This window comes from Pacificibacter marinus (genome assembly GCF_018860505.1).
GTDB classification, from domain to species: Bacteria; Pseudomonadota; Alphaproteobacteria; order Rhodobacterales; family Rhodobacteraceae; genus Celeribacter; species Celeribacter marinus_B.
The window spans coordinates 229595-344150 of record NZ_JAHKPU010000019.1; the positions used below are offsets into that span (position 1 = coordinate 229595).

The 114556-nt window shown below is 53.6% G+C and carries 116 protein-coding genes, 1 tRNA gene and 1 pseudogene (2 of these 118 cut by a window edge); 46 read left to right on the top strand and 72 right to left on the bottom strand.

What is annotated here, in order from left to right; genetic code table 11:
* Together phnL and phnN are read left to right on the top strand one after the other, a co-directional pair.
* A protein-coding gene (gene phnL, locus KO503_RS06245) for a phosphonate C-P lyase system protein PhnL (protein ID WP_215990692.1) crosses the window boundary here: on the top strand, positions 1-329 show its 3' end. 355 nt of this gene lie to the left of the window's left edge; the window shows 329 of its 684 coding nt (coding positions 356-684); its start codon lies off the left edge, out of view; the stop codon is at positions 327-329.
* Positions 326-865: a phosphonate metabolism protein/1,5-bisphosphokinase (PRPP-forming) PhnN gene (gene phnN / locus KO503_RS06250; protein WP_215990693.1), complete on the top strand. Its 540-nt coding sequence runs from the start codon at positions 326-328 to the stop codon at positions 863-865. The genes phnL and phnN overlap by 4 nt, the downstream gene beginning before the upstream one ends.
* Here phnN and KO503_RS06255 read toward each other — a convergent pair.
* A complete protein-coding gene (locus KO503_RS06255) occupies positions 847-1521 on the bottom strand; it encodes a DUF1045 domain-containing protein (protein ID WP_215990694.1) in 675 nt (224 codons plus the stop codon). The two genes, phnN and KO503_RS06255, sit on opposite strands and share 19 nt — an antisense overlap.
* 50 nt (positions 1522-1571) lie before the next feature.
* Here KO503_RS06255 and KO503_RS06260 point away from each other — a divergent pair, with 50 nt between their 5' ends.
* Complete coding sequence (locus tag KO503_RS06260) at positions 1572-2717, top strand: alpha-D-ribose 1-methylphosphonate 5-triphosphate diphosphatase (RefSeq protein WP_215990695.1); 1146 nt, start codon at positions 1572-1574, stop codon at positions 2715-2717.
* A gap of 143 nt (positions 2718-2860) precedes the next feature.
* On the opposite strand, the gene KO503_RS06265 is transcribed toward KO503_RS06260, so the two are convergent.
* The gene (locus tag KO503_RS06265) at positions 2861-3886 is read right to left on the bottom strand and encodes an AraC family transcriptional regulator (protein WP_215990696.1); all 1026 of its coding nucleotides are present in this window, start codon (positions 3884-3886) and stop codon (positions 2861-2863) included.
* A gap of 717 nt (positions 3887-4603) precedes the next feature.
* Between KO503_RS06265 and KO503_RS06270 the strand changes: the two genes are divergently transcribed.
* Positions 4604-5647, top strand: a complete 1044-nt coding sequence (locus tag KO503_RS06270; protein ID WP_215990697.1) for a helix-turn-helix domain-containing protein — start codon at positions 4604-4606, stop codon at positions 5645-5647.
* Positions 5648-5848: 201 nt separating this feature from the next.
* Here the strand turns inward: KO503_RS06270 and KO503_RS06275 are convergent, their stop codons facing one another.
* Together KO503_RS06275 and KO503_RS17890 are read right to left on the bottom strand one after the other, a co-directional pair.
* Complete coding sequence (locus tag KO503_RS06275; protein ID WP_215990698.1) at positions 5849-6763, bottom strand: hypothetical protein; 915 nt, start codon at positions 6761-6763, stop codon at positions 5849-5851.
* A gap of 160 nt (positions 6764-6923) precedes the next feature.
* A complete protein-coding gene (locus tag KO503_RS17890) occupies positions 6924-9047 on the bottom strand; it encodes a Hint domain-containing protein (protein ID WP_290122916.1) in 2124 nt (707 codons plus the stop codon).
* Positions 9048-9269: 222 nt separating this feature from the next.
* Between KO503_RS17890 and KO503_RS06295 the strand changes: the two genes are divergently transcribed.
* Complete coding sequence (locus tag KO503_RS06295; RefSeq protein WP_215990699.1) at positions 9270-9461, top strand: hypothetical protein; 192 nt, start codon at positions 9270-9272, stop codon at positions 9459-9461.
* A 565-nt stretch (positions 9462-10026) separates the two neighbouring features.
* Positions 10027-10137 (top strand): annotated as a pseudogene (locus KO503_RS18070) (IS3 family transposase); the annotation flags it as partial.
* A gap of 554 nt (positions 10138-10691) precedes the next feature.
* On the opposite strand, the gene KO503_RS06305 reads toward KO503_RS18070, so the two are convergent.
* The 3 genes from KO503_RS06305 to KO503_RS06315 form a co-directional block, all read right to left on the bottom strand.
* A tRNA-Thr gene (locus KO503_RS06305) sits at positions 10692-10767 on the bottom strand.
* 13 nt (positions 10768-10780) lie between these two features.
* Positions 10781-11347: a gluconokinase gene (locus KO503_RS06310; protein ID WP_215990701.1), complete on the bottom strand. Its 567-nt coding sequence runs from the start codon at positions 11345-11347 to the stop codon at positions 10781-10783.
* A 27-nt stretch (positions 11348-11374) separates the two neighbouring features.
* Positions 11375-13078, bottom strand: coding sequence for an ABC transporter permease (locus KO503_RS06315; protein WP_215990702.1), 1704 nt, complete (start codon positions 13076-13078; stop codon positions 11375-11377).
* Between the two features lie 111 nt (positions 13079-13189).
* Here KO503_RS06315 and KO503_RS06320 point away from each other — a divergent pair, with 111 nt between their 5' ends.
* Positions 13190-14059, top strand: a complete 870-nt coding sequence (locus KO503_RS06320; protein WP_215990703.1) for a hypothetical protein — start codon at positions 13190-13192, stop codon at positions 14057-14059.
* Positions 14060-14142: 83 nt separating this feature from the next.
* Here KO503_RS06320 and KO503_RS06325 read toward each other — a convergent pair whose 3' ends face one another.
* A complete protein-coding gene (locus tag KO503_RS06325) occupies positions 14143-14871 on the bottom strand; it encodes a hypothetical protein (RefSeq protein WP_215990704.1) in 729 nt (242 codons plus the stop codon).
* A 76-nt stretch (positions 14872-14947) separates the two neighbouring features.
* Entirely contained in the window at positions 14948-15226 is a 279-nt protein-coding gene (locus tag KO503_RS06330; RefSeq protein ID WP_215945134.1) for a DUF2312 domain-containing protein, read from the bottom strand.
* Positions 15227-15482: 256 nt separating this feature from the next.
* Here KO503_RS06330 and KO503_RS06335 point away from each other — a divergent pair, with 256 nt between their 5' ends.
* Both KO503_RS06335 and KO503_RS06340 read left to right on the top strand, forming a co-directional pair.
* Positions 15483-15698: a hypothetical protein gene (locus KO503_RS06335; protein ID WP_215990705.1), complete on the top strand. Its 216-nt coding sequence runs from the start codon at positions 15483-15485 to the stop codon at positions 15696-15698.
* A 342-nt stretch (positions 15699-16040) separates the two neighbouring features.
* Positions 16041-17036: a phosphoadenosine phosphosulfate reductase gene (locus KO503_RS06340; RefSeq protein WP_215990706.1), complete on the top strand. Its 996-nt coding sequence runs from the start codon at positions 16041-16043 to the stop codon at positions 17034-17036.
* A gap of 12 nt (positions 17037-17048) precedes the next feature.
* Here the strand turns inward: KO503_RS06340 and ureG are convergent, their stop codons facing one another.
* From ureG to KO503_RS06355, 3 genes are read right to left on the bottom strand one after another with little or no spacing between them, the layout of a single operon-like run.
* On the bottom strand, positions 17049-17666 hold the full coding sequence (ureG, locus tag KO503_RS06345; protein ID WP_215990707.1) for an urease accessory protein UreG: 618 nt from the start codon (positions 17664-17666) through the stop codon (positions 17049-17051).
* A gap of 39 nt (positions 17667-17705) precedes the next feature.
* The gene (locus KO503_RS06350) at positions 17706-18377 is read right to left on the bottom strand and encodes an urease accessory protein UreF (protein WP_215990708.1); all 672 of its coding nucleotides are present in this window, start codon (positions 18375-18377) and stop codon (positions 17706-17708) included.
* The gene (locus KO503_RS06355) at positions 18367-18909 is read right to left on the bottom strand and encodes an urease accessory protein UreE (RefSeq protein ID WP_215990709.1); all 543 of its coding nucleotides are present in this window, start codon (positions 18907-18909) and stop codon (positions 18367-18369) included. Before KO503_RS06355 ends, KO503_RS06350 begins: the two co-directional genes overlap by 11 nt.
* 89 nt (positions 18910-18998) lie before the next feature.
* On the opposite strand from KO503_RS06355, the gene KO503_RS06360 reads away from it, so the two are divergent.
* Together KO503_RS06360 and KO503_RS06365 are read left to right on the top strand one after the other, a co-directional pair.
* On the top strand, positions 18999-19703 hold the full coding sequence (locus KO503_RS06360; RefSeq protein ID WP_215990710.1) for a hypothetical protein: 705 nt from the start codon (positions 18999-19001) through the stop codon (positions 19701-19703).
* 69 nt (positions 19704-19772) lie between these two features.
* A complete protein-coding gene (locus KO503_RS06365) occupies positions 19773-20108 on the top strand; it encodes a hypothetical protein (RefSeq protein ID WP_215990711.1) in 336 nt (111 codons plus the stop codon).
* Positions 20109-20161: 53 nt separating this feature from the next.
* On the opposite strand, the gene KO503_RS06370 is transcribed toward KO503_RS06365, so the two are convergent.
* From KO503_RS06370 to KO503_RS06395, 6 genes are read right to left on the bottom strand one after another with little or no spacing between them, the layout of a single operon-like run.
* Positions 20162-20479 carry a hypothetical protein gene (locus tag KO503_RS06370; protein ID WP_215990712.1) on the bottom strand — a complete coding sequence of 106 codons (318 nt, stop codon included), beginning with the start codon at positions 20477-20479 and terminating at the stop codon, positions 20162-20164.
* A complete protein-coding gene (ureC, locus tag KO503_RS06375; protein WP_215990713.1) occupies positions 20479-22191 on the bottom strand; it encodes an urease subunit alpha in 1713 nt (570 codons plus the stop codon). Before ureC ends, KO503_RS06370 begins: the two co-directional genes overlap by 1 nt.
* A 15-nt stretch (positions 22192-22206) precedes the next feature.
* Positions 22207-22536, bottom strand: a complete 330-nt coding sequence (locus tag KO503_RS06380; RefSeq protein ID WP_215990714.1) for a lysozyme inhibitor LprI family protein — start codon at positions 22534-22536, stop codon at positions 22207-22209.
* A 53-nt stretch (positions 22537-22589) separates the two neighbouring features.
* Positions 22590-22895 (bottom strand): urease subunit beta, encoded by a 306-nt coding sequence (locus tag KO503_RS06385; RefSeq protein ID WP_215990715.1) that lies wholly within the window; start codon positions 22893-22895, stop codon positions 22590-22592.
* Between the two features lie 9 nt (positions 22896-22904).
* Complete coding sequence (locus KO503_RS06390) at positions 22905-23207, bottom strand: urease subunit gamma (RefSeq protein WP_215945122.1); 303 nt, start codon at positions 23205-23207, stop codon at positions 22905-22907.
* 9 nt (positions 23208-23216) lie between these two features.
* Positions 23217-24053: an urease accessory protein UreD gene (locus KO503_RS06395; protein ID WP_252730958.1), complete on the bottom strand. Its 837-nt coding sequence runs from the start codon at positions 24051-24053 to the stop codon at positions 23217-23219.
* A 171-nt stretch (positions 24054-24224) separates the two neighbouring features.
* On the opposite strand from KO503_RS06395, the gene pyrC reads away from it, so the two are divergent.
* From pyrC to KO503_RS06460, 13 genes are all read left to right on the top strand, one after another.
* The gene (pyrC, locus tag KO503_RS06400; protein WP_215990716.1) at positions 24225-25265 is read left to right on the top strand and encodes a dihydroorotase; all 1041 of its coding nucleotides are present in this window, start codon (positions 24225-24227) and stop codon (positions 25263-25265) included.
* A gap of 43 nt (positions 25266-25308) precedes the next feature.
* Positions 25309-25989: an orotate phosphoribosyltransferase gene (locus KO503_RS06405; RefSeq protein WP_215990717.1), complete on the top strand. Its 681-nt coding sequence runs from the start codon at positions 25309-25311 to the stop codon at positions 25987-25989.
* 256 nt (positions 25990-26245) lie between these two features.
* The gene (locus KO503_RS06410) at positions 26246-27859 is read left to right on the top strand and encodes a replicative DNA helicase (protein WP_252730959.1); all 1614 of its coding nucleotides are present in this window, start codon (positions 26246-26248) and stop codon (positions 27857-27859) included.
* Between the two features lie 78 nt (positions 27860-27937).
* On the top strand, positions 27938-28978 hold the full coding sequence (alr, locus tag KO503_RS06415; protein ID WP_215990961.1) for an alanine racemase: 1041 nt from the start codon (positions 27938-27940) through the stop codon (positions 28976-28978).
* On the top strand, positions 28975-29766 hold the full coding sequence (locus KO503_RS06420; RefSeq protein WP_215990718.1) for an MlaE family ABC transporter permease: 792 nt from the start codon (positions 28975-28977) through the stop codon (positions 29764-29766). The genes alr and KO503_RS06420 overlap by 4 nt, the downstream gene beginning before the upstream one ends.
* A complete protein-coding gene (locus tag KO503_RS06425; RefSeq protein WP_215990719.1) occupies positions 29763-30512 on the top strand; it encodes an ABC transporter ATP-binding protein in 750 nt (249 codons plus the stop codon). The genes KO503_RS06420 and KO503_RS06425 overlap by 4 nt, the downstream gene beginning before the upstream one ends.
* Positions 30513-30673: 161 nt before the next feature.
* On the top strand, positions 30674-31540 hold the full coding sequence (locus KO503_RS06430) for a DNA repair protein (protein WP_215990720.1): 867 nt from the start codon (positions 30674-30676) through the stop codon (positions 31538-31540).
* Between the two features lie 41 nt (positions 31541-31581).
* The gene (locus tag KO503_RS06435) at positions 31582-32025 is read left to right on the top strand and encodes a paraquat-inducible protein A (RefSeq protein ID WP_215990721.1); all 444 of its coding nucleotides are present in this window, start codon (positions 31582-31584) and stop codon (positions 32023-32025) included.
* 83 nt (positions 32026-32108) lie between these two features.
* Complete coding sequence (gene radA, locus KO503_RS06440; RefSeq protein WP_215990722.1) at positions 32109-33479, top strand: DNA repair protein RadA; 1371 nt, start codon at positions 32109-32111, stop codon at positions 33477-33479.
* A gap of 87 nt (positions 33480-33566) precedes the next feature.
* Positions 33567-34121, top strand: coding sequence for a CvpA family protein (locus tag KO503_RS06445; RefSeq protein WP_215990723.1), 555 nt, complete (start codon positions 33567-33569; stop codon positions 34119-34121).
* Between the two features lie 328 nt (positions 34122-34449).
* On the top strand, positions 34450-35919 hold the full coding sequence (gene purF / locus KO503_RS06450; RefSeq protein ID WP_215990724.1) for an amidophosphoribosyltransferase: 1470 nt from the start codon (positions 34450-34452) through the stop codon (positions 35917-35919).
* 99 nt (positions 35920-36018) lie between these two features.
* Positions 36019-36528 (top strand): DUF2199 domain-containing protein, encoded by a 510-nt coding sequence (locus KO503_RS06455; protein ID WP_215990725.1) that lies wholly within the window; start codon positions 36019-36021, stop codon positions 36526-36528.
* 47 nt (positions 36529-36575) lie between these two features.
* A complete protein-coding gene (locus KO503_RS06460; protein WP_215990726.1) occupies positions 36576-37256 on the top strand; it encodes an SDR family NAD(P)-dependent oxidoreductase in 681 nt (226 codons plus the stop codon).
* A gap of 5 nt (positions 37257-37261) precedes the next feature.
* Here KO503_RS06460 and KO503_RS06465 read toward each other — a convergent pair whose 3' ends face one another.
* Positions 37262-37657 carry a VOC family protein gene (locus tag KO503_RS06465; RefSeq protein WP_252730960.1) on the bottom strand — a complete coding sequence of 132 codons (396 nt, stop codon included), beginning with the start codon at positions 37655-37657 and terminating at the stop codon, positions 37262-37264.
* Positions 37658-37778: 121 nt separating this feature from the next.
* Here KO503_RS06465 and surE point away from each other — a divergent pair, with 121 nt between their 5' ends.
* From surE to KO503_RS06480, 3 genes are all read left to right on the top strand, one after another.
* Complete coding sequence (gene surE, locus KO503_RS06470) at positions 37779-38561, top strand: 5'/3'-nucleotidase SurE (RefSeq protein ID WP_215990728.1); 783 nt, start codon at positions 37779-37781, stop codon at positions 38559-38561.
* Positions 38558-39199 (top strand): protein-L-isoaspartate(D-aspartate) O-methyltransferase, encoded by a 642-nt coding sequence (locus tag KO503_RS06475; RefSeq protein WP_215990729.1) that lies wholly within the window; start codon positions 38558-38560, stop codon positions 39197-39199. Before surE ends, KO503_RS06475 begins: the two co-directional genes overlap by 4 nt.
* A 73-nt stretch (positions 39200-39272) precedes the next feature.
* Positions 39273-40499, top strand: coding sequence for a LysM peptidoglycan-binding domain-containing protein (locus tag KO503_RS06480; protein WP_252730961.1), 1227 nt, complete (start codon positions 39273-39275; stop codon positions 40497-40499).
* Positions 40500-40600: 101 nt separating this feature from the next.
* Here KO503_RS06480 and KO503_RS06485 read toward each other — a convergent pair whose 3' ends face one another.
* From KO503_RS06485 to KO503_RS06500, 4 genes are all read right to left on the bottom strand, one after another.
* Complete coding sequence (locus KO503_RS06485; protein ID WP_215990730.1) at positions 40601-41443, bottom strand: ATP-binding protein; 843 nt, start codon at positions 41441-41443, stop codon at positions 40601-40603.
* A 9-nt stretch (positions 41444-41452) separates the two neighbouring features.
* The gene (gene tatC / locus KO503_RS06490; protein ID WP_215990731.1) at positions 41453-42358 is read right to left on the bottom strand and encodes a twin-arginine translocase subunit TatC; all 906 of its coding nucleotides are present in this window, start codon (positions 42356-42358) and stop codon (positions 41453-41455) included.
* Complete coding sequence (gene tatB / locus KO503_RS06495) at positions 42355-42981, bottom strand: Sec-independent protein translocase protein TatB (RefSeq protein ID WP_215990732.1); 627 nt, start codon at positions 42979-42981, stop codon at positions 42355-42357. Before tatB ends, tatC begins: the two co-directional genes overlap by 4 nt.
* 83 nt (positions 42982-43064) lie before the next feature.
* On the bottom strand, positions 43065-43280 hold the full coding sequence (locus KO503_RS06500; protein ID WP_215945101.1) for a twin-arginine translocase TatA/TatE family subunit: 216 nt from the start codon (positions 43278-43280) through the stop codon (positions 43065-43067).
* Between the two features lie 343 nt (positions 43281-43623).
* Here KO503_RS06500 and KO503_RS06505 point away from each other — a divergent pair, with 343 nt between their 5' ends.
* A complete protein-coding gene (locus tag KO503_RS06505; RefSeq protein WP_252730962.1) occupies positions 43624-44319 on the top strand; it encodes a helix-turn-helix transcriptional regulator in 696 nt (231 codons plus the stop codon).
* Here the strand turns inward: KO503_RS06505 and KO503_RS06510 are convergent.
* Both KO503_RS06510 and KO503_RS06515 read right to left on the bottom strand, forming a co-directional pair.
* Positions 44316-45422, bottom strand: a complete 1107-nt coding sequence (locus tag KO503_RS06510) for an ABC transporter ATP-binding protein (protein WP_215990734.1) — start codon at positions 45420-45422, stop codon at positions 44316-44318. The two genes, KO503_RS06505 and KO503_RS06510, sit on opposite strands and share 4 nt — an antisense overlap.
* Before the next feature lie 168 nt (positions 45423-45590).
* Positions 45591-46370 (bottom strand): SDR family oxidoreductase, encoded by a 780-nt coding sequence (locus KO503_RS06515; RefSeq protein WP_215990735.1) that lies wholly within the window; start codon positions 46368-46370, stop codon positions 45591-45593.
* Positions 46371-46887: 517 nt separating this feature from the next.
* On the opposite strand from KO503_RS06515, the gene KO503_RS06520 reads away from it, so the two are divergent.
* The 4 genes from KO503_RS06520 (at position 46888) to KO503_RS06535 (ending at position 52219) form a co-directional block, all read left to right on the top strand.
* The gene (locus KO503_RS06520; protein WP_252730963.1) at positions 46888-47916 is read left to right on the top strand and encodes a Hint domain-containing protein; all 1029 of its coding nucleotides are present in this window, start codon (positions 46888-46890) and stop codon (positions 47914-47916) included.
* A gap of 150 nt (positions 47917-48066) precedes the next feature.
* Positions 48067-49674, top strand: a complete 1608-nt coding sequence (locus KO503_RS06525) for a peptide chain release factor 3 (RefSeq protein WP_215990737.1) — start codon at positions 48067-48069, stop codon at positions 49672-49674.
* Between the two features lie 143 nt (positions 49675-49817).
* The gene (locus KO503_RS06530; RefSeq protein ID WP_215990738.1) at positions 49818-50264 is read left to right on the top strand and encodes a hypothetical protein; all 447 of its coding nucleotides are present in this window, start codon (positions 49818-49820) and stop codon (positions 50262-50264) included.
* Positions 50265-50557: 293 nt separating this feature from the next.
* Positions 50558-52219: a DEAD/DEAH box helicase gene (locus KO503_RS06535; RefSeq protein WP_215990739.1), complete on the top strand. Its 1662-nt coding sequence runs from the start codon at positions 50558-50560 to the stop codon at positions 52217-52219.
* Between the two features lie 169 nt (positions 52220-52388).
* Here the strand turns inward: KO503_RS06535 and KO503_RS06540 are convergent, their stop codons facing one another.
* The 27 genes from KO503_RS06540 to KO503_RS06670 form a co-directional block, all read right to left on the bottom strand.
* Entirely contained in the window at positions 52389-54056 is a 1668-nt protein-coding gene (locus tag KO503_RS06540) for a ribonuclease J (RefSeq protein WP_215990740.1), read from the bottom strand.
* The gene (locus KO503_RS06545) at positions 54053-54832 is read right to left on the bottom strand and encodes a type III pantothenate kinase (protein WP_215990741.1); all 780 of its coding nucleotides are present in this window, start codon (positions 54830-54832) and stop codon (positions 54053-54055) included. The genes KO503_RS06540 and KO503_RS06545 overlap by 4 nt, the downstream gene beginning before the upstream one ends.
* The gene (locus tag KO503_RS06550; RefSeq protein ID WP_215990963.1) at positions 54832-55566 is read right to left on the bottom strand and encodes a biotin--[acetyl-CoA-carboxylase] ligase; all 735 of its coding nucleotides are present in this window, start codon (positions 55564-55566) and stop codon (positions 54832-54834) included. The genes KO503_RS06545 and KO503_RS06550 overlap by 1 nt, the downstream gene beginning before the upstream one ends.
* Before the next feature lies 1 nt (position 55567).
* Entirely contained in the window at positions 55568-57004 is a 1437-nt protein-coding gene (gene nuoN / locus KO503_RS06555; RefSeq protein WP_215990742.1) for an NADH-quinone oxidoreductase subunit NuoN, read from the bottom strand.
* 15 nt (positions 57005-57019) lie between these two features.
* The gene (locus KO503_RS06560) at positions 57020-58558 is read right to left on the bottom strand and encodes an NADH-quinone oxidoreductase subunit M (RefSeq protein ID WP_215990743.1); all 1539 of its coding nucleotides are present in this window, start codon (positions 58556-58558) and stop codon (positions 57020-57022) included.
* Complete coding sequence (gene nuoL, locus KO503_RS06565) at positions 58558-60705, bottom strand: NADH-quinone oxidoreductase subunit L (protein ID WP_215990744.1); 2148 nt, start codon at positions 60703-60705, stop codon at positions 58558-58560. The genes KO503_RS06560 and nuoL overlap by 1 nt, the downstream gene beginning before the upstream one ends.
* 6 nt (positions 60706-60711) lie before the next feature.
* Positions 60712-61017, bottom strand: coding sequence for an NADH-quinone oxidoreductase subunit NuoK (gene nuoK, locus KO503_RS06570; RefSeq protein ID WP_215945089.1), 306 nt, complete (start codon positions 61015-61017; stop codon positions 60712-60714).
* A gap of 93 nt (positions 61018-61110) precedes the next feature.
* Positions 61111-61725 carry an NADH-quinone oxidoreductase subunit J gene (locus KO503_RS06575; RefSeq protein WP_215990745.1) on the bottom strand — a complete coding sequence of 205 codons (615 nt, stop codon included), beginning with the start codon at positions 61723-61725 and terminating at the stop codon, positions 61111-61113.
* Positions 61726-61736: 11 nt separating this feature from the next.
* Positions 61737-62129: a carboxymuconolactone decarboxylase family protein gene (locus KO503_RS06580; RefSeq protein ID WP_215990746.1), complete on the bottom strand. Its 393-nt coding sequence runs from the start codon at positions 62127-62129 to the stop codon at positions 61737-61739.
* Positions 62126-62524, bottom strand: coding sequence for a carboxymuconolactone decarboxylase family protein (locus KO503_RS06585; RefSeq protein ID WP_215990747.1), 399 nt, complete (start codon positions 62522-62524; stop codon positions 62126-62128). Before KO503_RS06585 ends, KO503_RS06580 begins: the two co-directional genes overlap by 4 nt.
* Positions 62521-63027 (bottom strand): NADH-quinone oxidoreductase subunit NuoI, encoded by a 507-nt coding sequence (gene nuoI, locus KO503_RS06590; protein WP_215945085.1) that lies wholly within the window; start codon positions 63025-63027, stop codon positions 62521-62523. The genes KO503_RS06585 and nuoI overlap by 4 nt, the downstream gene beginning before the upstream one ends.
* Positions 63028-63030: 3 nt before the next feature.
* On the bottom strand, positions 63031-64071 hold the full coding sequence (gene nuoH, locus KO503_RS06595; protein WP_215990748.1) for an NADH-quinone oxidoreductase subunit NuoH: 1041 nt from the start codon (positions 64069-64071) through the stop codon (positions 63031-63033).
* Between the two features lie 11 nt (positions 64072-64082).
* Positions 64083-64517 carry a hypothetical protein gene (locus KO503_RS06600; RefSeq protein WP_436836512.1) on the bottom strand — a complete coding sequence of 145 codons (435 nt, stop codon included), beginning with the start codon at positions 64515-64517 and terminating at the stop codon, positions 64083-64085.
* Between the two features lie 2 nt (positions 64518-64519).
* Positions 64520-66544, bottom strand: a complete 2025-nt coding sequence (nuoG, locus tag KO503_RS06605; protein ID WP_215990749.1) for an NADH-quinone oxidoreductase subunit NuoG — start codon at positions 66542-66544, stop codon at positions 64520-64522.
* A 137-nt stretch (positions 66545-66681) separates the two neighbouring features.
* Complete coding sequence (locus KO503_RS06610) at positions 66682-67095, bottom strand: DUF5333 domain-containing protein (protein WP_215990750.1); 414 nt, start codon at positions 67093-67095, stop codon at positions 66682-66684.
* Complete coding sequence (locus tag KO503_RS06615) at positions 67082-67600, bottom strand: DUF3291 domain-containing protein (RefSeq protein ID WP_215990751.1); 519 nt, start codon at positions 67598-67600, stop codon at positions 67082-67084. Before KO503_RS06615 ends, KO503_RS06610 begins: the two co-directional genes overlap by 14 nt.
* Positions 67601-67609: 9 nt before the next feature.
* Entirely contained in the window at positions 67610-68908 is a 1299-nt protein-coding gene (gene nuoF, locus KO503_RS06620; protein WP_215990752.1) for an NADH-quinone oxidoreductase subunit NuoF, read from the bottom strand.
* A gap of 12 nt (positions 68909-68920) precedes the next feature.
* Complete coding sequence (locus KO503_RS06625) at positions 68921-69139, bottom strand: DUF5337 domain-containing protein (RefSeq protein ID WP_215945079.1); 219 nt, start codon at positions 69137-69139, stop codon at positions 68921-68923.
* 22 nt (positions 69140-69161) lie between these two features.
* Positions 69162-69983 carry an NADH:quinone oxidoreductase gene (locus tag KO503_RS06630; protein ID WP_215990753.1) on the bottom strand — a complete coding sequence of 274 codons (822 nt, stop codon included), beginning with the start codon at positions 69981-69983 and terminating at the stop codon, positions 69162-69164.
* 78 nt (positions 69984-70061) lie between these two features.
* Positions 70062-71210 (bottom strand): NADH-quinone oxidoreductase subunit E, encoded by a 1149-nt coding sequence (locus tag KO503_RS06635; RefSeq protein WP_215990754.1) that lies wholly within the window; start codon positions 71208-71210, stop codon positions 70062-70064.
* Complete coding sequence (locus tag KO503_RS06640; RefSeq protein ID WP_215990755.1) at positions 71210-72424, bottom strand: NADH-quinone oxidoreductase subunit D; 1215 nt, start codon at positions 72422-72424, stop codon at positions 71210-71212. Before KO503_RS06640 ends, KO503_RS06635 begins: the two co-directional genes overlap by 1 nt.
* Complete coding sequence (locus tag KO503_RS06645; protein WP_215990756.1) at positions 72425-73321, bottom strand: sulfotransferase; 897 nt, start codon at positions 73319-73321, stop codon at positions 72425-72427.
* Between the two features lie 3 nt (positions 73322-73324).
* Entirely contained in the window at positions 73325-73927 is a 603-nt protein-coding gene (locus tag KO503_RS06650; RefSeq protein WP_215990757.1) for an NADH-quinone oxidoreductase subunit C, read from the bottom strand.
* Between the two features lie 12 nt (positions 73928-73939).
* Positions 73940-74473: a NuoB/complex I 20 kDa subunit family protein gene (locus KO503_RS06655; protein ID WP_215990758.1), complete on the bottom strand. Its 534-nt coding sequence runs from the start codon at positions 74471-74473 to the stop codon at positions 73940-73942.
* The gene (locus tag KO503_RS06660; protein WP_215990759.1) at positions 74464-74829 is read right to left on the bottom strand and encodes an NADH-quinone oxidoreductase subunit A; all 366 of its coding nucleotides are present in this window, start codon (positions 74827-74829) and stop codon (positions 74464-74466) included. The genes KO503_RS06655 and KO503_RS06660 overlap by 10 nt, the downstream gene beginning before the upstream one ends.
* Positions 74830-75143: 314 nt before the next feature.
* Complete coding sequence (locus KO503_RS06665) at positions 75144-76334, bottom strand: DegT/DnrJ/EryC1/StrS family aminotransferase (protein ID WP_215990760.1); 1191 nt, start codon at positions 76332-76334, stop codon at positions 75144-75146.
* The gene (locus KO503_RS06670) at positions 76331-76996 is read right to left on the bottom strand and encodes an HAD-IA family hydrolase (RefSeq protein WP_215990761.1); all 666 of its coding nucleotides are present in this window, start codon (positions 76994-76996) and stop codon (positions 76331-76333) included. Before KO503_RS06670 ends, KO503_RS06665 begins: the two co-directional genes overlap by 4 nt.
* Positions 76997-77165: 169 nt before the next feature.
* On the opposite strand from KO503_RS06670, the gene glmU reads away from it, so the two are divergent.
* From glmU to KO503_RS06690, 4 genes are read left to right on the top strand one after another with little or no spacing between them, the layout of a single operon-like run.
* Positions 77166-78521: a bifunctional UDP-N-acetylglucosamine diphosphorylase/glucosamine-1-phosphate N-acetyltransferase GlmU gene (gene glmU / locus KO503_RS06675; protein WP_215990762.1), complete on the top strand. Its 1356-nt coding sequence runs from the start codon at positions 77166-77168 to the stop codon at positions 78519-78521.
* Between the two features lies 1 nt (position 78522).
* Positions 78523-80346, top strand: a complete 1824-nt coding sequence (gene glmS, locus KO503_RS06680) for a glutamine--fructose-6-phosphate transaminase (isomerizing) (RefSeq protein ID WP_215990763.1) — start codon at positions 78523-78525, stop codon at positions 80344-80346.
* A 12-nt stretch (positions 80347-80358) separates the two neighbouring features.
* Positions 80359-80937 carry a GNAT family N-acetyltransferase gene (locus KO503_RS06685; protein ID WP_215990764.1) on the top strand — a complete coding sequence of 193 codons (579 nt, stop codon included), beginning with the start codon at positions 80359-80361 and terminating at the stop codon, positions 80935-80937.
* A complete protein-coding gene (locus KO503_RS06690) occupies positions 80934-81617 on the top strand; it encodes a DNA alkylation repair protein (RefSeq protein ID WP_215990765.1) in 684 nt (227 codons plus the stop codon). The genes KO503_RS06685 and KO503_RS06690 overlap by 4 nt, the downstream gene beginning before the upstream one ends.
* A 48-nt stretch (positions 81618-81665) precedes the next feature.
* Here the strand turns inward: KO503_RS06690 and KO503_RS06695 are convergent, their stop codons facing one another.
* Entirely contained in the window at positions 81666-82847 is a 1182-nt protein-coding gene (locus KO503_RS06695) for a benzoate/H(+) symporter BenE family transporter (protein ID WP_215990766.1), read from the bottom strand.
* A 208-nt stretch (positions 82848-83055) separates the two neighbouring features.
* On the opposite strand from KO503_RS06695, the gene moaA reads away from it, so the two are divergent.
* From moaA to KO503_RS06710, 3 genes are all read left to right on the top strand, one after another.
* Positions 83056-84090 carry a GTP 3',8-cyclase MoaA gene (gene moaA, locus KO503_RS06700; protein WP_215990767.1) on the top strand — a complete coding sequence of 345 codons (1035 nt, stop codon included), beginning with the start codon at positions 83056-83058 and terminating at the stop codon, positions 84088-84090.
* Positions 84091-84264: 174 nt separating this feature from the next.
* Positions 84265-84684: a PACE efflux transporter gene (locus tag KO503_RS06705; protein ID WP_215990768.1), complete on the top strand. Its 420-nt coding sequence runs from the start codon at positions 84265-84267 to the stop codon at positions 84682-84684.
* A 131-nt stretch (positions 84685-84815) separates the two neighbouring features.
* Complete coding sequence (locus KO503_RS06710; RefSeq protein WP_215990769.1) at positions 84816-85094, top strand: hypothetical protein; 279 nt, start codon at positions 84816-84818, stop codon at positions 85092-85094.
* Between the two features lie 28 nt (positions 85095-85122).
* Here the strand turns inward: KO503_RS06710 and KO503_RS06715 are convergent, their stop codons facing one another.
* Both KO503_RS06715 and KO503_RS06720 read right to left on the bottom strand, forming a co-directional pair.
* Positions 85123-85476 carry a DUF1304 domain-containing protein gene (locus tag KO503_RS06715; protein ID WP_215990770.1) on the bottom strand — a complete coding sequence of 118 codons (354 nt, stop codon included), beginning with the start codon at positions 85474-85476 and terminating at the stop codon, positions 85123-85125.
* A gap of 41 nt (positions 85477-85517) precedes the next feature.
* Positions 85518-86681 carry a M20 aminoacylase family protein gene (locus KO503_RS06720; protein ID WP_215990771.1) on the bottom strand — a complete coding sequence of 388 codons (1164 nt, stop codon included), beginning with the start codon at positions 86679-86681 and terminating at the stop codon, positions 85518-85520.
* A gap of 350 nt (positions 86682-87031) precedes the next feature.
* Here KO503_RS06720 and KO503_RS06725 point away from each other — a divergent pair, with 350 nt between their 5' ends.
* A complete protein-coding gene (locus KO503_RS06725) occupies positions 87032-88096 on the top strand; it encodes a YeeE/YedE family protein (RefSeq protein WP_215990772.1) in 1065 nt (354 codons plus the stop codon).
* On the opposite strand, the gene KO503_RS06730 is transcribed toward KO503_RS06725, so the two are convergent.
* The 6 genes from KO503_RS06730 to KO503_RS06755 form a co-directional block, all read right to left on the bottom strand.
* The gene (locus KO503_RS06730) at positions 88017-89315 is read right to left on the bottom strand and encodes a DUF3422 family protein (RefSeq protein ID WP_215990773.1); all 1299 of its coding nucleotides are present in this window, start codon (positions 89313-89315) and stop codon (positions 88017-88019) included. The two genes, KO503_RS06725 and KO503_RS06730, sit on opposite strands and share 80 nt — an antisense overlap.
* A gap of 116 nt (positions 89316-89431) precedes the next feature.
* Positions 89432-89848, bottom strand: coding sequence for a thioredoxin family protein (locus tag KO503_RS06735; RefSeq protein WP_215990774.1), 417 nt, complete (start codon positions 89846-89848; stop codon positions 89432-89434).
* 18 nt (positions 89849-89866) lie between these two features.
* Positions 89867-90580, bottom strand: coding sequence for a cytochrome c biogenesis CcdA family protein (locus tag KO503_RS06740; RefSeq protein WP_215990775.1), 714 nt, complete (start codon positions 90578-90580; stop codon positions 89867-89869).
* A gap of 142 nt (positions 90581-90722) precedes the next feature.
* On the bottom strand, positions 90723-91793 hold the full coding sequence (locus tag KO503_RS06745; RefSeq protein ID WP_215990776.1) for a YHYH protein: 1071 nt from the start codon (positions 91791-91793) through the stop codon (positions 90723-90725).
* A gap of 209 nt (positions 91794-92002) precedes the next feature.
* Positions 92003-93436, bottom strand: coding sequence for an NAD(P)(+) transhydrogenase (Re/Si-specific) subunit beta (locus tag KO503_RS06750; protein ID WP_215990777.1), 1434 nt, complete (start codon positions 93434-93436; stop codon positions 92003-92005).
* A 13-nt stretch (positions 93437-93449) separates the two neighbouring features.
* Complete coding sequence (locus tag KO503_RS06755; protein WP_215990964.1) at positions 93450-95021, bottom strand: Re/Si-specific NAD(P)(+) transhydrogenase subunit alpha; 1572 nt, start codon at positions 95019-95021, stop codon at positions 93450-93452.
* Positions 95022-95431: 410 nt separating this feature from the next.
* On the opposite strand from KO503_RS06755, the gene KO503_RS06760 reads away from it, so the two are divergent.
* Complete coding sequence (locus KO503_RS06760; RefSeq protein ID WP_215990778.1) at positions 95432-95896, top strand: GNAT family N-acetyltransferase; 465 nt, start codon at positions 95432-95434, stop codon at positions 95894-95896.
* Here KO503_RS06760 and KO503_RS06765 read toward each other — a convergent pair.
* From KO503_RS06765 to KO503_RS06775, 3 genes are all read right to left on the bottom strand, one after another.
* On the bottom strand, positions 95893-96666 hold the full coding sequence (locus KO503_RS06765) for a gamma-glutamyl-gamma-aminobutyrate hydrolase family protein (RefSeq protein WP_215990779.1): 774 nt from the start codon (positions 96664-96666) through the stop codon (positions 95893-95895). The genes KO503_RS06760 and KO503_RS06765 overlap by 4 nt on opposite strands.
* Before the next feature lie 158 nt (positions 96667-96824).
* A complete protein-coding gene (locus tag KO503_RS06770) occupies positions 96825-97253 on the bottom strand; it encodes a GlcG/HbpS family heme-binding protein (RefSeq protein WP_215990780.1) in 429 nt (142 codons plus the stop codon).
* A gap of 3 nt (positions 97254-97256) precedes the next feature.
* Positions 97257-99401 (bottom strand): malate synthase G, encoded by a 2145-nt coding sequence (locus tag KO503_RS06775; protein ID WP_215990781.1) that lies wholly within the window; start codon positions 99399-99401, stop codon positions 97257-97259.
* Positions 99402-99666: 265 nt separating this feature from the next.
* Between KO503_RS06775 and pepN the strand changes: the two genes are divergently transcribed.
* Positions 99667-102222: an aminopeptidase N gene (gene pepN / locus KO503_RS06780; protein ID WP_215990782.1), complete on the top strand. Its 2556-nt coding sequence runs from the start codon at positions 99667-99669 to the stop codon at positions 102220-102222.
* 70 nt (positions 102223-102292) lie between these two features.
* Here pepN and KO503_RS06785 read toward each other — a convergent pair whose 3' ends face one another.
* Complete coding sequence (locus tag KO503_RS06785; RefSeq protein WP_215990783.1) at positions 102293-102751, bottom strand: Lrp/AsnC family transcriptional regulator; 459 nt, start codon at positions 102749-102751, stop codon at positions 102293-102295.
* A complete protein-coding gene (locus tag KO503_RS06790) occupies positions 102748-103206 on the bottom strand; it encodes an Lrp/AsnC family transcriptional regulator (protein ID WP_215990784.1) in 459 nt (152 codons plus the stop codon). Before KO503_RS06790 ends, KO503_RS06785 begins: the two co-directional genes overlap by 4 nt.
* A gap of 46 nt (positions 103207-103252) precedes the next feature.
* Between KO503_RS06790 and ilvC the strand changes: the two genes are divergently transcribed.
* From ilvC to KO503_RS06810, 4 genes are all read left to right on the top strand, one after another.
* Positions 103253-104377, top strand: a complete 1125-nt coding sequence (gene ilvC / locus KO503_RS06795) for a ketol-acid reductoisomerase (RefSeq protein ID WP_290122917.1) — start codon at positions 103253-103255, stop codon at positions 104375-104377.
* A gap of 164 nt (positions 104378-104541) precedes the next feature.
* Positions 104542-105015: a tRNA (cytidine(34)-2'-O)-methyltransferase gene (locus KO503_RS06800; RefSeq protein WP_215990785.1), complete on the top strand. Its 474-nt coding sequence runs from the start codon at positions 104542-104544 to the stop codon at positions 105013-105015.
* A 134-nt stretch (positions 105016-105149) separates the two neighbouring features.
* Complete coding sequence (locus KO503_RS06805) at positions 105150-105611, top strand: hypothetical protein (RefSeq protein ID WP_215990786.1); 462 nt, start codon at positions 105150-105152, stop codon at positions 105609-105611.
* 116 nt (positions 105612-105727) lie between these two features.
* Positions 105728-106120: a hypothetical protein gene (locus KO503_RS06810; protein ID WP_215990787.1), complete on the top strand. Its 393-nt coding sequence runs from the start codon at positions 105728-105730 to the stop codon at positions 106118-106120.
* A 60-nt stretch (positions 106121-106180) separates the two neighbouring features.
* Here KO503_RS06810 and glmM read toward each other — a convergent pair whose 3' ends face one another.
* The 6 genes from glmM to glyS all read right to left on the bottom strand — a co-directional run.
* Positions 106181-107527, bottom strand: a complete 1347-nt coding sequence (glmM, locus tag KO503_RS06815; RefSeq protein WP_215990788.1) for a phosphoglucosamine mutase — start codon at positions 107525-107527, stop codon at positions 106181-106183.
* Entirely contained in the window at positions 107517-108548 is a 1032-nt protein-coding gene (gene folP / locus KO503_RS06820; RefSeq protein ID WP_215990789.1) for a dihydropteroate synthase, read from the bottom strand. Before folP ends, glmM begins: the two co-directional genes overlap by 11 nt.
* Positions 108549-108590: 42 nt before the next feature.
* Complete coding sequence (locus tag KO503_RS06825) at positions 108591-109514, bottom strand: dihydroneopterin aldolase (protein ID WP_215990790.1); 924 nt, start codon at positions 109512-109514, stop codon at positions 108591-108593.
* A 143-nt stretch (positions 109515-109657) separates the two neighbouring features.
* Positions 109658-110335, bottom strand: coding sequence for a cell wall hydrolase (locus KO503_RS06830; RefSeq protein WP_252730967.1), 678 nt, complete (start codon positions 110333-110335; stop codon positions 109658-109660).
* Between the two features lie 190 nt (positions 110336-110525).
* Positions 110526-113090 carry a putative PEP-binding protein gene (locus KO503_RS06835; RefSeq protein WP_215990792.1) on the bottom strand — a complete coding sequence of 855 codons (2565 nt, stop codon included), beginning with the start codon at positions 113088-113090 and terminating at the stop codon, positions 110526-110528.
* An 87-nt stretch (positions 113091-113177) separates the two neighbouring features.
* A protein-coding gene (glyS, locus tag KO503_RS06840; protein WP_215990793.1) for a glycine--tRNA ligase subunit beta crosses the window boundary here: on the bottom strand, positions 113178-114556 show its 3' portion. It continues 850 nt past the right edge of the window; 1379 of the gene's 2229 nt are visible here — the last part of the coding sequence; its start codon lies beyond the right edge, outside the window — the gene reads right to left on this strand; the stop codon is at positions 113178-113180.

The window sequence follows — 114556 nt, forward strand, 5'->3', positions numbered from 1 at the left end:
ATGTCGCGATCAAACATGCGAAGGGTCTGTTGGAACGCTTGAATATTCCTGAACGCCTTTGGTCCCTTAGCCCCACAACATTTTCAGGCGGCGAACAACAACGCGTCAACATCGCACGCGGTTTTGCCTATCAATACCCTGCCCTGTTGTTGGACGAACCAACCGCTAGCCTTGACCCGACCAACCGCGCAACTGTGCTGGATATGGTGTCTGAGGCCAAAGCGCGTGGCGCTGCGATCATCGGGATTTTTCACGACCATGCTGCACGTGATGCAATATGCGACCGTCAATTGGATGTGACCCAATTCACCCCTGGATTGGCAGCATGAGCGGGCGCCTTATCGCCATCGTCGGGCCGTCAGGCGTTGGCAAAGACAGCGTTATGGCGGCTTTGGTGGCGCATGATCCGCGGTTCAAACTGGCGCGGCGCGTTATCACCCGCCCCAGTGATGCGGGTGGCGAAGACTTTGACGGCGTGAGTGAGGCTGCATTCTTAGCACGCGAGGCCGCAGGTGATTTTGCCCTCAGTTGGCCCGCGCATGGATTGCACTATGCCATTCCCGCAGACGTCGATGCTCTGTTGCAAGATGGATATGATGTACTGGCCAATCTGTCCCGCTCTGTTTTGGCCCAAGCCAACACGCGTTTCGACCGGTTTGACGTGATCAATCTGACAGCCAAACGCGCGGTTTTGGCCAAGCGCTTGGCCGCACGGGGGCGCGAGACGGCAGAACAAATCGCATTGCGTCTTGACCGCGTCGCCACATTGCCCGCTGGCATAGACGCCCATGAGATCGACAACAGCGGCGCACTTTCGGACACTGTGCAGGCCGTGATGGCAAGCCTTTATCCGGTCAAAGCGTAGCGGTGGATTTGATGAAACATACCATCAGCATCCTGCCCCATGACCGTGATCGCATCGATTGTGAACGGATTTGGCACATGCGGCATCACCTGCGGCGCAAGCTTGGTCATAACCGTTGTCGCGACCTCTTTGGGCAGGCTGCCGCTCAAGGTCAGGTGAAAATGGAAGTCCTCAAAGATAAAAGGATACCCCCAGTCCAACATTTGTTGATCTTGGCGTGCATTCAACATCGCCTTGCGGCGGCGTGCGATGTCAGCTTCGGTCAAGGGCGCGCGCAAATGATCAAAATCTTTGACGATCGCGCAGGCAAAATTCTGCAAACGGGCACTGGCAGCTTGGGGGCGCAAGGCAACAAACCCGCGATCATCGCGCAATTCAAGCGCACCGATATCAAAGGCAGCCTGCCCCTTGGCAAAGGCTTCGGCAACGCGGTTCACCTGCTCCAAACTTGCCCCATCCGCCAATCGAAACGGCGCTTTCAGCGTGGCGTGCAGCCCGTATTTACGCGGCGTTGCGGTGATCTTCGCCACATCAACACCAGCGACATCGCAGTGCGACAGCCGACAGCCTTGTGCGCTGTCCCAACCCAACCAAGCCGCGCCAAAAGCGGCCAGATCACCGCTCGGCGTGTAAAAAATTGCATACCGTTCAAACATTTTCTTTCCTCCGCAGAGCCAATCATCTGCCAAAGCCGTGTGACATTGCCATGACAAACCATACCATTTTCGCCAATGCCAACCTTATTTTGAACGATGAAGTCCTGCGAGGCTCCTTGCGGGTCAAAGACGGGATCATCACCGATATCGACACAGGGCCAGCGGTGCCAACTGGTGCGATTGATCTTGAGGGCGATTATCTTGCCCCCGGCATGGTCGAATTGCACACCGACAATCTAGAGCGCCACTTGGCCCCGCGCCCCAAAGTGGACTGGCCGCACCGCGCCGCGATTTTGGCCCATGACCGCGAGCTTGCAAGCACTGGCATCACCACAGTCTTTGATGCGCTGCGTGTGGGATCTATCATTTCAGCCCAGAAAGGCCGATACAGCAAATACGCGCGTTCTATGGCGACCGAAATTTTAGAAATGCGCACGGCGGGAACCCTGCGGATCAGTCACCACATTCACCTGCGCGCTGAGGTGTGTTCGGAAACACTGCAAGAAGAACTGGATGAGTTCACGCCAGAGGATCGCATCGGGTTGGTCTCGATGATGGATCATACGCCAGGCCAACGCCAATTTGTTGATGTGCAGAAATTCAAAGATTACATCTGTGGCAAACAGGGCCTCAATGACGCCGAATTTGACACCTATGCTGCTTTCTTATGTGGCCTACAAGCCAAGCTTGGTCCACAGCATGAACGCGCCACAGCCAACGCAGCGCAACGCCTTGGGGCAACACTTGCAAGCCATGATGATACGACAGCAGCACAGGTGGCACAAAGCCTTTCACACGGTGTTCGGCTGGCCGAATTTCCGACCACATTAGAGGCTGCAAACGCCTGTAGAGACGCAGGGATCGCAACCATCATGGGCGCGCCGAACCTTATTCGCGGAGGATCGCATTCGGGCAATGTTGCGGCCTGTGAACTGGCGCGACTTGACCGATTGGATATCTTGTCGTCTGACTATGTACCTTCTGGGTTGCTCATGGCAGCGGTTCAACTGGGCGACCTTTGGGGGGATTTGGCGCGCGGGATCAGAACCGTGACAGCGCACCCTGCCAAAGCGGTTGGGTTGACAGACCGCGGGTCGCTCAAGATCAATCAACGCGCTGACCTTATTCGGTTTTCGATTATGGATGGCACCCCCGTTTTAAACGAAACATGGAGTGCAGGCCAACGCGTGGCTTAAACGTTATCTGCCAGATTGCGAAACATGTTTAATATCAAAGGGCGTCGTGCCAATTTGGCCATTATGCCCTTTGATATGAATTGACAAAAACGGACTAAGGTCACGCAGGCTGATCAACAGGCAGCACAATAAAGCGACATAGCTCACTTCGACAGCAAGGTATCCGATGGTTTTTCACCAAAACGCAAACGATATGTTTTAGCGAATTCACCCATGTGAATATACCCGAGGCGCGCAGCGATTTCGCTTACTTTTTCTTCCGGGTCTGCGGCAAGCAACTCCTGACGTGCCTTCAATAACCGCTGCTCTCGCAAGAACTGGCCAGGCGTGCAGCCGCGGAATTTCCGAAAGTTCATGTTCAGCGTTCGGACGCTCACGCCTGCTACATTTGCGATCTCTGACAATGTTGGTGCTTCAGCGGCATACTCAACCATATAGCTTTCTGCATTTCTAATGCTGTGTGGCGTGATGCAATGTTGCTTGGCATCAAGGTCCAAACCGCTCCTCACCGCCCAGCTTCTAAGCAAGTTACTCGCAAGCGTTTCCTCAATATGGCGGACATTGCGAGGTGTTAAGGTTCGGTTTTCGTCATTTAAAAGATGAAACGCATAGAGCAAACTTGCATGCCAGCATGTATCGACACCTCCGAATCCGATGCGCGGATTCCATGCCTCGCGGTCTGGAACATTTCCAAACCAACTCAAGCCGATCTCGTCAAGCATCTGGTGAGGAAAGATCAACCCAAGCTGAACATTATCTGCGCTCATGTTCGTTTCGGTCGATATTTTAGACAGATCTACAATGGCACTTTCACCCGCGCCTTCTGCGACATCAGCCCCTCCATTCGCAGAGGTAATAGCATGTCCTTGTAGGTTTGTTGTCACAACGACTGGTGATCCGCTCACCTGTTCGGCGTTGATGCGTATGCCCATGTCGTACCGTGTGCGCGATATTCCGATACGCCCGACCTGCGCGACTTGGATTTTACTTTGTAGTTTTTCAATTTTTCCGCTTGGTGAGAACGTCACAGCGCCAGCACGTTCACTTCCCCATGCCGACAATTCATCCCAATCAGAGGCCGTGAAGGACTGCTCGCCGCAAAGTGGTTTGGCAAAAGTACGCAATGGGGAATTTTGAATCGTTAAGCGCAAATCATTATTCATATTCATAACTACTCTCCTATGCCTAACAGACTGTCTCGATTGTGGATCACGGTAGGAGCTCGTATTTTATGAGCTCGCTATAAAATAATGTTATATGTCAACTCCTTGTCGCCTAGTGGGACAGTGCTCGGCGCATTATTTATGTCATGCCTGACATCACCGAAATGCTCGGTATACGCCGTTACATTTCATCAAAGACCGTGGTGTGATCTGCGTTTTTTTCAAAACTCAGAAAGAACAGTGCTGTCTCTTTAAGAGTAACACATCCCTTAGGTTGTACCTACACCCATCGAGGCTTTCTTAGGGCTGAATGGGGCAAAGTGCGAACAAGATTGCCACTTTCAGATAGGATTGCCATTTTCCGACACTCCAGAAACCCTTCTCTCCCTTCCTACGGCGACACAATCGCACCACACGAAATCGTCCATTGTCATACCGTGAACGCGACACGTGACTATAAGGAATGGCGGCCGAACTGGCACTTCACTTGGTACAGATGCAAAGCGGCCTGCCGCTTTATTTTCTAGCAACTCGGGCGGCCATAAAACAGCATTCAAGGCACATCAATGCACAAAAAACAGGCCGCAGCGACGCGCCGCTACAAATATGCCGCTCAATCAAAAACTGTGCTGGAACCTCAACTATAAGCTGAGTAAAGAAAGCATGTATGATTGTGTTAACTATGAAGTATCGATTTAAATCCTCAATAGCTAGGACACGATTTTGGCCACCTCCAAACATATGAATCCTTCGCATTTATGCACCTTCAAATTAGACAACTGGGATGAGTTGTCTAATTCGGGCGATTGGGATGAGCTATCTGAAAAACTGACCGAGATTTGTTCTCCTGTGAAAATTATACCGCTTGGACAATCTCCGTTGAGCACACTCCATTCGACGCAAATAGGTCGCATCAGGATTTCACAAACCAATTACGGTGCTGCGGTGGTGACTGACGTCGATGAAGTCAAGGGGGCCCCTATTGTCGCTACGACCAACATTCGCGGCAATTCCAACCCAACAACTGAAAATGGAACAACCATAACAAACCCTGCTGGTAAAAGTTTTGTATTCGACATCTCCAAGCGCCCTCATACATCGCAATTGGATAAAGACAACATTCAAGTCCAGTTCGCGTTTCCGCCTAAACTATTGAATGAAATGAGTCTTAGCTGGTTCGGAGAAAGCCTAGATCAGTCCGATTGGCAGATTAAAACCGATTTTGGAGGGTATGGAACAAGTTGGCATGCAGCCATAACCTATGTTACTCAACTTCTCTCAAATCCGATAAATCACATCAACGCGCGTCAAATAAAGCATATAGAAGAAACCATATGCGTGAACCTACTTGAGCACTGGGCAGCACAATCCGGTGTGGATTTAAACACGGGCGGATATAGCATTGTTCCGCAAGTTGTGCGCGTGGCAGAAGAGTACATCGTCGAACACGCCGGCGAGGCGCCGACATTGGCACAAATCGCGCAAGAGGCAAATGTCAGCGTCAGAAGTCTTTCCTTGAATTTCAAAAAATTTCGCGGCTCTACTCCGGGGCAGTTTTTACGAGAGCAACGCCTGCAAACTGCGCGCAAGCTTTTACTTGACGCTGGCCCTGGACAAACGGTCCAACAAATCGCGCATAGGTTGAGTTATTCGCACATGGGCGAGTTCGCGAAAGCCTACCGCGAACGCTTTGGAGAGCTCCCATCAGACACCCTAAAACATACCGCATACCACAAACATATAACGGATCGACGAGAGACAATCTGATCTAAGTGTCTAGCGTGTGACTATGTACACAAAAGCAATGCGAGATGACATATATCGCAAAGACAGGCCAATGTCGGACCGGCGAAAATATATGAAAAGCGCGACACGGCCCTATCAGACTTTAAGCGGCCACAGGTCTGAAAACGGCAAGGCGCCTTAGGCACTCTGGCCGATTTCAGCAAAACATTGGCTTGTGGACGTCTAACCTTTTGAATCAATCCGCAGGCTGGGTGGTAGCATAAGCACGGAAGCCTTGCTCGGGCTTGGCTTTACATCTGAACGCAACAACTCGGCCAAAACAACGTTTTCGTCCTTCGTGTGCTTTTGTATCGCAGAATTTAAGGCGGTATAAATGCTACGCATGTTGCTTTTGCTGCAATCGTAGTGGGCCGAATTTTCGGCTGTGGCATCGCTGCCTGCTGTCGCGACATCGGCCAATTCGTGAAGCAACTCGTTTTCCGCCTCAATTTCCAACGAGGAACTGCCAAGGCCTTCACTCAGCTCACGCACCAATTTAACCTTACTCCTCAACTGAGCAACTGTGTTTGGCTTATCATCGGGTGTTGAGGTCTCAATGAGTTCAACGGGGGTCTCTTTTTTATCGGCAGGATGTCTTAAATGCCGCTTGATGATATCTTCAGACTTATCGCCGTTTTTCTTAGCCTCTTGTTCAGCTTTCAAACGTTTCTGCCGAGCGGCTCTGACCGCTGCCCGTTTTTTTTGTCTGGCACGCGCCCGTGCCTCGGACTGACCATCTTGCTCAGGCTTATTTTTTGCTTTGATAGCCTCTGTAGCGGGGGCTGGCTCTTGCGCCCCTTGGCCGCTTTCAGATTTCGCACTATCGGCAGCTTTGGGTGACTGCGTTTTTGCGACAGGCGCCTGACTGACCGAGCGATATGCTGGGCTTTTAGGCCCTCGCGCGCGATACACGTCCTCCTGTACATCGGCGGAAGGAACCTCTGGGGTCAAAGGGGCTGCACCAAAAGATCTATCATCCGCCACGACGCCCTTAAAATACTCAGCTATCGCGCGCATTGTCGATTGAGGATCATCAAAGCCCTGCAAAGTACAGCTAAACGTCCCATAAGTTACAGTTATCATTTTGCTATTGTTCATCATATCCTGCTCGGCCCAATTTTTGTTTAGGTTATCGCCGATCTCCGTCGACGCTTCGCTTATTCAGGACACAAGTTTTGCTTCGGCTGCGTGTCCGGTGCAGCCTGCCGAGCAAGTGGGGAATTGCTCGGCAGGATTCGATTGTTTTTGAACAGAAGCGTTAAGAGAAAATACGCTTGTCGTTGCGGGCTGAACGCTCTGCCAATTTGCGGGCTTGTCGTCCGGGCACCAAAAGGCGCACGGCGTCTGTGCCAGCATCAGGGTCGGCTTGCAGTCCAGGGAAAATCGCATAAATTTCTTCACGCGCTTTCGGGCTGATCGATTTGAGAGCTTCGGCCCCCGTGTAAAGGCTTTCTGTTCGTGCGCCGTTTGAAAACACGATCTGATGCTCTTCAAACAAGAAGTGCACATAAGTCACTTCGGCCATGTCTTCCGCGACCTCAACACCATCAAGTTCGATCAAATGCTTGGCGCCAACCAAGACTTCATTCACACCGAACATACGCTCTGCGATCTTTGAATTCGCAAGAACGCGGTGTTGTGGGGAAACGGTCAAATCTTGCGTCGGCATGTCATTGCCCAAAGCCCCAGCGCGGATACGGATTGGGCGGAGTTTTGGGTTCTCTGTCAGGTCTTGCGCAGACAATTTGCGCATGCCGATCCAACGGATAGGCTGATACCCATCATCAAGTGTCAGAACCTTATCACCAACTTTGAGGTCCTCGACGGCAATTTCGCCCTCGCATGTCTTGATCAATGTTCCTGAAGCGAAACAAACCACAGCCGTTTGATCTTCGGTTAACCCACCAGTGATCCCTGTCATCGTCAACGTCGGACCAGACATATCGGTGCCGTCAAAGTTGACAACCCCATCAGCCAGATCATGGTTGAGTGCGGTAATCGCATGTGCAAAATCGGTGCCGTTTGCGGCGTTGTAATCTGCTAGGGTGCTGTCGTTAAAAATGGCGCTTAGATCAACAAAATCATTATTTGTTGTGTCATCATCGTCATAAGGGCCACCGCTATCGGTGCCGAAATCGGTGATAATATCATTGCCGCGATCGGTGCCTGACCAAACAAATTCATCGTCACCAGAACCACCTGTCAGCGTATCATCGTCATCACCGCCATCGATTAGATCGTTGCCGCCGCCGCCACTGAGAGTATCGTCTCCACCTAAGCCCCAGAGCTTGTTGTCAACATTATTACCTGTGATGGTATTTTCACCAGAGTTGCCGCGCACGTTTTCAAAGTTGTGCACCTCAGTAATAAAACCAATATTTGTGGCAGCGCCCGTGTCATTCAGGGTAATTCCTACATCATATCCATCGACAACTGCAGCATCAAACGCGACAGTATCTTCGCCGTCGCCGCCATCTAAGACTTCAGTGACTGATGACGATGTGTCGAGGAATCCGACCTCAGCAGTGTCGTCGCCCCCTTCAAGGTAAACCTTGTCATTGCCACTGCTTGTGGTCCCTGCGAGCCAAGTGTCATCACCGTCACCGCCGTAGACAGTATCATCGCCTTCGCCACCTTCGATCGTGTCATTGCCTTCGCCGCCATAGATGGTGTCGGCACCAGCCCCGCCGGAAATGGTGTCGTTCCCCTCATCGCCATGGATCGTATCGTCTCCATCGCCACCATTGAGGATATCGTCCCCAGTACCGCCGTGGATTTCATCATCACCGCTACCAGCATTGATTGTGTCGTTGCCAGAGTAGCCATAGACAACGTCATCGCCAGACTGATAGCCGATCCCTAACCAACCGGGGTCATAGTCGGTAATTTCATCGCCATCGTCATCTTCATACCCGACATTCATAACGTCGTCGCCAGATTTCCCGTCCACAACACCAGGGGTGCTTGGCGCGAGATCAAACGTTTCGGATGCGTCGATATCCAAAGACATGCTAATCGCGGTTAAAGCGGGAAAGCCTTCGGGGGCATACAGATAGATTTGAGTGCCTGTGCCGGTCTCTACTGAGAAAGCCATAATGGGGGTGGTGCCAACAAGAATACCACCGATGACGCCGCCCAGTCCTCCGCCAAGCAATCCAGCAGTTCCTGACCCAAGATATGTCATCGCTTGGTCTGGGTTGCCGTCGATCGCTACAGTGCTGGTGCCGCTGGCATCAAGCGTACCATCATCATCCGTAAAGACACCGGAAACCGGAGTCTCAATAGCAGGCAAAAGAGTCGCGTCCAGCAGACCAGTATAAAGATCAAGGAGTTCGCCATTGTAAGCGTACAGGCTGTCGTTTGCGGTTAGTGTAACACTCATAACTGCGATCCTTTTGTATGGTTGACGGCCGAAGGCAGCCCGCTTTTCAGCACACTGGCATCACGCACAGAGGCACAGCCTGTGGTTGTGGGAAAATTTTGTGGAATATTATGATCTGCCACGTATTTATCCTTTCCAGTGTCAACTCAGTAAAAACACAACCTTCGAAGCGGCCCAGATTTGGGTTTCTAAAGGCAAATTTAATTTTCTATTGAGATAAATTTGACTGAAATGATTCCGTTTGTCGTGCAGAAATCAGCCCTGAAAAGCGCTATCGGGTTGATACTTGCCAATCACAGACAGGCGCTTCCGTTTGCCGATATCTGCAAGTGTTTTTTAGCTAATCCAAAAGTTGAAAATTTATGCATGAATGCGCGCATGGATCTAAAAGCGGAAAGAATCAGACGAAAGTAATTGAAAATAAGCAATTTTATAAATTTTGAGTGGCATCGCTTTCCCTGCACCCTCAATTGTGACTTAGCTTTACACCGCTTGAAACGCGCCTTTGACCCCATCCTCAGGATCAAATCGAACCAAGAACAAATCCGATAGATACGCGTTGAACAGCTCCGATTTTGTGAGATGCCTTATCGTTTTCGGGCTTGAAGATTGGGAACCTGCAGCGGTGAAACCCATCACATTTTTTGCTCGTTCATAGGCAGGCTCATGGACCATCTCAAGACCGTCAACAAGTCGCTTTTCTATGACCCATCGCGCTCCAATTCCCGCTTAAGGAGAATAAGGTATTTTCTGAGGCTACAATTTACACTTTGAAACACGCTCAAAACACGCGATCCTTAACATAAGAACGCTCCGTTCAACGATGAAACCCCAAGTGGAAAATCTTGCAACAGCGTTTGTTCTACACCTGCATAAGATTGGATTGTTGACACATGCCATGACAGCCATATCGCGTGGCCTACCCTGTCAGATAACAGGCGGGGCCGGCAGTAATCGCATGAGGCGAGATCTGGCTATCCGAGCATTGAAGATGGCCATCTTCGAATACATCAATGGCCTCGTAAATCAGCCACGCCGTCACTCAACATTGGGCTCGAAAAGCCCTGTCGCCTTTGAGAGAAGTATGGCTCAAACAAGCACTTGGAGCGGCGCTAGAGCGCGACAGGCCCAACTTGTCTTCGATCTGCTGCTTGCTTACAAACGCCGCGTCGATCTTGGCGAAGGTATTGCCATGCGCTTCGCGCGCAAGAGCTTTTGCTTCTTGTTTGGCTTCACTAGGGGCAATGCCCTCAGCCACTTGGGATCGCACAACCTCTTTGGCCTTGCGCGCCTGTGCAAGCGATACGTCGGGATACTGACCAATCGACAAAAGCCGCTCTTTCCCGTGCATTCTGTATTTGAATTACCAAAGCTTTGAGCCGCTTGGCTTCACCAAGATATACAGGCCTTCAAAATCAGAAACTTTATAGGGTTTATCCTTAGGCTTTAAGAATCGCAGCTGAGAATCGCTTAAAGGCATCTGGGGGTATCCAGTTTTCACACATTTACCGATACCCCCACTAGCACCCCCAATCTGGGGGTATCTGGTCGGACAGCACAAAACGCTATCGGACAAAGGAACATCTCAAAACCCTTATAACAAAGGGCTTATTACATGTCTTTGGATATTTTCGGATGGTGAAATGGTGCCCCCACACGGACTCGAACCGCGGACCTACTGATTACAAATCAGTTGCTCTACCAGCTGAGCTATAGGGGCACTGAGGGATCGTTTAAGGATTTTGCTGGGGGGGTGCAAGAGGGTTTTTGAGAGTTTTTTGCACTAATTCAAAAACTTTTTCAGCCGTACTCTCGGCGAGGACTAGGAACACCTTTTTTTCTTGGATATTTGGCATTTCCAAGGTCGCGAGTTGGCTGTCGAGTAAAGTGGTCGGCATGTAATGATTTTCGCGTGCGGCCATGCGAGTGAGAACCGCATCGCGTGAACCGTGCAGCAAAATGATCCGTGCGCCGCCTGATTCCTTTTGCAACAGGTCACGGTAGCTGCGTTTCAGGGAAGAGCAGCTGACCACAGCACCACCGTGCTTTAGGGCTGCATCCCGTGCGGCACGGGCCAAAGTGGTCAACCAAGGCATGCGCATCTCATCGGTCAAAGGATGTCCTGCAGACATATGAGCGACGTTTTCAGGCGGATGATAGTCATCGCCCTCTAGAAAAGGGTATCCGGCCTCCTTGGCCAGAGCAGAGGCGATGGTGGATTTGCCACAGCCAGAGACGCCGCCGATGATGATAATATCAGAGGCGATAATATCAGGGATGTGGGATAGAGTGTCAGACACGATATGCGCCCTTTATGTAAGATCAATTTATGTAATGTCAGACGCGTTTTCAGAGCGCGCCATAAGCAATACAGCCACAAGCCCCACAGCGATCACCAAAAGCGCCGCAGGAGAGGCTTGTTCTAGCTGTTCCAATGAGGCCTTTTCGTGGACCCGCGTGGCCAAGGTGTTGTAATTGAATGGACGCAGCAGCAGCGTGGCAGGCAGCTCTTTGACGCAATCCACGAAGACGAGCAGCAAAGCGGTGCCAACGGAACCACGGATCAGCGGAATATAGACGCGGCGCAATGTGCCACCCAGAGTTTGCCCCAAAGAGCGCGCGGCCATCGGCAAGGACGGCGCGACACGCCCCATCGCGGCATCTGCCGCCCCCTGCGCGATGGCAAAAAAGCGTACGCAGTAAGCAAAGATGATCGCAAAGGCAGAGCCTGTCAGCAAAAGCCCGATCTCATGTCCTGTGATCTTCACGATCAGATCCGCCAAGGCGTTATCAAAGGCCGCAAGAGGAAACAGAATCCCGATCCCTAAAACAGCACCAGGGGCGGCATATCCGAGCGTGGTGAGGGGCAAGACCATACGCGGCAAAGACCGCCCTGTCAGGCGTACGCCGTAGACCATGAACAAAGCAGCCGTGACGGTAAAGATCGCAGCAAGACCCGCTACAGTGAGGGTGTTTTTGAAAGCAGAGATCAGACCAGGGGCCAACCATTGATCGGGTTCGCCCAGCGCGTGCCCCAAGATCACATAGACAGGCAAAATAAAGCCGACCACAAAAGGCACTGCGCACAGGCCCAGCGCCAACCAAGCGTGCCAGCCGGTGAGGCGGATCGCAGATATGGGTCGCGGATGACGTGCGCCACTGTGATAGCGGGCTTTGCCACGCGAGGATTTCTCGAACGCGAGCATCAACAACACAACAAGCAGCACCACAGAGGCGATTTGCGCCGCCCCGCCTGCGTTGCCTGTCTCTAACCATGTTGAGAAAATGCCTGTGGTCAGGGTTTGCACCGCAAAATAGGACACAGTGCCGTAATCTGACACGGTTTCCATCATCACGATGGCAGTGCCCGCAGCGATGGCTGGGCGCGCCATAGGCAGGCCCACGCGCCAAAAGCGCGCGAAAGGCCCTGCTCCCAAAGCGCGAGACACTTCATAAATCGAACCAGAATGCTCGCGAAAGGCAGAGCGTGCCATCAAAAAGATGTAAGGCGTCAACGCGGCGGCCAAAACGATGATCGCAGAACCGAGAGAGCGGATTTCAGGAAAGGCGTAATCGCGCGAAGAGTGCCACCCGAACATAGATCTAAGTGTCGTTTGCACAGGGCCAGCGTATTCCAAAAAATCGACCAAAGCATAGGCGCCGACATAGGCCGGAATCGCCAGCGGCAGCAACAGCAGCCATTCCAGCGATTTAGACAAAGGGAACCGATACATCGTCACCAGCCAAGCAGCCCCTGTGCCCACACAAGCCGAAAGCAACGCCACGCCAAAGGTCAATAGCGCCGTCGTGATGGCGTAACGCGGCAAGGTGGTGGCCAAAAGATGCGGCCAGATGTTTTCTGTCGGATGAAAGGCGATCCACAGCACGCTGACGATCGGCATCAACACCAAAACGGCAATCACAACAGAGCCGACAGACCAAAGACTGGCGCGTTTGACAGAGCGCAACCCCGCTAAGCTGCGACGTTTATGGACCGGATCGGCCTGCGGTTGAGTGATTTCGTTGGTCATTGTGCAGACCGCATACGCGAAACCGGTTTCGCTGTCCAGAAAAGCGCATATACTATAAACAGCACTGTCCATATTCTCGCTCAAATGCGCAACACGAGGCTCCACCTTTCTATGAACATCTCATTCCATATCGGCGCGCATTGTACTTATGGCTCGAAACTTATGCGTGGGCTGCTGAAAAACAGGCCCATATTGGAACAGCATGGTGTGATCGTGCCGCCCCCTTCGCGCTATCGCGAGGTCTTGCCGCAAGTGATGAAACGGGTCAAGACCAGCCGCGCCACCCCTGAGGCGGAACAGATGGTGCTGGACGAGATCGCCGACACCCAAGACTGCGACCGCATCGTGATGAGCTATGAGGACGTGATCTGCCAACCTCAGGCGATTTTTCACGGGAATCGTCTGTACGGTAAGGCCGAGTTCAAACTGAAATGGCTGCGCAACGTGTTCCCCCATAGCCCGATGGAGTTTCACATCGGTGTGCGCAATCCGGCGACGTTTATTCCCGAAGCCTGCCCCGATCCCAAAAGCTATACGAGTTTTATCGGCCAAACAGATTTGGACGCGATCCGCTGGTCTGATTTCATCAATGCGATCCGCACCGCCTGCCCTGATGTGCCTATCACTGTATTCGCCTATGAAGATACGCCGCTAACTTGGTCACAAATCATGCGAGAAATCGCGGGGCTTGACCCTATGGTGCCCATTGAAGGCGGTTTAGATATCTTGGCGCAAATCATGCAGCGCGAGGGCATGAAACGTCTGCGCACCTATTTGCACACACATAAACCGCAAAACGAAATTCAACGTCGTCGCATTCTGTCTGCCTTTTTGGACAAATATGTGGACGAGGATGCGAATGAGGAAGAAATCGATCTGCCGGGCTGGGATGACGCCTTGGTGGACCGCCTGTCTGAGCTATACGAGGACGATCTCTACGAGATAGATCGCATCCCTGGCGTGTCCTTTATCCAGCCCTAGACTGTATCCAGTCCCCTAGCCTCTCTAGCCCTCTAGCGCGCAAAGTCATCGAAAGCCCCCTTTCGGGCCTATGCGCTGTAAGCTTATTGGGGCTTATGCGCTTTGATCAAACCATCCAAGCCTGACACAGGGTGCGCTTTCAGCCATTTGGCCACTTTGCAGCCCGCAGTTTCGTAATATAGATCGCTGTCTTTTCCAGCCTCGTACCCAGCTGCGCGACGCCAGTCATGGTCTGCGACCGGCAAATCCACTTGCGCGTCATCACATGTCGCAGGATCAAGATCAAAACGCGCATTGCCTGACACATAGGTGGCGATGCCTTCATCCACCCAAGCAGGAAAGCTGTATTGCCCGCGTACTCCAAGCTGCGCGTGTAAGACCACATGGGCCAGTTCATGCGCGATAATCGCAGTGTCGTGACCGTAAGGGCCAAGATAGAACAGCTTATCCCCATAAGTCAGCGCCAAAGGTTGGTGCCCGCCCATGAGGGCATTACAGGTTTGCGTGAAACACACCAGAACACGTGGATGCGCCGCTATCGGGCCAAAGGCGGCCTCGACACGGTCTGTGGCAACCTCATAACGGCGTAAAATGTCGCTACCATCTGCGCCAGCGTTTGGCTCGATGTAAATATGATCCCCGACCTTGGAAAAGCCAAAGCAATTGGGGCAAAGCCCTGCCAAGACCGGTGTCATCCCCAAGACGGCAAGGCCGATACCAAACCCCGTCACCAGTGCCAAAATGGACAACAGGACGCGGCGCCAAATGCGCGCGCGTCCTGTAGCCTGTGTCGTGTTATTTATATGCGGCACAAATATACGCGATACAAATTGTCACCTCGTGCTTCGTGACGCAGTGCCAGATTGGCCCTGAGCCACGACTTTGGGCCTAGCCCATGCCCAGCGCTTCTTTGTACATTTCCAGTACAGCTTCTTCTTCGGCGATCTCATCGGTGGATTTTTTGCGCAGCGCGATCACTTTACGCAGAACCTTGGTATCGTAGCCGCGCCCCTTGGCTTCGGCCATGACTTCTTTTTGCTGATCCGCGATGTCTTTCTTTTCCATCTCGAGGCGCTCAAAACGCTCTACGAATTGGCGCAACTCGTCTGCGGTCACACGGTAGGTTGCATCTGGACCAGAGGGGGTGTTGTCGTCGATATCCATCATGATAAGGCCTTTTGATTGTATGCGTTGGTCGAGATCATCGGACCTCTGTTTGATCTGATCCCTAGCGTCCCTGCCCCCCTATGGCAAGAGAGTGCAGGCGCGCGGGCGTGCGCTTTGGCGGGATGTTGCACCCCTGCTTGTCTCATTCCCCTTATGACAGCGCCCTATAAGCCTTGAGGATAAGCCTTGGGTATAACTTGCGCCCTTTGACCAGACACAGTAAGCGACCCGCAACCTATTTAGAAAAGGACATACCATGGATATGCTCATCTACTTTGGCGTCGCCTTGACGTTGGCTGGCGTTGCTTTGCTGGTGTACTGTATCGTTCAAGCGCTCAAAGCGAAAAAGCTTGGCGGTTCAGACGACGAGGTGCGCGCGCGGTTGCAAAAAGTGGTCACACTAAATTTGGTGGCTTTGATGATTTCGGCCATCGGTTTGGGCGCTGTCACTATCGGTGCCATCCTGTCCTAAAACGGGCAGCTCAGGCGACCTGTATCTCTTTGCGAATCTCACTCTATGCGAATCTATATGTATTCTCAGTGAACAGCTGGAGGATACCCTTCCCAGTTTTGCCCAATTTCTTGTCAATTCGTGCGCAAACCCACCCAATTACACCTACAGTTTCCATGCAAGAAACAGTTAATCAATTGGGCAGGGAAAACCTTTTGATCGTCGCCGAAAGACCCTAATCAATAGGTAAATCGTTAACCAAGTTCGTGGCACTTCGGAGGGAGGGAAAACAATCCCAACGCCCCCTGAACCTGTCACGATCGGCAACGCCGCCCAGATACGCAAAGATTGGACACCACCGCAATGGACCACACGCCTGACACAGATGGACCACGCCTTCCATTCGGCGACATTTCGGATCTGCCCCGCGATGAATGGCTCGAAGCCATCGAAGATATCGGCGAAGAAGCTGGATATTTTGAGCCTTTGGGCAAAGATCATTGCGTGATGTTCTTAGACGACAGCCCGCGTCTGCTGGTGACCTTCGAATCCTATGAAAGCATCACAGAACGCAGCGACGACGGCTTGCCGCTCGGTCTGCACTTTGCGCAAAAAAACGGTTGGTCTCATTTGGCCATTATCGCCCATGGCAGTGACCCAACATCGCATTGGTTCCGCACCCCCAACATCTATGGCTATTTTGACCGTTTGGTGAATGACGGGTTTTTCGAAGATTTCGACCAAGTGGCCTTTTACGGGGCTGGGGCCAGCGGATATGCCGCCTGCGCCTATTCCGTCGCCGCCCCCAGTGCCACAGTGATCGCCATCGCCCCCCAAGCCACATTGGACGCCCGCCTGACCAGTTGGGACACCCGTTTCGGCAACACTCGCCGCATGGATTTCACCACCCGCTATGGATTTGCTCCTGACATGGTCGACGCGGCCGATACGGCTCTTGTGCTTTATGATCCGCAGGTCGCTTTGGATGCCATGCACGCAGCGCTTTTCAATCGCCCGCACACCCGTTTGCGTCCTCTACGCAACTTTGGCGCTGATCCCGAATTCGAGATGCTTGAAATGAACGCGGTTGAGCCGCTCCTTGTGGCTGCGATGGATGGTGATTTGAACACGCGCAACATCACACGCGCCTTACGCAATCGCCACGATCATATGGGGCACCTGCGCCGCCTGTTGAATGAACTCACCGCCAAAGATCGGCCCGTTTTGACCCTGCGTTTGTGTAACCATGTTCTTAAAACCCGCGATGCTTGGCGGTTTAGGAAAGCGCAAAAGGCGGCCAAAGCTGCCATCGCTGACCGTCGTCAAGCCGCCCAAGGCAACGCAAACTCTGAGGACTAATCCTACCGCGCCCTATTCGGTCAAGCCACCGTCGTCTTCGACAAAGGCACAAATCTGGTCCACGCCTTGGCCTGCACGCAACGATGCCATCACAAAGGGCAACGCCTTGCGTGCGGCCTGCGTGTCGTGTTCCAACTGCGCCAGATCGACCCCAACATAGGGGGCCAGATCGACCTTATTGACCACAAGTAAATCAGACCGTGTCAACCCAGGGCCTTTCTTGCGCGGAATGTCTTGTCCTGCGGCCGTGTCGATCACATAGATCGTTAAATCCGCAAGCTCAGGCGAAAAGGTCGCTGCCAAATTGTCGCCACCGCTTTCGATCAAAATCACATCTAAATCGGGAATTTTATCGTTCAAATCGGCTATCGCTGCCAGATTGATCGATGCATCTTCACGGATCGCTGTATGCGGACAGCCGCCTGTTTCCACACCACGGATACGCTCGAGCGGCAAAATTTGCTGCCGCATCAAAGCCTCTGCATCCTCACGCGTGAAAATGTCATTGGTGATCACCGCCACGGAATACCGCTTGGACAGCTCTTTAGCCAAAGCCCCCGTCAGCGTGGTTTTGCCCGCCCCAACCGGCCCGCCGATGCCGACCCGCAAAGGTCCGTTTTTTGACGCCATTTTCTTGTCCTTCAATTCTTTAATTCAGTCCTAAATGCTTTAGCTTTTGAACAGTCGCACATCCATGTCTTCATGCTGTGCAGCGCCTAGATCTGCAGCAAATGCGCTTGATGTCAGCCCTTCCTCAGTTGCGCCCAGCGCCGTACGTGCTTGCGCTGCAATCTGGTCATGCAGCCCCGCCAAAACACTTTGCCCCGCCGCTTGCCCCAAAGGCACAAATCGCACAGCAGCGCTGACAATATTGGCGGTAAAACTATGTAAATACAGCGCAATCACTGTTTCAGCCTCGACGCCCAAAGCTCGCGCGGCCTGCCCTACAGCCACAGGCAAAGCGCAAGGCGTAATGTCAGGCCCACCCATCTGCGCCACGGTGCGCACAAAAGCTGTGCCCTGATCCGAGGTCTCCATCCAACGTTCACGCGTGCCAGCCAAGGCCTCGGCCAAATCCGCCAAGTCCCTTGGATCACCCCCTGCCAAAGTCATCGCCAAAAGCCAAGCATCCACCTTGCCGCCACCATAAGCCAAGGTGTCCGACAGCCAAGCCTTCAAAGTCGCGGCATCATTCACCTTGCCCTCAGTGATCGCCAATTCCAACGCATGGGAATAGGCAAAAGCCCCCAAGGGAAAAGACGGAGACAGCCATTGCGTCAAGCTGAGCAGCCCCAGATTGGCGTCAAGCGTGACAGGCGTTGGGTTTGTCTCACCCCTCATGTGCGTGCCCGTGATGCATGTGATCGGGGTGCGTGTGATCGTGAGAATGGTCATGGCTATGGTCGTGATCGTGACTGTGCCCCTGCGCAGGCCCATGATCATGCCCCATCGTACGCCCATGCCCGTATGCCCCGCCCTCAGGCGTGAACGCCGTGCAGATGTCACGCACCTCTGCGCCCAATTGCAGCACCATCGCCTTGATCACCGGATCGCGCCTGATCACCAGCTGATCTGTCCCCAATGCGCAAGGTGTATGGCGATTGCCGATATGCCACGCATAGCGCAACATATCTGGCCCTGTGATCGATAACAGGTCTTCGTCGGCGGCTTGGATTGTCACAACCCGACCATCCTCAAGCAAAAATCCCTGCCCCGCCATCACCGAAACCGTCTGTGGCAAATCGACGTAGAACGCCTCGCCGCTAAGCATCGTCAATTTCTTACGCCGCAGCAGTCGTTGATCATAGCTCAACGCCACGCTGTCTTCGCTTTGCGCATTTTGCACGACCTCAAATGATTTTTGCAGGCTCATGCCACACTCCTTTGTTGAAAATTGGCCTGTTGAAATTTGGGGTTTCTTAACCGATTCGCCCCCAAAAAGAGCGTAAGGAGATTCTGCTCATGCCCCATACCCTGTTGCCCGCTGTTGACGAATTGGCCGACCTGCGTCGCAACCTTGCCGATTTGCGTCAGCGCGAACTTGAATTGTGTGATGAAATTCGTGCGACCGCGACCGAACTCGGGGCCACGCAGATCGCGGGCGACACGCGTATGGCTATGATTGAAACGCGTAGACCGCGACAATTGGATACCTCCAAACTGCCCAACGAGATTTTGAACAATCCCGATATGTTTAGCGCTGCCCTCCAGACCCATGTGCTGCTTTGGCCAAAGACAAGCACGGCAAAAATGAACGATGCGCAGGGTGTTTGCGAACGTGTCGAGGACAGCAGCTCTCTTGACCCTACCGCCGAGGTTCCGATCTTTGAGACCACGGGGGCGGATGCTCCACTGCCCGCGCGAGATATGCCCACGCTCGACGTCCACGAAATTGCCAAGACCGCCGAAGAAATCGTACCACCTGCCGACCTGCGGGCCACGCAGTTCACGGAATTGCAGCCCATGGGCGATTTGACAGAAGAAGACCTCGATGCTGCGATTTATGCCGCCGACCAAAGCATGCCTGCCGCGACTGATCCCGATGCGGTCCTCAGCGCCGATGTCTTGCAAGCCGACGCCGACACCCGCGTGGAAAATTCGGAAACATTTGAAACCAAAGAGCCTGCGCCTTTCGTGACGCGCCGCATCATCGGAATGACCGCCTAAAAGGGCCGCAATCACAGACCGTCTCGGCACAAAAGTACCGCCAAACGTAGATCCAGAAGGAAACATCGCATGTATCAGCCCAATTGCCCCGTCGACGAACTTGCAAAACTGCGTGCGAAAATCGCTGAACTGCGCGCCCGTGAAACCACGCTTGAGAGACGGTTTATTGAGCTGCGCAATCAAGGCACGTTTACGGGGTTCGCGGGCAATGTTGTGGTGAGCCACTGCGCCCATGACGTCTTTGATATTTCCAAATTGCCCGAGACCATTTTGAACGACCCCGCGTTTTATGCGCGACGCCAAGTCACTTCTGTGCGTATAGAACCGCATGTGGACATCGACGGCCAATCGTGGATCGCGGGCATCAGTCAACCCGCTGCTTCCAATATGATTGAGCATCAATAACGCACGACGACAAACTGCTACATGCCGAGCCGTTGCAACGCTAAGCTGCGGCATCAAAAAACAAGCCGCTTGCGCGGTGCCACTCCACGATACGCCGCGCCCATGTAATCGGCCAGCAAAGCCATATCCATTTGGCTCAACTCCACTTGAGACCAACCGTCGTCTTGCGCTTCAACAACGCCAGAACGACAAAATTCGAACAAAGCCGTATGTTGCGGGGCGCCAAGTTTAAGCAACCCAACGCCCTTGCCGCGTAAGACAGCAAAGGCATTGTCCTCATGCGAAAAGACCTGAGCCCCCTTCACGTTTGATTGCGTGACATCGTTATTGGATACAGCCAAAGCCGTGAAAATTTTGTCAGGAACGCCCATTAAAACATGAAATATCGTTGTGCCATCGGAAGCTCCGAAGCGGGTTCACAGGTCAAAAGCTCGCCATTCGCGTGCACTTCATAGGTTTCGGGATTGACCTCAATATCCGGTTTGGCCGTATTCATAACCATATCCGATTTGCCAATATTACGCGTATTTTTTACCGCTAAGGTCGATTTGGCCAAACCGTATTTTGATGCCACATCCGCGGCATGTGCAGATTCAGACACAAAAATCACAGCAGAGCGTTCCACCGCCCGTCCCATCGCGCCAAACATCTGCCGCGTATAAACCGGTTGCGGCGTCGGAATTGAAGCATTCGGATCGCCCATTTGTGCCACAGCGATGGACCCGCCGAGCAACACCATATCAGGTTTGACGCCAAAGAACGCGGGCGTCCACATCACCAAATCGGCGCGTTTGCCAACGGCGACTGAGCCAATCTCAGCGCTCATACCATGCGCAATAGCCGGATTGATGGTGTATTTCGAAATGTAGCGTTTGACGCGGACGTTGTCATTTTCGCCAGTTTCATCCGACAAGCGCCCACGCTGTTTTTTCATCTTATCAGCGGTTTGCCATGTGCGGATCAACACCTCGCCCACGCGTCCCATCGCCTGAGAGTCGGACGCAATGATCGAAAATGCGCCCATGTCATGCAGGATATCTTCGGCGGCAATGGTTTCTTTGCGGATACGGCTTTCGGCAAAGGCCACGTCTTCGGGGATGGATTTGTCGAGGTGGTGACAAACCATCAACATATCGAGGTGTTCTTCGAGCGTGTTCACCGTATAGGGCCGCGTTGGGTTGGTGGAACTTGGGATCACATGTTCTTCGCCGACAACTTTGATAATGTCTGGCGCGTGTCCGCCACCTGCGCCCTCTGTGTGAAACGCGTGAATGGTGCGGCCTTTCATCGCCGCCACAGTGTTTTCAACGAAACCGGATTCATTCAACGTATCGGTGTGGATCATCACTTGGACATCCATGTCATCGGCCACAGACAAGCAGCAATCAATCGCGGCAGGTGTCGTTCCCCAATCTTCGTGCAGCTTCATAGCACAAGCGCCCGCATCAATCATCTCGACCAAGGCTTGCGGTTGCGAGGCGTTGCCTTTGCCCGCCAAACCGATATTCATCGGCACGCCGTCCAGCGCTTGCATCATCCGCTCGATGTGCCATGGACCCGGCGTACACGTGGTGGCCAAAGTGCCATGCGCCGGACCAGTGCCGCCGCCCAACATGGTGGTCACGCCAGAATGAAGCGCGTCGTCGATCTGTTGCGGACAAATGAAGTGGATGTGACTGTCAAAGCCGCCAGCAGTGATGATACGCCCCTCGCCCGCCAGAATTTCTGTGCCAGGCCCGATGATGATGTCGACACCCGGCTGGGTGTCGGGGTTTCCGGCCTTGCCGATCCCTGCAATGCGCCCGCCTTTGAGGCCGATATCTGCTTTATAGATGCCAGTGGAATCCACAATCAGCGCATTGGTGATCACGGTGTCAACAGCCCCTTGGGCGCGCGACAATTGCGATTGCCCCATGCCATCGCGGATCACTTTGCCACCGCCAAACTTGACCTCTTCGCCGTAAGGCCCTGTGAGGTCGCGTTCGACTTCGATGATCAAATCGGTGTCAGCCAACCGCAGTTTGTCGCCCGTTGTGGGACCAAACATATCAGCGTAGGTGGCGCGAGAAATTTTTGCAGGCATGTGAGAGGTCCCTCTTTAGTATTCTTCATAGGCGAGGCGCATGTCTTGGGTGCGGCACTCGGTGAGCGTGGCCATGCACGCATATTCGATCAGCGGGCGAATTGACCCGCCTTCATAAAGCTGCCCTTCGGCGGTGCAGGCGGCATCACGGTAAGGAATCCACGCGCGCTGAGCATCGCGAAGGGCCAGATCTGCGCCATTTTCATAGGCTTTGGCGCGCGCCATGGCCCAAGCGTAGACTTCGTTCAAAGCCAAATCGGCAGCCTGAAAGTCTTGATAGGCACAGGTGTTCATGTCGCGCTGTGTCATCGCATTGTCGCAATCAAGATCAACGTCTTGTGCCATGCAAGCACCAGCCAACAACAGACCGCCAAGCAACGTTATGACCAAACGCGACTTCAAAGTGCGCCTGAAATTTTGGAATTAAACCCGTAGACTTCGCGTTTGCCACTTAGCGGCACCAAACTCACTTCGCGGGTTTGACCGGGTTCAAATCGAACGGCAGTGCCTGCGGCGATATCCAAACGCTGGCCGCGTGCGGCATCACGATCAAAGGACAAAGCGGCGTTGGTTTCAAAGAAATGGTAATGCGAACCGACCTGCACAGGGCGATCCCCTGTGTTGGACACTTCGAGAGTCGTGACGGGCGCGCCTGCGTTCAGCTCGATCTCGCCATCTGCGATCAAATATTCTCCGGGGATCATAGCGTGCTCCTAACGAATGGGGTGATGAACGGTGACCAATTTGGTGCCGTCTGGGAATGTGGCTTCGACCTGCACGTCGTGGATCATTTCGGAAATGCCCTCCATGCACATGTCTTTAGTGACCACATGGGCTGCGGTTTCCATCAGTTCAGACACCATTTTGCCATCGCGCGCCCCCTCGACCACGAAATCGGTGATCAACGCGATGGCTTCAGGGTGATTGAGTTTCACACCTCGCGCCAGCCGCCCGCGCGCCACCATAGCGGCAACTGAAATCAGCAGTTTGTCTTTTTCCCGAGGCGTCAGATTCATGATCGGTCCTTATACTTGCCAAACCCGTGGCAGCGTTGTGCCACGAATTTTTGTCAAAACTTGCGCCACATAGCGGCGCAGCGGATAGCCGTCTTGGGCCATCGCACGAATGATGAGTTTGCCATTCCAGCCAGAGACACCAGTCTTCACGCCCTGTTGCGACAGTGGCTTGAGCAGATCAGCTAAGGCTTCGGCCCCTTGATCAAACAGCCCGATGGTGGCGAAGGCCCGCATGTCGCCAAGTGTCACAGCACTGTCGCGGCCCGCCAAAACATTGGCATTGATTTCGAAAGGGTCAAGAAATTCAAGGCGCCCTGCACGGGTCACCTTGCGCGTGTCTTTTAGGTGCAAGGTCTGAAGGGTCTCGCCCATCGCGGCACGGCCCAGCACTAAGGATTCCACAAACAAAAGCCGCGCATCAGCAGCAATCGTTGCATGGGTTGTACGCGTTAAATTGGATTTTTCGAACAAAATAGTCTCTTGCGGCAACCATTCCAATGACGCGCCCTGTCCTGCAATCAAATCGACGTTGACCTCGGCAGCCTCAGATGTCGCGGTCGACGCATAGGCACGCTCAGCGGTTTGCGAGGTGCCGATCAAAGTGGTCTGGTCGAGCGCTTCAAGGTGATATTCAAGGCGATCCCCGCCTGTCAGCCCGCCAGAGGTGTTCAAAAACACAACCTCAGGCGTGCCTGTGTGAATCTTCGGCATCATCGCTTTGGCAGAGCCCGATTGATGCAAATCCCGCAAGCCTTGCGGGCCAAAAGTCACACGCCCACGACCACGCACGCGCTGCATGACAGGCGGGGTTTGTGTGGGCATTTGGGGGGCGGGCGCATCAAGCATCAAAGTCTCCGTTCCTTGCGACGGTAACGCTGCGAGGGGGGCTGCTTCAATGCTTGGCATGGCGAAACGGTGATGCAGCGCATCATTTTATGACCATCCGCTCAAAAAATAGGCGACCTATGTGCGCAGCCGCCACTAGCACTTTTGCGGGATAAGCGTTATGCGATTTGCATGACCGATACACTCACACTCCGCCGCCCCGATGATTGGCATTTGCACCTGCGCGATGGCGCAATGATGCAGGCCGTCTTGCCCGAAACCGCACGCCACTTTGCGCGCGCCATCATTATGCCGAACCTTGTGCCCCCAGTGGTGCGCAGTGCAGATGCCGCCGCTTACCGCGATCGTATCTTGGCCGCCTTGCCCGAGGGATCAGATTTCGAGCCACTGATGACGCTCTATCTGACGGAAGATACTGACGCAAATGATGTGGCTGCGGCCCATGCCAGCGGGTTGGTGAAGTCAGTGAAATTATACCCTGCGGGGGCGACGACCAATTCCAATTCTGGCGTGCGCAATTTCGACAATGTGCGCCCTGTGCTTGAAAAGATGGCAGAAATTGGCCTGCCGTTGTGCTTGCACGGCGAAGTGACTTCTGCAGATGTCGATATTTTTGACCGCGAAGCTGTGTTCATCGACACGGTGCTCGACCCCATTCGGCGCAGCACCCCTGGTCTGAAAGTTGTGATGGAACATATCACGACGAAAGACGGTGTGGATTACGCGCGCTCTGCCGACACCGGACTGGCGGCAACCATCACCACGCATCACTTGGTGATCAACCGCAACCACATTTTGGTTGGCGGCATCAAACCACATTACTATTGCCTGCCAGTCGCCAAACGCGAAGAGCATCGCGTTGCGCTGGTCGAAGCTGCGACCTCTGGCGATGCGCGCTTCTTCCTTGGCACTGATTCCGCGCCGCATCTGGATCATCTCAAAGAAAATGCTTGCGGCTGCGCGGGCTGTTTCACCGCCACCAACACACTGTCGATCTTGGCTGAAGTGTTCGAGGCCGAGGGCAAGCTGGACAATCTTGAAGGTTTTACCTCACTCAACGGGCCGCGCCACTACGGTTTGCCGCTGAATGACGGCACAATTACCCTGCGCAAAGGGGCAGCCGTTGCATACCCCAAACACATCGCCACACCCGAAGGCCCCGTCACTGTGTTTGACCCGATGATGCCGCTGCATTGGTCGGTTGAGACTTAACAGTTCAAGACCTATTCGTTTTTAAGATCCAAAGGACACTGCCATGATCCCGTCTTCCTTTCCTGACTCCACAGAAATCGCCCGCCTGACAGCCAGAATGTTGCTTGAAATCAAAGCAGTTGATTTCAACGCGGCGGACCCATTCACATTGGCATCAGGCCTGCCAAGCCCGACCTATGTGGACTGCCGCAAGCTGATTTCCTACCCGCGCATTCGGTCAACCTTGATGGATTTTCTGTCTGTCACCGTGATGCGCGATGCGGGGTTTGAAGCCTTTGACAATATCGCAGGCGGCGAAACTGCGGGTATTCCTTTTGCCGCTATGGTGGCAGAACGCCTTGCTTTGCCAATGACTTATGTGCGCAAAAAGCCAAAAGGCTACGGACGCAATGCGCGTATTGAGGGAACGATGTCCGAAGGTGAACGGGTTTTGCTGGTCGAAGACCTGACCACAGATGGCGGATCAAAACTGTCCTTTGTGGACGCGATCCGCGACACGGGCGCGACCTGCGGACATACGGCGGTGATTTTCTATTACGGTATTTTCCCAGAGACAGAAAAAACCTTGGGCGATCACGGTATCCAACTGCACTCATTGTGCACATGGTGGGATGTCTTGGCCGAAGCAAAATTGCAAAAATCCTTTGATTCCGAGACCTTGGCTGAAGTTGAGAAATTCCTCAATGCGCCACGCGACTGGCAAGAGGCCAACAAAAAGACCTAAGGTCCGCGGTTTTTGCAAGCAGACCCAACTACGATACTATTTAAACGCTGCCTCAAATCGGGGCGGCGTTTATTTTTTTATTGGGCTTGCGATCAAGATATAGCGCTATCATTTCCGCGTCCCCTACATTCTGTGGCGCGCAAAGTTATCCACAAAACATACCGTTTGAACCTCGCCCCCGAGTCTCGTTACAACAGTCGAACCAAGCCCAAACGGGCGGCCCATGACATAGGGCGCATGACAGGAAGACCACCGGATGAACGACGATTTCGCCACACTGAACAACACGCAAGGGTCTGATGATCCAGGCTATACAGATATGCCCGAAACTGTTGATGCTTTGCCGGCAGCACTCGAGACCAGCGCGTCTGAAACAGGCACGGCTGTGGCGGCGCAATCCGGTGCGGTGATCTCTTCTTACGACGACGCACAACCGCATAACACAGAGGCCGAACAGCAATTGCTGGGCGCGCTTTTGACCAACAATGATGTCTATGACAAAATTGCATCCGTCATTCAGCCTGAGCATTTCTACGACCCTGTGCACCGCGATATTTTCGAGAAAGCCGCCGAACGCATCGCGAAAAACATGTTGGCCTCACCTGTGACGCTCAAAGCTTACATGGAAGACCACAAAGGTCTGCAAGAACTCGGTGGGCCAGCCTATCTAGCGCGTTTGGCCGCTTCCGCGATTTCGACTTATGCCGTGCGTGACTATGCGCAATTGATCTATGATCTGTTCATTCGCCGCCAGTTGATCGAACTTGGCAACGAGATCGCAGGCTCTGCGGCCAGCGGGTTGGAAAGCCGCGAACCGACTGAGCAAATCGTCTCAGCCGAACAAAAGCTGTATTCCTTGTCCGAACAGGGCAAAGTGGATTCTGGATTTAAATCCTTCCTATCGGCCGTGACCCAAGCGGTTTTGAACGCCAACGCAGCTTATGAGCGCGGGGGCGGCATGGCGGGGATTTCGTCAGGTCTGGTGGATCTCGATAAAAAGATGGGCGGCTTGCACAAATCCGACCTTATCATTCTGGCGGGGCGTCCTTCGATGGGCAAAACCTCACTGGCAACCAACATCGCGTATAACGTGGCCAAAGCCTATAAAAAGGGCATCATGCCCGATGGCAAAGAGGGCGCGATTGAAGGCGGCGTTGTTGGGTTTTACTCGCTAGAGATGAGCGCGGAACAGTTGGCGGCACGTATTTTGGCCGAAGCCGCCGAGATTTCGTCGCATAAAATTCGCCAAGGGGACATGGAAGAGGACGAGTTTCGCCGCCTGATCGAGGCCGCGAAAACCCTTGAGACCTGTCCCTTGTATATCGATGACACCCCAGCTTTGCCGATTTCGCAATTGGCAGCCCGCGCACGACGTTTGAAACGCACCCATGGTTTGGATGTGTTGATCGTCGACTATTTGCAACTGGTACGCGGCACGCCCAGCACCCAAGGCAACCGCGTACAAGAGATCGGCGAGATTTCGATGGGCCTGAAAGCAATCGCCAAGGAACTTAATATTCCAGTGATTGCGCTGTCTCAGTTGTCGCGGACCGTGGAAAGCCGAGACGACAAACGCCCACAACTGTCGGATTTGCGCGAATCTGGATCGATCGAGCAAGACGCCGACGTGGTGATGTTTGTGTACCGCGGCGAATATTACAAAGAGCGCGAGAAACCGGACGACCACAACCACGAAGCCATCGCAGCATGGCAAGAGGAAATGGAACGCCTGCACGCCAAGGCCGAAGTGATCTTGGGCAAGCAACGTCACGGCCCCATCGGTACGGTGACCCTATCGTTTACCGCCGAATTCACCCGCTTTGGCAATCTGGCCTATGAGCATCATCTGCCTGGCGCAGAAGAGTACTAAGTTAATCTTGTTTAAGGAGCATTGAACAGCGGCGGTTTTGGGCTTGCGCCCCGCGCCCCAGCTGGTCAAAACACGTTTATGGGCACGTCTACATTACATATCGATCTTGGCGCCTTGGCACGCAATTGGCGCGCATTGGACGCAAAATCCGCAAACACCGTTGAAACCGCAGCTGTTGTCAAAGCTGACGGCTATGGCATAGGCGCGGGCAAAGCGGCTCGCGCATTGGCCAAAGCAGGCGCGAAGACGTTTTTTGTCGCCGCCGCCGAAGAGGGCGTGATCCTGCGCGAGGCCTTAGGGCCGAGCCCGCGTATTTGCGTCTTTGGCGGGCATATGTCTGGCGACACAGATATGATTTTGGACATGCAACTGACGCCGATGCTCAATTCTCTGGATCAAATCACCCGCCATTTCGAAGCGCTGCCTGATCACCCCTTTGGCGTGCAGCTGGACACAGGCATGAATCGTTTGGGCCTTGAAGCCAATGAATGGGACGCCGTACGCGATCTGGTAATGACAGCAAAACCGATGTTGATCATGTCGCATCTGGCCTGTGCAGATGAGCCGGATCATCCGATGAACGCGCAGCAATTGGCAGAATTTCACAAGATGACCGATGGCCTGAATGCCCCGCGTGCGCTCTCGGCCACGGGTGGTATTTTGCTTGGACCTGAGTATCATTTCGACCTGACGCGTCCGGGCATTGGCCTTTATGGCGGTTTGCCGTTTGAAGACAGTGAACCTGTGGTACGAGTGGAATGTCCGATCATCCAAATCCGCGATGTGGCCGTTGGCGAAACCGTGGGCTATAGCAATGCATGGACCGCCGACCTGCCATCACGCGTGGCGACAGTATCCGCGGGTTATGCAGACGGGATCACCCGTCATATTTCAGGCAAATCCGTGCTGTTTGATGGCGATACCCCCTGCCCGCTTTTGGGGCGCGTGTCGATGGATTTGATCACGGTCGATGTCACCCATTTGGACCATACACCACGGTCGCTTGATCTATTGTGCGCCCATCAAACGGTAGATGATTTGGCCGACATTGGCGGGACGATTGGCTATGAAGTGCTGACCTCTTTGGGGCGGCGGTATAACAGGCGGTATCGCGGATGAACTTTGGCGTGATCACACGGCCACTAGCTGTCCTTGGGCACGCAAGCCTTGGGGCTTTGGCCGGACTTGGGCGACTGGTGATTTTTGCGCTGGCCACTGTGCGCCATATGCTGACGCCGCCGTTTTATTCACGTGAATTTATATCGGCGCTATTGAACGTCGGTTATTTGTCATTGCCTGTTGTCGGGCTGACGGCGTTTTTCACTGGCGGCGCTTTGGCCTTGCAGATCTATTCTGGCGGAGCGCGTTTTTCAGCCGAAGCCGTGGTGCCGCAGATCGTGGCCATCGGCATGGTGCGCGAACTTGGGCCTGTTTTGGTCGGTTTGATGATCGCGGCACGGGTGACCGCATCGGTGGCGGCAGAAATCGCCACGATGAAAGTGACCGAACAGATCGACGCATTGGTCACGCTGTCGACACATCCGATGAAATATCTCACAGTGCCACGGGTTTTAGCGGGGCTTTTGACGGTGCCCCTTTTGGTTGGCATTGGCGATATAATTGGCATTTACGGTGGCTGGCTGGTCTCGACGCAATCGCTTGGCTTCAATCCAGCAAGCTATATGCAAAACACGGTCAACTTTTTGCAGCCGATTGATGTGCTATCCTCACTGGCCAAAGGGGCTGTCTTTGGCTTTATCGCCACACTCATGGGATGCTATTACGGCATGCAATCAGGGCGCGGCGCCCAAGGGGTTGGCGCTGCGACCAAGTCGTCGGTTGTGGCGGCTGCGATCCTTATTTTAGCGGCAAACTTCCTTCTGACACAGGCGTTTTTCTCGGTATGATAGAGCTTTCAAACGTCCATAAATCCTTTGGATCGAAACAAATTCTGCGCGGCGTTGACCTGAATGTTGCCCGCGGTGAAAGCCTTGTGATCATTGGCGGTTCTGGCACGGGGAAATCTGTGACCCTCAAATGTGTTTTGGGGCTGATTATGCCCGATCAAGGTGTGATCAAGGTCGACGGCGAAGACGTGACGCAAACAGGGGATCGCGACGCCTTTTTGGCCAAATTTGGCATGTTATTCCAAGGCGGCGCGCTGTTTGATTCGATTCCTGTGTGGCAAAATGTGGCTTTTCGGCTGTTGCGCGGTGCGCTCAAACGTCCGCGAGCTGAGGCCCGCGAGATCGCTATTGAAAAGCTGCGCCGCGTGGGACTGTCCCCTGATGTGGCGGATCAACTGCCCGCAGAACTGTCGGGTGGTATGCAAAAACGTGTGGGGCTGGCCCGCGCGATTGCTGCCGACCCCGAGATCATTTTCTTTGATGAGCCGACCACGGGTCTTGATCCGATTATGGCGGGCGTTATCAATGATTTGATCCGCGAAATCGTTGTTGAAATGGGCGCGACAGCCATGACGATCACCCATGACATGACTTCAGTACGAGCCATTTCGGACACTGTGGCGATGCTGCACGGTGGTAAGATTCGCTGGAGCGGCCCCGTGGCCGAGATGGATTCGGGTGAAGACCCCTATTTGCAGCAATTCATCACCGGATCAGCAGATGGCCCAATCGCAACTCTGCGGTAATCTGGCAACGTAACATTCAAGACCGTTTGCAACTTAGGCATTAAGGTTACCAAAGGGTCAACTTTGTTTCCAGTGGGGACACAATCCCCTGATTTCCCCATAAAACATTGATTTTTTATCATTATATTGCTTCATTCGTGGGCAACGAACGTGGGGTAACGATGATGACACAAGACCAATCAGCACCAGCTTGGACAGCTGGGCGCAATTTGCGCAACATTGTCCAGCTTGCAACTCAGGGCCTACTGATCGCCCTTGCTTTGACAGCAGCCATTGCAACTGTTTTGTCAATTCTAGGGGTACTCCCGTGGCTGTCATTGAATCTGATTTCCACATCTGGCGAGAGCCTGCATGTCGGCGTTTGGGTGCAATCTTTGGGCACCGCGTTGTTGATCGGACTTTGCGCTTTTTTACCCGGCGTGCATCACATCCAACGCTTGGAACGGTCGCACCGTGATTTCAAACTATCGATGGATGATGTGGCCAGAGCTTACCAGATTTCGCACACTGAAGATCGCAGTGGCGTGTTTGCGCTTTCCTCTGAATTTGAAGACATGCGCGATCGTTTGGACAGAATGCGCAGGCACCCTGATTTGGGCCATCTGGAGCCTGAAATTTTGGAATTGGCCGCACAGATGTCGCATATGACCCGCGATTTGGCCTTGGTTTATTCAGAACCCAAAGTTGCACGCGCCAAAGAATTCTTGCGCCATCGCCAAGAGGAGCTGGACAGATTCAACGAGAACCTCAGCCTTGCTTTGACTGTAACACAAGACTTGCAGCGCTGGCAAAATGACGTTGAGGCCTCAGAATTGGAAGCCAACCGCCAGATGGATCGGCTTGAGAAAGACCTCAAAGAAATCTTGCCACAGCTTGGCTATGAGATGGACGAAGACCGCCTTGATGACAGCGATCTGGTTGAGGCCAAAGTGGATGATGGCAAAGTCGTGCCTTTGTCATCGGGCAGCGCCGCAAAAACCCTCACTGACGCGGATATACAAGGCAACGGATTTGAGCGACCAAATTAAGCGCGCTTGACAGTTGCACGCGGCATCGCCACCTCTAGACCATGACTGTGCCCCGCATTTTGAACCTCTTACTGTTGATTTTATTCCCCATCGCTTGGGCGGCCCCTTTGCTGCGCGCGGGCCTTTTGCCGATCTTTGGCATGACAGAAATTTCGGTTCTGTCGGGCGTGCAAAGCCTGTGGGACACCGACATCTTTTTGGCCCTCATTGTCGTGGTCTTGGCCCTGATCGCCCCCATCGCCAAGGTGATCGCACTTGAAGGGCTACTCGGTGGCTGGCTGCCCGCCCGCGTGAAGCCCTATCTGTTTCATCTGGCGCGTTTGGCCATGGCAGATGTGTTTCTAATCGCGATCTATATCACCGTCATAAAAGGTCTGGGCATCGGGCGCGTGGATGTCGTCTGGGGATTATATCTGTTCACGGGCTGCGTTTTGGCATCTTTGGGCTTGAGTATTTTTGCCCAAAAACAAAACAAAGCCGCTTGATCGCGGACGCAGATTAACGCTACAACGGACAAAAGAGAACATAGCACGAACATACCGTGCGATTGACCCGAGCGGAGCACCACATGGCCAAAGCCCAAACCAATTTCACCTGTAGTGCCTGTGCGGCTGTGTACACCAAATGGTCGGGACGCTGCGACAGTTGTGGCGATTGGAACACGATTGTCGAAGAAAAGCCCCTGTCCAAATCGGGTCCGTCCAAGAAAACACTCGGCGGCATGCGCGGCAAGACAGTGCCGTTGAGCGATCTGTCCACCAAAGAAGCCCCGCCCCCCCGCACAGAATGCGGTTTGGGCGAATTGGACCGCGTCTTGGGCGGCGGGCTTGTGCCAGCTTCAGCGATTTTGGTGGGCGGTGATCCCGGCATTGGAAAATCCACCTTGATGCTGCAAGCGGCTGCAAAATTCGCACAAGCGGGACTGAAGACGATCTATGTCTCAGGCGAGGAATCTTCGGCCCAAGTGCGGATGCGCGCCCAAAGGCTTGGCCTTGGCGATGCCCCCGTGAAACTGGCCGCTGAAACCAATCTGCGCGATATTTTGACCACATTGGAAACCGAAGAACCCGATCTGGTGGTCATCGATTCCATTCAAACCATGTGGGCGGACAACGTCGAAAGCGCGCCGGGATCTGTCAGCCAAGTGCGCGCGGCGGCGCATGAAATCGTTACTTTCGCGAAATCGCGCAACGTGGCGGTGATCATCGTCGGTCATGTCACCAAAGACGGGCAGCTTGCTGGCCCGCGCGTGGTTGAACATATGGTCGATACGGTGTTGTACTTTGAAGGCGAGCGCGGCCACCATTTTCGCCTGCTGCGCGCTGTAAAAAACCGCTTTGGGCCAGCACAAGAAATCGGCGTGTTTGAAATGACCGGTGACGGCCTGTGCGAAGTGACAAATCCATCAGCGCTGTTTTTATCAGAACGCGATAAACCCACGGCGGGGTCTGTGGTTTTCGCTGGCATCGAAGGCACGCGGCCTGTTTTGGTGGAATTTCAAGCGCTGGTGGCTCCATCGCCAAATGCCCAAGCGCGGCGCACTGTTGTGGGCTGGGACGGTGGGCGGTTGTCGATGATCTTGGCCGTCCTCGAATCACGCTGCGGCATCCCATTTGCGGGGCTTGATGTGTACCTGAATGTCGCGGGCGGCATGAAAGTATCAGAACCTGCCGCAGATTTAGCCGTGGCTGCCGCTTTATTGTCCGCGCGCGAAGATACAGCGATTCCCAAAGACTGTGTGGTTTTCGGGGAACTTTCGCTGTCCGGAGGGCTGCGTCCCGTCAATCAGACAGAAAACAGGTTGAAAGAAGCGCAAAAACTTGGTTTTTCATCTGCAATCGCACCATCCCGTTCGAAAGCAGGGGATGGAACAGGCATGCAGATTCGTTATATGGACGATCTTGTCGGCTTTGTTGGCGACGTTTTTGGTGCGGGCTAATAGCCTGCATTTTGGTGCGCGCTAAATCAGCACGTGAGAGATCAACGGGTGATGTACACACCCGACATATAGAAAGGCAAAGCATCCATGGAAGGCTTTACCATCGTCGACGCAATCGTGGCCCTCGTGATCATTGTATCCGCGCTCTTGGCCTATTCACGCGGTTTTGTCCGTGAAGGCATGGCCATCGCAGGTTGGATCGTCGCCGCAATTTTGGGCTATATCTTTGCCCCACAGGCCATGCCATTGGTCAGAGAAATTCCCGTCTTGGGCGCTTATATCGTCGACAGCTGTGAATTGGGTGTCATCGGCGGTTTTTTTGCCGTCTTCGCACTGGCCTTGATCGTCGTATCCGTATTTACCCCGCTATTGTCCTCAGCCGTGCAGCGCTCGGCACTTGGCGGCATAGATCAGGGGCTGGGATTTTTCTTTGGCGTTATTCGCGGCATTCTTTTGGTGGCCATCGCATTGGTGATCGTGGATCGTGTGTCCACGGGGGATCGCATTGCGGTTTTGGAAGATTCGCGCACTGTTAAAGTGTTTGACCGCTCACAATCCCGCATTGACGAAAGCATCCCCGCGGATGCACCAGGCTGGATCACCCAGCGCTATGAAGGCCTGGTCGGCATCTGCACAGAATAAACTGTGAGGTCGCGATCTGCTGGGGACTGGGATCTGCTGGCAAACCATGGTGACGGCTCTTGTTCGAAAGGGCCGTCCTTCTTCAGTTGAAACGGGCCGATTGAAACTCTGGGCCTGTTTCAAAACCCCTCCATAAGGCCGCCGCTATGTCCCGCAGATGCGGCCCGAAAGAAACCCGTTTTTGTGGCTTTTACTATAAGCACAAAGCCCGCCTAACTATAACCTTGACCAACCGATCAAAATCTTTTTGTGATCCTTTCGTGACATGGCTGTCGTAAGCGACTAAACGAAAGGCGAAATGCAGCCCTTGGATTCGGAGCCTGATGCCATGCGCCAGATGCCCCCTGCTCACCCGTTTGACGACGATAAACTTAAAGAAGAATGCGGCGTCTTTGGCGTTGTTGGCGTTGCAGATGCAGCCAACTTTATCGCACTCGGATTACACGCGCTTCAGCACCGCGGCCAAGAAGCGGGCGGGATCGTCACACACGATGCAGATGCCGGCTTTCAATCGGCACGTCGCTTCGGATACGTCCGCGATACGTTCACCAGCCAGAAAGTTATGGAAACGCTGCCCGGCCCTATCGGGATCGGCCATGTGCGCTATTCCACCGCTGGTTCAAAAGGCTCCACCGCGATCCGCGATGTGCAGCCTTTCTTCGGCGAATTCTCTATGGGCGGCGCTGCGATTGCCCACAACGGCAACATCACCAACGCCGATGCGCTTAAACGCGAATTGATCGACCGTGGGTCTATTTTTCAATCGTCCTCAGATTCAGAATGTATCATTCACTTGATGGCGCGATCTTTGCAGCGCAACATTCCGGAAAGAATGAAAGATGCCCTGCGCCGAGTAGAGGGCGCTTTTTCTGTGGTCGCCATGACCCGCACCAAACTGATCGGTGTGCGTGATCCACGCGGAGTACGTCCGTTGGTTTTGGGCAAACTTGGCGATGGTGGCTATGCCTTGTCGTCTGAAACCTGTGCGCTGGATATCATCGGTGCAGAGTTCGTGCGCGAAATTGAACCCGGCGAAATGGTTGTCATCTCGCAAGGCAAAGTGGAAAGCTTTCACCCGTTCGAACGCACAGACTCGCGCTTTTGCATTTTCGAACACGTTTACTTCTCACGCCCAGACAGTATTTTGGAAGGCCGCTCAGTCTATGAGACGCGCCGCCAAATCGGTGTTGAACTGGCCCGCGAAGCACCCGTTGAAGCCGATCTCGTTTGCCCTGTGCCAGATTCAGGTACGCCGGCGGCGATTGGTTTTGCGCATGAAAGTGGCATTCCCTACGGCATGGGCATCATCCGCAACCAGTATATGGGTCGCACGTTTATCGAGCCCTCAGAGCAGATCCGCAACATGGGTGTGCGCCTGAAACTCAACGTGAACCGCGCGCTGATCAAAGGCAAACGCATCATTTTGGTCGATGATTCCGTTGTACGTGGCACCACATCGCAAAAAATCAAAGACATGTTGCTGGATGCAGGGGCTGCCGAAGTGCATTTCCGCATCGCGTCCCCGCCTACGATGTGGCCCTGTTTCTACGGTGTGGACACACCCGACCGTGATAAACTTTTGGCCGCCAACATGACCGTGGACGAAATGTGTAAGCATTTGGACGTGGACAGCTTGCAATTTATCTCAATCGATGGGCTGTACCGTGCCGCTGGCGTGGCCTCAGGTCGCGACGCCGCCGCACCACGTTACTGTGATGCCTGTTTCACCGGCGACTACCCTGTGAAACCGACAGACATGATTTCCAAAGGTTTCGAGTTGAAAACAGCCGCTGAATGAGCGCTGACAGACAAAACCTATAAAGCCGCCGCGCCATTGATTTGGCGCGGCGGTTTCTTTATGAAACGCATTTATACCCCTATTTTTTAAGGCCTCTTCATGACCTCAATTCTAGACCTCGATCCGCGTTGGCGTGCTTTGCAAGATATGGGCGGGGTTATGGATATCGGCTTTGATCACCCTGCCGCTTGGACCCACGCGCCCCGCAATGAGACGCCATTTGTCAAAGAGGGTGATGATCAATTGGCCTCTGAGTTGTGCCGTTTTGGCGATCAGCGGTTCATTTGTGCCACGCTGAGCCTACCCATCCGTGGTTCAGACGATCATGTGGTGCTGGCGCTTTGGGTTAAAGTTCAAGACGCGAGCTTTTATGCCTACATCGAAACCTTTGACGGCGGGGATTTACCCGCGGCTTGCGATGGACAACTGTCATCAGATTTGGGGCCGTTCGCGGCGTTGGGCTGCTCAGTATCGTTGAGCTTTACAGATGCAGCCGCTCGGCCGACTGCAACGCTTGATAACGGCACAAAAGACATCTCATTTGACCAGCTTCTTGATCTCTATGAGGCCACAGGGACATTAAGCCGCGACGATTTATCGAAGTCCTAAGGCTTTGCCCTCTTGACCATGCGGCCAATTGATCGCACATCTTGCTCATGACAGATCACCCCAAAACCGCACCGAAAATTGCATTGGTCACTGGCGCCTCACGCGGCCTTGGTTTCCATTTGGCCGAAAACTTGGCCCCTGAATATCACGTTGTTGCTGTGGCCAAGACCACTGGCGCGCTTGAAGAGCTTGATGATCGCATCAAAGCCAAAGGGGGCGACGCGACGCTGGCGCCGATGGATATCACCAATCCTGACGCTATGGCGCACCTGTGTCGCGGCATTTATGACCGTTGGGGCTATTTGGATTTTTGGGCTCATACTGCGATTTACGCGCAACTGCTGTCCCCTGCGGATCACTTGGACCCCAAAGATTTGGACCGCACCATCGGCACCAATATCACCGCCACGGGCAAGCTGATCCCTATGATTGGACCTTTGCTCAACATGGGGCCACGACGTTCTGACGTGATGTTCTTTGACGATCCGCACGCGGGCGAAAAATTCTATGGCGGCTACGGCGCGTCAAAAGCCGCGCAAATCGCTATGGCGAAAAGCTGGCAGGCGGAAACGCAGAACTCGGACAAAGCGCCACGCATTCATATCATGCAGCCAAACCCCATGCCCACAGGCACACGGGCGCGGTTCCATCCGGGGGAAGGCAAAGAGGCGCTTGTGCATCCACGGGACGAAGCCCCCCGTTTGCTGGCTCTGGCGGGCTTGCTTTAAGCCACTTAGCCCTCTAGCGGCGCAAATAAATCGATGCGGTAGCCATCCGCATCGGCCACAGTCGCATAGCGCTGCCCCCAAAAGGCATCCCAAGGCGCGGTCAAAACCACAAACCCTGCCGCTTTGATCTGCGCCACGCAGGCATCGACTTCAGCGGGGCTGTCGCAGAGCATGGCGAACACCGAATGGTTCGGCGCACGCGGCGCCTCGCCGTTGAGTTTTTCCATCAAAGCCGCGCTGTCGATCATAAGACGCGGTTCGCCTGCACGGCGGACAGGCTCGATATGGTCATCACTCATAAATCCGCCGTCGAAGTCAAACCCAAGCAAGGCGTAGAATGTTTTGGCGCGCGTCATGTCTGAGGCACTGACCGCAACGGCATCTAAGATCGGTTTTGGCATAAAAAACTCCATTCTTTGCCTAAGAGTGCCCACAAACGCTCAAAGGCTGCAACCCTGCCTTGCCGTGATTCGCGAGCTGCTTTATGGAAGAGGGAACAGACGGGCAAAAGGCAGCGACATTATGCGCATTCTCATCACCAACGACGACGGCATCAACGCACCGGGACTCGTGACTTTGGAAAGCATCGCAGCAGACCTTGCAGGCCCTGACGGCGAAGTTTGGGTCGTGGCGCCAGCGTTCGAGCAATCCGGCGTTGGCCACTGCATTTCCTACGCCCATCCCACAATGATTTCCGAACTTGCACCGCGCCGTTGGGCCGCAGAAGGCTCCCCCGCCGATTGTGTCTTGGCAGCCTTGCACGACGTGATGCCTGAGCGCCCTGACTTGGTGTTGTCGGGCGTCAATCGCGGCAACAACGCGGGCGAAAATGTCATGTATTCCGGCACCATCGGCGGCGCGATGGAAGCGGCATTGCAAGGTGTTAAAGCCATCGCCATGAGCCAGTTTTTTGGCACAGGCAACAACGATTTAGACGATCCGTTTGAAAGTGCGGCCAAACACGGCGCCGCTGTTGTACGCCGCCTTTTGGACAAGGCACCTTGGGATGGGATGGATTACAATCTGTTTTACAACGTCAACTTCCCGCCTGTCTCCGCCGATGAAACGCGCGACATCGCTGTGGCACGTCAAGGGCGCCGTCAAGGATCAGGCTTTGCGGTTGAGGCACAGTTGTCCCCGTCTGGCCGGCGGTTTTTATGGGTCACTGGCTCTGCGCAAAACGTGGAAACGGGTGCGGGAACAGATGTCTCTGCCAATTTGGCGGGAAAGATTTCTGTCACGCCAATGCGTGCCGATTTGACAGCCCATGATGCGCTTTTTGATGTCGAGGCCGCGCTGCAATGACGCCAACTGACGAACGCAAAATGCAATTTCTCTACACGCTGCGCTCAAAAGGCGTCACCGACAGCCGTACTTTATCTGCGATGGAGAAAGTTGATCGTGGTCGTTTCGTCCGCGGGCTGTTTGCTGAACGCGCCTATGAAGACATGCCTTTGCCGATTGCTTGCGGCCAGACGATATCGCAGCCCTCAGTTGTGGGGCTGATGACGCAGGCTTTAAACGTGCAACCGCGTGATAAAGTATTAGAGGTGGGCACTGGGTCAGGCTATCAAGCTGCCGTGCTCAGCCAATTGGCGCGGCGCGTCTATACGGTGGACCGTTTTTCGCGCTTGGTGCGCGAGGCGCAAGAGGTGTTCGACGGGCTTGGCATCGTCAACATCACCGCGTTTTCTGCTGATGGCAGCCATGGTTTGCCCGAACAAGCCCCTTTTGATCGCATTATCGTGACCGCCGCTGCCGAAGACCCGCCAGGGCCCCTCTTGGCTCAGCTGCGTGTTGGCGGTATCATGGTGGTGCCTGTGGGCCAGTCTGATACAGTGCAAAGCCTAATCAAGGTCACACGCCTTGAAAAAGGATTTGATTACGAAGAACTGCGCGCCGTGCGTTTTGTGCCCCTGCTTGAGGGAATAGGTCAAGAGTAACCGCCCTCTGTTGGGCCAATTTTTCGGGGCAACACCCCCGCGGGCAACGACCCGAAGATTTGAGGATCGAGCAATGACATATATCCAGTTGGCACCCGTCCGCCCCCGTAAACCACGCCGTTTGGCCCTGCATCGCTTGGCCCCACGTCGTTTGGCCATGTATGGCTGCGCTGCCTTGGCCTTGAGCGCCTGTGACAAACCGCTAGATTTCGATCTGCGTGGCTTAACGGACGCGTTTTCAACCGCGCCAGCAGCTCTTGAGGCCAATACCGCCGCAAAGCCGAAAGCGGATGAAAATGGCGTCATTTCCTATCCCAATTACCAAGTGGCGGTTGCGCGCAAAGGCGACACCATCGACACGCTCGCCAATCGCATCGGGATGTCCCCTGCCGAACTGGCGCAATACAACGGCATTCCAGACGGTGTAGAGTTGCGCAGCGGCGAAGTGATCGCCTTGCCGCGCCGCATCGGAACATCGACAGCAGTGGCCACGGGCACGATTGCTTCAGGTGAACGCATTGACGTCAGCTCGCTGGCCAATGAGGTTTTGACCGAAACACCTCTGGAAGCCCCAGCGGCGACGACTTCGATGTCTAAACCAAGCACCACAGATATCACGACAGAACCCGTGCGCCACCAAGTACAACGCGGCGAAACAGCCTATTCCATCGCGCGCCAATACGGTGTGTCTGTGCGCGCGCTGTCGGACTGGAACGGCCTTGGATCTGACCTTGCCGTGCAAGAAGGTCGCTATGTTTTAATCCCTGTGAAAACGGCACAAAACACCGCCGCCCCCGTGGCAGACACAGCCACACCAGGCAGCGGCACAGCGACGCCAACACCGACACCTCCTTCGGCCGCAACCCCATTGCCCGATCCTAAAGAGGCGACAGCAGAACCCGTTAAACCAAGCACGCCAGCACCCAATCTCGGCACGACACAGACATCAAGCTCTGAGATGACCAAGCCCGTCACAGGCCCGATCATTCGCGACTATGACAAAGCAAAATCCAAATTCGTGCTGTTCTCAGCCCCTGCAGGCACAACCGTGAAAGCGGCCAAAGCGGGCACTGTGAAACTTGTGTCCACCAATGCGGACGGTGTGCAGATCATGGTGATCGATCACGGCGATGGGTTGCAAACGGCCTATAGCTTTATCAATTCACTATCGGTCAAAAAGGGCGATACGGTGTCGAAAGGCCAAAGCATCGCCAAAGTGACCGCCAATGAATTCAACGCCTTGCAGTTCATGGTGTTCAAAGGCACGCAAACGGTCGATCCATCGCCTTACTTGAACTAAGACGCAGCACAGCCCAACAAAAAGCCGCTCCAGATTGGGGCGGCTTTTTTGATTGTATAGGTGATGTTTAAAAGGCTCGGCTGGAAAGGCTGGACCGGTCCCTACCCCAGCGCCACGCCTTTTCGCCCCGCCAAATCGACAAAAAACTGCCACGCCACACGGCCAGAGCGCGACCCGCGCGTGGCTTGCCATTCAATGGCTTCGGCGCGCAGGGTCTCGTCATCTATCTCGACCCCATAGGTGGTGCAGTAGCCACGGATCATCGCCAAGTAATCATCTTGGCTGCACGGGTGGAATCCAAGCCAAAGACCAAAACGATCTGACAAAGAGACTTTTTCCTCGACGGCTTCTGATGGGTTGATACCGGACGAGCGCTCGTTCTCGATCATATCGCGTGGCATCAGGTGACGGCGGTTGGACGTCGCGTAGAACAACACATTTTCAGGCCGCCCCTCGATCCCGCCATCCAGAACCGCTTTGAGCGATTTGTAATGTTCATCATCATGGCCAAAAGACAGATCATCGCAAAACAGTACAAAACGATGCTTCGATGCCCGTAAGTGATCCAACAAACGCCCCACCGTGGGCAGGTCTTCGCGCTGTAACTCAACCACCTTCAACGCAAATCCTTCAGCACAAACAGCGCCATGAACCGCCTTGACCAGTGATGATTTTCCCATGCCCCGCGCACCCCACAAAAGCGCGTTATTCGCAGGCAGACCACGGGCAAATTGCAGCGTGTTGGCCAGCAAGGTATCGCGCGACCGATTGATGCCGATCAACAGCGACAGATCAACCCGCGACACCTGTGCGACAGGCACCAAACGGTCCGGCCCTGTGTGCCACACAAACGCGTCTGCAGCGTCGAAATCAGGTGCTGCCTCAGGCGCCGGCGCCATGCGGTCCAATGCATTTGCAATGCGTTTCAATGTCTTACTGGCCATGTCCTACCCTTACTTATCGTCGTTATCGAAGTCGCCATACAGCTCTTCGTCTTCGTCCAAAATACCAGCCGCACGCAATTCTGCTGTACGCTTTTTCTCGACTTGTGCCACGAGGAAGATCGAAATTTCGTAGAGGCCATAGACAACAACGAATAAAATCAACTGCGTTGTCACATCAGGCGGCGTCACCAAAGCAGCGACCAATAAAATGCCAACAACAGCGTATTTGCGAGTCGAGCGCAGCCCGTGCGCCGTGGCCAAACCCGCTTTGCCCATCAAGGTCAAGAGCACTGGCAATTGGAAACACAGTCCGAAAGCCACGATCATTTTCAAGGTAATATCAAGCGTCTCATTCACCTTGCCGTTGAACACAATATCGATGCCTGTGCTGGCAGTGACAGCGCTTGCATCCCCACCTGAGGCCACGAGTGCGGCCATGAACGATGGCAAGTCAGCGAAGCCCAAAAAGAACGCCATCGCCAGCGGCACGACGATGTAATGGGCAAAGGCCGCACCCAGTAAAAACAACACAGGCGAGGCAATCAAAAACGGTAAAAACGCATTCTTTTCATTACGGTATAGGCCCGGCGCAATAAAGCGCCACAACTGATGTCCGATCACGGGGAACGACAACATCAGCCCGCCGACCATAGAAATACGGATCAACGTAAAGAAATATTCTTGTGGCGCCGTGTATTGCATGACGGGGTTTGGGTTGCCCAAAGACCGCATGGTTTTCTCAATCGGCATGAGCAAGAAATCCAAAATCATCCCGCCAAAGGAAAAGCAAATCACCATCGCCACGAAAAAGGCCAATACGGCCCGAATAAGCCGCGTGCGCAATTCTGCCAAATGTTCGATCAACGGGGCAGAGCTGTCTTCGACCTCGTCATGGGCTGTGTCTGTTTGGCTCATGCGTCGCCTTCTTTCTTGGTCTTAGGAGCTGCCTTGGCTTTAGGGGCCGCTTTTTTGGCAGCTGCAGGCTTTTTGGCTGCCGTTTTTGTTGTTTTGGTTTTGGCAGCAGGTTGCGTCGCAGTCGTTTTCGCAGCGGTTTTTGGGGCCGCAGCTTTGGCTGTGGCTTTTTTCGCGGGCGTTTTCTTGACTGGCGCTTTCACCACATCAGCAGTTTGTGCATCCGTCGCTTCAACAGCTTTACGCGCTGTGGCAGATGCCGCCGTGGCGTCATTGATTTTCTTGGCCGCAGATGCGCGCTCGTCTGTCATCTCAGGCTTGGGGGGCGCTTTGGCGTCGTCCGATTTCATCGGATCCCAATTTTCAAAATCGCTCGCGGCCTCTTTCAGCTTGTCCAACCCAAATTTCTTGGGGTTGGCTGCCGCGTTCAGGCTGCTTTTGATCTCGTTGACCCCCGCCTCATCGGCGGCATTTTCCATCGCACGCGAAAATTCGCGCCCCATAGCTTTGATCTTGGCGGTGAAGCGACCAAGGGTGCGAAACATCCCCGGCAGATCTTTGGGACCCACCACAATAAGAGCCACGATCCCGATGATCAGGAGTTCGGACATACCGATGTCAAACATGTGGAATCGCCTTTCAATGCGTCACAAAACAGCAGGGGCGATCTGGCAAACCAGTCCCGCCCCGAAATCCAACAGCCAGCAAATTAGACTTTGTCTTTTTCAACTGTCTCAGTGACGTCTTTTGCTGCCTCTGCAGTTTCGTCTTCGATCTCTTTGGTGCCGTCATTGACGCCCTTTTTGAACGCCGTGATGCCTTTGCCCACTTCGCCCATAAGACCCGACACTTTGCCGCGACCGAAAAGAACCAAAACCACGACAGCGATCAGCAGAAGGCCCGGAATACCGATATTGTTAAGCATAGTCTTTCTCCTGTTCGCGGACACCCTGCGTCCGCTTAAAAATTCATCTGATATAGACTTAACGTGGAATTTGCCGAGGAAAAGCACCAAATTTACAAAATTCGATGGATGCACAACATTGGCGCGTTCCATTCATCTAGATTTTCACTACTGACATGTTTATGTCAGTTAAAAAGGTGTAGAGCTGAGGTCTTGCAGTCGAATCGGAGAGCACTATGAAAACATTCAAATTATTGAAACTGTTAGCTTTCGTTTCGCCATCCGCCCTGCTCCCCTTACATGCGCCCAAGCGATATAAACTGTGACAAAGGGCAAGCAATCAGGAACACAACGCAGCGACCGCTTGTTTGAAATCATTCAAATTATGCGCGATGGCGCATTACACACCGCGCGCAATTTGGCCGAACATTTGGACGTGTCTGAGCGCACAATTTGGCGCGATATGGCCACCTTGCGGGCCTCTGGTGTACCTGTAGAGGGCGAACGTGGCGCTGGTTATACAATCACAGCGCCGATCACTTTGCCGCCTATGAACCTGACCATGGGCGAATTGGAAGCGCTGCATTTGGCGGTGGCGATCTTGGGCGAGGCCACCGATCCTGATCTGTCGAAATCGGCGCAAAGTTTAGCGGCCAAAATCGATGCGGTTCTGCCAGAAAACGCCGGCCCACCCAGCACGGGTTGGGGGTTTGCGGTCTACCCTTTTGCGGATGCCGCCGCTGGATTTAAGCATATGCCGCTATTGCGCGACGCCGTGCGCGAGAAAAAACTCATCCGTATGAATTACTTAGATCTGGATGATACGGCTTCAACGCGTCTTATCCGTCCATTACAATTGGAATACTGGGGGCGGGTCTGGACCATGACGGCTTGGTGTGCGTTGCGACGTGATTTTCAGGTGTTTCGGGTGGATCGCATCGAGGCGCTGATCGACACAGGCGCGACATTTACAGATGAAGCGGGGCAAAGCTTGCAAGATTACTTGGCTCAGGTTGATGAAAACAAAGCGAAAAAACGCCCCTGCCCCCCCAGCGCTTAAGTCACGGGGAATACAAAGCACCGCTCGCGGCGCAGCATCAACCACAATGGCGTGCCAACTTTGGGCAAGAACACCGAGGGCACCGTCGCGCGCAAAATGGACCCATCAAAATCCATGCGAAATTCGACCAGACTTTCACGCCCCATAAAACGCGCGCGCTCCACGATGCCACGCGCAGGCGTGCCATCTTGCGGCGTTGGATTTGGGCCGCGCCCTGCCCGATCAAAGTCGATGCGTAAGTGCTGTGGGCGGATAACGATGTCTACAGGCGTGCCATCGGTATGACCAGGGCACAGAAACTCACCAAAAGCGGTGGACACCAACGCGCCCTCAACCTTACCACCTATCACATTGATATCGCTAAAAAATGCTGCGGACTTCTTGTCCTTTGGCGCATTGTAAATATTGTAAGGCGCGCCTTGTTGCACGATTTTTCCGTCCCGCATCAACGCAATCTCATCGGCCATGCGCATGGCCTCGTCAGGTTCATGGGTGACCAAAAGCACTGCAGCGCCTTCGGCCTTCAGCACCTCCAAAGTGCTGTCGCGAATTTCATCTTTCAGACGCTCATCAAGGCCAGAAAACGGCTCATCCATCAACATCACCGAGGGACGCGGCGCAAGAGCGCGCGCCAAAGCCACGCGTTGTTGTTCGCCGCCAGACAGCTCATGCGGGAATTTGTTGAGGGCAGACAACAGCCCAACTTTATTCAATAGCTCTTCAACGCGGGTGCGTTTTTCGTCCTTTGATCCCTTCAGGCCAAACGCGACATTGGCCGCAACTGACAAATGTGGGAAAAGCGCAAAGTCTTGGAACATCAACCCGATAGAGCGTCCTTCGGGCGGCACGCGGTGCAAGGTATCGCAGACCAAATCGCCATCGACGTAAATTTCACCAGAATCTTGCATATCAACGCCTGCAATCATCCGCAGGGTCGTGGATTTGCCGCAACCTGACGGTCCAAGCAGGCAGGTCACCTGTCCCGGCATGACCGTCAGCGACACATCACTCACGACATCTCTGCCTTGAAATGTGCGACGCAAATTGCGGATTTCCAAGCGCGGATGCGCAGGCGTCGTCTGAGCTGGGGTGTGGGCGTTCACAAGATGTATCCGACAAAAACTCTAAGGCCAGTTCGTCCTAACAGCCTAAACCGGCCTTAGCAACTGCTTGGCATTTGACAGCAGGGCAGCTCGTTAAACGTGCAGCAAGCGTCAATTGCCCGTTGCCAAATGATCAAGGCCCAGTGCCCCACTTTTGCCCCAGCCAGATTACATGGTCGAGACTGTAGCGCCACCATCCAACAACACGTTTTGACCAATCATAAAGCCCGCATGTTGAGAACACATGAACGCGCATGTCGCGCCAAATTCGGCTGCAGATCCATAACGTCCCGCCGGAATACCCGCACATTTTTCCGCACGTATCTCGTCAAAGCTTTTGCCCGTTGTTTCAACGGCCATTTTGTCAAGCGACACCATGCGATCCGTATCGTGCAAACCCGGCAAGAGGTTGTTGATGGTCACACCGCTGCCAGCCACCTGACGTGAGGTGCCAGCCACATAACCAGTCAACCCAGTGCGCGCGGCATTGGACAGGCCCAATACAGGAATCGGCGCTTTCACGGAAACGGAGGTGATATTGACCACTCGTCCCCAGCCACGCTCCATCATCGACGGCACTAAGGCTTTGATCAAAGCAATCGGCGTCAGCATATTGGCATCAAGCGCACCGATAAAGTCTTCGCGGTCCCAATCGGTCCACATTCCGGGGGGCGGGCCACCTGCATTGGTCACAAGAATGTCCACTTGGCCCGCGATTTCCAAAACTTCAGCGCGCCCCTCCTCTGACGTGATATCCGCTGCGACTGTTTCGACGTTAATCTTATAAAGCGAGCGAATTTCTGCGGCTGTCGCCTCTAATGCCTCGCTGCCACGGGCATTGAGCACCAAATCCACACCGGCTTCGGCCAAAGCGAATGCGCAGCCCCGCCCCAAGCCTTTGGATGAGGCACATACCAGCGCGCGTTTTCCACTAATTCCAAGGTCCATCACGTATCCTCCTGAAGAATCGATCGTTTTTCTGTTTATAGCTAATTTTAGCTAAGCCTTGCGGCAAGGTGACGCCAATCCCGCCCCCGTGCAAGCCCATCCCGTGTCTGAGGCTCAAGCTATCTAGGTCTTATCGCGCAAGATTCAAACATTACAAAGTCAGGGGCAGATTGACATTTTCCGCCCAGAGGCGACAGATACCGCGCGCAAAAAAAGGCTAAAAACTGTGCCAGTGTGTTAGCAAATGTGGCGAAAATCATGCTTTAAAATCGTATAGCATCACTAATTTTGCCAAATTCCTGCCATTGTTCGTGATTAATCCTAATGGGAACGGTAGCCGGTAAAGGTCTTTCAATGTTTCGTAGCGTAACAGTATACAATCACGCCATTTTCTGGCATAATATAGGTTCTGTGAACTCATATTTTGTGAATAGCTGCGATTCCTTTTGGGAAAAAGACCAACCTATCCGCAAGATCAATGCCAAGACACGGAAACTGCAACCAAATGATTGAATCCATGCACAGCACACCTTCTCAGATCAGCCTCAGCACAGGTGCCATACCGACGCAGGTTCTGCCTGCCTATCGTGCGGAGTCTTTTCGTGTGGTCAATGGGGCCAACTTTGGCGATGCCATTTCCCATGCCGACGAGATCGAGTTGGCCGATATCTATCGGCTTGAAAATGATGCGGCCCGCGTGCATCTGTCTGTTGCTGTGCATGACAATGCGATCACCATCGCCGAAGGGTCTGAAATGGGCACCGAGGGGGCCAATGTTCACCTTGATTGCGTTGTGACCTTGATGGCGCCTGATGGGTCTACGGTTGAGGTTATGATCCTTATCGAGCTGGATGACACCGGCATGATCGAGGATACATATTTACTGCCGCTTGCAGCCTTGTTTGAGAAACAAGACTACGCCGCTATCACGCTGGACCGCGAAAGCCCACGCACGCGCTTGGCTGAAGTGGCCTGTGTATCCTTCACCCGTGGCACATTAATTACGCTGGCAAATGGCATGCAAAAGCCCATTGAGCAGCTCAACATCGGGGACCGTGTGTTGACCAGAGATCACGGCCCACGCGAGATCCGCTGGATTGGTCATCAAACGATGCGCGCCACGGGATCTTTTGCGCCGATCATCATCAAAAAAGGCACACTGAACAACGAAAACGACCTGACTGTCAGCCCCAACCACCGTCTTTTCATCTATCAGCGCAAAGACCGCGTGCGGGCGGGGCGCGCCGAGATTCTGGTCAAGGCGAAACTCTTGGTCAATGGCGTAAATGTTGTGCAATCTGACGGCGGGTTTGTCGAATATTACCAACTTTTGTTCGACAATCATGAGATCATTTATGCAGAAGGCATCGCCGCCGAAAGTATGTTTGTCGACACCCAAATCAAGCCCTACCTACCCGCAGATATCCAAGCGCGCCTGTCAAATCTCACCGAATTTCAACACGTTCCACGGGCCTATGAAATTATTGATGGCGCACTTGCGCCTGAAGATGCAGCACATTTGTTACGGATCGCGCCAGCCAGCTAGCTGGAGTTAGCTCCAATACGTTAGTCCCATCATGGACGACCGCAAAAACGCGCCCGTTATTGGGGGCGTTTTTCTCATTTTTAGCTTCAGATTTGTGCAGTTGCGTCTTGGCAGTTGCTCGCCCCACGCCGCACAGTTATAGACAGCCCCATGTCAAACGCATCACATACCGCCCTTGATCTGCCCGATGAAATCGCACGTCGGCGCACTTTTGCGATCATTTCGCACCCTGACGCTGGGAAAACCACGCTGACAGAGAAATTCCTTCTCTATGGTGGGGCGATTCAGATGGCTGGTCAGGTGCGCGCAAAAGGCGAAGCGCGGCGCACACGATCCGACTTTATGCAGATGGAAAAAGACCGCGGGATTTCCGTGTCAGCTTCAGCCATGTCGTTTGATTTTGGCCATTACCGCTTTAATCTTGTGGACACGCCCGGTCACTCGGATTTCTCGGAAGACACTTACCGCACGCTCACCGCCGTGGACGCGGCAATCATGGTGATCGACGGGGCAAAAGGTGTTGAAAGCCAAACGCAGAAACTGTTCGAAGTCTGTCGAATGCGCGACCTGCCGATTTTGACATTCTGTAACAAAATGGACCGTGAAAGCCGCGATACATTTGAAATTATTGATGAAATTCAAGAAAACTTGGCGATTGATGTGACACCTGCATCATGGCCCATTGGGGTTGGACGCGACTTTGTAGGCTGTTACGATATCTTGAATGACCGCCTAGAATTGATGGACCGCGCAGACCGCAACAAAGTGTCTGAAAGCGTCAAAATCAACGGGCTAGATGATCCTAAACTTGCCGAACATGTGCCTGCTGACTTGCTGGAACAGCTCAAAGAAGAGTTGGAAATGGCGCGCGAACTCTTGCCTGCCTTTGATCGTGAGGCCTTTCTTGAGGGCTCCATGACGCCGATCTGGTTCGGCTCTGCGATCAACTCCTTTGGCGTCAAAGAATTGATGGATGGCATGGGCGATTACGGCCCCCTGCCCCAAGTTCAAACCGCACAGCCCCGCTCCATTGCGCCTGACGAGAAAAAAGTCATGGGCTTTGTATTCAAAGTGCAAGCCAACATGGACCCCAAACACCGTGACCGCGTGGCCTTTGTGCGCTTGGCCTCGGGGCACTTTAAACGTGGCATGAAATTGACCCATGTGCGTTCGAAAAAGCCGATGGCGATCTCGAACCCTGTGCTGTTTTTGGCCTCTGATCGCGAATTGGCAGAAGAGGCTTGGGCGGGCGACATCATCGGTATCCCGAACCACGGCCAATTGCGCATTGGCGACACATTGACCGAGGGCGAAGACATCCGCGTCACCGGCATTCCGTCCTTCGCACCAGAGCTTTTGCAATCCGTGCGCGCAGGCGACCCGATGAAATCCAAACACTTAGAGAAAGCGCTGATGCAATTCGCCGAAGAAGGCGCAGCAAAAGTGTTCAAACCGGCCATTGGATCGGGCTTTATCGTCGGCGTTGTCGGCGCCTTGCAGTTTGAGGTTCTGGCCTCACGCATCGAGCTGGAATACGGATTGCCTGTCAGCTTTAGCCCATCGCAGTTTACCTCTGCGCGCTGGGTCACAGGGCCGAAAGCCAAGGTCGATGCCTTTGTCAGCGTCAACCAACAGCACATCTCGCATGACCACAACGGTGACATCGTTTACATGACGCGTCTGCAGTGGGACATCGACAGGATTGAACGCGACTACCCCGATTTGACCTTGGCCTCGACACGCGAGCTGATGGTTTAACCCTGACAGTCACGCGCCCTCTTTTGCCAAGAGTAGCAAAGACCCGCTCACTTTGACGCGGGTCTTTTTTCTGTCTGGACGCCCACTGAAAATTTCGTCAAATTAGCTGCAAATCATTGAATACAGTCTTGAAAGGCTCCTAAATGCGTACCATCCCTGTTTCGGTTTTCTCTGCTGTTTTTGGTGCGACCACAGTGGCTACACTGCCTGCCTTTGGGCAGACTGATGTTTGGGCATTGCTGGGCGAAGTCAGCATCGACGAGATTGTCACCGACAACAGCTATGAGGTGAAAAAGTCTTTCCCCAAGCAGCTGGAAAACGGGATCGAAGATCTGACAATCACTGGATACGCGATGCCCTTGACACCAGGAAGCTTGATCCACGAATTGATTTTGGTCTCTGACATGGGCACTTGCCCACTTTGCGGCAGCCCTGATCACGGCACATCTTTGCAGGTGACATTGGCCGAACCTCTGGACAATTTTGAAGACGGCGCGCGCATCACTTTGCGCGGAAATTTGTCGGCTGTGACCGACACGACCACATGGCAGAGTGCCGTGCTGGAAAATGCGGTACGCATCGACCTGTAAGCTGTACGAGTGAACGGTGTTGCCGACATCAGCGACACCGTTTTGATGCTTGCACTATTTAAGCGTATTTGGCACCAATAGAACAGTTTCAGTGATATTGGTGCGCAACTCAACACAATTCAGGCATGATTTTGGAATGCTACGGCCCCAAGGTTAGGGTTTGATTGACCTTTACCCCATATCGGAGTAAAGAAGGCGACGATTTAGGGACCTCGATGCGCGAGGTGGCCATCAGGCCGGCAACCCCATTTGACGCCGCGGGCTTTGATATGTCCGTGAGAACACGGATATACATGATAAAATTCACTGATCTAAACCTTGATAAAAAGGTTCTCAAAGCGATTGAAGATGCTGGCTATACTGAGCCAACACCAATTCAAGCAGGAGCGATTCCTCCTGCCCTTGAGGGCAAAGATGTCTTGGGCATTGCGCAAACGGGGACTGGCAAAACTGCGTCTTTCACCTTGCCGATGATCACACGCCTTGCACGCGGACGCGCACGGGCTCGTATGCCCCGTTCGTTGGTGTTGTGCCCGACACGCGAATTGGCCGCGCAAGTTGCTGAAAACTTTGACACTTACACCAAATATCACAAGCTGACCAAAGCCTTATTGATCGGTGGCGTGTCGTTCAAAGAACAAGACCGCCTGATCGACAAAGGCGTCGATGTTTTGATTGCCACACCGGGTCGTCTGCTTGACCATTTTGAACGTGGCAAATTGATTTTGACTGATGTGAAAATTATGGTTGTGGACGAAGCCGACCGCATGCTCGATATGGGGTTCATCCCTGACATTGAACGCATCTTTGGCCTCACACCTTTCACGCGTCAGACGTTGTTTTTCTCTGCCACGATGGCGCCTGAGATTGAGCGAATCACAAACACATTCCTGTCTGCGCCCGCACGTATCGAAATCGCGCGTCAGGCATCTGCATCTGAGAAAATCGAACAGCATGTTGTCATGGTCAAAGGTACACGCCGTGATCGTGCAGCCACCGAAAAGCGTAAGCTTTTGCGGGCTTTGATCGAAAATGAGGGCGAAAGCCTTGATAACGCGATCATCTTTTGCAACCGCAAAACAGATGTGGATATCGTGTCCAAGTCTATGCAGAAATACGGTTTTGACACTGCGCCAATTCACGGCGATTTGGATCAATCCCAGCGCAACACAACGCTTGAGCGGTTCCGCAATGGCGAGATCAAAATTCTTGTGGCCTCTGATGTGGCCGCGCGGGGTCTTGATGTGCCATCCGTGACCCACGTGTTCAACTTTGATGTGCCCGGCCACCCTGAGGACTATGTGCACCGTATCGGTCGCACCGGTCGTGCAGGTCGCGACGGCAAAGCCATTATGCTGTGTGAGCCACGTGACGAGAAAAACTTTGACGCTGTCGAAGCGCTTTTGGGCAACAAAATACCGCTCCTCGACAATCCGTTTGGCAATCCAGTTGATGAATCGTCTGCGCCAGAAAAAACAGATACAGCAAAGGCTGACGCTCCTGCTGCTGAGGCATCTCAGCAAGACGCTGGTGCCGCCACAGGTGATGCACCAGCCGACAAACCAAAGCGCACACGCACACGGTCACGCCGCAAACCTGCTGCCAACAATGCGGCAGATGTCGCAGCCGTTGAAACACCTGTTGCTGTGGAAGCTGCGACTGACGTGCCCCCTGCCCCCGCTAAGGCGGCAGCAGAGCCAGCCGTAGACGCAGAACCTGAGCAAAAATCATCATCACATCGCAGTCGTGGTGGTCGCTCAAATGATCGTAATGCGAATGATCGCGCCTCTAATGATCGCAATAGCGCACAAGAGCGGTCAAACAACGATCACAACAACACTGGCGGACGTGGTCGCGGGCGCTATGGTCGTGAAGAGAAAAATACAATTGTCGGTCTTGGCGATCACATGCCGACATTTATTGCCTTGAGCTTTGAAGATCGCCTCACCAGCTAAGCTGCTGTTAAGAATATAGAACTGAAAAACCTCGCACCTTTATTGGTGCGGGGTTTTCTTTTGGTATATTGGCCAAAAGCACAATCACCGCACGCATCACGGCAAACAAAAGGGCCGACAGATCACTCTGCCAGCCCCTTTAAAACATGCTACGGCGTGCTAAGCGTTATCAGCTTGAAAGACGCGAAATCACCACTTGGACTTCGGGCTTTTTACCGACTTCTTGTTGAGTAGACCGACGAATGATGCGACGCATTTCTTCTTCGAGTTTATCATCATCGCTCAGCGTTTTCTTATTGGCACGCATGAGGAACTGGTTGAGGTCTTCTTCCAACACATCCACAAGTGGCGCTTTGGAGCGACCCGTTTCTGGCAAGCCTTTGACTTCACACCAGCATTCGCCCAAAGGCGCGTCATCTTCGATGATCACTGTCGACACAACCATGCCGTTGAGCGCCATACGAATACGGTCGCGCACAACACCATCCATTGCGCCGATCTGCACGGAGCCGTCCAAATAGGTGCGGCCCGTTTCCACGAATTCAACGACCTTCACCTGACCGCCTGCAAGGTTCACACCGGTGCCATTTGGCGCGATGATTGAACGGTAACCGTTTTCTTCGGCCAATTTCGCATGGGCGCGCAGGTGGCGGTGCTCACCATGCATCGGAATAACCAAATTCGGTTTCACAACCTTATGCACATGGGCAATGTCTGGGCGATTGGCATGACCAGAAACGTGGTAAAGACCATCCGCATCCGTCACCACATCCACACCCATTTCAGAGAATGAGTTCACGATACGGCTGACGGAATTCTCATTGCCCGGAATGGTTTTGGACGAGAAGATGACCGTGTCGCCCTCGTTCAATTTCATCCCAAGGTATTTTCCACGTGACAACTGCGCAGTCGCAGCACGCCGTTCGCCTTGCGATCCTGTGGTCAGCAACAGCAGGTTTTCGCGAGGCACTTCAAAGGCTTTGTCAGGCGACAAGGTTGGTGGGAAATCGGTGATAATGCCTGTCTCGATACCGGCAGTGATCATACGGCGCATCGCGCGGCCCATCAGTACAACTGAACGACCCGCTTTGGTGCCCGCATCCGCCAGTGTTTTCACACGGGCCACGTTTGACGCAAAAGTGGTCGCGGCGACCAGACCCGGCAGGTCTTTCATCAACTGTGTCAGGGGCTCGACAACTTCGGCCTCGGACCGGCCAGCGTTAGGGCTAAACACATTGGTGGAATCACACACAAGTGCGATCACGCCGTCTTTGGACACATCCGCCCATAGGTCGTCGTCAAAGGCTTCGCCCACAAGCGGAGTGCGATCCACTTTGAAATCGCCTGTGTGAACGATACGGCCTTCGGGGGTGTCGATAACCAAAGCAGAGCTTTCAGGGATCGAGTGCGACACAGGCAAGAAACCAACATTGAACGGACCGGTTTGGGTCTGCTCAGGCCATGCGCCAACGGTTTTGATTTGCAGCTCATCGTGACCGTGCTCTTCAAATTTGAGACGCGCCAAATGGGCTGTGAATTTGCGCGCATAAATAGGCGCGCCGAGGCGTGGCCAAAGGTGGCCAACAGCGCCAACATGGTCTTCGTGTGCGTGGGTGATGTAAATGGCATCGATGCGCTCTTTGCGCTCTTCAAGCCAAGCGATATCTGCGAAAATCAGATCGACGCCAGGGGTGCCATCCATATCTGGGAATGTCACGCCAAGATCGACAACGATCAAACGTTCTTTGCCAACAGGGCCGTAACCGTAGACATAACAGTTCATGCCGATTTCGCCAGCGCCGCCGAGCGGCAGGTATAAAAGACGATTGGTGCTCATAATGTGCCTTGGTCCTTGTTATAATTGTAGATGACCACGAGGCCATGAATGGTTAGGAATTCATCGAATTCGTCAAAGAGCTTGTGGCCCTGATTGAAGAGCGGCGCAAGCCCGCCAGTGGCAATCACCCGCATAGGGCGACCATATTCGTCTTTGATGCGACTACAAGTCTCGCGCACAAGTCCCACATAGCCCCAAAAGACACCAGATTGCATACAAGCGACAGTGTTGGTGCCGATCACTTTATCAGGCATGGTCACATCAACATGGGGCAAAGCAGCAGCTTTGAGGTGCAGGCTTTCCAACGAAGTATTAACGCCCGGTGAAATAACCCCACCAACGTAAGCCCCATCATGGGCAACCACATCAAAGGTGGTGGCTGTGCCAAAATCAACCACGATCAGATCCCCACCAAATTTGTCAAAGGCCGCCGCAGAGTTCACCAAGCGGTCCGGGCCAACAGTTGTGCCCGCATCAACACGCGAGGCAATGGGCAAAAGACACTCAGGCTTGCCGACCACCAAAGGCCTGCAATCGAAATAACGATTGGCAAAGACACGCAGGTTGAACATCACACGCGGCACCGTGGACGAAATGATCACCTCGGTGATATTGGCCTCGATCTTTTGGAAATTCATCAAGGTCGACAGCCAAACGTAATACTGGTCAGCCGTGCGTTGGGTTTCAGTCGAGGTGCGCCACGTGGCGATAAACCCAGAACCGTCCCAAATAGAAAACACCGTGTTCGTGTTGCCGGTATCGATACAAAGAAGCATTAGAAAAAAACCTCAGCTGCGGGAATGGACAGCACACCGGATGATTGGCGCAGCACAAGATTGCCCTGCGCATCTACATCTTCAAACGTGCCGTGATGTTCATCAAGGGTTGTGCGCGCACGGATCGGTTGCCCGAGCTTGGCTGCACGTGCCAACCACGCGGTGCGGATCGGCTCAAACCCATAAGTGGTGAACTGGTGTTCCCAGTTGGCATAGGCGGGCGCCAGAATGTCCAAGAAGTCTTCGGGTGTGATAAGCACGCTGGCCTCATGGGCCAAAGACACAGGCGGGAAAGGACTGGGTTCAACATAGGACGCATCAGGCGTGGCAGCCAAATTGGCACCAATGCCGATGGACAGATGATGGGCGCCACGTTCCAAAAGGATGCCTGCGAATTTTCCACCATTGAGCAAGACATCGTTGGGCCATTTGAGCGCTAGCATCTCTGGCCGTCCCGTCGCAGTGGCGACAGCATCATACAACGCCAGTGAGGCCACAAAGGACCGCAAGGCGATCTTGTCGGCAGGCTCGTCAGGGAACATCAAAAGCGTAGCGGCAAAATTGCCAGCGGGCATGGTCCAAGGTCTGCCACGACGACCATGACCCGAAGTTTGATCCAGCGTCAAAATCCATTGCACAAATGATGAGGAGGCCGCAACACGCGCGGCCTCCTTCATAGTGCTGTCCGTTTGCGGCAAGACGATGCGCCCTACCCCAGTCGGCCAAATGTTCAAATTAGCGGACAAGGGCCTCAGCCGCTGTCATTGCCATTGTGTCCACACCGAATAGGTTAACGATACCCACCAACATGACCAACCCGACGACCAAAACAACCACGTTGGCGATGCCACCTTTGGTGTTGTCGAGCGGTTCAACTTCGGAACCGAAGAACATGTAATAGACGACACGCAGATAGTAAAAGGCACCGATGACCGAGGCGATGACGCCCGCCGTGGCCAACCATGTCATGTTGGCTTCGACTGCGGCTTGCAACACGGCCAACTTACCAAAGAAGCCGACCATTGGTGGTACGCCAGCCATCGAGAACATCAAGAACAACACCGCCAAGGCTTTGGTCGGGTTGACCTGCCAGTAACGGTTGAGGGCCTTGATTTCGGTGACCGGTTTGCCATCGCGTTCCATCGTCATGATGAACGCGAATGTGCCGATGTTCATCACAACGTAGATCGCCATGTAGATCAGTGCGGCTTGCACACCGCCAACAGAGCCAGACGCGACGCCGATCAAAGCAAAGCCCATGTGTGAAATAGACGAGTAAGCCATCAAACGTTTGATGTTTGTTTGGCCGATACCCGCAATCGCGCCAAGGAACATAGACGCCACTGCGATCAAAGCAACGATCTGCGACCAATCGCTTGAAATGCCACCGAAAGCGTCATGCAAAACCCGCGCAAACAAAGCCATCGCGGCCAGTTTCGGCGCTGTGGCAAAGAAGGCTGTGACAGGCGTTGGCGCGCCCTCGTAAACGTCTGGCGTCCACATGTGGAACGGCACGGCAGAGACTTTGAACGCCATACCTGTGATCATGAACACAAGACCAAAGAGCACACCCAAAGGCGCGCCGTCATGAACGACGGACAAGATGCCTGCAAAGTTTGTTGTGCCAGCAAAGCCATAGGTCAAAGAGGCACCGTACAAAAGCAAACCTGAAGACAGCGAGCCAAGCACAAAGTATTTCAAGCCAGCTTCAGATGAGCGCACAGAGTCGCGGCGGAACGATGCAATAACGTAAAGCGCCAAGGACATCAATTCCAAGCCCATGTAGAGTGCCATCAAATCACCGGCAGAGACCATCACCATCATACCGATGGTCGAAAGGGAGACGATAATTGGATACTCAAATTTGAGCATGTCGTGTTTTTTCATGTAGTCTTGCGACATCACCAAAACAGCAGCGCCCGCCAGCAAGATACCCACTTTGGCAAAACGCGCAAAGGCGTCGTCAATGAACATACCGTTAAAGGCTGCATGGGCTCCCGCAGACCGTGAGGCTAAGATCACAGCGGCCACAACAAAGGCGCCTGCCGTGGTCCAAGTGATCAGGCCTGCGACCTTATCTTTGCCCGTGTAGACCGCAAACAAAAGTGCTGCGAGGCTATAAACGGCCAGAAGAAACTCTGGAAGGACGATCGAAAAATCGGCAGAGGTCATAATCAGATCCCCTCCTTAGTGGGTTGCTGCAGCGGTGACGACATCCATCGGCACAGCGGCGTTATAGTTGTTAAGAAGCACCTCAACTGAGGGCCCAATGATATCTGTGACCAAAGACGGGTAAACACCCAAGAGCAAGGTCATGGCAACCAGAGGTGCAATGATCCATTTCTCGCGTGGGGTCAGGTCTTTGATCGTCTTAAGGCTTTCTTTGATCAACTCGCCCATGACAACGCGACGATAGAGCCACAAAGCGTAAGCGGCAGACAAGATCACGCCTGTTGTGGCGACCATAGCGACCCAAGTGTTGGCTTGGAACATGCCCATAAGTGTCAAGAATTCGCCAACAAAGCCAGAGGTCCCCGGCAAACCAACGTTGGCCATAGTGAAGAACATGAACACAAGCGCATAGGCTGGCATCCGGTTCACAAGACCACCGTAGGCGTCGATTTCACGCGTGTGCATGCGGTCATAGATCACACCAACACTCAAGAACAGTGCTCCAGCAATGAACCCGTGTGAGATCATTTGGAAGATCGCGCCATCAACACCTTGTTGGTTGAGCGAGAAAATACCAGCGGTCACATAGCCCATATGCGCGACAGATGAATAGGCGATGAGCTTTTTCATATCGCTTTGAACCAAAGCCACCAAGGATGTGTAGACAATCGCAATGGCTGACATCCAAAGAATAATATCGGCCATCATGTGCGAGGCAACAGGGAACATCGGGATCGAGAAACGCAAGAACCCGTAGCCGCCCATTTTCAACAAGATCGAAGCCAGTACGACCGAACCTGCAGTTGGCGCTTGAACGTGTGCGTCTGGCAACCATGTGTGCACAGGCCACATTGGCATTTTCACAGCGAAGGATGCGAAGAAGGCCAAGAACGCCAGCATCTGCATGCCGCCGACGACGTTTACGCCCAAGATGCTGAAGCTCTCGGTTGAAAACTCATGCGCCATCAAAGCGACAATATCTGTTGTGCCTGCGTCCATATACATGGCGATCATCGCGACCAGCATGAGAACAGAACCGATGAAGGTGTAGAGGAAGAACTTGAACGATGCATAGATGCGGTTCGCCCCGCCCCAAATGCCGATGATTAGGAACATCGGGATCAAGCCTGCTTCAAAGAAGACATAGAACAGCATCAGATCAAGCGCACAGAACACGCCGAGCATCAGTGTTTCCAACAGCAAGAATGCGATCATATATTCTTTAACACGCACCTTCATGTCCCATGTCGACCAGATCACCAGTGGCATGAGGAAGGTTGTTAGCATCACAAACAGAACCGAAATCCCGTCAACGCCCATCTTGTATTGCAGGCCCATGATCCATTCGGCCTGTTCGACCATTTGGAACCCTGTATTCGATGGATCAAATTCAGCGATCACAAAGAGCGAGATCAAAAAGGTGATCACCGTCGCGAACAGCGCAAGCCGTTTAGCGTTAAGTTGGGCGATTTCATCGTCCCCGCGCAAAAACAACGCCAGAACCAAAGCCGCAACCGTCGGCAGAAAGATAATAAAGGACAGGACGTAATCCATTAGTGAGCCCCTCCGCCGATCGACATCCAGGTGATCAGAACTACGATCCCCAGAACCATCGCGAACGCATAAGTAAAGATAAAGCCAGACTGCATACGACCCGCAAGCCGTGTGAAGAAGGGCACGATGCCAAGGGCAAGGCCATTGATCGCGCCGTCGATGGTTTTCACATCGCCGCGCTGCCACAAGAAGCGGCCCAAGCCCAAAGCAGGTTTGATAAAGATCGCGTTGTACAGCTCGTCAAAGTACCATTTGTTCAACAAGAACTGATACAAAGGCTGCTGGTCTTCTGACAGACGGCGCGGCAGATCAGGTTTCTTGATGTAGAACACCCAAGCCGTGACAAAGCCGATCAGCATCGCAACAAACGGTGACAATTTCACCCAAGCCGGCACATGGTGTGCATCGTCCAAGATGGTGTTGTCCGCCGCGATAAAGATCGCTCCGACTGGTGCTTCATGCACCATCATATCTGCCCCGTGATCGGCGGCCATGCCGTGATCGTCCGCAGCCATTTCAGTTGCATGCGTATCAGCAGGTGTCGCGTGATCCTCTGCCGCAGCATGATCATCGTCATGTGCTGCCTCAGCGCCGTGATCTCCTTCAGCGGCTGCATGATGCTCAGGAATACCAAAGAACGCGTTGTGCTTATGGTGATCACCAAAGAAAGACCCGTACCAAACCATGCCAGAGAACACAGCTCCAAGTGCCAAGACACCAAGAGGGATCAACATCACCTTCGGGCTTTCATGCGCGTGGTCATGTGTATGCTTGTCGCCGCGCGCCTTGCCATAGAAGGTCAAGAAAATCAAACGCCATGAATAGAAAGACGTGAACAAAGCCGCAATCACCAGCATCCAAAAGGCATAGCCAATACCAGACGCATAGGCACTCTCAATAATAGCGTCTTTCGAGAAGAAGCCAGCAAAGCCAAGGTGCGTGAACGGAATACCCACACCCGTGATTGCCAATGTGCCGATCATCATAGCCCAGTATGTGGCTGGAATTTTTTTGCGCAAACCACCGTAGTTGCGCATGTCTTGCTCATGGTGCATCGCGTGGATCACAGACCCCGCGCCCAAGAACAACATCGCTTTAAAGAACGCGTGTGTCAAAAGGTGGAACATCGCGGGACCGTATGCGCCCACACCCACAGCCACAAACATGTAGCCAAGCTGCGAACAAGTTGAATAGGCGATCACGCGTTTGATGTCAGTTTGCACCAAGCCGACTGTGGCGGCAAAGAACGCTGTCGAAGCGCCGATGTAGACGATGAAGGTTTGGGCTTGAGGTGCGTATTCAAACAACGGCGACATGCGCGACACCAAGAAGACACCCGCAGTCACCATGGTTGCCGCGTGGATCAAGGCAGACACAGGTGTCGGGCCTTCCATCGCGTCGGGCAACCAAGTGTGCAAGAACAATTGCGCTGATTTACCCATCGCACCGACGAACAACAAGAAGGCCAGCAAATTCGCTGCGTTCCAGTCTGTCCATAAGAAGTGCAGCTGCGTGTTCGCCAATTCAGGCGCTTTCGCAAAGACAACATCCAGATCGATTGAGCCGGTCAAATAGAACAGACCAAAGATACCAAGCGCGAAACCAAAGTCGCCAACGCGGTTGACGATAAAGGCTTTCATCGCCGCAGCTCCCGCAGATGGTTTCTTAAAGTAGAAGCCGATCAACAGGTATGAGGCAACGCCCACGCCTTCCCAACCAAAGAACATCTGAACCAAGTTGTCAGAGGTCACCAGCATGAGCATGGAAAACGTAAAGAACGATAGGTAGGCAAAGAAACGTGCACGATATGGTTCCGCGTCCGAGAAGTTCTCGTCATGCGCCATATAGCCGAATGAATACAGATGGACCAAAGCCGATACAGTGTTGATCACGATGAACATAATCGCAGTCAGACGATCAAGGCGGATGCCCCAAGATGTCGACAACTCGCCACTTTCGATCCAACGGAACAGCTCGATATGCTGCACCTGACCGTCAAACGTAAGGAACACAATCCAAGATAAAAAGGCCGCCAACATCAACAGACCTGTCGTCAGGTACTGCGCGTTGCGTTCGCCAATAATGCGCCAGCCGAAACCGGCCAAAAGTGCGCCCAACAAGGGGGCAAAGAGAATAATCTGAGCCATGTGAGCTTACCCTTTCATCACGTTGATGTCTTCAACATCAATCGTGCCACGGTTGCGGAAGAAGCCGACCAAAATAGCCAGACCAATCGCTGCCTCGGCGGCGGCGACTGTGAGAACCAGCATGGTGAAAATCTGTCCCACCAAATCGCCCGCAAAGGACGAAAAGGCCACGAGATTGATGTTGACCGACAACAGGATCAATTCCACCGACATCAAAATGATGATCACGTTCTTCCGGTTCAAAAAGAGACCGAAAATCCCGATGACAAACAGCGCTCCTGCGACTGCTAGGTAATGTTCAAGTCCGACCATGTCGTCCCTCAGTTCTTTGTCTCGCGCCTTTTTGGCGGCTTTTCAGTTCAGGGCAGAAAACTGCCCATTGGTGTTATGCGTTCGGGAAAAGGCTTAAAGCCCCTGCCCTGATTTAACGTCTTTAAGTTCCATTGCTTCCGCTGGATCACGGTGCATCTGGGCGATGACGTTTTGGCGTTTGACGTTAGGGTTGTGACGCAATGTCAAAACAATCGCCCCGATCATGGCCGTCAACAGGATCAAGCCAGCCAGTTGAAACAACATCAAGAAATCATCGTACATCAACATGCCCAAAGCGGCTGTGTTGTGAATTTCGCCTGCATCAGGTGTGACAGCCGCACGTAGCGCTTGTGACCCCTCGGCCACATGCCAATCGCCAAAGGCAAACGCCATTTGCATCAAGACGACGACACCAATCAACAACGCGAAAGGCATGAACTTGGCCATGCCGCCGCGCAGTTCGGCAAAATCGACATCCAACATCATCACCACAAAGAGGAAGAGCACCATCACAGCGCCCACATAGACGATGATCAACAGCATCGCGACGAATTCCGCGCCCAAAAGCACGAACAATCCTGACGCTGAAAGAAAGGTCAAAATGAGCCAGAGCACAGAGTGGACGGGGTTGCGTGCCACCACTGTGAACAGACCCGACGCCACCAATAGAATGGCGAAAAGGTAAAATGCGTAATCCGCGACAGTCATGCACTGTCCTCCTACTGTTCGGCGAAGACTTGAGTTGCCAAGCCAAGCGCCTTTGACATTGCGGGCAAACCGCCCAGCATCGACATTTGATAGATCGTTTGCGCGATCTGCTGTTGTGTGGCCCCAGCGTCAAGCGCGTGGCGGACCGTGACCTTAAAGGGCTCTTCGGCTTGAGCCCCCAAAACTGTTTGACCAGCAAGGATCACCAAAAACCGTGTTTTGGCATCCAAACCATCTTTGTTGAATCCAGTGCCCCAAAAGATTTCCATCTGTTCAGCCGTCATATTCGGCATCAATTTTGAAAAATCAGGCATCTGAAATGTTTCAAGCGCAGGGTTAAGCGACTTGGCCATTTTGGTGCCCTGCTCCATCATCTGCTCAAGGTATTTCGTGAAATCATTCATGATGCTTCCACTTCTGTGTCAAAGACTTCCATCGCGGCGTTCAAGGCGTTGAACATCGCAGGCATGCCTCCGTAGAGTGACATTTGATAGATAGCTTCCGAAATTTCCTGTTGCGTGAGGCCCAGTTTGCGGGCTGCTGCGACGTGGATTTTCAACTGAGGTTTTGTTTGCCCCCCAAGCGCAGTCAGCGCTGATATGGTCAAAAGTTCGCGTGTTTTCTCGTCCAAAACACCTCGTGGATAAATACGGCCATTCAGTTCCACCAAATCACGCGCAAGACCCGGCAAAACCGGGTCATAGCGCTTGGCCAAAGCGTCTTCCATACCGGGGTTTGTGGCCTCGGTGAACGCTTTGCCCTTTGTGTAGGCGTCAGAAACTGGCGACACAGTAGTCATCGGTAAGGGGCATCCAATTCAAGATTGCGAGCGATTTCTGCTTCCCAACGGGCGCCGTTGTCCAAAAGCTTATCCTTATCATAGAACAGCTCTTCACGGGTTTCCGTTGCGAATTCGAAATTAGGGCCTTCGACAATGGCATCCACAGGACATGCTTCTTGGCAGAACCCACAGTAGATGCATTTCGTCATATCAATATCGTAGCGCGTTGTGCGACGTGATCCGTCATCGCGCGGTTCCGCGTCAATTGTGATCGCCTGCGCGGGGCACACAGCCTCACACAATTTACATGCGATGCAACGCTCTTCGCCATTCGGGTAACGGCGCAACGCATGTTCGCCACGGAAACGAGGCGACAAAGGCCCCTTTTCGTGTGGATAATTGATCGTCGCTTTGGGGCTAAAGAAATACCGCAAACCGATTTTGAAACCGGCGATGACATCTGTCATCAAGAAATATTTCACAGCACGGGTGTAGTCGAAGTCTGATTTTGCCTGAGCCATGATTTAGCCTCCAATCGCCCAGCGAGCATAGGCCCCGCCGAAAGCACCGAATTGTGCGAAGAATGCCACCAAAACGACCCAACCGAGTGACAACGGCAAGAAGACTTTCCAACCGATGCGCATCAATTGGTCGTAGCGATAGCGGGGTGTGATCGCTTTGACCATCGAGAAGATAAAGAAGAAGAAACCCATCTTGGCGATCATCCAGAAGATGCCGTCAGGAATACCGGGCACAGGTGACAACCAACCGCCGAAGAACATCAGCGTGAGCAGCGCACACATCAACACGACCGCCATCAATTCGCCCATCATGAACAAAAGGAACGGGGTGGATGAATATTCCACTTGGTAGCCAGCCACCAATTCCGATTCAGCTTCGGGCAAATCGAACGGGGGACGGTTTGTTTCGGCCAAGGCAGAAACAAAGAACAACACCACCATTGGGAAATGCGGGATCCAGTACCATGAGAATAGGCCAAAGCGTCCGTCTTGTGCGGCAACAATATCGCCAAAGTTCATAGACCCAGACGAGATGATCACACCGATGATGATCAACCCGATTGAGACCTCATATGAAATCATCTGCGCCGCAGAGCGAAGTGCCCCAAGGAAAGGGTATTTTGAGTTGGACGCCCAACCACCCATGATCACGCCGTAAACCTCAAGCGATGAAATCGCAAAGATGTACAAGATCGCGACGTTGAGATCAGAGATCACCCAACCGTCATTCCAAGGGATCGCCACCCAAGCGATGGTCGCCATCACAAAGGTAATCATAGGTGCGAGGTAAAAGACAAATTTGTCAGCCCCCGCAGGCACAACCACCTCTTTGACCACATATTTCAACAAGTCTGCAAAAGATTGCAGCAAGCCAAAAACACCAACCACGTTGGGGCCTTTGCGCATCTGGACAGCCGCCCAGATTTTGCGATCGCCATACATTAAGAAGGCAAGAGCAACGAACAAAGGCAAAAGAACCAGCAGACATTGTCCGAGGATCAAGAGCGCAATGCCCAGATTTGTTGTCGTGAAAAATTCGACCATTTCGTAGTCCTTCACACCGTCGGTATTCTAAATTCGCGGCAGTTTGAAACGATGACCTCAGCGTCAATCGTTCGCAATCCATCGGGCAGCGCTGACGAGATGGTGTAAACAGCATCCGCGCGCCAAATTCCAGCCTCTTGTGAGACATTTGTTCGTAAGTGACGCGCAAATCCGAAACCACGGATCAACGCATATTGTGCAGCGGCACATTCAGAATAGGCCGCCACGTCGTTTTCAGTCGCCGCATCTGTCATAGACACGATGAAATTCACCAAATCCCCATCCAAAAGACGGGTTTCAACGCCCAAATAGGTCGGGGCGCTTGCGGCGCGACTGACCTCAGGCGTGGCCTGCACACAGCCCATCACAGTGGCCGACAAAACACACCCTAAGGCGAATTTTGCAGCGATCTGTGACGCGCGTTTGTATGTGTGCAAAGCGCTCATTTTTATTCGGCTGCCAATGCGTCTTGGCTGCGCGCTTTTGCGGCCGCTGAAAGCTCTGCCATCAAAGCCGATGCGCGTGCAATCGGGTTGGTCAGGTAGAAATCTTTCACAGCATAGCGCACAGAGGCCTTGGCAGGTTTGCGCAAAGGCACACGTTTCCATGCGTTTTCGGCCACCACATCCAAATCGGCAAAGTGAGGAGCAATCTCGATCAATTCAGAGCGCAAGCCCGCCAAAGTGGAATAGGCCAATGTGGCATCGAGTTCCGCAGACAAAGCCCGCAAGATCGCCCAGTTTTCTTTCGCATCACCTGGAGGGAAGGATGCACGATTCGCAAGTTGCGGGCGCCCTTCTGTGTTGACGAAGAGACCAGATTCTTCGGTGTAGGCCGCCCCTGGCAAAATCACGTCTGCGCGGTGAGCACCACGATCGCCGTGTGAGCCTTGGTAAACCACGAAAGCATCGCCTGAGATTTCGACTTCGTCAGCGCCCAAGTTATAGATCACTTGTGCGCCATCAAGTGCCGCGTCCAAACCACCTTCAGTCACAGCCCCGATGTCCATTGCTCCAACGCGTGACGCGGCAGTATGCAAGATCATCAATTTGGAGCCCGTGTTTTCAGCCAGTTTCATCGCTTGCGACAGAACAGCTTCGCCATCCGCTTCGATCAATGCACCTTGGCCAACGATCACGAGTGTGTTTTTCTCATCGCGGGTCTCAGCAGAAATCTCTTTGGCAGCCAGTTCAACCAGCGCCGCACGATCAGTCCCGATGTGAGCATAATCATAGGTTAAATCAACGGCTTCGCCGATCAACCCGACGTCTGCACCACGGGCCCATGCCGCGCGAATACGCGCATTAAGCACCGGTGCTTCTTCACGCGGGTTGGTACCAATCAGCTGGATCATATCAGCAGAATCGATGTCTTCGATGGTTGCTGTGCCAACGTAAGCCGAACGATTGCCCATCGGAAGTTTCGCACCATCGACGCGGGCTTCAACATTACCGCCGAGGCTTGTCACCAATTGCTTGAGCGCGAAAGCCGCCTCGACTGAGACAAGATCGCCCACAAGTCCGGCAACTTTCTTGCCTTTCATACCTTTGGCAGCAGCGGCCAAGGCCTCGCCCCAAGTGGCTTTACGCAGTTTGCCGTTTTCACGGATGTAGGGTGTGTCCAAACGCTGGCGACGCAAGCCGTCCCAAACGAAACGGGTTTTATCGGAAATCCACTCTTCGTTCACGCCGTCATGGTTGCGTGGCAAGATGCGCATCACTTCGCGGCCCTTGGTGTCCACGCGGATGTTCGAGCCAAGTGCGTCCATCACGTCGATGGTTTCCGTCTTGGTCAATTCCCATGGGCGGGCTGTAAAGGCGTAGGGTTTAGAGGTCAAAGCGCCAACAGGGCACAGATCGATGATGTTGCCTTGCAGGTTCGACACAAGTGTTTCGTTCAAATAGCTTGTGATTTCGGAATCTTCGCCGCGCCCTGTTTGGCCCATTTGTGTGATGCCCGCGACCTCAGTCGTGAAACGCACACAGCGGGTACAAGAAATACACCGCGTCATGGTTGTCGCCACGAGCGGGCCAAGATCAAGATCTTCGGTCGCGCGTTTTGGTTCGCGGAAACGCGAGAAATCAACGCCGTAGGCCATGGCTTGGTCTTGCAAATCGCATTCGCCGCCTTGGTCACAGATTGGGCAATCCAGCGGGTGGTTGATGAGCAAGAATTCCATCACCCCTTCGCGCGCCTTTTTCACCATAGGTGACGTGGTTTTCACAACGGGTGGTGCGCCCTCTGGACCGGGGCGCAAATCTTTGACCTGCATCGCGCAAGAGGCTGTGGGCTTGGGCGGGCCACCGACGACCTCGACCAAACACATCCGGCAGTTGCCAGCGATTGAAAGACGTTCATGGTAGCAAAAGCGCGGCACTTCGACCCCAGCCACTTCGCAAGCCTGTAGGATCGTCATGGCCGGATCGACCTCGACTTCTTTTCCGTCAATGATAAGTTTGCGCGTATCTGCCATATCACGTCACCTGTGTTTCATGAAGCTGCCGCACGCAACATGCGCCGCACCTTCGGTATTTCAATACGCCTTTGACAGCGCCCATTTGATCTCACCCACGAAAACCGTGGAACCTTAAAAGAGGCCCTAGCCCCTCGTTACCTATTGCGCAACAAAGAACCTGTCAGGCTATTTGCAGCGATTTCTTGTTGACCAAGCCGACATAAATCCGCGGCGCTGGTCGGGTTCAAACCTTTATCGCGCACATAGGCTTCGCCCAAAGCGCGCATGCGTGATTTTTCAGCTTTGCTGTCCACGTAGGCTTTGATTTCATCATCAGAATAGCCGAGCTTTTTGGCAGCGGTTTTAAGCCCCCATAAAAAGTTCAGCCCTTTAAGCTTGCGGGCCTCGATGCTGGAGCATTTGTCAGAAATCTCAATCGCGAGAGCCACTTTCAACATTGGCCCATCGATAGAGGGCTCGTCGCGCAACGCCTTGGCAGACACCGCCCCCACGCCCGCAAAGGGGATCGTCAGCAGCGTCGCAAGGATAACGGTTTTAAACTTGTACATTTTGGGACTCCGTACCAATTGGCGCGCATGATTTCGTGACATGCAATTGCGCCTCTTTCAGATACGACCAGCCAAAGGCATAGTCGCTGTCCCCATGTTTTTCTTTGTAAGCAAGACGTCTCTGCGCCTCGTCTAATGTGGGCCTATGCCCTTGTTCAACGTACCACATTACAAAGTGCTGGCCGTCCAAGATTTGGAACCAGTCTTCGCGGCGGTCGTAGAATTTTTTGTGAACCGTATTGAAAACGAAACGCTCAAGGCTTTGTACGTCTTCCCAAACGGTCATATTGGCGACGAATTGTGGATCATCGCCAATTGAATTTTCGGTATTTCCAGTGCCCGGCTCGCCTGAGCCTTCCATCATCCACACAAAGCCCGGCATGCGTTTGCCAAGCCCGTTCACCATATCCAATGCATCCATGAATTCAGCCACGCGCGGATCATCGGTCGGCGCGATAAGTCGCCCGATGTTCAATTCCGCAATATGTGTGCCTGATGCATGCATTACTATGACTTACTCCGCCGCCATCGCGCCCATACGGCCCGATTGTTGTGCTTTGATACGATCTTCGATTTCTTCGCGGAAGTTGCGAATCAAGCCTTGGATTGGCCAAGCCGCCGCATCGCCGAGCGCACAGATTGTGTGGCCCTCAACCTGTTTGGTCACGTCCCAAAGCATGTCGATTTCTTCCAGCTCTGCTTCGCCTTTGACCAAACGATCCATCACGCGCATCATCCAGCCTGTGCCTTCGCGGCATGGCGTACACTGGCCGCAGGACTCGTGTTTGTAGAACATCGACAGGCGGTGGATGGCTTTGATGATATCCGTGGATTTGTCCATGACAATCACCGCAGCAGTGCCAAGGCCAGAGCCCAATTCACCGCGCAGATAATCAAAGTCCATGATCGCGTCTTTCATGTTCTCACCGCGCACCAAAGGCACGGAAGACCCGCCAGGGATCACAGCTTGCAAGTTGTCCCAACCGCCGCGAATGCCACCACAATGCTTTTCGATCAGCTCTTCAAACGTGATCGACATAGCTTCTTCAACCACGCAAGGGTTATTCACGTGACCAGAGATCGCGAACAATTTTGTGCCTGCGTTATTCGGACGGCCAAAGCCTGCGAACCATTCGGGACCGCGACGCAAAATGGTCGGGGCCACAGCGATAGATTCGACGTTGTTCACAGTGGTCGGGCAACCGTAAAGACCAGCACCCGCTGGAAACGGTGGCTTCATCCGTGGCATGCCTTTTTTGCCTTCAAGCGATTCAAGCAATGCGGTTTCTTCACCACAGATATACGCCCCTGCCCCGTGGTGCAGATAAAGATCAAAGTCCCAGCCAGACTTGGCTGCATTCTTACCCAAAAGCCCCGCGTCATAACATTCGTCGATGGCCATTTGCAGCGCTTCGCGTTCGCGAATGTATTCGCCACGCAGGTAGATGTAACAGGCGTTGGCTTGCATCGCGAAAGACGCGATCAACGCGCCCTCGATCAGCGTATGCGGATCGTGGCGCATGATTTCGCGGTCTTTACAGGTGCCCGGTTCAGATTCATCAGCATTGATGACCAAGTAAGATGGGCGACCATCAGATTCCTTGGGCATAAAAGACCATTTCAAACCTGTCGGGAAGCCCGCACCGCCACGACCACGCAAGCCGGAGGCTTTCATCTGGTCGATGATCCAGTCACGGCCTTTTTTGATGATGCCGGCGGTGCCGTCCCAATGTCCACGCGCCAAAGCGCCTTTGAGGCTGCGATCATGCATCCCGTAGATATTGGTAAAGATCCGATCTTGATCTTTGAGCATAGCTTTATTCCTTCAGCCTTTCTGACGCGCGCGCCAGATCTGATACACCACGATAAGCGCCCACACAAAGGCAGCGAGCGCCAAGAGGTCCAACAACAAAGCGTATCGTGTAGAAATACCCACTTTGCTGCCGATCCATTGAGCCACAATCCAAAGAACCATTGTTCCTGCAATCACCAGCGAGACCATGCGCGCCTTCTTTGCTTGCAATGCGTCCTTGTCAGGAGCCATATTTATATCCCATCATCACGCCTTATTTCTTAGAGCGTTTTGAAAATTCAGTCTCGCCACCTTTGGCAAGAATTTTTGCTTGCGCCACCCAGCCGTCACGTTCGATGCGGCCTTTGAATTTCAGGTTGTTATCAACCCATTCAATTTCTTTTTTGCGCCATCCTGCGACCTGATCAAAATGATAGAACCCCAACGCATTGAGCGTTTCCTCAAGCTTTGGTCCCACGCCTTTAAGCAGTTTCAAATTGTCCGCTCCGCCATCACGCGGCTGTGTCAATACCTGTGGCTTTCCATCGGCTGCCACAGGTGCTTTGGCTGGCGCTTTCGTTTTTGGTGCAGCTTTCGCCTTAGTCGGCGTTGGTTTCGCAGTGGCTTTTTTAGAGACAGGCGTTGCAGCTGGCGCTGTGTCCTCTACATCAGCCGCACCAGATGTTGTCGCGTCTGACGTCATATCAAGTGCCGCACTTGGCGTTTCAGGAGCCGCAGGCTCAACGACGTCAATCGGGGCCTCTACAACCGGAGCCTCTGCGCCATCTAATGCGTCCAATGCGGAACTTTCATCAGCAGCTGTTGCAACGATATCGGCCGCTGTTGCATCAGAGGCGGCAGCAACAGCCGCTTTTTGCTCAGCTTCGCGCTCATTCAGCTGTGTTTGCGCCTCAGGATCTTCATACCAACCGATCCAGAGCAGAATGCCAACCAACAGCGCCACAAGAACGCCAACAATAAGTGAAGCCACAGTCGAATAGCCCGCGACGTAGAGCAAGGCCAAAAACGCAACAATCCCAGCTATAGCCGAGATCAGCCATATCTTTTGGGTCTTCCCCGAAGTTGTCTCACTCATTGCCTTACTCCTTAACTATCCCTGTTGAACTTAGGCACGGATTTTATAGCCTTATGTGCCTTTAGCGGTCATAGAAAGTCAGTATTTCGCGCGTTTCGAGAACTCTGTGGTGCCACCAGCGGCAAGAGTTGTAGCCTGTTCGATCCAGCCGTCGCGTTCGATGCGACCTTTGAATTTCAGATTATCATCAACCCAAGCAATTTCTTCTGGTGTCCATTTGGCCACCTGATCGAAATGCCAGAACCCAAGAGCGTTGAGCGTTTCTTCTAGTTTCGGCCCCACACCTTTGATCATTTTCAGATCGTCAGCACCGGCTTTGCGCGGGGCTTTCATGGTGCGTGGTTTTTTCTGCGCACTTGCTGGGACATCCGCGGCGGTCGCTGTCGCTTTTTCAGCAGCCTTAGGAGCAGTCGCTTTGACCGCGGCTTTTTTCGCAGGCGCTTTTGCTTCAGCCGCTTGTTGCACAGCCGATTTTGCAGGCGCTGCGGGCTTAGGTGGTTTCGCACCTCCGCGCTTACCGCCTTTAAGCCAAGGCGTCAGCAAAGGCACTTCGGTGCCATCAATGCGCTTGAGCGTATCGCCGATGTCAGACGCCAAAGCCACAGAGGCATTATATTGGTTTTGCTCTGTGTCGCCGTCGGCCAAAGATGTCAGGCCAGACAAAGGCTCAGCCGCAAAACGTCCGTTTTGTGGACCTGGCAAAGGCACATTGCCTGCGGCCATATCGTCGATCAATTTGCCAAAGTTTTCAGCAGACAGATCTTCGTAATAGTCTTTGCCGATTTGCGCCATTGGTGCATTGGAACAGGCCCCCAGACATTCGACTTCTTCCCATGAAAACTTGCCGTCCGCAGACACAGTGTGTGGGGTTGGCGAAATTTTTTCGCGTGCCACAGCCATCAGGTCTTCGGCGCCACAAATCATGCAAGACAGTGTGCCACAAATTTGGATATGCGCCACTGTGCCCACAGGCTGAAGCTGGAACATAAAGTAGAATGTCGCCACTTCGAGCACGCGAATATAAGGCATGCCCAGCATGTCGCCGATGTGCTCAATCGCAGGCTTGGTCAGCCAGCTTTCCTGTTCTTGCGCGCGCCACAACAGTGGGATCACTGCAGATTGTTGACGCCCCTCAGGGTATTTGGTGATTTGCGCTTCGGCCCATTCCTGATTGGCTGGGGTGAATGCAAAAGATGCGGGTTGTTCAGCGTGCAGACGGCGTAGCATTAGCGGTCCACCTCCCCAAATACGATATCCATAGTGCCGATGAGCGCCGCAACGTCAGCCAGCTGGTGGCCTTTCGCAACATGGTCCATCGATTGAAGATGCAAGAACCCCGGAGCGCGAAGTTTTGCACGATAAGGTTTGTTGGTCCCGTCAGAGACCATGTAGACGCCGAACTCCCCCTTAGGCGCTTCCACAGCGGCGTAAACTTCGCCTTCCGGCAATTTAAAGCCTTCTGTGTAGAGCTTAAAGTGGTGGATCAGCGCTTCCATCGAGGTTTTCATATCGCCACGTTTTGGCGGTGTGATTTTACCACGGGCGAGAATATCACCTTGGCCCTCAGGGGCACGCAGTTTTTCAATCGCTTGCAGAATGATCTTAGTGGATTCTTCCATTTCCGCCATGCGCACGAGGTAGCGATCATAGCAATCGCCGTTTTTGCCCACCGGAATTTTGAAATCAAATTCGTCGTATAGCTCGTAAGGCTGAGAACGACGCAAATCCCACGCCAAACCAGAGCCGCGCACCATGACGCCAGAATAGCCCCAATCGAGGATCTCTTGTTCGGAAATGATGCCGATGTCCGCGTTACGCTGTTTGAAAATCCGGTTTTCGGTCAAAAGCGTATGAATATCCGCGATCATTTTCGGGAATTCATTGGCCCATGTTTCGATATCGTCAATCAGCTTTGGCGGCAGGTCTTGGTGCACACCACCAGGGCGGAAATAGGCCGCGTGCAAGCGCGCGCCACAAGCCCGCTCGTAAAAGATCATCAGCTTTTCACGCTCTTCAAACCCCCAAAGTGGCGGCGTCAACGCACCCACGTCCATCGCTTGCGTGGTGACGTTCAAGAGGTGGTTCAACACACGGCCAATTTCAGAGAACAGCACGCGGATCAAAGAGGCACGACGTGGCACCTCGACACCGGCAAGACGTTCAATCGCCATACACCATGCGTGTTCTTGGTTCATCGGCGCCACGTAATCGAGGCGATCGAGATACGGCAAGTTTTGCAGATAAGTGCGGCTTTCCATCAGCTTTTCAGTGCCACGATGCAACAGACCGATATGCGGGTCAGCCCGCTCTACGATCTCGCCATCGAGTTCCAACACCATTCGCAAAACGCCGTGCGCCGCAGGGTGTTGAGGCCCAAAGTTGATGTTAAAGTTGCGGATCTTTTGTTCGCCCGTCAGTACGTCGCTCACGTTGCCATCCATCTAGTTGACCCTCGCCATATTGGATTGCCACCGATCAGGCAGCGCACCGAAGGTTTCTTTCACAAAGGCATAGTGCGGCGCGGTAAACTCAGCCGCCCAGCCTCGCATTTCATCGTCCATCTTTAGGCTTTTGCCCTCATGAACTTTCTTATCAGTGTTCGCAGGCACATAAGATATGCCAAGGAAATCACATAGGTCGCGAATGCCGCCCTCAGTCAAAAGGCGTTCGAAAAATTCGAAATGCACTTTGTCTTTGGGCATCGCGTTTTTAAGTTTCGAGACAATTGCAGGATAATCCCCGCGTGTTGCCACATGGTCTTGTCCGCCGTCCTGTGTTACAGATTTGAGCACCGCACGGGATTTGGTCACAAACCCTTCGGGCGTGTCCGTGGTGCGCTTGGCGATCATGCGCACATGAGACCACAACCGATCAATAGGGTCGCGCATCAAGAACACGAATTTCGTCTCCGCAGACAAAGACAGCATTTGTTCCAAACGGTCCTGATCGAGCAGCGCATAAGCAGGCGTGATATCCCCGACCAGCATCGCATCCTCAGACCCTGCATAGATGTATTCCAGATAGGCAGGGATGCCCTCGTCCCGTTTGCGCACAGCTTTGATCAAGGCCGATATATCGTCGATTTGCTTTTGCAAACGCTCAACACGCGCAGCTTCGCCCGCGTTTTTTGCCACGTCACGGCGGTCGCGCAACATGTCGCGTTGTACTTTCCACTGATCGATCTGTGGCTTCATACGTGGCTTTGAAATCGTATCGAAAAAATGGGACTCTTTCACGCTTTGCAACACACAATCATCCCGCCCATGCAAATAGCTGTACAGCCAAGACGTTCCCGCCTTGGTTGCTCCAACACAAAACATGAGGGTCGGCTGAGTCAAACGTTAAGCCTCCTGCTTCTCATCACCAGGAAGGATATACTTAGCCCCTTCCCAAGGAGAGAGATTGTCGAACTGGCGGTATTCTTGCGTCAAGGACACAGGCTCATAGACAACGCGTTTAAGCTCTTCGTCGTAACGCACTTCTGTGTAGCCTGTTGTCGGAAAATCTTTGCGCAGCGGGAAACCACGGAAACCGTAGTCCGTCAGCAAGCGACGCAAATCAGGGTGACCCGAGAAAATGATCCCGAACATGTCAAAGACTTCACGCTCGAACCAATTGGCCGAGGGATGAATATCAACGATTGAGGCAATCATTTCATCTTCGCGCACAGCCGTTTTGATGCGGATGCGGTGATTTTGGTACATCGACAAGAAATGATACACCACGTCAAAGCGCTCAGGACGTGTCGGGTGGTCAATCGCAGTGATGTCCACCAAGCTTGAAAACTTGCAGGTCGCATTGGTTTTCAAAAATTCAACGAAATCCACGATGCCAGCGGAGGTGACAGTGACCGTCAATTCGCCAAAATTGATCTCGCTTGAGATAACATCATCAGGGCGCTTGAGCTCAAGGTGAGCTGCCAGAATTTCAAGAGCTTCGCTCATAGGTCCGTCTCCTTAGCGGGCAATCGTGCCAGTGCGGCGCATTTTGCGTTGCAATTGCATGATGCCGTACAGCAAGGCTTCTGCTGTTGGGGGGCACCCGGGCACATAGATATCGACAGGAACGATCCGGTCACATCCACGCACAACAGAGTAAGAGTAGTGGTAATAGCCACCGCCGTTTGCGCATGATCCCATCGAGATCACATAGCGTGGCTCTGGCATCTGATCATAGACTTTGCGCAAGGCAGGCGCCATTTTGTTGGTCAGCGTGCCCGCAACGATCATCAAGTCAGACTGACGTGGGGAGGCACGCGGCGCGGTGCCGAACCGTTCAAGATCATAGCGCGGCATAGAGGTGTGCATCATTTCAACCGCGCAACAGGCCAGACCAAAGGTCATCCAGTGCAGTGACCCTGTGCGCGCCCAGTTGATGATGTCTTCTGTAGACGTGAGCAAAAAGCCCTTGTCTTGCAGTTCGTTGTTCAACGCCTGTGTGGCGACTTCTTTGTCTGCGCCAGCTGTGTTGACTGAAGTGATCACGCCCATTCCAAGGCTCCTTTTTTCCACTCATAGGCAAAGCCCACGGTGAGTACACCCAAGAACACCATCATCGACCAGAACCCGACGATCCCCACATCCTTGAACGCGACGGCCCAAGGGAAGAGGAAAGCGATTTCCAGATCAAAGATGATAAAGAGGATCGACACCAAGTAGAACCGAACATCGAATTTCATCCGCGCATCGTCAAAGGCATTAAAGCCACATTCATACGCTGATAGTTTTTCAGGGTCTGGGTTGCGGACGGCAACGATCAGTGCTGCGAAGATGAAGACAAGACCAAGCGCGATGGCGAGGCCGAGGAAAATGATGACTGGGAGAAAATCCCGAAGCAGGTCTTCCACGTGCGGCTCCTTGATGATGGGCCCACGGAAAGCGGGCGCGCGTGTGCTAAAGCTACTTGGTGGTTTAGCCCTCTGTGACAGTATGGTCAACAAGCGCAGGCGCTTCAAAAGCCTTTGTTTCAAGGGAAGTACAAAGTTTTTTTCTGCAGGTGCACGCGGATGATTAACCCTTAATCAACAACTCTGATTCGAACTCATTACCTGATCGTTTTAGTCTGATTTAAAGATCCTGGAGCGCCCTGTTACCTGACTTTTTCAGTCTGATTTTGACAATTTCAACCAACTGAGATCGTCAAAAACGCCCTTTCAAACCCTTAGGCGTTTGAACGCACTTCCTCTTTCACAATCCGTGCCAAGAGCGCACAGTCTTCGACCGAGAATGTCAACGGCAAGCGCATGTCAATGATGGCGCTCAGCACGCGATCACTGTCGGGCAAAGGTTGCGCATCTGCATAGCGCCAACTGTCATAGCGCGACGTGAACGCGACAGGCTCAGGCGCGCCGAACCATTTCAACTCGACACCTCGTTTCAAACAGCGCGCAAGAAAGCCCTCGATCGCTGCGTTGTCCCAATCGAGCAGCAAAAACTGAAACGAGGACCCAACAAAGCCTTCTGCCTGCGGGCGGTGGATCACGGTGAGTCCGTCAATATCACGCAAGCCCGCCTCGAACGCCCGATACCGCGCATTCCAATGCTCGACTTGTTCCGGCAAGTGCTTCAACTGCACCCGCAAGATCGCAGCCCGCAAATGGTCCATTCGGCCAGAGACATTGGGGGTGTCATACTTGATGTTTTCGAACATTTCAGCGGGTGGTCCAGCGATATGCTTGCCGTATAACATGTAAGATCCCGACAACATGATCGCTTTTGCGGCAATCTCGGCATCATCTGTCACCAACAAACCGCCCTCACCCGAATTGATGTGCTTATAAGTCTGGGTCGAATAACACCCGACCGCACCATGACGTCCTGACGGCACGCCATCCCATGTCGCGCCCATAGTGTGTGCGCAGTCTTCGATCACGACCACGCCCGCGCCGTTACAAATATACATCAGCGCATCCATATCGACGATATGCCCGCGCATATGCGACAACATCAAAACCTTTGCGCCGCTGGTCGATATCTTCACCTGCAGATCATCAAGATCGATTACCAGCCCGTCGGTAACACCAACAAAAACAGGACGCGCGCCCAGGGCAGCAATCGCGCCAGGCACAGGAGCCAGCGTAAAGGCATTGGTCAAAACCGCATCGCCAGCCACGACCCCGACAGCCCGCAACGCGCAGCCCAAAGCGTAACCGCCCGAAGCCACAGCCAGACAGTATTTTGCCCCTGTGAAAGCGGCGAACTCTTGTTCCAACAGGGCCACTTCGCCCGCTTCATCGGGCAAGGTGTTATATCGATGCAGCCGCCCCGAACGCATCACTGCCACGGCGGCCTCAATGGCCTCTTCAGGGATCGGCTCTTGCTGGGTGAAATTGCCTTTGAAGACGTCAATCATCCGATCAGCTCCTTTGTGACCTGCATCAGGTCAGTGTAAGAATGCAACAAAGCCTCAGGCTTCAGCGCCTTTACCGCCTGCCCATCTGGACCAAACGTCACCAAAGCACAGGGCACATTTGCGGCCTCAGCCGTTTTACGATCCGTAATAGTGTCGCCAACCAGATAGCTCATCTTCACATCTCCGCCCGCCTGTTCAACAGCAGCGACATACGGCGCAGCATCAGGCTTGCGCACAGGCAGCGTGTCAGCCCCAATCATAGACTCAAACAAATCGCGCACGCCGAGCTTTTTCAGCAAGGTTTCGGCCAAGCCAGAAGGTTTGTTGGTGCAAACACCGACCGCATAGCCAGCCGTTTTCAACGCCTCGACCCCCTCAACAGCCCCGTCGTATAGTTTTGTGTGCACATCAATCGCATCGCCGTAGGCTTGCAACAACACGGGATATTGCGCGTCAACATCGGTTTGATCATAGTCTGGCTTGATCCGTGCAAAGCCCAAATTGAGCATCGCCCGCCCCCCCCGAAGCGCCGTGCCCGCATCCGAAACAGGGTCCAAGATATCTCCGTAGCCTAATGAATTAAAACAATAATTAGCAGACGCGATCAGATCGCCTGAGGTGTCTGCCAATGTACCATCCAGATCAAATATAACGCAGCGCATAGCAAATCCTTTGTCCGTATTCATTTGGGTCCAGTCAGCGACAATCGGCGAAGGGATGCCGATACATGTAACCTGTGGTTAAAATATGTGAAGCCCCGCCTCTTGCGGTGCTGTGTGACATGGGTAAAACGGCATGCAGATAAAGAAAAGAGCAGATTGGGACGAACACATGGCCACAGCCCTTATACTTCTTGCCGCAGGGCAAGGGTCTCGGATGAATTCAGAGTTACCGAAGGTGCTGCATCAGATCGGCAATGCGCCTCTATTTGCTCATGCTCTGCACGCAGGCGGTGCACTTGACCCTACACGTACTGTGATTGTTGTCGGTCACGGGGCAGATGCTGTCGCCTCACAAGCGCTCAGCCTCGATGAAGATATTATAATCGCACGTCAAGACGACCAACTTGGCACCGCCCATGCCGTGCTGCAAGCCAAAGAGGCTTTGGCTGATTTCGAAGGCGATGCCTTTGTCCTTTACGGCGACACGCCATTTATTTCAGCCGAGACCTTAGAAAAAATGCAAACGGCACGGACCCAACATGATGTTGTGGTCTTGGGGTTCGAGGCCGCGCACCCTGGACGCTACGGGCGTCTGGTTATGGACGGCGATACATTATTGCATATCGTTGAGTTCAAAGATGCGACCGAGGAAGAGCGCTCCATCACACTGTGTAATTCTGGCGTGCTCTGCGCTGACGCCAAGGTCTTGTTTGACCTGTTATCAGAAGTCGGCAATGACAATGCCGCTGGAGAATATTACCTGCCGGATGTGATTAAAATTGCGCGAAGCAAAGGCCTGAGCGCAACCACGGTGTCATGTAACGAGGCAGAGACCTTAGGCGTCAACACCCGCACAGAATTGGCCTTTGCTGAATCCTTGTTCCAACGCGCCAAGCGCACTGAGATGCTTGAGAACGGCGTCACACTTGTGGCACCTGAAACCGTGTTTTTCTCGCTCGACACATACATAGGCCGTGACGCGGTCATTGATCCGAATGTGGTGTTTGGACCGAATGTGACGATTGAAAGCGGCGCACGGATTAAATCCTTTAGCCATCTTGAGGGCTGTCACGTCTCAACAGGCGCTGATGCCGGCCCCTTCGCGCGTCTGCGCCCCGGCGCAGAGCTTGGCAATGACGCTCATGTCGGCAATTTCGTTGAAATCAAAAATGCGCAGATTGGCGAGGGCACCAAAGTGGGGCACCTCACTTATATTGGCGATGCGGATATCGGCGATGGCGCAAACATCGGCGCAGGCACGATCACCTGTAATTACGACGGCGTGTTTAAACATCGCACCACCGTCGGCCGTGACGCCTTTATCGGATCCAACACTATGCTGGTCGCGCCTGTGACTGTGGGCATCGAGGCCATGACGGGCAGCGGATCTGTGATCACCAAAGATGTGCCCAATGGCGCTTTGGCGATTGCACGCGCCAAGCAAGACAATAAACCGATGTTGGCGGTCAAACTGTTCCAAAGGCTGCGGGCGTTAAAGGCAAAAAAAGCCGAGAAAGGTCAATAACATGTGTGGTATTGTAGGGGTATTGGGCACGCATGAAGTCGCGCCCATTTTGGTTGAAGCACTCAAACGTCTTGAATATCGCGGCTATGACAGCGCAGGGATCGCGACTGTGAACAACGGCGTATTGGATCGCCGCCGCGCGGTCGGAAAACTGGTCAATCTGTCAGATGAACTGGTCCACAATCCGCTGGCTGGAAAATCCGGTATTGGCCACACCCGTTGGGCCACGCACGGTGCGCCCAGCGTCACCAATGCTCATCCTCATAAAGCTGGCCCTGTGGCTGTCGTGCACAATGGCATCGTTGAAAATTTCCGCGAGTTGCGCGAAATGCTAGGCACCCAAGGCTATAGCTTTGTCACAGAGACGGACACGGAAACCGTGGCGCTTTTGGCGCAAAGCTTTGTCGATGCGGGCAAATCGCCGATCGAGGCTGCAAATGCCACGATTGACGCGCTCACCGGAGCCTTTGCTTTGTGTTTCTTGTTTGATGGCGAAGACGATTTGTTGATCGCCGCGCGCAAGGGGTCTCCGCTGGCGATTGGTCACGGGGATGGTGAAATGTTTGTCGGCTCAGACGCCATCGCGCTCGCCCCAATGACCGACCAAGTGACCTATTTGGAAGAAGGCGACCGCGCGATCATCACCCGCAGCAGCCTTGATATTTTCGCCCAAGACGGCAGCCAAGTGCAACGTACCCGCCGCGAGATTAAGATCGACGCGACACGGATCGAAAAAGCTGGGCACAAACACTTCATGTCCAAAGAGATCGCCGAACAACCGACAGTGATTTCCGAGGCGGTGAACTACTACATGTCCGCTGATGGGGCTTCTGTCGTGTTGCCAGAACCGGACATCGATTTCACTCAATTCGACCGGATTGTAATGGTCGCTTGTGGCACGGCGTTTTACGCTTGCTTCACGGCCAAATATTGGTTCGAACAGATCGCGAAAATCCCTGTTGAGGTCGATATCGCATCTGAATTCCGATACCGCGAAGCGCCGATCAGTCCGCGCACTTTGGCGATTTATGTCAGCCAATCGGGCGAAACGGCAGATACTTTGGCCGCTTTGCGCTATACAGCAGGCAAGGCCGCAAGCATCATCACCGTGACAAATTCATCTGAAAGCTCTATGGCGCGCGAAAGCGATATGTCTTTGCCGATTTTGGCGGGCGTCGAAGTGGGCGTGGCCTCGACCAAGGCGTTTTCGTGTCAGTTGACCGTGTTGCACATGCTGGCCCTGAAAGCGGCTCAGGATCGTGGTGTTTTGAACGGCGAAGAGATCACGACACATCTATCTGCATTGCGCAGTCTGCCCGGTCTTTTGAACCTCGCACTGGATCAATCCAATGCGATTGCTGATGTCTCTGCGCTATTGGCCGAGGCCAGCGACGTGTTGTTTTTGGGGCGCGGCGCGATGTATCCTCTGGCCTTAGAAGGCGCTTTGAAACTCAAAGAAATCAGCTATATCCACGCCGAAGGCTATGCCTCAGGCGAATTGAAACACGGACCGATCGCGCTTGTGGATCAACACACGCCGATCATCGTTTTGGCCCCGCGGGACAAATTGTTTGAAAAGACCATATCCAACATGCAAGAGGTCATGGCGCGCGGCGGCAAGGTGCTGTTGATCTCGGACGAACAGGGCCTGCGCGAGGCCGGAGACGGCGTTTGGCAGAGCATTCAAATGCCCACCGTGCCCGATGCTTTGGCCCCGATCCTCTATGCTGTCCCTGCCCAATTGTTGGCCTATCACACGGCTGTTGCCAAAGGCACAGATGTGGATCAGCCGCGCAATTTAGCGAAATCTGTGACTGTTGAATAGGATAACACGCGCATGACTTGGCCTACCCCAGTATCGCTAAAAGGCGCGCATGTTCATTTGGTGCCGCTTGAGGTCATCCATTGCGATGATCTGTCTGGGGCAGTGGGTGATCTGCATCAGCTTTGGTACACAACCGTGCCATCGCCTGAGGGCATGCGTGCAGAAATCGAGCGGCGTTTGTCATTGCAGAGCAACGGCCAAATGACAGCTTTTGCGATTTGCACCCCTGACGGGCGCGCTGTGGGCATGACCACCTATATGAATGTCGACCCGATCAACAAACGCGTTGAAATCGGATCAACTTGGATTTCAAAAGACGTGCAGCGGTCCCATTTGAACACTGAGGCCAAGCTTTTGTTGCTCACACACGCTTTTGAGGTTTTGGACTGCATCGCGGTCGAGTTGCGCACACATCGCCTAAACACGCAAAGCAGACGTGCGATTGAACGCCTTGGCGCGCAACTTGATGGTATATTGCGATCACATATGGTGGTGGCAAATGGTACGATCCGTGATACAGCCGTGTATTCGATCACGGCAGCTGAATGGCCCGCGATCAAAGCGGGACTGTTAGGAAAGATAAGCACATGACCCCTGAAAACGCGCTGACCGCGCTCCACGCCGAGGCTGATGAGGCCCGCGTCACGAAACTCAAAGCTCATTTTGGCGCTTCAGGGGATTACATCGGTATCGCACCTGGTCGTCTTGAAGAGATGGCCCGCGCTTGGCGCAAAGAGGTGGCTTTCCCAGAACGTCTTGAATTGGCTGCAACTTTATGGACATCTGGCATCCATGATGCGCGGCTTATGGCGGCAAAATTGCTGACCCAAGCGCGCATTTCTGACGATCAAGAAGTCTGGGCACATTTGACCGATTGGCTGGCCCAGGCTGGCAATTGGGCCGAAGTCGATGCGCTATGTGCGGCCTGCCAGCGCCGTTTGGCTGCCGATACGTCACGCATGAACAAGGTCTACAAATTGATGCGCCACGAGTCGTCGCTGCAACGGCGTGCGGCCTTGGGAATCACTGAATTCTTAGCCAAATCATCGCATCCGTCCGAACGTGAACAAATCGCGCTGGACCGCATTTGCGACTGGTTGCCCGAAGCCTTGGCCGATGAAAGCAAAGATGTGCACCGCACAGCGCAGTCATGGCTGCGATCCTTGTCCAAACACGACTATAAACGCGCCCGTGCGATCCACCGCGGTGGCAACGCGGCTGAGGACAGCGCAGAAGATGCTGGTGATGACGACGAGACGTTTGAGGGCTAAGTCGTTAGCTTTAGCCTTTCGTCATTCCAAGACCTAAAACATCTATGATCAGGAGCGCCGTTTGAGGGAAATCCCCTTGGCGCTCCAGATCACACCGCCGACAAGCACCCCCCAAAATGCACCGCTGACGCCGAACAGTGCCATGCCACTGGCCGCGATCAAAAAGGTAAGCGCGGGCGCTTCCATTTGGTCCTTGTTGCTAAATGCCCCCGACAGCGACCCAACCAAAGCTGGGATCAGCGCCAAACCTGCCACCCCCGTGATCAGTTCTGCCGGCGCAAGGCTCGCGATTCCCGCAACTGCGGTGGTCGCAAAGGCCAGCACCACATAGACCAGCCCTGAAACAATCGCCGCCCAATAGCGTTTGGCAGGGTCTCGTCCCGCGTCTTCCCCTGCCATCATCGCCGCTGTGATTGCGGACATGTTTACGGGGATCGCCCCAAAGGGCGCGATCAGCAGACTGGCGAAACCCGTGCCACGAATAAGGGCCGCACGGTTCACAGGGTAGTCGTGCAGCTCCATCACCGCGAAGCCCGGAATATTTTGCCCCGCCATAGTCACCAGATACATCGGCAAAGCGACAGAGATCATCGCATGCAAACTAAACACAGGGGTGAGCGCGGTAAATTCTGGCAACAAGGCCGAAGACGCAGGCGCAGCGCCGCCCTGTAGATCGACGCCAAAAACAAGCACCGCAACAAAGGCAATCACCGCAAAAGGCATCGCCGCCAATTTGTTCCACATCACCCCGATCAACCAAGCCGTCAAAACAGGCAACATCATAAGCGGGATCACCCCAAGACCAATCGCGGGGGCAAAGCACAGTTTCAGCAACACGCCTGCAAGCAATGCGTTGGCAATGGGTTTGGGGATCGCGGCCACAGCGCGCGCCAGAGCGGGCAAGACACCCGTGATCAAAATAAGCACAGCACAGATGATCAACGCGCCGGATGCTTCGGCAAAACCACCAGGTAACACAACCGAAGAGGCCAAAAACGCAGCACCGGGCGTGGACCATGCGATGGCCGCAGGGGTGCGGGTCAAAAAGGGAATCACAATGCTACAAATGCCCATGCCAAGCGTGGCAAAAAACAGCCCTGTGGTCGCCTGATCTGGGCTGGCCCCCATCGCGCGCATTCCGGTCAAAACGATTGTAAATGACGCAGCATAGCCCACAAAAGCGGCCAAAAGCCCCATCAATGCAGCCGAAAGGGTGAAATCACGGAACATAATAACTCGCCGAGAATAAATATTTCAACATAAGGCCTATTGTTTGCCCCTGCCCCGCACATGCGTGACGTCTTGCGGATATAAACACCGACACAACATAGGGGCAACCAAAACGCCATTGCAAATACGTTGCCCCGTGCCTGCACAATTGCGTCAACTTTGCAGGTCCCTCTTGGCCTTTGCGAATATCCTGCGTAGGGTCTTTGCCATGAACACACAGCCCTCTTTGACACAGCCCGCCCCACGCTTAATTGACCCTTTCGCACGAGAGATCAATTACTTACGTGTTTCCGTGACTGATCGTTGCGATTTTCGCTGTGTTTATTGCATGTCTGAGAACATGACATTCTTACCGAAAAAAGAACTTTTGACCCTCGAAGAACTGGACCGCATGTGTTCAACATTTATTGGGCTTGGCGTCAATAAATTGCGGATCACGGGCGGTGAGCCGCTGGTGCGTCGTGACATCATGAGCTTTTTCAATGGCATGACACGGCATTTGGACAGCGGTGCGCTGCACGAATTGACGCTCACGACAAACGGGTCGCAATTGGAACGCTTTGCAGATGATTTATTTGCCGCAGGCGTGCGTCGAATCAATGTTTCGCTGGACACATTGGACGCCGATAAATTCGCCCGCGTCACCCGTTGGGGCAAGCTGGACCAAGTGCTGCGCGGCATCGAAGCGGCGCGCAAAGCGGGACTGCGGATCAAGATCAACACCGTGGCGTTAAAAGGCTTCAATGAGGACGAAGTGTTCGACCTCGCCGCATGGTGTGCCCGCGAAGATATGGATCTGACCTTTATCGAAGTTATGCCCATGGGCGATTTAGGCGGTGAAGATCGCGTCGGACAATATTGGTCACTGGAAGAACTGCGCGACCATTTGGCAACGCGGTACACCTTGACCGAATTGACCGAGCGCACGGGCGGCCCTGCCCGCTATGTGCGGCTTGAGGAAACCCAACAAAAGATCGGGTTTATCACGCCGCTTACGCATAATTTTTGCGAAAGCTGCAACCGCGTGCGGATGACATGCACGGGCGAGCTGTACATGTGTCTGGGCCAAGAGGACAACGCATCCTTGCGGGACATCATGCGCAGTACGGTAGATGACAATACGCCACTGATCCGCGCGATTGAAGAGGCCATTTCTCGTAAACCCAAAGGCCATGATTTTGACTATTCACGTCAGCAAGAAGACGGCAAAATGACCCGCCATATGTCGCATACAGGCGGATAACAGACGAGGCGTGAAAGATAGACTTTACCGTCATAGACCCTATAATGCGGTACACGATAATGCAGTACACGATAATGCAGTACACGATAATGCAGTACACGAGGACGACCTCCCCATTTGGGCCCCAATTCGGGTAATTATCTGGGACGACCCAGACATGAAATGAGGGACATCATGCGCAACACTCGTGATCGTATTCGCCACGCACTCAGCTTTGAAATCATTGGCCTGCTTTTGGTGGTGCCGCTGGGGGCCGTCGGGTTTGGAATGCATATGCAAGACATTGGTGTTGTGGCGATTGCTGCCGCCACAATCGCCACGCTTTGGAACTATATTTATAACATTGGGTTTGATCGCGCCTTAAAACGAAAGCGCGGCACGGTGCATAAAACGATGCCCTTGCGCGTGCTACATGCTGTGCTGTTCGAAGCTGGGCTTTTGCTGTTCACTTTGCCTTTGATCGCTTTGTATCTGGGCATAGGGCTATGGCAGGCCTTTGTTATGGATTTGGCCTTTGTTGTGTTTTATCTGATCTATGCCTTCGTGTTTAACTATAGCTATGACAAAATTTTCCCCCTGCCTGACAACGTTTGATTTTGCGCCCCGATGCGGCAACGGCTCCGCCGTATAACGCCAAAAGCAACGATCACAGATTACCATTTAATCCTTGCCAAAGATTAAATATGTTCCTATTTTGTTCTTATGGGTAAAGTAGGAACATAGCCATGGCACGATCAGATGAAACATCGTCAAAAACGCATTACATTTGTCAAACCTATCTCGGCGCAACAGCGGGCAGCACGCAAGGCGGACTGAAAGTCGACAAGCTGATCGAATACTCAACCGCTTCGGCCGCAGAAGAGCGTGCAGAACGCGAATGCAGATTGCAAAATTGCATCGGCGCAGATGCTTATATGCTGATCGAAGACACGGATTCAGGCGAAGTCAGCCTGCCCGTGTTCTTGGCGCGTCACGGCATGGTGCCTGAGGTGGACGCCTTTTAAAGGCGACGCCAGAAATCCAGAGTGATCTTTAGTTTAAGAACACAACAGCAAAAAGCGCCAAGGCCGCAGGCAGGCCTTGCGTAAACAAAATCTTTTTAGACACCGTACGCGCGCCATAAGCGGCGGCTACGCAGATGCAAAGCAAGAAAAACACAAGAACATCGGTCTTGCCCGCAAACACGCCCCAAAACAGTCCTGCGGATAAAAAACCGTTGTACAGTCCTTGATTGGCCGCCAGCGCTTTGGTCGCTTTGGCAAAATCTTCAGTGGTGCCAAAGATTTTACGAGTGCGCTTATCTTCCCATGCGAACATCTCAAGATACAGAATATATGCGTGCAAGAAAGCAACTGCGACGCTCAATAGAATAGCGATAACGGACATGATGCCCCCTTCAAAGTAACGTTAAAGTGCTGCAAGCCGCGCTATGCGACAGGTAAACGGCTTTCAACCATTTCAGCGTACCATGACGCCCCCACGGGCAGGATTTCATCATTGATATTAAATTTAGGGTGATGCACGGGCGCGCTGTCACCATTCCCGACAAGAATATAGGCACCAGGACGCTCCTCAAGCATATAGGCGAAATCTTCACCGCCCATAATCAACGGTGCCACCTCACAGTTGCCAGCCACTTTCGTAGCCGCATCAATAGCAAATTGCGTTTCACGATCGTGATTGACCATCACAGGATAGCCAAGCATGTATTCCACCTCAATGTCAGCGCCAAAGGTCGCTCCGATGCCTTCTGCGATGGCTTTGACGCGGCTCTCGGCCTGCGCACGCACCTCTTTGTCCAGCGTGCGCACAGTGCCACGCAATTCAATCGAGGCTGGCAAAACATTATACGCTTTTGATGAGGTTTCAACCGATGTGACTGAGACCACAACCTGTTCAGTTGGGTCCACATTGCGCGAAGCAATGGTTTGCAAGGCGATCACCAAATGCGAGGCCACAACCGTGCTATCAATCGCCTCATGTGGCTTGGCCGCATGTCCGCCTTTGCCAATAACCGTGATCTTGAATTCATCAGCGGCGGCAAAAAACGGTCCAGGGCGAATGGCGAACTGCCCCAATGGCTGCCCTGGCCAATTGTGCATGCCATAGACTTCGTCAATGTTCCACCGCGCCATCATGCCCTCAGCGCACATCTCGCGACCGCCGCCCCCGCCCTCTTCGGCGGGTTGAAAGATCACCACGCAGGTGCCATCGAAATTGCGGGTCTCACACAAATACTGTGCCGCCCCCAACAACATCGAGGTGTGCCCATCATGCCCGCAGGCATGCATTACACCGGGGGTAGTTGAGGCATACTCCGCACCGGTTTCTTCCAAAATCGGCAAAGCGTCCATATCTGCGCGCAAACCAACGGTACGCCCAGATGCAGACTGCCGTCCTTTGATAATGCCCACGACGCCTGTGCGGCCAATGCCCTCGATCACCTCATCACAGCCAAAGTCGCGCAGTAAATCCGCTACCTTTTTGGCAGTGCGATGAACCTCGAACATCAGTTCAGGATGCGCGTGAATGTCTTGACGCCATTCGGCAATCTGCGGCTGCATATCGGCAAGACGGTTTTTAACAGGCATGAGTGGCTCCAAGCGATGGTGTATATCTAAGGTAAGCAATACGGTTTTGACCTCAAAGCGCAAGAGAGACAGCGCGCGCATTTGATCCCTTGGTCAATATATACGCAGATGTGAATAAAGAACGACACAGCCCGCTGCATCGTTGCAAACCTTTGTGATGTCCCCATCACCGCCAGTTTCACAGAACAAACACGTCAAACAGATACGCAGGCGCAAACAAAGTCCACCCTACCCCATATTCACAAATCTTAATCTATCTGCCAAAGAGGCATAAATCAAAAAAGACCGATTCCCGAACACGCTGCCCCAAAACGCACTACCCCAAAACACTCTGATCAAAGGACGCCCACATGTACGAACAGCTCGGACTAGACGTCGATCCACGCCAAGCGGCTATTATTTTCGGCCTTTTAATAGGCTTTTTGTTTGGTGGCCTTGCCGAAGCGTCGCGTTTTTGTTTTCGCCGCATGGTGGCGGGACCACGTGGCGAGCGGCGCGCAGCCTCTGGCGTTTGGTTTGCGGGTCTTGCTGTCGCAGTGATCGGCACGCAAATCGCCATCGCCCAAGGTCTGATTTCATTTGACGACCACAGGTTCTTTGCCGCTGATCTGCCGTGGTTGGCCATCGTGGTCGGCGGATTGGCCTTTGGCGCAGGGATGGTCTTGACGCGCGGCTGTGTGTCGCGTTTGACGGTTTTGGCCGGCACAGGCAATCTGCGGGCTGTCATTGTGTTGCTCGCCTTTGCCTTTGTTGCTCATGCTACGCTGAAAGGCGTTCTGGCACCTGTGCGCACCACACTTGGTGCTGTGACGTTGCCCTTAGATAACGCAAGCTTGTCCGGTAATCCTATGATCTGGAGCGCGATTATCGTGATCGCAGCTCTAGCAATTGCGCTGCGCTCTGGGGCCCGCAAACGTGACATGGTGCTTGGCGCTTTGATCGGCGCTTTGGTCCCGCTGGCTTGGGTTGGCACCGGATATGTGCTGTTCGATGAATTCGACCCTATCGCGATGGAAAGCCTATCATTCACATCGCCTGCGGCTGAAACCTTGTTCTGGGGCATCGCCTCATCCTCTATTCCTGCTGGCTTTGGCGTTGGACTATTGGGCGGTGTGGTGGCGGGCGCTTTGGTGGTGTCCGTACTCTTTGGTCGGTTCCAATGGCAAAGTTTCGAGACCCCACGCCAAACAGGGCGCTATTTTGCGGGCGCCGCATTGATGGGCGTTGGTGGCGTCTTAGCAGGCGGCTGCACCATGGGCGCGGGCCTGTCGGGCATTCCCACACTGTCTATCGCTGCGATCTTGGCTGTGATCTCGATTGCGATCGGCGGCAAGCTTACGGCGCAGCTTTTGCGTGATGGAGTGCCTTCAAACGGCGCAACCCAAACCACACACAGCCAAGCACCAGCGGCGTAATCCCCGCCAATGCCAGCCCCTTGCTGATGCCGAGGGGCTGCAAAAACGGATAGATCGCATAGCCCACAAGACCCACAGCGTAATAGCTGATCGCGACCACAGACAGGCCTTCGACTGTTTCTTGCAATTGCAATTGCAGATTGGCGCGGCGATCCATCGAGGCCAGCAAAGCCTGATTTTGCATCTGCCGGTCCACATCCACCTTTGTGCGCAACAAATTGGCCGCACGCTCTGCACGGTCCGCCAAGTTTTCCAACTGACGCTTGGCGGCACTGACAGTGCGCATCGCAGGATCAAATCGCCGCATCATAAATTCCGAAAACAACTGCCCGCCGCCAAACCGCTCTTCGCGCAGCACTTCGATACGTTGCTCGACAATGGCGGCATAGGCCCCCGTGGCGCCGATACGAAAATTGGTTTGCGCCACCAGCCGCTCAATCTGTGTCGACAACCGCAAAATATCGCCCAGCATATCATCCGCCGGTCCCGCATCTTTGGCGGTCATTTGATCCATCAGCGCGGCAAGTTCGAATTCAATGTCTGCCGTCTCGCCATTGATCCGGCGCGCTTGGATCAGCCCGAGCATCGACATCGATTTATAGGTCTCGATCTCGCACAGCCGTTGCAAAACCCGACCGATCCGCTGCGTGCCGCATTCTGGGCGGGTGAACATTGCAAAGCGCATATGCCCGTCTGTGTCGATCCGAAAATCGGAAGCCACAGCCATTTCGCCATCCAGCACATAGGCCACAGCAAGGCTTTCAGGTTCCAACCAACTGCGCAAACGCTTGCGCGCCCAGTCTTCGGATTGCAAAGGCTCGATCCGCAAAATCGCAGAGGTCACGCGCTGCCCCGGTGCTGCATCCAGCCAATCTTGTGGAAACAAATCAAACGTACCGTCATCAAACCGTGTGTCAGACACCCCATCGGTGAACAAAGTATAGGTCACGAATTCGGTGTGGCTTTCCCATTTCAGGTGATACTTGCCCAATTCGCCCATGAAATGCGTGGCCTCTGGCGCGGGGTGCGCAGCACCAAAGCGATCCAACAAGGCAATCAGATGCGCACGGTCCAAGGCGCGATCACGCCGTGCGGCATCGCCCGCACTGCGGATGGCCAAATAAGCCGCCCGCGACGGAGCATTCAAACGTGGAAATGGGCGAGCGTGCAGCTCATTCGCCAACTCATAGCGGCGTGGGTGATCTATAATGGGGGCCATTTTGGGTCTCGTGCGTATGGATTTTCGTCACATTAGATCCAAAACGCCCCTCTAGATAGAGATATTTCGTCGCATATCAAAGGCTTATCGGAATACCAACGTATACCGAACCAGACCTAAGCCATCGCGGCGCTGAGTGCTGCATCCATCAAATCCTTGATATCCGCTTCCCGCGTGCCCGCAACAATGCGTCCAAGCTCTGCATCCCCTTTCAGGGCGACCAAAGTAGACCGGCGTGGTACTTTAAGGCGTTTCGTCAAATCAGAGCGGCCATATTCATCCCAATCTACAGCGATAAACGTGATCCATTTTTCATAGTCGGGATTTGCGGCTTTGAGCCTATCCATAACGCGCTCTTGTGCAGCACAGGTTGTGCACCAAGAGGCTTTGAAATCCAGAAACACGGTTTTACCCGCGGCCAGTTCTTGGTCCACAAGACCCGGTGTGTAAGCCGTCGCGGCAAAGGTGGCCCGCCCCAAAGCAGAGGCCACACAGGCAGCAGCGGCGGACACAATAAAATCACGGCGTTTCATAGGTATCTCCTTAAAAGGTTAGAGAGCAACGGAAAGATCAATCAGCCAAGCGGGTAGGTTTTGCACCGCCCAAAATTCAATCATGTGATGGACTTTGAACAGCAATCCCAGCCCGACCAAGACAAAAACAGCCCCCAAAAGCGGACGGGACTTTTCAGCCATCGCCTGCATCAGGCTTTGCCGCCGTACAAACCACGACCGCGCACCGTAGCCCAAAACAAGGATAATCGTAGAGACGCCAAAGGCAAAGAACACCATGATCATCGCCGCGCGCAACAGGTTTTCGCCTTGGCTTGCCAAAGCGATGGCACCGCCCAAAGTTGGTCCGATACAAGGGCTCCACACAGCGCCAAGAAGTGCGCCAGTGCCAAGCTGACCCAATGCGGTTTTACGCTGCATCTTATCAATCCGCGCATCGGCGGAATTGGCAAAACCCGATGTGAGACTGGAAAACTTGGCCGACAATGGCGGCACCAGTAAAATGATGCCAAAGATCACCATCATCCACGCACCAATCTGGCCCAAACGCTGTTCATCCAAGCCGATAGAATAGCCTACAGTGGTGACAAACATGCCAAAACCGACGAAAGACAGGCTCATGCCTGCTGCCATATAAAGAGGGCCACCTTTGCCCGCTTGCAGCGCACTGGCCAGAACAATAGGCAAAATCGGCAAGACACAAGGGTTGATGAGCGTCAAAAGGCCCGCAGCATATGCAAAGATAAATTCCATGCGCAGACAATGCCCTGAATGACACGGACCTGTCAGCCAACAAAGCGCTGACGGGCTGTAACGTCCCTGTCAGGAGCTTGAAACAAAGCATGGCGGCAAGGATCCCCCCTGCCGCCATGCACATTGGAAAAGTTAAATCGCGTTATTCCGCTGGAGGTGCGCCAACGCCGTCTTGTGCTTCGATACCTTCAGGCGGAGGGCCACGTCGTACATCAGACGCATCACAGATAAGCCCGCTGTCCTCAGAGGCGCAGCCCGTTTCGGCCTTAAAGCATCCCACGATGGCGTTGCTCGCAGCTTCGCCCGCATGATAGTGATAAGGCATACCGTCTGCCGCATGACCTCCGCAATTATCAAGCCCAGTGATCACCTCACCGGCCGCGTCAAAACGGCTGTAAATGTCGTGGCCATCCATAGCGATACCAATTTTGACGGCATTTTCGGTGACATCCTCTGCATCATGATCGTGGCTATGTGCAGTCTCGACACCGGGCAAACAATCACGCACCGAATGATAATGATACCCGACATGGGTGTTCACATGCCCTCCGCAGTCATCAAAAGCGGCAATCGTGTGGGCGCTTAGGATGGCCTCGACAGGTGCGGGCCCATCAAGGCGCACACCGTTATAGGCCAAGCCTGATCCAGATTCGCGGGTGTCTTGGTCGCTGGTAGCCAAATGCGGTTCCAGCGGGATCACATACGTCATAGAGGCATCATCGGCCATGTATTCAGGCAGACATTGCACGCAGTGGTTTTGAAACTCTTCGGCCACATCAGGGCGCGCGGCGGCTTCGCAGGCTTCTTTCGTATCAGTTACACGAATTTCGCCGGTTTCAGGGTCATAAAGCTGCCATTCGCCATCATTGTACAACTCATCAAGCGTGGCGATAAAATCGCCGTCAACATCCATCACCTTGCCATCAGCAAACCAAATGCCGCCTTTGCTGGCGTCATCTTCGATATTGGTCGGGCACCATGGACCGGGGGTGTAATCTTGTGGCTCTGGTCTAACTGTGATCGAAAAGCACTTGGTCTGCGTGCCTTGCGACAAGGTGCAATCGACGATCTCGGGACCATTCAAGATCGCGGCTGTTGAAAAGAACGCCTCCAATTCAGCGATACGATCCATTGAAGCGTGGTCATCATGGGCAAAGGCGGTAAAAGGGGCGACAGCCAAGACGACGCATTGGCTTAAAAAGGGAAGTTTCATAGATTATATCCATCCTGTCACTGACATAGCGCAACTGTGTGACGGCTTTGTTGGCCGCGATCTGCACTGTTCACTTTTATGTTACGTCACAGAGCAAGATTTCCGTCGCATTAAATTTGTTTAAGGACAAAAAATGGTGTGTCAGTCAGATGCGGCAACAAAAAAGGCGGCCCATTTGGACCGCCTTCTCTTAATTATCACACAGTGCCTTAGTCGATTTTAGGCAGCAATGCGTTCACAGAATCCTTAGCATCGCCGTAGAACATCCGTGTGTTTTCTTTATAGAACAACGGGTTTTCAATACCGGAATACCCAGTGCCCTGACCACGTTTGGACACGAACACTTGCTTGGCTTTCCAGACTTCCAGAACAGGCATGCCCGCAATCGGTGAGTTTGGATCTTCTTGCGCCGCAGGGTTCACAATGTCGTTGGACCCGATCACGATGACAACATCCGTTTCTGGGAAGTCCTCGTTGATTTCATCCATTTCCATCACGATGTCATAAGGCACGCGTGCTTCCGCCAGCAAAACGTTCATGTGGCCCGGCAAACGCCCCGCAACGGGGTGGATGGCGAAACGCACGTTTTTGCCTTTGGCGCGCAGTTTGTTGGTCAACTCGGACACCGCCGATTGAGCCTGCGCAACAGCCATGCCATAGCCTGGCACGATGATGACAGAGTCTGCTTCATTGAGTGCATTGGCAACGCCATCCGCATCAATCGCAACCTGTTCGCCTTCCACTTCCATCTGTGGACCCGTTGTGCCGCCAAAGCCGCCCAAGATCACAGACACGAAAGAGCGGTTCATCGCCTTACACATGATGTAGGATAAGATCGCACCGGAAGACCCCACAAGTGCGCCCACAACGATCAAAAGGTCGTTGCCCAAAGAGAAACCAATCGCCGCAGCCGCCCAGCCTGAGTAGGAGTTGAGCATAGAGACAACCACAGGCATATCAGCGCCGCCAATGCCCATGATCAAGTGGTACCCAATGAACAAGGCAGCCAAGGTCATGATGAACAATGGCAAGAACCCACCAGTGTTGAAGTACCAGATCAAGGTGATAGCAGAGATCGCCGCAGCACCCGCATTAAGCATGTGCCCCCCTGGAAGCTTAGAGGCATTCGAGGACAATTTGCCCGCAAGCTTGCCGTAAGCCACAACAGAGCCGGTGAAGGTCACAGCGCCGATAAAGATGCCCAAGAACAATTCAACGCGCAGGATGTTGATCTCAACCGCTGTTTTATGCGCCAGCAAGCCAGCAAAACCGTCAAGCGTTTCGCGTGTTGCATGATCCATGCCCAAAACGCGACCAAGTTCGATATGCGCAATCAAGCCCACGAACACAGCGGCCAAACCGACCAACGAGTGCATCGCCGCCACAAGCTGTGGCATCTCGGTCATTTGAACGCGTGTGGCCACAACATACCCAATGGCACCACCACCTGCGATCAGCAGAAGCGACAAGAACCAAAGGCCAGCGCCTGGTCCAACAAGTGTTGCCGCCACGGCCAAAGCCATACCAACAATGCCGTACCATACAGCGCGTTTTGCGCTTTCTTGCCCTGACAAGCCCCCCAAAGAGAGGATGAAGAGGACTGCCGCGACCACATAGGCCGCTGTCGTAAATCCGAATTCCATAATCCTATACTCCTTAAGATTTCTGGAACATGGCAAGCATGCGCCGTGTGACGAGGAAGCCGCCAAAGATGTTGATGCCCGCCATAAAGACTGACAAGGACGCCAATAGGATCACAAGGAAAGACCCAGACCCGATTTGCATCAAAGCACCCAAAATGATGATCGATGAAATCGCGTTGGTGACCGCCATAAGTGGTGTGTGCAGTGAATGCGCCACGCCCCAGATGACTTGGAACCCGATGAAGACAGACAGAACGAACACAATAAAGTGCTGCATAAAGCTGGCCGGAGCCACAAGGCCGACAGCCAACAACAAAGCCGCACCCACAGACAATAAGATCACCTGATTTTTGGTTTGTGCTTTGAATGCCGCCACTTCAGCGGCGCGTTTTTCTTCTGCTGTCAGCTCAGGCACAACCTCTTTGGGTTTGGCTGCGATGGCTGCAATTTTTGGTGGAGGCGGTGGGAACGTAATTTCGCCCTCGAATGTGACTGTCGCACCACGGATCACATCGTCTTCCATGTCGTGATTGATCTGACCGTCTTTTTCTGGGGTCAAATCTGTCATCATGTGACGGATGTTTGTGGCATACAAAGTGGATGCTTGCGCAGCCATACGTGATGGGAAATCGGTGTAGCCAACGATTGTAACGCCGTTGTCTGTGACGATTTTCTCGTCCGCGACTGTCAGCTTACAGTTGCCGCCTTTTTCCGCCGCCAAATCCACGATGACAGAGCCAGGCTTCATGGCTGCAACCATTTCAGCGGTCCAAAGCTCAGGCGCTTCACGGTTTGGAATAAGCGCTGTGGTGATCACGATATCGACCTCAGGGGCCAATTCTAGGAACTTGGCCAATTGCGCTTCGCGGAATTCAGGGCTGGACACAGAGGCGTAGCCACCTGTCGCTGCACCATCTTGCTGCTCTTCTTCAAAATCCAAGTAGACGAATTCAGCGCCCATAGATTCGACTTGTTCGGCCACTTCTGGACGCACGTCGAAGGCATAGGTGATCGCGCCCAAAGATGTGGAGGTACCGATCGCGGCCAAACCGGCCACACCAGCACCGACAACCAAAACCTTCGCTGGCGGCACTTTGCCTGCAGCTGTGATCTGGCCGGTAAAGAATCGACCAAAGTTGTTGGACGCCTCAATAACCGCACGGTAGCCCGCGATATTGGCCATGGATGACAGGGCATCCATTTTTTGCGCACGGCTGATGCGGGGCACCATTTCCATCGCGATGACATTGGCGCCTTTGGCTTTCGCCGCTTCCATGCCTGCGTCATTTGCCGCAGGGTTGAAGAAGGAAATCAAGGTTTGGCCTTTGGTCAAACGTTTGAGCTCAACAGCTTCAGGTTGGCGGACTTTGGCAACGATTTCAGCGGCTTTCCACAATGCTGCTGCGGTTTTCACCACCTCAACACCAGCCTCTTTATAATCCTTGTCAGCAAAACCAGCCAGCGCGCCAGCGCCCGTTTCAATAACACAGTCGTAGCCAAGCTTTTGCAGCTGTTTGGCACTGTCAGGCGTCAACGCGACGCGCGCTTCGCCTTCATATAATTCCTTAGGAATACCGATCTTCACGAATTTTTCCTCTTTTCCCCAGTCAAAATTTTTTGACATCCCACAAGTCCTACCAGAACAAAAAACAAGCGCAACATTGTTGCGCTAACATTCCAATCTTTGAACACTCTTGTTCATTCGTAGAACAGGTGCAGCCCATAGCCCTTAAGCGGCGTGCAAAGCGTTTTTCGCGCCACTTAAAATCATTGGTTGTAAAATGCCTCCTCCAATTCTTTCGTCTGACCCAAACGAAAGACAGTCGAGCCGCAACTTAAATCGCAGTCTAATGCAAACAATACAGAAAGAAAGTTCAAAATGGTATACCATTTTGAAGATCGAATTATAATATCGAAAATATACCTCGCTAAATGCTGTGCGAATAAGACTATTAAAATAATTTCGACATTCAAAAATGATGTAGACTACATATTATGAAGATCCGCCCCCTCACCCATGCCGATGCCGACCGTTGCTATGACGTGTTTTTTCACGCCGTGCATGAGAGCACGGGGGCCTTTTATACAAAAGAACAACAAAATGCATGGGCCCCACCCCGCGCCTCTGCCCCCAGTGACTGGCCTGAACGCCTAACACAAGGCTATGCAATAGCAGCTAAACGCTGGGGCAAGATCGTGGGATTTATGACAATGGGCACGGATGGCCACATCGATTTCGCCTATGTACTGCCAAATGAAAGGGGCAAAGGCACCGCTGTTTCTCTTTATAAAGCCTGCGAAGTCGAGGCGCGCAGACTGGACCTGACAGTGATGGATACAGAAGCCTCGCATCTGGCCAAGCGTTTTTTTGAAAAACACGGTTGGCAGGTCACCGCACGACAAACGGTGATCCGCGATGGCGTCGGTATTGAAAACTTCCGAATGGAAAAAAGCCTTTAGGCGCTGGCCAAAGTTTTATGTTTGCGCATTGCATAGGCACGCGCCGCATCCCCAAACGCACCAAACAGTGCCTTGGACACGGGATCAAGCCCTGCACGCCATTCAGGATGCCATTGCACAGACAGCGTAAAGCCCAGCGCATCTTTGATATAAATGGCCTCAGGCGTGCCATCAGGTGCGTAACCGTCGATCACCACACACGGTCCGGCGTGCTTGATGCCTTGGCCGTGCAACGTATTGGTTCTGACCGTCTGTGCGCCTAAGAGTTTGTGAAACACACCGCCTTGCGCAAACGTCACATCGTGGCGCAGCTCGAATTTTTCTTCCAATGTGCCATCAGGGGGCATCCGGTGGTTGTCGCGCCCGTCAAGGTCACGGATTTCAGGGTACAAAGACCCACCCATCGCCACGTTGACCTCTTGAAACCCGCGGCAAATACCGAAAAACGGCTGACCGCGCTCCACACAGGCGCGCACCAATGGCAGGGTCAGTTCATCACGCAAACGATCAAAAGCACCATGTGCATCGGTTTCAACCTCGCCGTATTCAGACGGATGCACATTGGGGCGCCCGCCTGTCAGCACAAAGCCATCACAAGTGGCCAAAAGTTCGTCAACAGATAGCATATTTGGATCGGCAGGGACCAACAGCGGTACGCAGCCGGACACATTGGACACGGCATCCACATTCATCTTGCCACTGGTGAACACAGGGTAATCCTCGTTCAAAACGTCGCTATTTCCGATGATACCAACGATGGGCCGTGCCATATGAAATCCTTATCCTGTCGTTGCAATATTCTTAACATAGGCAACAGTGCCGAGATGAAAAGTCAGAACGACGCGCAGGGGATATGCAATAGGCGCACAGAGTGATCTGCGCGCCTAGGGTGATTAGATTTTAATCTATCGTTTGTTGAAAAATGGATTTAGCTTTCGGCGGTAAAACCGGCAGCCTCAATCCCCACCTGCCCCGCAGCTGCGTCATTCTCAGATGTGTCCCCTGTGACACCGACAGAGCCAATCACTTTGCCGTCAGCGGATTTCACCAAAACACCACCCTGCACAGGCACAACCGTGCCGCCCAGCGCGGTGTTCAGCGCGTTTAGAAATTCCGGGCGCTCTTTGGCCATTGCGTTCAAGGTCGTGCCAGACATGCCCATCATAACAGCGCCGTAAGCTTTGCCATGAGCAATCGCATAGCGCGCAGGCGAGGTGTCATTGGCCCGCGCAAACGCAATCGGGTGTCCGCCTGCATCCAGCACAATCATCGACAAAGGTTTCATACCATGTTCCACCCCATAAGCTGTGGTGGCTGCAATCATTTGTGTGGCGGCTTCGAGAGTAATCGTGGTCATATATTATCCTTGGGCTTTCAATTCTAGGCGACGCGCATGCAGCACGGGCTCGGTGTAGCCAGAGGGCTGAACGCGCCCTTTGAACACCAAATCACAGGCAGCTTGGAATGCGATACCATCGAAATTCGGAGCCATCGGCGTATAGAGCGCATCGCCCTCGTTCTGGCGATCCACAACAGCGGCCATTTTTTTCATCGCGGCCATCACTTGGTCTTCGGACACGACCCCGTGGTGCAACCAGTTGGCCAAGGCTTGCGACGAAATCCGACAGGTCGCGCGATCTTCCATCAAGCCGACGTCGTGAATATCCGGCACTTTGGAACAGCCCACGCCCTGATCGACCCAGCGTACAACGTAACCCAAAATGCCTTGGGCGTTGTTTTCAATCTCTGAGGCGATTTCAGCGTCGGACCAATTCACGCCTTGGGCCACTGGAATCGTGATCAAATCGGCCAGCGTACCACGGGCCCCGCCTGCTTTGATTTTGTCTTGCACAGCCATCACATCAACCTTGTGGTAATGTGTGGCGTGCAAGGTGGCCGCTGTTGGCGATGGCACCCAAGCGCAGGTCGCGCCAGATTTCGGGTGACCGATTTTGGCTTTTAGCATATCCGCCATCAAATCCGGCATGGCCCACATCCCTTTGCCGATTTGCGCTTTGCCTTTCAGCCCGCAAGCCAAACCGATATCAACATTGCGGTCCTCGTAAGATGCAATCCAAGGCTCCGCTTTCATGTCACCTTTGCGGATCATTGGTCCCGCTTCCATCGAGGTGTGAATTTCATCCCCAGTGCGGTCCAAGAACCCAGTGTTGATAAAGGCCACACGCGACTTAGCCGCGCGGATACATTCTTTCAAGTTCACTGATGTGCGGCGTTCTTCGTCCATGATGCCCAGTTTTACGGTATTTTGCGGCAAGCCCAAAATCGCCTCAACACGGGTGAAGATTTCATCTGCAAAGGCAACCTCTTCTGGCCCGTGCATCTTGGGCTTCACCACATAAACGGATCCTGTCACAGAATTGCGCGCGCCGCCTGTCTTGTTCAGATCATGCATGGCGATCAGCGTGGTGAACATCGCGTCCATCAAGCCTTCGCCCACCTCGCGGCCCTCGCTGTCGGTCACCGCAGGGTTGGTCATCAAGTGGCCAACGTTGCGCACCAACATCAAGGCGCGGGCTTTCACAGGCAGATCCGATCCATCGGGTGCGATAAAGTTGTCATCACCGTGCAAGGCACGGGTAATGACTTTGCCACCTTTATTGACCTCTTCGGTCAGATCGCCCTTCATCAAGCCAAGCCAATTACGGTAAGCGCCGATTTTTTCTTCCGCGTCCACAGCAGCAACAGAATCTTCACAATCCATGATCGCAGACATGGCGCTTTCCAACCGTATGTCGGCAATGCCCGCAGAGTCTTGTGCGCCCACTGGGGTGCTTGGGTCGATCACAATATCGATCAACAACCCATTCACACGCAGCAAAACATGCCCCTCTTTAGAACCTGCCAATTGATCAGGATTGGACAGGCCAGTGTCGCCCTTTGAACCACCCGCAATCATCATTCCATCTTTGACGGACAGCGCGGTCACATCCGCCCAAGAGCCACCCGCCAATGGGGCCACGTCATCCAAATGCGCCTTGGCCCAAGCAATCACACGCCCGCCACGTTCGCTGTCATAGCCCTTGCCCGTCGCCACATCGCCCAGCGCGTCGGTGCCATACAAAGCATCATAAAGCGAGCCCCAGCGTGCATTGGCGGCGTTCAAGGCATAGCGCGCGTTGGTGATCGGGACCACAAGCTGCGCACCTGGGATCAGCGCCATTTCAGGGTCAGTGTCTGTTGTTTCGATCTCAAAATCTGCGCCCTCAGCCACAATATAATCAATCTCACGCAAAAACGCCTCATAGGCTGCGGCATCATGCGGCTGACCTTTGCGGGCGATATGCCAGTCATCAATCTGCGCTTGAATGCTTTCACGTTTGTCCAACAGCTTGCGATTTTTCGGCCCAAGATCATTCACGATCGCCGCAAACCCCGACCACACAGCCTCAGGCGTGATGTCCAATCCGACAAGAGCTTCGTCTTCAACGAAGCGCACAAGATCAGTTGCAATGTTTAGGCCGAAAATTTTGGTGGTATGGCTCACGGAATCATCCTCTCGGGTTGGGATCGCTTTAAGGCGAACCGTAGGCAGGAAAGCGAGGTTCGGCAAGGGTGGTCATATTTTTTTACCAAAATGATTAAATATAAATCGACTGCTCGAAATCTCATCAAATATGTGACCCTCTGCTCTGTACGGCCTTATGTGGCTCTGTGCGGCCAAACGCCCTAAGACCATCGGTGACTTGCAGCCCCCTCGACTGCGGACTAACCTCTGGCTTGATCACGCATTTCAAAGTGAAAGCCCCTATATGACAGCCCTCGCCCCACAAACTATTTTTCTCAAAGACTACGCCGAGCCTCACCACTGGGTTGAGACCGTGCACCTGACTTTTGCCTTGGCCCCTCGTGCCACGCGGGTAAAGTCGAAAATCGTCTTTACGCCGAATACAAATAACCTTGGTGATCTGATCCTCAATGGCGAACAACTTTCACTGAAATCTGTAACCGTGGACGGCGCGCCTGTAGCTTATGAGGTCACAGACACGCACCTGACTGTGAAACAAGCTGATTTACCGAATGCCCCTTTCACGTTTGAAGCCGAGGTCGAAATTTCACCTGAAACCAACACGGCGCTTGAAGGGCTTTATATGTCCTCTGGCATGTATTGCACCCAATGCGAGGCCGAGGGCTTTCGCAAAATCACCTACTACCCCGACCGTCCCGACGTGATGGCAGTCTTCACCGTGCGCGTGGAATCCGATCTGCCGGTGATGCTGTCCAACGGCAATCCGCAAGCTGCGGGCGCAGGCTGGGCGGAATGGCATGACCCTTGGCCCAAGCCCGCTTATCTGTTTGCTTTGGTCGCGGGCGAGCTGCTGGCGCATTCCGGTACATTCACCACGATGTCGGGCAAAAATGTCGATCTGAATATCTATGTGCGCAAAGGCGACGAAGACAAATGTGCCTTTGGGATGCAGGCTTTAATCGATTCAATGCGCTGGGACGAACGCGTTTATGGGCGTGAATACGACTTGGACATCTTCAACATTGTCGCTGTAGATGATTTCAATATGGGCGCGATGGAAAACAAGGGATTGAACATCTTCAATTCGTCTTGTGTTCTGGCCTCGCCTGAGACCTCTACGGATGCCACGTTTGAACGGGTCGAGGGCATCATCGCCCATGAGTATTTTCACAACTGGACTGGCAATCGCATCACCTGTCGCGATTGGTTTCAGTTGTGTCTCAAAGAGGGCCTGACGGTCTACCGCGATCAGATGTTCTCAGGCGATATGCGCAGCCATGCCGTTAAAAGGATTGAAGAAGTTCTGCAATTGCGCGCGCGCCAGTTCCGCGAAGACAACGGTCCTTTGGCCCATAACGTGCGCCCTGAAAGCTTTGTCGAGATCAACAATTTCTACACCGCTACGGTTTATGAAAAAGGTGCTGAAGTCATCGGCATGTTGCGCCGCTTGATCGGGGATGAAGCTTATTACAAAGGTTGTACGCTCTATTTTGATCGTCATGACGGCCAGGCTGTCACCATCGAAGATTGGATCAAGGTTTTTGAAGAGGTCACAGGTCGCGATCTTGCACATTTCGCACAATGGTATTCCCAAGCGGGCACGCCGCGCCTGACTGTGAACGAGACATGGGACAATGGCACGCTCACATTAAACTTCACTCAAAGCACCCCCGCAACACCAGGCCAAGAGGTTAAAAAACCACAAGTTCTGCCGATTATGGTCGGGTTGATTGCCCCTGATGGCACCGAGGTTGTGCCAAGCACCGTGTTGGAAATGACCGAAAGCGTGCAGAGCTTTACGTTTGACGGCCTATCCGAGCGCCCCATTGCGTCCATCCTGCGCGATTTTTCCGCGCCCGTGATTTTACAACGAGACATGGATGCCAAAACCCGTGCCTTTTTGCTGGCCCACGACACCGACCCGTTCAACACATGGGAAATGGGGCGGATGCTGGCGAAAGATACGCTTGTGGCGATGATCGTTGACGGTGTCGAGCCCGCACGCGATTACTTGGATGCGTTGAAATCTATGGTCACCGATGCGACCAAAGACCCTGCCTTCCGCGCGCTATGTCTGGCTTTGCCATCACAAGATGACATGGCGCAGACCCTGTTCGATGCGGGTGTGACGCCTGATCCGATGGCGATTTACGAGGCGCGTGAAAATCTGCGCCATATCTTGGCAGCCGAGTTGAAAGACGATCTGCCCGCGCTTTATGCCGCCAACGATGCGGGCGCGTTCAAGCCTGATGCGGATGGGTCTGGTAAACGGTCCTTGCGCATGGCGGTTCTGTCGCTGCTGACCTTAAATGACCAAGGGACTGCCGCGCAAAACCTGTTCGAGACAGCCGATAATATGACCGAGCAGGCTGGTGCTTTGACCGCGCTTTTATCTGCGGGCATTGGCCAAGAAGAGCTGGCGAGCTTTTATGCGCAGTGGTTCCACGACCGTCTGGTGATGGACAAATGGTTCATGATGCAGGTGGCAGCGGCCGCACCTTTGGACGCGGCACGCATCGCCGAGACATTGACGGAACACGCTGATTTTAGCATGAAAAATCCCAATCGTTTCCGCGCCGTATTTGGTGCGCTTGCGGGCAATCATGGCGGTTTTCATGCCCCTGATGGCGCTGCGTATAAATTATTGGCAGACTGGCTGATCCAATTGGACCCGCTGAACCCGCAGACTACAGCACGCATGTGTGGCGCGTTTGAGACGTGGAAACGCTATGATGCGGATCGTCAGGACATGATCAAAAGTCAGCTGAAACGCATTTTGGCCACAGAAGGCCTGAGCGGCGACACCACCGAGATGGTAACGCGCATTTTAGGCGCCTAACACGCAGCCTCCCCCGTCTATCAGAGCTTTCTAAGCTATGGCGGGGGAGGTGCCAAAAGTGGTTTTGACCTCAAAGTGGTCCTATACGACGTTCTTCGGACAGTAAGACATTCGCCTCGACATTTCCCACACCTGGCAATGTCATAATCCGCCGCCTCAGTACTCTTTCAAAATCGGGCAAATCCTGCGCCACCACACGTAAGCGATAGTCATAGACTCCCAAAACATGCTGTACGGTTTGCACCTCAGGAATAGCCGAAACAGCGCGTTCAAGGTTTTCCAAAGACACACGTCCTTTGGTGGCCAGCTTGATGCCTAAAAACACGGTCACCCCAAAGCCCAACTTTTCCAAGTTCAAATCAACGCGGCGCGGGCCGAAAACGCCCGCCTCGCGCAGTCGCTTGATCCGCCGCCACGTGGCTGGCTGACTTAGACCGTAGTCGCGCCCCAATGCCCCTGCCGATTGCGTGGCATCTTCACATAAGGCGCGCACCAAAGCGCGGTCGATTTCGTCCAACTCAAGCGTCATAAGGGCACCTCTTGGCGTTCTTTCACCTGCGCCACATGCATCAGCGCCTCAATGTCAGAAATATGCGGCAACGTTAAAATGTGGTCACGATACAGGCGTTGGTAATCTGGCATATCGCGCGCAATGATCAGCAATCGCACATCCACTTGCCCCAAAAACGTACCTATTGAAATCACTTCAGGCACTTCGCGTGCAGCGGCTATGAATTCATCAAAGGCGCGGGGTTCGGTTTTATCCAGTGTAAAGCGCAATGACACCTCGACCGCATACCCAAGAGCCTGCCAATTGACTTGGTCGTGAATGGCGCGGATCACGCCCGTCTCACGCATCTTTTCGACACGGCGCGCAAACGTGGCCCCTGTCACCCCTGCGCGTGCCGCCAAAATCACTACGGATTCTTCAGGATCGGCTTGCAATTGTCGTAAAATCCTACGGTCTGTATCGTCTATCGGCATGATTTATTCACATATGTATATTTTCAAGAATGAATTTAACACAAATATGCATAATAGGTCAAATTTTGAACTCGCACTTGGCGGCGTTTTCACTATTGTCGCTCTCAGACGATTCAACACGACTGAACTCAATAAAAGGAGCGCCGATATGCGCGTTTATTACGATCGCGATTGCGATGTAAATCTCATCAAAGAAGCAAAAGTTGCCATCTTGGGCTACGGTTCTCAAGGCCACGCGCACGCGCTGAACTTGCGCGACTCTGGTGCAAAAAACGTTGTTGTCGCACTTCGCGAGGGCTCTTCCTCTGCCAAGAAATGTGAAGCTGAAGGCCTGACAGTTATGGGCATCGCCGAAGCGGCGGCTTGGTGTGATGTGATCATGTTCACAATGCCCGACGAGCTTCAGGCTGAGACATACAAAAAATACGTGCACGACAACATCAAACCAGGTGCAGCCATCGCGTTTGCACACGGCTTGAACGTACACTTCGGCTTGATCGAGCCGAAAGAAGGCGTTGACGTGATCATGATGGCGCCAAAAGGCCCAGGTCACACAGTGCGCGGCGAATACCAAAAAGGCGGCGGCGTGCCTTGTCTTGTGGCTGTTGACACCAACGCATCTGGCAAAGCGCTTGAAGTTGGTCTGTCTTACTGTTCCGCTATCGGCGGTGGTCGTTCTGGCATCATCGAAACAAACTTCCGCGAAGAGTGTGAAACTGACCTGTTCGGTGAGCAAGCTGTTCTGTGTGGCGGTGTTGTTGACCTCATCCGTTGTGGTTTTGAGACACTTGTCGAAGCTGGCTACGCACCTGAAATGGCCTACTTTGAATGTCTGCACGAAGTGAAACTTATCGTAGACCTGATCTACGAAGGTGGCATCGCGAACATGGATTACTCCATCTCGAACACAGCTGAATACGGTCAGTACGTCACTGGCCCACGCGTGATCCCATACGATCGCACGAAAGCTGAAATGAAACGCGTTCTCGAAGACATCCAATCCGGTAAATTCGTGCGTGACTTCATGTTGGAAAACGCAGTTGGCCAGCCAACTTTGAAAGCGTCTCGCCGTGCAAACGACGAACACCTGCTCGAAGAAACAGGCGCGAAACTCCGCGGCATGATGCCTTGGATTTCAGCCGGCAAAATGGTCGACAAAGAGCGCAACTAAGCGTTTTACGACCTAAGACATTTGAAAGGCCTCGCAGTTTGCGGGGCCTTTTGTTTAGAAAATGCCCCCTTGCGAGACTGCGCGTTGTGAATGCCGTCTGAGTTGGGTAACAAAGGCCAACAACAGGCCATTCCCTCGCCCTGCCCCACAGAAAGCCAATCCTCATGTCTGATCCGCAAATGAAAGTGGTCATTGTGACCCCTGAAATCCCTTACAACACCGGTGCCATCGGGCGGACCTGTGTGGCTTTGGGGTTGGAGCTGATTTTGATCAAGCCTTTAGGGTTTTCACTGGATGAAAAAGCCGTGCGGCGCTCTGGCACCACCTATTGGCAGCATGTGCAATTGACCGAGTACGACGACTGGCAAAGTTTTCTAGACGACCGCAAACCAGCCCGCGAGGCCTTGCATTTCTTTGAAGAACACGGTGCGCAAAGTTTTTACGAACCTGACTATCCCCAAGACGGGTATTTGGTGTTTGGCTGTGAATCCAAAGGTCTGCCTGAGACGGTCTTGAGCGGCATGGAAGATCGCGTCTTCAATCTGCCGATGCGCAATCCCGTTGTGCGCTCGCTCAACTTGGCGAACACCGCCACGGCTGTGATCTATCAAGCCATGCGTTCTCAACTGGGCGGTTGATCTACGAAACGACAGACCATGCGCGCCAAAGGCGCAACATTTTGAAATCATGCAACGGCACGGGTCAATTTTGCGTTTGAGACTGCGCAAACCTCGCATAGGCATAAGAAAACACTCAACCAGGCAGGTTTTCGATGATGCAGGTCAAAACATCTTTAACAGCGCTGGCGCTTATACTCGCCCCAACACTGACACTGGCTGAAGGATCAATCGCCCCTGACGTGCTGCAGATCCCATTGGCGTCCACCCATTTCGGGTCGTGGTCGGAGTCCGATTTCAACGAAATCAATCCCGGCCTGATTTTCACATGGGTCGAACGCGCGGGCGATTTGAATTATAGCTTTGGGGCTTATAAAGACAGTAAATCTGCCACGGCCTTACATGCCTCTGTCGCGAAAATGTGGGACATAGCTGAGCACACCCAAGCGGGCATTGTCGGCGCGTATATTCATTCCACAGGCGAGGGCTTTACCGGCTTTGCGCCTTCGGTTCAGCTGAACCACAAGTATCTCTTTGTAAACGTGGCCACAGGGTATGACGACGACGGGGTTTACGGCGTGGTGGGCACGGGTCTGACTGTTCCGCTCGGCAAGTAACCGATCAAATATATCTATCTTATGAAGTCCGCCCGCGACAACGCGTGCACCTGATCCATCTTGCCCAAAGTGCGCAGACCTGATCAAAGTGTCGCAACGCTGCAAAGGATCGCCCGATGACAAACCCAACAGACCAAGAGCTTGCCCAAATCAACGCCGACCGTGCGCGGATGTTTACATGGGCGTTTTGGAAAAGCCTGTTGCAAGGGCGCGAAGGCTTAGGCGACACATTCTGGGCGGGCAATTATCTGGCTGGATTGCTGTTTTTGCCCATCGTCATCGTGATGCTATTTGTGCCGTTTTTTTACGGCCTGATCGCACCAGCCTTTGTGATGTTTGGCCTGTACCTCTTGGCCGTCGCCCGCGCGGTATGGCTTGCCAAACCAAAGGGCGATAGCGGCAAAGGGACCAAAATCATGGCCAAAGTGTACAAATTCATGGCCTTGGTCTGGACCTTGCTCAACGCGATTTGCGTGATGGCCGTCTCGCCCTACTCTGCAGGACAATAAACCCTCAAAGGGTGGCAGCCTCTGAGCAATGACACTCAGAGGCATTAGGATTTGGCCTGCTTACCGCGTGGCACTTTCAACGGCGGCAACGACACTATCGACTGCCGCGTTCAGCGTTGCCTCAGACAGGCTTTCCGCCATCACACGGATCAAAGGTTCTGTGCCAGATTTGCGGATCAACAGGCGACCATTGCCCATCAGTTTGGCTTCGGCATCGGCAATCGCGCGTTTGACGCCATCGTTATCAAGTGGCGTTTGCCCCGTTGCATAGCGCACGTTTTTCAACAATTGCGGCACGGTTTCAAAGGTTTTGGATAGCTCGGACGCTTTTCTACCCGTCTCGATCATCGCCGCCAAAAATTGCAAACCCGCCAAAAGGCCGTCACCTGTGGTGGCATAATCTGTCATGACGATGTGGCCAGATTGCTCACCCCCAAGATTAAATCCCCCTTGGCGCATGCGCTCAACCACATAGCGATCGCCCACAGCGGTGCGCTCTAAACGCAGGCCTTGGTCCTGCAAATATCGCTCAAGCCCCAAGTTGGACATCACAGTGGCCACCAAAGCGCCGCCTTGTAGCTTGCCCTGATCGGCCCAGCTTTTTGCCAAAAGCGCCATCAATTGATCGCCATCAGCAACTTGGCCGTTTTCGTCCAAAATCATCACGCGATCCGCATCACCATCAAGGCAAATCCCCATATCAGCGCCATGGGCGATCACGGTTTCGGCGGCTGTTTGTGGCGATGTCGATCCGCAATTGTCGTTGATATTGTGACCATTGGGCGCCGTGCCCACAGGGATAACATCTGCGCCAAGTTCCCAAAGCACTTCTGGCGCGGTTTTATAAGCGGCCCCATTGGCGCAATCGACCACGACCTTGAGTCCGGACAAGGTCATACCGCGTGGCAGAGTGCTTTTGATCCGCTCATTATAGCGAAACCGTGCATCATCAACCCGTTTGGCCCGTCCGATATTTCTGGCCTGAGCAGGTTCGATATCTGTCATCAACAAGCGCTCGATTTCCATTTCGGCCTCATCAGACAGTTTAAACCCATCGGGGCCAAAGAACTTGATCCCGTTGTCTTCTGCTGGATTGTGCGAGGCGGAAATCATCACACCGACATCGGCACGCATCGAGGTGGTCATCATTCCAACTGCGGGCGTCGGTACGGGGCCGAGCAAGAACACGTTCATCCCTGTAGAGGTAAATCCAGCGGTCATTGCTGTCTCGAACATATAGCCCGACAATCGCGTGTCTTTACCGATGATCACGCGGTGCGCGCCACCGCCATCACGGCGAAAATACCGCCCCGCAGCGGCCCCAAGTTTCAACGCCATTTCGGCGGTCATCGGGTTTGAATTGGCGCGACCACGCACACCATCGGTGCCAAAAAACTTACGGGACATCTCGGTACTCTCCACTACTCACCGCTTGCCAAAGATCAAGCGCTTGTTTTGTTTGTTTTATGTCATGAACGCGAATGATTTGCACGCCCTGCGCAGCCCCAGCCAAAGCCACTGCGATCGACCCGCCAAGGCGTGCATCAGCTTTGGGTTCCTTGCCTATGGTGCCGATGAATCGCTTGCGCGAGGCCCCAAGTAAGATCGGACAGCCAAGACTGTGAAATAGAGAAATACGGTTCATAATTTGTAAATTGTGATCAATCGTTTTGCCAAAGCCTATGCCGGGATCGATCATGATCTGATCGCGTGCAATGCCTGCGCTCACGGCGACCTCAATGCGGTCATTTAAAAAATCATAGACGTCTAATATCACGTCTGAATAATTGGGATTGTCCTGCATCACCTCAGGGTCGCCCTGAGCATGCATCAAACACACAGGCGCGCCCGCAACTGCGGTCACGCGGGCCAAATCAGGATCATGCGTAAAGGCATAAACATCATTGACCAGTGTGGCCCCAGCTTTAAGCGCCGCCGCGGCCACATCCGCTTTGCGCGTGTCGATAGAGATCGGCACAGCGCAGGCTTGGCGCAGGGCGGCAATCACAGGGGCAGTGCGGGCAATTTCGTCATCAGGCGCAACATAGGCCGCCCCCGGTCGCGTACTTTCCCCGCCAATATCCAGAATATCCGCTCCGGCCTCTATCATCGCAAGCGCATGTTCGATCGCCACATCTGCGCTCTCGAACTTACCGCCATCCGAAAAACTATCGGGCGTCACATTGAGAATGCCCATCAGGTTGATGCGGCTCATATCAAGACCTGCAATATCGGCACGCGGCTTGGTTAAGCGACCCAAGACCTCATTCGGTAGATCCACGGCAGCCATAATGTGAGGGCACGTCTCGCGCGATAGAATTTCGACATGGGTAAACCACAAAGGCCCGCCGGCCAAAACGACAGCCCCCTCAGGACGCGTGTGACCTTGCTGGACCAAGGGGCGGTGATACAAGTTTAGCTTGGACATAAGGCTCCTCACGTCCCTCATATGAGGGCAACCGTTGTCCCATCAAAGGAGGGCAACAGGACCATCAACGTCAAGGGCGCGTGTCGGGATGTTACAGCCCTGTGGCAACTCTTCGCCCATGATCAACAGCTCTGTCGCGCTCAATTCCGACCCCAACCAAGCGGCCATGTCAATCGCAGTCCCCTTTGGTCCGTCAACGGCATCCAGAACCATTTTGGAGGGAGCCCAAACCGACAGTTGATCGTGCTTCATCGCCCAGTCAAGTTCGGTGCGTGAGGCCCGTACCACACAACGCGGGTCACGCGCGGCCAAGGTCCATGCATTTTGTTCAATCGCCAGCAGATCGATCCGTCTTTGGGTCAGTTTGGTCGTGGCTTGCGGCCAAGTCCCATCGGGCAGACCAACCGCAATGATCACCGGCTGACCAAATGCGGCCAGCGCGTCGATCCACGTTGGCAATTGCGATGAAACAATCGCCTGCCCTCCCAAATATACGATCACGGGATGCGGTACAGGCGCGTCGATAGCAGTCGCAAGATTATCCGCTTGGTCATCTGAACGCACGATTTCGACGCCCAAAGCACCGGGCCCACGGTCCAGCTTTTCGATACGCACAAACACCCTAAAGGCACGCGGTTCGGTCAAAATACGTGTTGCGATCCGTTCGGCCAATGTTTCCAACAGGTTTAACCGCTCGGCGGCCAATTCGAATTGGATCGCCTCAGTCAGCGCATCGTAGGACAAAATACGGTCGACATCGTCATCAATAGGCCCCGTCACGGGGGCCAATTCCACAACGATATTAAAACTCACCCGTTGCAAGACACCGCGCTCGGCCTGAAATGCGCCTATTTCAACCTCGACCACAAAGTCGCGCAAAGAAATGCGATCCATCGGCGCGTCGCCTGCCATAGCTGCTGCGCGCGATTCAGGGTGGTCAAAAGCGAGGTGTATATCGGACATCAAGACTGCTCTGGTTGGGCGCAAAGGGCGCGCTATCTTTAGCGCCTTGCTATCGGGTTTGGGCGCTTGCTCCAAGCCCATTATACCCCAAAAACGCAAAACCCCGCCAACAAAGGCGGGGAAAAAACGCAGTCATAGATCAAAGATTAAGCGCGCGGCATTCTATAGAAATAGTGCACGCCAATCGACGCCGTCCGCGGGAAAGCGCGCGCCCAACGTGGGTTGACCGCTTTCGTATGATAATGCGTGGCGCCATCCGTCAGACGACGCGGCGCACCATCAAGCATCAAACGTGCAATTTTACCAAGACGGGTCCAAGATTTTTTCTCGGTGATCACTTCGGCACGCCCGTCACAGGTGTATGTGAACTGACATTGGTACTTTTTGCCCGTCCCTTGATTTATCACACCGCAAACAGAATTCGGAAACTGCGAAGACGAGGCCCGGTTTAGGATCACTTCTGCCACAGCGAACTGACCTTTGACACTTTCGCCGCGCGCTTCAAAATACAAAGCCTGCGTCAAACATTCCCAGTTCTCTCCACCGCTGGCCGCAGGTTGCTCTGCTAAAAACGCGCCTGTGTACTCGACCTGCATCGGGGCCGTTGGTTTGGCCGTGGGTTTGAAATTCGCCAAGACCTGCGCGACGGTGTCAGTTTCGATGGCCATAACGGAATCGCGTTCATGGCTCAAAAGCTGAGAGACCTGAGCGCCAAGAAAGGCGTTTGGATCATTGGAAGTGCTCAAAGTGACGTCTGCCTGTGCCCCAAAGGGCAAAGCAGCGGCCCCAATAAGAGCACTTAGGGCAAGGGTTCTGAGCGTCATTTTCAAAGTCATCATCTTTCCATAGGCGCTCACAAAAGCAGCAAGAGCGCGGTATTTCGGACGCTGACATAGGCTAAATACAAACAAAGGTCCACCCAAGCGCCCAAATGCAAGCGCAGAACGGCCTAAATGGCGCGCTTTCAGTCAATAAAGCGCCATGATAAATTTATTTTTAGCATCAAGGAATCAATCACTTACGTGAAAAATGCGTCGCCTTTTCTTCTGCTGCGACCAATTGTGCCGCTGCCAAGCGCGCCACAGGGACGCGGAAGGGAGAACAAGACACATAATCGAATCCCGCCGCCCGACAAAAGGCGATAGATTCGGGGTTGCCCCCATGTTCGCCACAAACCGACAAGACGATCTTGGGTGAGGCCTTGCGACCTCGCGCAGCACCGATTGTCAAAAGCTCGCCCACACCGTCGACATCAAGTGTGTGAAACGGGTCTTCGGGAAACACACCTTGCTGAACATAAGCGTTCATAAAACGCCCCGCGTCATCACGCGATAAACCGTAAGCCATCTGCGTCAGATCGTTTGTCCCAAATGACAAGAAAGCCGCGTGTTGGGCAATCTCATGGGCACGCAATGCCGCGCGCGGCGTTTCAACCATCACCCCAAGGCGATAGGTGAATTCTGCACCCTTTTCGTTGCGCACAGCGGCAGCGACACCGTCAACCAAGGTCTTGACCAACTCAACTTCGCGCATCGCCGACACCAGCGGGATCATTATCTCAGGCACAACAGGGTCACCCAGCTTCGATGCCTCAATCGTTGCCTCGAAAATCGCACGCGCTTGCATCTCATAGATCTCAGGGAAGGTAATCCCCAACCGCACGCCGCGCATCCCCAGCATCGGGTTGAACTCTGACAACCACTCGATCCGGCGCGTCACGTCAGAGAGCGGTAAATCCAATGCCTCGGCCAATTCCTTGGCCCCTGCCCTGTCTGATGGCAAAAATTCATGCAAGGGCGGATCAAGTAATCTGATGCATACAGGCTGCCCCTGCATGATGCGAAACAGCTCGATAAAATCAGAGCGCTGCATCGGCAACAGCCGCGAGATCGCTTCTTGGCGGTCCTCATGAGTGGCGGCAAAAATCATTTCGCGCATCGCCGTCAAACGGTCGCCTTCGAAAAACATATGTTCCGTGCGACACAGCCCGATACCCTGCGCCTTGAAATCACGTGCCATAGCTGCGTCTGCGGGCGTGTCGGCATTGGCGCGCACATCGATGTCACGAATGGCGTCTGCCCATTCCATCAATTGCAAATACCAATAGTCTTTCGAGGGCGGCAACATTTTGGTCTCGCCGATCAAAGCCTCGCCAGCCGAACCATCGAGCGTGATCATATCGCCCTCGTTCAAGGTCTGCCCGTTTGCGCCCGTAATCGTCTTTTTGCGCGAATTGATCGTCATCGATGCGCCGACAACGCAAGGCACGCCCATGCCCCGCGCGATCACCGCCGCATGTGATGTGACGCCGCCTCGTTCGGTCAAAACGCCCACAGATGAATGCATGCCGCGAATGTCTTCGGGCGCGGTTTCGCGCCGCACCAAGATGCAAGCCTCGCCACGCGCCTCAGAGATTTGTGCCGCTGCCGATGAAAACACCAAACGCCCGACAGCGCCGCCAGGGCTGGCCGCGATTCCTTTGGCAAAAGCCGACCTTGGCGCAGTGCGATCAACTTGTGGATGCAAAAGTTCCGTCAAAGAGCGCGGCTGAATGCGCAGCACAGCGTCGGATTTGGGAATGATACCATCTTCGGCCAATTGCACAGCCGAGCGCAGCGTTGCGCGTGTTGATCGCTGAACACGCACCGCGTCCAAAATAACCAGCTTGTTGTTTTCTATGATAAACTCGACCAGCATCTCTTCGCGTAATTTGACGCGGCACAATTGTGTCATTGTGGTGAGCTGCTCGAACAGCTTCGGGCAATCCACCTCAAGCGAGGGGCCGCGTGTGTCTTGGGTCAGATACATCACGTCTGCCTGATCCGTCAGCGCGCTGCGGCCAATCGCTTGGCGTTTGTAGCGACCGCGAATAAGGGGCGCGCCCGTTTCTTCGTCAATCAGTTGTATAACGCCCGCGCCACTTTCACCGGGACCGACCCCAAGCGACATGGCCTGCACGATCAACCCCAAACCTGCATCCGCTGGGGCACCTTTGGCTTGGCGCAACAAACGTGCTGTTGTGCCCGACCATGCACGCGCCATAGAGCGCAGCACTTTGATCAGTTGCGTATCGACATCTTGCGGAAACGGTTCGTCAGTTTCGTTTTCATAGGCTTCCAGCGCAGATTTCAACGCCTGATGAACAGGCGTCGCACTATCATTTTCGAACTCTTCAGGGTCCAAACGTTCAATATGAATGGCGTAGGCTTGCACAAATCGCAAGTAAAGCGCGTCTGCGGTGTCTGCCCCGTGGGTCGCGGTCAGTTCCGCATGACGGTCTTCGTTCATGCCCACATTCAACATCGCGCCGGGACCGCCCCAATCGGGGTCTTCGCTTGACGGGCGCACAGTCAGCAGTGGCGCGTCCCCAAAGGTTTTCAGCAGGGCAGAGATATCAAGGGGGAGACCATCGGCCAATTTGCGCACCGCATCAAATGACAAGGCCACCGTTTCAGGCACCGGCAAATCAAGGCGCACCAAGCGTTGCAAGCATTTGGCCCGCCCGCCATGCGTATTAACGGCGATTGGTGCCACGCGGCGAATACGGGTATACCCGAGACTGTCATTATTTTGCTGCACTGCGGCGCTCCCTTTGAGGGTACAGATTAAGCGCCTATGGCGGCGGGGCGCAATCAAAACGTGACGCCCCGCGCTGATTTTACACGTTTAACCGTCGAGTTTGGTCAAATCGGCCACCGACAAACAAATGTCGCGAATGCGTCCCAACAGATTCAAACGGTTACGGCGCACCACGGAATTGTCTGAATTGACTTGAACCGCGTCAAAAAAGGCATCCACAGCCCCGCGCATCGCCGCCATGGCCGACATTGCGCCCTCAAAGTCTTCAGCCGCCATTGCAGGTTTGATCGCCGTTTCTGCCGTATCAAGGGCTGCGAACAGTGCTTTTTCCGCGTCGTCTTCGGCGAATTTGATGTCGGGACCGTAAGAGTATTCCACGCCATCTTTGTCTTCGGCCTGCGTCAAAATGTTATTGGCGCGTTTGAACCCTTGGATCAGGTTTGCACCGTCTTCTGTGGCCAGCGTCTGCGACAAAGCGCGGGCACGTTTGACCAGCAAAGTGATGTCGTCAGCCCCATCCATCGCAAGACAGGCATCGATCACATCGTGACGAATGCCTTCGTCTTTGAGGAAGACTTTCAAGCGGTCATGGAAGAAGGAGAGGAGATTAGTCAGAGGATTTGGCAACTTTTTTTCCGAAAGCCAGTCGGCATAACCTTCGAACGAGACATCTCCAGTTCCAAGAACCTCCAGTGACAAATCGAGAACTTCAGTGAAGTCTTCCAATTTATGGAAAAATTCGGCGTTCAGAGTATTCATTTGTTTGCGCGCTAAAACCCTCATTTGTGAATGGATGCAACGCAACAGTGGCAACCGAGCTTCATTCACCAAAATCAACCGAATAACACCCAAAGCCGCACGACGCAGCGCGAACGGGTCCTTCGATCCTGTTGGCTTTTCATCAATCGCCCAGAACCCTGTCAGCGTGTCGAGTTTATCGGCAAGTGCTACAGCAACGGACACAGGGTCTGTTGGCACGTCATCTGACGGACCCAGTGGCGAATAGTGATCGCGGCAAGCGTCAGCCACAGCATCAGAAAGGCCAGCCTTTTTGGCGTAATAGCGCCCCATGATGCCTTGCAGTTCTGGGAATTCATAGACCATTTCAGACGATAGATCGGCCTTGGCGACCTTCGCGGCCAGTTCGGCCTCATCGGCGTCAGCCCCCACAATAGGCGCGATTTCACGGGCCAAAGCAGCAATGCGTCCAATACGATCCGCTTGAGAGCCAAGTTTGTTGTGGAAGGTCACGTTTGAAAGCGGACCAGACATGGCCTCCAGCCCCTCGCGTTCCACAGTGCGGATGTCATTGTCCCAGAAAAACTTCGCATCCGCCAAACGGGCGGACAGAACCTTTTCGTTGCCCGCCAGAATGGTCGCGCCTTGGTCAGCGGTTTCGCGGTTGGCGACGGTGACAAATTTTTCAATGCGCCCCGTGTCGCCACCAGTGGCTTTGGGATTGCGCA

What these genes read in the sequence shown, in the direction of transcription:
- KO503_RS06465 (WP_252730960.1), bottom strand. Translation starts at nt 37,657, where the DNA reads ATGCCAAAACCGATCTTAGATGCCGTTGCGGTCAGTGCCTCAGACATG.
- KO503_RS06390 (WP_215945122.1), bottom strand. Translation starts at nt 23,207, where the DNA reads ATGAATCTGACGCCTCGGGAAAAAGACAAACTGCTGATTTCAGTTGCC.
- purF (WP_215990724.1), top strand. Translation starts at nt 34,450, where the DNA reads ATGCGCCAGATGCCCCCTGCTCACCCGTTTGACGACGATAAACTTAAA.
- KO503_RS06685 (WP_215990764.1), top strand. Translation starts at nt 80,359, where the DNA reads ATGACTTGGCCTACCCCAGTATCGCTAAAAGGCGCGCATGTTCATTTG.
- KO503_RS06545 (WP_215990741.1), bottom strand. Translation starts at nt 54,832, where the DNA reads ATGCTTCTTTGTATCGATACCGGCAACACGAACACGGTGTTTTCTATT.
- glmU (WP_215990762.1), top strand. Translation starts at nt 77,166, where the DNA reads ATGGCCACAGCCCTTATACTTCTTGCCGCAGGGCAAGGGTCTCGGATG.
- nuoH (WP_215990748.1), bottom strand. Translation starts at nt 64,071, where the DNA reads ATGGTCGAATTTTTCACGACAACAAATCTGGGCATTGCGCTCTTGATC.
- KO503_RS06790 (WP_215990784.1), bottom strand. Translation starts at nt 103,206, where the DNA reads ATGCCGATAGACGATACAGACCGTAGGATTTTACGACAATTGCAAGCC.
- KO503_RS06810 (WP_215990787.1), top strand. Translation starts at nt 105,728, where the DNA reads ATGACAAACCCAACAGACCAAGAGCTTGCCCAAATCAACGCCGACCGT.
- KO503_RS06640 (WP_215990755.1), bottom strand. Translation starts at nt 72,424, where the DNA reads ATGGATGGCAACGTGAGCGACGTACTGACGGGCGAACAAAAGATCCGC.
- KO503_RS06320 (WP_215990703.1), top strand. Translation starts at nt 13,190, where the DNA reads ATGAACATCTCATTCCATATCGGCGCGCATTGTACTTATGGCTCGAAA.
- KO503_RS06515 (WP_215990735.1), bottom strand. Translation starts at nt 46,370, where the DNA reads ATGGACCTTGGAATTAGTGGAAAACGCGCGCTGGTATGTGCCTCATCC.
- KO503_RS06625 (WP_215945079.1), bottom strand. Translation starts at nt 69,139, where the DNA reads ATGGCTCCTGACAAGGACGCATTGCAAGCAAAGAAGGCGCGCATGGTC.
- KO503_RS06365 (WP_215990711.1), top strand. Translation starts at nt 19,773, where the DNA reads ATGTATCAGCCCAATTGCCCCGTCGACGAACTTGCAAAACTGCGTGCG.
- KO503_RS06740 (WP_215990775.1), bottom strand. Translation starts at nt 90,580, where the DNA reads ATGGAATTTATCTTTGCATATGCTGCGGGCCTTTTGACGCTCATCAAC.
- nuoI (WP_215945085.1), bottom strand. Translation starts at nt 63,027, where the DNA reads ATGGCTCAGGCAAAATCAGACTTCGACTACACCCGTGCTGTGAAATAT.
- KO503_RS06600 (WP_436836512.1), bottom strand. Translation starts at nt 64,517, where the DNA reads ATGAGCGCTTTGCACACATACAAACGCGCGTCACAGATCGCTGCAAAA.
- KO503_RS06715 (WP_215990770.1), bottom strand. Translation starts at nt 85,476, where the DNA reads ATGTCCGTTATCGCTATTCTATTGAGCGTCGCAGTTGCTTTCTTGCAC.
- KO503_RS06650 (WP_215990757.1), bottom strand. Translation starts at nt 73,927, where the DNA reads ATGAGCGAAGCTCTTGAAATTCTGGCAGCTCACCTTGAGCTCAAGCGC.
- KO503_RS06265 (WP_215990696.1), bottom strand. Translation starts at nt 3,886, where the DNA reads ATGAATATGAATAATGATTTGCGCTTAACGATTCAAAATTCCCCATTG.
- KO503_RS06580 (WP_215990746.1), bottom strand. Translation starts at nt 62,129, where the DNA reads ATGAATGATTTCACGAAATACCTTGAGCAGATGATGGAGCAGGGCACC.
- KO503_RS06255 (WP_215990694.1), bottom strand. Translation starts at nt 1,521, where the DNA reads ATGTTTGAACGGTATGCAATTTTTTACACGCCGAGCGGTGATCTGGCC.
- KO503_RS06785 (WP_215990783.1), bottom strand. Translation starts at nt 102,751, where the DNA reads ATGACGCTTGAGTTGGACGAAATCGACCGCGCTTTGGTGCGCGCCTTA.
- KO503_RS06405 (WP_215990717.1), top strand. Translation starts at nt 25,309, where the DNA reads ATGATCCCGTCTTCCTTTCCTGACTCCACAGAAATCGCCCGCCTGACA.
- KO503_RS06435 (WP_215990721.1), top strand. Translation starts at nt 31,582, where the DNA reads ATGACTGTGCCCCGCATTTTGAACCTCTTACTGTTGATTTTATTCCCC.
- KO503_RS06720 (WP_215990771.1), bottom strand. Translation starts at nt 86,681, where the DNA reads ATGCCTGTTAAAAACCGTCTTGCCGATATGCAGCCGCAGATTGCCGAA.
- KO503_RS06750 (WP_215990777.1), bottom strand. Translation starts at nt 93,436, where the DNA reads ATGGAATTCGGATTTACGACAGCGGCCTATGTGGTCGCGGCAGTCCTC.
- moaA (WP_215990767.1), top strand. Translation starts at nt 83,056, where the DNA reads ATGAACACACAGCCCTCTTTGACACAGCCCGCCCCACGCTTAATTGAC.
- KO503_RS06745 (WP_215990776.1), bottom strand. Translation starts at nt 91,793, where the DNA reads ATGAAACTTCCCTTTTTAAGCCAATGCGTCGTCTTGGCTGTCGCCCCT.
- KO503_RS06330 (WP_215945134.1), bottom strand. Translation starts at nt 15,226, where the DNA reads ATGATGGATATCGACGACAACACCCCCTCTGGTCCAGATGCAACCTAC.
- nuoL (WP_215990744.1), bottom strand. Translation starts at nt 60,705, where the DNA reads ATGGCTCAGATTATTCTCTTTGCCCCCTTGTTGGGCGCACTTTTGGCC.
- KO503_RS06520 (WP_252730963.1), top strand. Translation starts at nt 46,888, where the DNA reads ATGCACAGCACACCTTCTCAGATCAGCCTCAGCACAGGTGCCATACCG.
- glmS (WP_215990763.1), top strand. Translation starts at nt 78,523, where the DNA reads ATGTGTGGTATTGTAGGGGTATTGGGCACGCATGAAGTCGCGCCCATT.
- KO503_RS06805 (WP_215990786.1), top strand. Translation starts at nt 105,150, where the DNA reads ATGATGCAGGTCAAAACATCTTTAACAGCGCTGGCGCTTATACTCGCC.
- KO503_RS06585 (WP_215990747.1), bottom strand. Translation starts at nt 62,524, where the DNA reads ATGACTACTGTGTCGCCAGTTTCTGACGCCTACACAAAGGGCAAAGCG.
- nuoF (WP_215990752.1), bottom strand. Translation starts at nt 68,908, where the DNA reads ATGCTCAAAGATCAAGATCGGATCTTTACCAATATCTACGGGATGCAT.
- KO503_RS06765 (WP_215990779.1), bottom strand. Translation starts at nt 96,666, where the DNA reads ATGGCACGGCCCATCGTTGGTATCATCGGAAATAGCGACGTTTTGAAC.
- KO503_RS06630 (WP_215990753.1), bottom strand. Translation starts at nt 69,983, where the DNA reads ATGAGTGAGACAACTTCGGGGAAGACCCAAAAGATATGGCTGATCTCG.
- KO503_RS06275 (WP_215990698.1), bottom strand. Translation starts at nt 6,763, where the DNA reads ATGAACAATAGCAAAATGATAACTGTAACTTATGGGACGTTTAGCTGT.
- KO503_RS06335 (WP_215990705.1), top strand. Translation starts at nt 15,483, where the DNA reads ATGGATATGCTCATCTACTTTGGCGTCGCCTTGACGTTGGCTGGCGTT.
- KO503_RS06445 (WP_215990723.1), top strand. Translation starts at nt 33,567, where the DNA reads ATGGAAGGCTTTACCATCGTCGACGCAATCGTGGCCCTCGTGATCATT.
- glmM (WP_215990788.1), bottom strand. Translation starts at nt 107,527, where the DNA reads ATGTCCCGTAAGTTTTTTGGCACCGATGGTGTGCGTGGTCGCGCCAAT.
- surE (WP_215990728.1), top strand. Translation starts at nt 37,779, where the DNA reads ATGCGCATTCTCATCACCAACGACGACGGCATCAACGCACCGGGACTC.
- KO503_RS06710 (WP_215990769.1), top strand. Translation starts at nt 84,816, where the DNA reads ATGGCACGATCAGATGAAACATCGTCAAAAACGCATTACATTTGTCAA.
- KO503_RS06725 (WP_215990772.1), top strand. Translation starts at nt 87,032, where the DNA reads ATGTACGAACAGCTCGGACTAGACGTCGATCCACGCCAAGCGGCTATT.
- KO503_RS06635 (WP_215990754.1), bottom strand. Translation starts at nt 71,210, where the DNA reads ATGCTACGCCGTCTGCACGCTGAACAACCCGCATCTTTTGCATTCACC.
- KO503_RS06530 (WP_215990738.1), top strand. Translation starts at nt 49,818, where the DNA reads ATGCGTACCATCCCTGTTTCGGTTTTCTCTGCTGTTTTTGGTGCGACC.
- KO503_RS06315 (WP_215990702.1), bottom strand. Translation starts at nt 13,078, where the DNA reads ATGACCAACGAAATCACTCAACCGCAGGCCGATCCGGTCCATAAACGT.
- KO503_RS06705 (WP_215990768.1), top strand. Translation starts at nt 84,265, where the DNA reads ATGCGCAACACTCGTGATCGTATTCGCCACGCACTCAGCTTTGAAATC.
- KO503_RS06760 (WP_215990778.1), top strand. Translation starts at nt 95,432, where the DNA reads ATGAAGATCCGCCCCCTCACCCATGCCGATGCCGACCGTTGCTATGAC.
- KO503_RS06485 (WP_215990730.1), bottom strand. Translation starts at nt 41,443, where the DNA reads ATGGCCAGTAAGACATTGAAACGCATTGCAAATGCATTGGACCGCATG.
- KO503_RS06610 (WP_215990750.1), bottom strand. Translation starts at nt 67,095, where the DNA reads ATGTACAAGTTTAAAACCGTTATCCTTGCGACGCTGCTGACGATCCCC.
- ureC (WP_215990713.1), bottom strand. Translation starts at nt 22,191, where the DNA reads ATGCCTGCAAAAATTTCTCGCGCCACCTACGCTGATATGTTTGGTCCC.
- KO503_RS06425 (WP_215990719.1), top strand. Translation starts at nt 29,763, where the DNA reads ATGATAGAGCTTTCAAACGTCCATAAATCCTTTGGATCGAAACAAATT.
- KO503_RS06475 (WP_215990729.1), top strand. Translation starts at nt 38,558, where the DNA reads ATGACGCCAACTGACGAACGCAAAATGCAATTTCTCTACACGCTGCGC.
- KO503_RS17890 (WP_290122916.1), bottom strand. Translation starts at nt 9,047, where the DNA reads ATGAGTGTTACACTAACCGCAAACGACAGCCTGTACGCTTACAATGGC.
- KO503_RS06830 (WP_252730967.1), bottom strand. Translation starts at nt 110,335, where the DNA reads ATGACGCTCAGAACCCTTGCCCTAAGTGCTCTTATTGGGGCCGCTGCT.
- KO503_RS06575 (WP_215990745.1), bottom strand. Translation starts at nt 61,725, where the DNA reads ATGACTGTCGCGGATTACGCATTTTACCTTTTCGCCATTCTATTGGTG.
- KO503_RS06350 (WP_215990708.1), bottom strand. Translation starts at nt 18,377, where the DNA reads ATGAGGGGTGAGACAAACCCAACGCCTGTCACGCTTGACGCCAATCTG.
- tatB (WP_215990732.1), bottom strand. Translation starts at nt 42,981, where the DNA reads ATGTTTGACATCGGTATGTCCGAACTCCTGATCATCGGGATCGTGGCT.
- KO503_RS06395 (WP_252730958.1), bottom strand. Translation starts at nt 24,053, where the DNA reads ATGCTTGATGCGCCCGCCCCCCAAATGCCCACACAAACCCCGCCTGTC.
- KO503_RS06560 (WP_215990743.1), bottom strand. Translation starts at nt 58,558, where the DNA reads ATGGATTACGTCCTGTCCTTTATTATCTTTCTGCCGACGGTTGCGGCT.
- tatC (WP_215990731.1), bottom strand. Translation starts at nt 42,358, where the DNA reads ATGAGCCAAACAGACACAGCCCATGACGAGGTCGAAGACAGCTCTGCC.
- KO503_RS06410 (WP_252730959.1), top strand. Translation starts at nt 26,246, where the DNA reads ATGAACGACGATTTCGCCACACTGAACAACACGCAAGGGTCTGATGAT.
- nuoN (WP_215990742.1), bottom strand. Translation starts at nt 57,004, where the DNA reads ATGACCTCTGCCGATTTTTCGATCGTCCTTCCAGAGTTTCTTCTGGCC.
- KO503_RS06665 (WP_215990760.1), bottom strand. Translation starts at nt 76,334, where the DNA reads ATGATTGACGTCTTCAAAGGCAATTTCACCCAGCAAGAGCCGATCCCT.
- KO503_RS06420 (WP_215990718.1), top strand. Translation starts at nt 28,975, where the DNA reads ATGAACTTTGGCGTGATCACACGGCCACTAGCTGTCCTTGGGCACGCA.
- nuoK (WP_215945089.1), bottom strand. Translation starts at nt 61,017, where the DNA reads ATGGTCGGACTTGAACATTACCTAGCAGTCGCAGGAGCGCTGTTTGTC.
- KO503_RS06460 (WP_215990726.1), top strand. Translation starts at nt 36,576, where the DNA reads ATGACAGATCACCCCAAAACCGCACCGAAAATTGCATTGGTCACTGGC.
- folP (WP_215990789.1), bottom strand. Translation starts at nt 108,548, where the DNA reads ATGTCCAAGCTAAACTTGTATCACCGCCCCTTGGTCCAGCAAGGTCAC.
- KO503_RS06360 (WP_215990710.1), top strand. Translation starts at nt 18,999, where the DNA reads ATGCCCCATACCCTGTTGCCCGCTGTTGACGAATTGGCCGACCTGCGT.
- alr (WP_215990961.1), top strand. Translation starts at nt 27,938, where the DNA reads ATGGGCACGTCTACATTACATATCGATCTTGGCGCCTTGGCACGCAAT.
- radA (WP_215990722.1), top strand. Translation starts at nt 32,109, where the DNA reads ATGGCCAAAGCCCAAACCAATTTCACCTGTAGTGCCTGTGCGGCTGTG.
- KO503_RS06690 (WP_215990765.1), top strand. Translation starts at nt 80,934, where the DNA reads ATGACCCCTGAAAACGCGCTGACCGCGCTCCACGCCGAGGCTGATGAG.
- nuoG (WP_215990749.1), bottom strand. Translation starts at nt 66,544, where the DNA reads ATGGCAGATACGCGCAAACTTATCATTGACGGAAAAGAAGTCGAGGTC.
- KO503_RS06535 (WP_215990739.1), top strand. Translation starts at nt 50,558, where the DNA reads ATGATAAAATTCACTGATCTAAACCTTGATAAAAAGGTTCTCAAAGCG.
- ureG (WP_215990707.1), bottom strand. Translation starts at nt 17,666, where the DNA reads ATGGCGTCAAAAAACGGACCTTTGCGGGTCGGCATCGGCGGGCCGGTT.
- KO503_RS06540 (WP_215990740.1), bottom strand. Translation starts at nt 54,056, where the DNA reads ATGAGCACCAATCGTCTTTTATACCTGCCGCTCGGCGGCGCTGGCGAA.
- KO503_RS06500 (WP_215945101.1), bottom strand. Translation starts at nt 43,280, where the DNA reads ATGCTTAACAATATCGGTATTCCGGGCCTTCTGCTGATCGCTGTCGTG.
- KO503_RS06730 (WP_215990773.1), bottom strand. Translation starts at nt 89,315, where the DNA reads ATGGCCCCCATTATAGATCACCCACGCCGCTATGAGTTGGCGAATGAG.
- KO503_RS06355 (WP_215990709.1), bottom strand. Translation starts at nt 18,909, where the DNA reads ATGAGCCTGCAAAAATCATTTGAGGTCGTGCAAAATGCGCAAAGCGAA.
- KO503_RS06455 (WP_215990725.1), top strand. Translation starts at nt 36,019, where the DNA reads ATGACCTCAATTCTAGACCTCGATCCGCGTTGGCGTGCTTTGCAAGAT.
- KO503_RS06525 (WP_215990737.1), top strand. Translation starts at nt 48,067, where the DNA reads ATGTCAAACGCATCACATACCGCCCTTGATCTGCCCGATGAAATCGCA.
- KO503_RS06385 (WP_215990715.1), bottom strand. Translation starts at nt 22,895, where the DNA reads ATGATCCCCGGAGAATATTTGATCGCAGATGGCGAGATCGAGCTGAAC.
- KO503_RS06800 (WP_215990785.1), top strand. Translation starts at nt 104,542, where the DNA reads ATGTCTGATCCGCAAATGAAAGTGGTCATTGTGACCCCTGAAATCCCT.
- KO503_RS06770 (WP_215990780.1), bottom strand. Translation starts at nt 97,253, where the DNA reads ATGACCACGATTACTCTCGAAGCCGCCACACAAATGATTGCAGCCACC.
- KO503_RS06340 (WP_215990706.1), top strand. Translation starts at nt 16,041, where the DNA reads ATGGACCACACGCCTGACACAGATGGACCACGCCTTCCATTCGGCGAC.
- KO503_RS06695 (WP_215990766.1), bottom strand. Translation starts at nt 82,847, where the DNA reads ATGTTCCGTGATTTCACCCTTTCGGCTGCATTGATGGGGCTTTTGGCC.
- KO503_RS06655 (WP_215990758.1), bottom strand. Translation starts at nt 74,473, where the DNA reads ATGGGCGTGATCACTTCAGTCAACACAGCTGGCGCAGACAAAGAAGTC.
- KO503_RS06615 (WP_215990751.1), bottom strand. Translation starts at nt 67,600, where the DNA reads ATGCATGCATCAGGCACACATATTGCGGAATTGAACATCGGGCGACTT.
- KO503_RS06430 (WP_215990720.1), top strand. Translation starts at nt 30,674, where the DNA reads ATGATGACACAAGACCAATCAGCACCAGCTTGGACAGCTGGGCGCAAT.
- KO503_RS06370 (WP_215990712.1), bottom strand. Translation starts at nt 20,479, where the DNA reads ATGGGCGTTCCTGACAAAATTTTCACGGCTTTGGCTGTATCCAATAAC.
- ilvC (WP_290122917.1), top strand. Translation starts at nt 103,253, where the DNA reads ATGCATAATAGGTCAAATTTTGAACTCGCACTTGGCGGCGTTTTCACT.
- phnN (WP_215990693.1), top strand. Translation starts at nt 326, where the DNA reads ATGAGCGGGCGCCTTATCGCCATCGTCGGGCCGTCAGGCGTTGGCAAA.
- KO503_RS06380 (WP_215990714.1), bottom strand. Translation starts at nt 22,536, where the DNA reads ATGGCACAAGACGTTGATCTTGATTGCGACAATGCGATGACACAGCGC.
- pepN (WP_215990782.1), top strand. Translation starts at nt 99,667, where the DNA reads ATGACAGCCCTCGCCCCACAAACTATTTTTCTCAAAGACTACGCCGAG.
- KO503_RS06670 (WP_215990761.1), bottom strand. Translation starts at nt 76,996, where the DNA reads ATGCGCTGCGTTATATTTGATCTGGATGGTACATTGGCAGACACCTCA.
- pyrC (WP_215990716.1), top strand. Translation starts at nt 24,225, where the DNA reads ATGACCGATACACTCACACTCCGCCGCCCCGATGATTGGCATTTGCAC.
- KO503_RS06480 (WP_252730961.1), top strand. Translation starts at nt 39,273, where the DNA reads ATGACATATATCCAGTTGGCACCCGTCCGCCCCCGTAAACCACGCCGT.
- KO503_RS06735 (WP_215990774.1), bottom strand. Translation starts at nt 89,848, where the DNA reads ATGAAACGCCGTGATTTTATTGTGTCCGCCGCTGCTGCCTGTGTGGCC.
- KO503_RS06260 (WP_215990695.1), top strand. Translation starts at nt 1,572, where the DNA reads ATGACAAACCATACCATTTTCGCCAATGCCAACCTTATTTTGAACGAT.